The sequence below is a fragment of the Pseudomonas sessilinigenes genome, from assembly GCF_003850565.1.
Taxonomy (GTDB): Bacteria; Pseudomonadota; Gammaproteobacteria; order Pseudomonadales; family Pseudomonadaceae; genus Aquipseudomonas; species Aquipseudomonas sessilinigenes.
The window spans coordinates 3,351,016-3,464,888 of sequence record NZ_CP027706.1 but is presented as its reverse complement, the minus strand read 5'-3'; the positions used below and the strand labels follow the sequence as shown (position 1 = coordinate 3,464,888).

General features: G+C 56.8%; 117 protein-coding genes and 1 pseudogene (2 of these 118 only partly in view). 94 read left to right on the top strand and 24 right to left on the bottom strand.

From position 1 onward, the window contains the following. From C4K39_RS15940 to C4K39_RS15925, 4 genes are all read left to right on the top strand, one after another. On the top strand, positions 1-75 hold the final stretch of the coding sequence (locus C4K39_RS15940; RefSeq protein WP_068579164.1) for an L-serine ammonia-lyase. The gene continues 1,302 nt to the left of window position 1, outside the view; 75 of the gene's 1,377 nt are visible here — the last part of the coding sequence; its start codon lies off the left edge, out of view; the stop codon is at positions 73-75. Between the two features lie 39 nt (positions 76-114). Next, positions 115-1,239, top strand: coding sequence for a glycine cleavage system aminomethyltransferase GcvT (gcvT, locus tag C4K39_RS15935; RefSeq protein ID WP_124346962.1), 1,125 nt, complete (start codon positions 115-117; stop codon positions 1,237-1,239). A gap of 390 nt (positions 1,240-1,629) precedes the next feature. Next, positions 1,630-1,842 carry a cold-shock protein gene (locus C4K39_RS15930; protein ID WP_007977299.1) on the top strand — a complete coding sequence of 71 codons (213 nt, stop codon included), beginning with the start codon at positions 1,630-1,632 and terminating at the stop codon, positions 1,840-1,842. Positions 1,843-1,938: 96 nt separating this feature from the next. Beyond that, the gene (locus C4K39_RS15925; protein WP_068579159.1) at positions 1,939-2,427 is read left to right on the top strand and encodes an RDD family protein; all 489 of its coding nucleotides are present in this window, start codon (positions 1,939-1,941) and stop codon (positions 2,425-2,427) included. 62 nt (positions 2,428-2,489) lie between these two features. Here the strand turns inward: C4K39_RS15925 and nadA are convergent, their stop codons facing one another. Together nadA and C4K39_RS15915 are read right to left on the bottom strand one after the other, a co-directional pair. Then, the gene (gene nadA, locus C4K39_RS15920; protein WP_068579158.1) at positions 2,490-3,548 is read right to left on the bottom strand and encodes a quinolinate synthase NadA; all 1,059 of its coding nucleotides are present in this window, start codon (positions 3,546-3,548) and stop codon (positions 2,490-2,492) included. 249 nt (positions 3,549-3,797) lie between these two features. Beyond that, entirely contained in the window at positions 3,798-4,676 is an 879-nt protein-coding gene (locus C4K39_RS15915) for a phytanoyl-CoA dioxygenase family protein (protein ID WP_124346961.1), read from the bottom strand. A gap of 79 nt (positions 4,677-4,755) precedes the next feature. Here C4K39_RS15915 and C4K39_RS15910 point away from each other — a divergent pair, with 79 nt between their 5' ends. Continuing rightward, positions 4,756-5,778: a helix-turn-helix transcriptional regulator gene (locus tag C4K39_RS15910; RefSeq protein WP_124346960.1), complete on the top strand. Its 1,023-nt coding sequence runs from the start codon at positions 4,756-4,758 to the stop codon at positions 5,776-5,778. Positions 5,779-5,823: 45 nt separating this feature from the next. On the opposite strand, the gene C4K39_RS15905 is transcribed toward C4K39_RS15910, so the two are convergent. Both C4K39_RS15905 and C4K39_RS15900 read right to left on the bottom strand, forming a co-directional pair. Continuing rightward, positions 5,824-6,102: a LytTR family DNA-binding domain-containing protein gene (locus C4K39_RS15905; protein WP_164487300.1), complete on the bottom strand. Its 279-nt coding sequence runs from the start codon at positions 6,100-6,102 to the stop codon at positions 5,824-5,826. Positions 6,103-6,174: 72 nt separating this feature from the next. After that, positions 6,175-6,786 (bottom strand): TetR/AcrR family transcriptional regulator, encoded by a 612-nt coding sequence (locus C4K39_RS15900; protein ID WP_124346958.1) that lies wholly within the window; start codon positions 6,784-6,786, stop codon positions 6,175-6,177. Positions 6,787-7,102: 316 nt separating this feature from the next. On the opposite strand from C4K39_RS15900, the gene C4K39_RS15895 reads away from it, so the two are divergent. The 4 genes from C4K39_RS15895 to C4K39_RS15880 all read left to right on the top strand — a co-directional run bounded on the left by C4K39_RS15895 (position 7,103) and on the right by C4K39_RS15880 (position 11,875). Continuing rightward, on the top strand, positions 7,103-8,512 hold the full coding sequence (locus C4K39_RS15895; RefSeq protein WP_164487299.1) for an APC family permease: 1,410 nt from the start codon (positions 7,103-7,105) through the stop codon (positions 8,510-8,512). Positions 8,513-8,539: 27 nt separating this feature from the next. Then, entirely contained in the window at positions 8,540-10,150 is a 1,611-nt protein-coding gene (locus C4K39_RS15890) for a N,N-dimethylformamidase beta subunit family domain-containing protein (RefSeq protein ID WP_124346956.1), read from the top strand. A 2-nt stretch (positions 10,151-10,152) separates the two neighbouring features. Beyond that, a complete protein-coding gene (locus C4K39_RS15885; protein ID WP_124346955.1) occupies positions 10,153-10,512 on the top strand; it encodes a cupin domain-containing protein in 360 nt (119 codons plus the stop codon). 76 nt (positions 10,513-10,588) lie between these two features. Further along, positions 10,589-11,875: a porin gene (locus tag C4K39_RS15880; protein ID WP_124346954.1), complete on the top strand. Its 1,287-nt coding sequence runs from the start codon at positions 10,589-10,591 to the stop codon at positions 11,873-11,875. Positions 11,876-11,979: 104 nt separating this feature from the next. Here C4K39_RS15880 and add read toward each other — a convergent pair whose 3' ends face one another. The 3 genes from add to C4K39_RS15865 are packed head-to-tail and all read right to left on the bottom strand — an operon-like array spanning position 11,980 to position 15,444. After that, entirely contained in the window at positions 11,980-12,996 is a 1,017-nt protein-coding gene (gene add / locus C4K39_RS15875; protein WP_124346953.1) for an adenosine deaminase, read from the bottom strand. A gap of 4 nt (positions 12,997-13,000) precedes the next feature. Then, entirely contained in the window at positions 13,001-14,326 is a 1,326-nt protein-coding gene (locus C4K39_RS15870; protein WP_217884147.1) for an MFS transporter, read from the bottom strand. A 32-nt stretch (positions 14,327-14,358) separates the two neighbouring features. Then, complete coding sequence (locus C4K39_RS15865; protein ID WP_068579147.1) at positions 14,359-15,444, bottom strand: adenosine deaminase family protein; 1,086 nt, start codon at positions 15,442-15,444, stop codon at positions 14,359-14,361. Between the two features lie 190 nt (positions 15,445-15,634). Here C4K39_RS15865 and C4K39_RS15860 point away from each other — a divergent pair, with 190 nt between their 5' ends. Then, positions 15,635-16,573 carry a LysR family transcriptional regulator gene (locus tag C4K39_RS15860; protein ID WP_124346952.1) on the top strand — a complete coding sequence of 313 codons (939 nt, stop codon included), beginning with the start codon at positions 15,635-15,637 and terminating at the stop codon, positions 16,571-16,573. A gap of 14 nt (positions 16,574-16,587) precedes the next feature. Next, a complete protein-coding gene (locus C4K39_RS15855; protein ID WP_124346951.1) occupies positions 16,588-17,373 on the top strand; it encodes an aminoglycoside adenylyltransferase domain-containing protein in 786 nt (261 codons plus the stop codon). 13 nt (positions 17,374-17,386) lie between these two features. Here C4K39_RS15855 and C4K39_RS15850 read toward each other — a convergent pair whose 3' ends face one another. From C4K39_RS15850 to C4K39_RS15835, 5 genes are all read right to left on the bottom strand, one after another. Then, positions 17,387-18,772 (bottom strand): flavin monoamine oxidase family protein, encoded by a 1,386-nt coding sequence (locus C4K39_RS15850; protein WP_164487298.1) that lies wholly within the window; start codon positions 18,770-18,772, stop codon positions 17,387-17,389. Between the two features lie 543 nt (positions 18,773-19,315). Beyond that, the gene (locus C4K39_RS15845; protein ID WP_124346949.1) at positions 19,316-19,831 is read right to left on the bottom strand and encodes a hypothetical protein; all 516 of its coding nucleotides are present in this window, start codon (positions 19,829-19,831) and stop codon (positions 19,316-19,318) included. Between the two features lie 21 nt (positions 19,832-19,852). Continuing rightward, entirely contained in the window at positions 19,853-20,230 is a 378-nt protein-coding gene (locus C4K39_RS31540) for a DUF2750 domain-containing protein (RefSeq protein ID WP_068579365.1), read from the bottom strand. A gap of 52 nt (positions 20,231-20,282) precedes the next feature. Next, a complete protein-coding gene (locus tag C4K39_RS31535; protein WP_164487297.1) occupies positions 20,283-20,789 on the bottom strand; it encodes a hypothetical protein in 507 nt (168 codons plus the stop codon). Between the two features lie 214 nt (positions 20,790-21,003). Continuing rightward, positions 21,004-21,900 carry a LysR family transcriptional regulator gene (locus C4K39_RS15835; RefSeq protein ID WP_068579137.1) on the bottom strand — a complete coding sequence of 299 codons (897 nt, stop codon included), beginning with the start codon at positions 21,898-21,900 and terminating at the stop codon, positions 21,004-21,006. 112 nt (positions 21,901-22,012) lie between these two features. On the opposite strand from C4K39_RS15835, the gene C4K39_RS15830 reads away from it, so the two are divergent. Genes C4K39_RS15830 through C4K39_RS15815 form a run of 4 tightly spaced genes read left to right on the top strand, consistent with a single transcriptional unit; the run spans position 22,013 to position 26,903 of the window. Beyond that, a complete protein-coding gene (locus C4K39_RS15830) occupies positions 22,013-23,479 on the top strand; it encodes an efflux transporter outer membrane subunit (protein ID WP_124346948.1) in 1,467 nt (488 codons plus the stop codon). Continuing rightward, positions 23,472-24,650 carry an HlyD family secretion protein gene (locus tag C4K39_RS15825; RefSeq protein WP_068579133.1) on the top strand — a complete coding sequence of 393 codons (1,179 nt, stop codon included), beginning with the start codon at positions 23,472-23,474 and terminating at the stop codon, positions 24,648-24,650. Before C4K39_RS15830 ends, C4K39_RS15825 begins: the two co-directional genes overlap by 8 nt. After that, positions 24,647-26,173 (top strand): DHA2 family efflux MFS transporter permease subunit, encoded by a 1,527-nt coding sequence (locus tag C4K39_RS15820; protein WP_124346947.1) that lies wholly within the window; start codon positions 24,647-24,649, stop codon positions 26,171-26,173. Before C4K39_RS15825 ends, C4K39_RS15820 begins: the two co-directional genes overlap by 4 nt. A gap of 13 nt (positions 26,174-26,186) precedes the next feature. Further along, a complete protein-coding gene (locus C4K39_RS15815) occupies positions 26,187-26,903 on the top strand; it encodes a siderophore-interacting protein (RefSeq protein WP_124346946.1) in 717 nt (238 codons plus the stop codon). 71 nt (positions 26,904-26,974) lie between these two features. Here the strand turns inward: C4K39_RS15815 and proP are convergent, their stop codons facing one another. Beyond that, positions 26,975-28,477: a glycine betaine/L-proline transporter ProP gene (gene proP / locus C4K39_RS15810; RefSeq protein ID WP_068578614.1), complete on the bottom strand. Its 1,503-nt coding sequence runs from the start codon at positions 28,475-28,477 to the stop codon at positions 26,975-26,977. Positions 28,478-28,858: 381 nt separating this feature from the next. On the opposite strand from proP, the gene C4K39_RS15805 reads away from it, so the two are divergent. After that, the gene (locus C4K39_RS15805; protein WP_124346945.1) at positions 28,859-29,893 is read left to right on the top strand and encodes a hypothetical protein; all 1,035 of its coding nucleotides are present in this window, start codon (positions 28,859-28,861) and stop codon (positions 29,891-29,893) included. Between the two features lie 24 nt (positions 29,894-29,917). Here C4K39_RS15805 and C4K39_RS31820 read toward each other — a convergent pair whose 3' ends face one another. The 3 genes from C4K39_RS31820 to C4K39_RS15790 all read right to left on the bottom strand — a co-directional run bounded on the left by C4K39_RS31820 (position 29,918) and on the right by C4K39_RS15790 (position 32,190). Beyond that, positions 29,918-30,679, bottom strand: coding sequence for a hypothetical protein (locus C4K39_RS31820; protein ID WP_083235666.1), 762 nt, complete (start codon positions 30,677-30,679; stop codon positions 29,918-29,920). A 52-nt stretch (positions 30,680-30,731) separates the two neighbouring features. Next, positions 30,732-31,445, bottom strand: coding sequence for a DKNYY domain-containing protein (locus C4K39_RS15795; RefSeq protein ID WP_124346944.1), 714 nt, complete (start codon positions 31,443-31,445; stop codon positions 30,732-30,734). 166 nt (positions 31,446-31,611) lie between these two features. Beyond that, complete coding sequence (locus C4K39_RS15790) at positions 31,612-32,190, bottom strand: MarR family winged helix-turn-helix transcriptional regulator (RefSeq protein ID WP_217884146.1); 579 nt, start codon at positions 32,188-32,190, stop codon at positions 31,612-31,614. Positions 32,191-32,337: 147 nt separating this feature from the next. Between C4K39_RS15790 and C4K39_RS15785 the strand changes: the two genes are divergently transcribed. From C4K39_RS15785 to hpaI, 4 genes are read left to right on the top strand one after another with little or no spacing between them, the layout of a single operon-like run. After that, complete coding sequence (locus C4K39_RS15785) at positions 32,338-32,796, top strand: VOC family protein (RefSeq protein WP_022640490.1); 459 nt, start codon at positions 32,338-32,340, stop codon at positions 32,794-32,796. Between the two features lie 19 nt (positions 32,797-32,815). After that, a complete protein-coding gene (locus C4K39_RS15780) occupies positions 32,816-33,520 on the top strand; it encodes a flavin reductase family protein (protein ID WP_124346942.1) in 705 nt (234 codons plus the stop codon). Next, on the top strand, positions 33,514-34,317 hold the full coding sequence (gene hpaH, locus C4K39_RS15775; RefSeq protein WP_053131513.1) for a 2-oxo-hept-4-ene-1,7-dioate hydratase: 804 nt from the start codon (positions 33,514-33,516) through the stop codon (positions 34,315-34,317). The genes C4K39_RS15780 and hpaH overlap by 7 nt, the downstream gene beginning before the upstream one ends. Before the next feature lie 24 nt (positions 34,318-34,341). Beyond that, positions 34,342-35,106 carry a 4-hydroxy-2-oxoheptanedioate aldolase gene (hpaI, locus tag C4K39_RS15770; RefSeq protein ID WP_124346941.1) on the top strand — a complete coding sequence of 255 codons (765 nt, stop codon included), beginning with the start codon at positions 34,342-34,344 and terminating at the stop codon, positions 35,104-35,106. Positions 35,107-35,313: 207 nt separating this feature from the next. Here hpaI and C4K39_RS15765 read toward each other — a convergent pair whose 3' ends face one another. The 3 genes from C4K39_RS15765 to C4K39_RS15755 form a co-directional block, all read right to left on the bottom strand. Beyond that, on the bottom strand, positions 35,314-36,357 hold the full coding sequence (locus tag C4K39_RS15765) for a hypothetical protein (protein WP_124346940.1): 1,044 nt from the start codon (positions 36,355-36,357) through the stop codon (positions 35,314-35,316). A 339-nt stretch (positions 36,358-36,696) separates the two neighbouring features. After that, complete coding sequence (locus tag C4K39_RS15760; protein ID WP_124346939.1) at positions 36,697-36,993, bottom strand: hypothetical protein; 297 nt, start codon at positions 36,991-36,993, stop codon at positions 36,697-36,699. A gap of 196 nt (positions 36,994-37,189) precedes the next feature. After that, positions 37,190-37,489 (bottom strand): hypothetical protein, encoded by a 300-nt coding sequence (locus tag C4K39_RS15755; protein WP_124346938.1) that lies wholly within the window; start codon positions 37,487-37,489, stop codon positions 37,190-37,192. Positions 37,490-37,817: 328 nt separating this feature from the next. Here C4K39_RS15755 and C4K39_RS15750 point away from each other — a divergent pair, with 328 nt between their 5' ends. The 34 genes from C4K39_RS15750 to pilV all read left to right on the top strand — a co-directional run bounded on the left by C4K39_RS15750 (position 37,818) and on the right by pilV (position 74,014). Continuing rightward, positions 37,818-38,690 carry a ParA family protein gene (locus C4K39_RS15750; RefSeq protein ID WP_124346937.1) on the top strand — a complete coding sequence of 291 codons (873 nt, stop codon included), beginning with the start codon at positions 37,818-37,820 and terminating at the stop codon, positions 38,688-38,690. 1 nt (position 38,691) lies between these two features. Continuing rightward, positions 38,692-39,438, top strand: coding sequence for a hypothetical protein (locus C4K39_RS15745; protein WP_124346936.1), 747 nt, complete (start codon positions 38,692-38,694; stop codon positions 39,436-39,438). Continuing rightward, a complete protein-coding gene (locus C4K39_RS15740) occupies positions 39,435-39,818 on the top strand; it encodes a hypothetical protein (RefSeq protein WP_124346935.1) in 384 nt (127 codons plus the stop codon). Before C4K39_RS15745 ends, C4K39_RS15740 begins: the two co-directional genes overlap by 4 nt. A 277-nt stretch (positions 39,819-40,095) precedes the next feature. Continuing rightward, positions 40,096-40,377: a hypothetical protein gene (locus tag C4K39_RS15735; protein ID WP_124346934.1), complete on the top strand. Its 282-nt coding sequence runs from the start codon at positions 40,096-40,098 to the stop codon at positions 40,375-40,377. Beyond that, entirely contained in the window at positions 40,377-41,066 is a 690-nt protein-coding gene (locus C4K39_RS15730) for a DUF2786 domain-containing protein (RefSeq protein WP_124348363.1), read from the top strand. Before C4K39_RS15735 ends, C4K39_RS15730 begins: the two co-directional genes overlap by 1 nt. A gap of 80 nt (positions 41,067-41,146) precedes the next feature. Beyond that, positions 41,147-41,728, top strand: coding sequence for a hypothetical protein (locus C4K39_RS32050; protein WP_367613716.1), 582 nt, complete (start codon positions 41,147-41,149; stop codon positions 41,726-41,728). Further along, positions 41,725-43,074 carry a replicative DNA helicase gene (gene dnaB, locus C4K39_RS15720; RefSeq protein WP_124346932.1) on the top strand — a complete coding sequence of 450 codons (1,350 nt, stop codon included), beginning with the start codon at positions 41,725-41,727 and terminating at the stop codon, positions 43,072-43,074. Before C4K39_RS32050 ends, dnaB begins: the two co-directional genes overlap by 4 nt. 174 nt (positions 43,075-43,248) lie before the next feature. After that, entirely contained in the window at positions 43,249-43,767 is a 519-nt protein-coding gene (locus C4K39_RS15715) for a hypothetical protein (protein ID WP_124346931.1), read from the top strand. Further along, on the top strand, positions 43,760-43,990 hold the full coding sequence (locus tag C4K39_RS31810) for a hypothetical protein (protein ID WP_073698966.1): 231 nt from the start codon (positions 43,760-43,762) through the stop codon (positions 43,988-43,990). The genes C4K39_RS15715 and C4K39_RS31810 overlap by 8 nt, the downstream gene beginning before the upstream one ends. Continuing rightward, positions 43,990-45,015, top strand: a complete 1,026-nt coding sequence (gene yejK, locus C4K39_RS15705; protein ID WP_124346930.1) for a nucleoid-associated protein YejK — start codon at positions 43,990-43,992, stop codon at positions 45,013-45,015. The genes C4K39_RS31810 and yejK overlap by 1 nt, the downstream gene beginning before the upstream one ends. Further along, a complete protein-coding gene (locus C4K39_RS15700; RefSeq protein ID WP_124346929.1) occupies positions 45,012-45,902 on the top strand; it encodes a DNA adenine methylase in 891 nt (296 codons plus the stop codon). Before yejK ends, C4K39_RS15700 begins: the two co-directional genes overlap by 4 nt. Before the next feature lie 25 nt (positions 45,903-45,927). Then, positions 45,928-46,254 carry an Arc family DNA-binding protein gene (locus C4K39_RS15695; RefSeq protein ID WP_124346928.1) on the top strand — a complete coding sequence of 109 codons (327 nt, stop codon included), beginning with the start codon at positions 45,928-45,930 and terminating at the stop codon, positions 46,252-46,254. Position 46,255: 1 nt separating this feature from the next. Next, on the top strand, positions 46,256-47,929 hold the full coding sequence (locus C4K39_RS15690) for a ParB family protein (RefSeq protein WP_124346927.1): 1,674 nt from the start codon (positions 46,256-46,258) through the stop codon (positions 47,927-47,929). A 43-nt stretch (positions 47,930-47,972) separates the two neighbouring features. After that, positions 47,973-48,599, top strand: a complete 627-nt coding sequence (locus C4K39_RS15685) for a DUF2857 domain-containing protein (protein WP_085597417.1) — start codon at positions 47,973-47,975, stop codon at positions 48,597-48,599. Next, positions 48,596-49,867 (top strand): STY4528 family pathogenicity island replication protein, encoded by a 1,272-nt coding sequence (locus C4K39_RS15680; RefSeq protein WP_124346926.1) that lies wholly within the window; start codon positions 48,596-48,598, stop codon positions 49,865-49,867. The genes C4K39_RS15685 and C4K39_RS15680 overlap by 4 nt, the downstream gene beginning before the upstream one ends. A 459-nt stretch (positions 49,868-50,326) precedes the next feature. Further along, positions 50,327-51,058, top strand: a complete 732-nt coding sequence (locus C4K39_RS15675; RefSeq protein ID WP_085597419.1) for a PFL_4669 family integrating conjugative element protein — start codon at positions 50,327-50,329, stop codon at positions 51,056-51,058. Beyond that, positions 51,055-51,600 (top strand): DUF3158 family protein, encoded by a 546-nt coding sequence (locus C4K39_RS15670; RefSeq protein ID WP_124346925.1) that lies wholly within the window; start codon positions 51,055-51,057, stop codon positions 51,598-51,600. The genes C4K39_RS15675 and C4K39_RS15670 overlap by 4 nt, the downstream gene beginning before the upstream one ends. A 14-nt stretch (positions 51,601-51,614) precedes the next feature. Next, positions 51,615-52,121, top strand: coding sequence for a single-stranded DNA-binding protein (locus tag C4K39_RS15665; RefSeq protein ID WP_124346924.1), 507 nt, complete (start codon positions 51,615-51,617; stop codon positions 52,119-52,121). Positions 52,122-52,826: 705 nt separating this feature from the next. Next, positions 52,827-53,024, top strand: coding sequence for a CrpP family ICE-associated protein (locus C4K39_RS15660; RefSeq protein WP_041774418.1), 198 nt, complete (start codon positions 52,827-52,829; stop codon positions 53,022-53,024). Positions 53,025-53,119: 95 nt separating this feature from the next. Further along, positions 53,120-55,036, top strand: coding sequence for a type I DNA topoisomerase (gene topA, locus C4K39_RS15655; RefSeq protein WP_124346923.1), 1,917 nt, complete (start codon positions 53,120-53,122; stop codon positions 55,034-55,036). Between the two features lie 89 nt (positions 55,037-55,125). Then, positions 55,126-57,006: a PcfJ domain-containing protein gene (locus C4K39_RS15650; RefSeq protein WP_124346922.1), complete on the top strand. Its 1,881-nt coding sequence runs from the start codon at positions 55,126-55,128 to the stop codon at positions 57,004-57,006. Continuing rightward, complete coding sequence (locus C4K39_RS15645) at positions 57,003-58,976, top strand: DEAD/DEAH box helicase (protein WP_124346921.1); 1,974 nt, start codon at positions 57,003-57,005, stop codon at positions 58,974-58,976. Before C4K39_RS15650 ends, C4K39_RS15645 begins: the two co-directional genes overlap by 4 nt. Positions 58,977-59,650: 674 nt before the next feature. Further along, the gene (locus C4K39_RS15640) at positions 59,651-60,736 is read left to right on the top strand and encodes a SagB/ThcOx family dehydrogenase (protein WP_124346920.1); all 1,086 of its coding nucleotides are present in this window, start codon (positions 59,651-59,653) and stop codon (positions 60,734-60,736) included. Beyond that, positions 60,696-62,330, top strand: a complete 1,635-nt coding sequence (locus tag C4K39_RS15635; RefSeq protein WP_217884145.1) for a carbamoyltransferase C-terminal domain-containing protein — start codon at positions 60,696-60,698, stop codon at positions 62,328-62,330. Before C4K39_RS15640 ends, C4K39_RS15635 begins: the two co-directional genes overlap by 41 nt. 2 nt (positions 62,331-62,332) lie before the next feature. Further along, on the top strand, positions 62,333-63,553 hold the full coding sequence (locus tag C4K39_RS15630; protein WP_124346919.1) for an MFS transporter: 1,221 nt from the start codon (positions 62,333-62,335) through the stop codon (positions 63,551-63,553). 233 nt (positions 63,554-63,786) lie between these two features. Beyond that, positions 63,787-64,932: a PFGI-1 class ICE element type IV pilus protein PilL2 gene (gene pilL2 / locus C4K39_RS15625; protein ID WP_124346918.1), complete on the top strand. Its 1,146-nt coding sequence runs from the start codon at positions 63,787-63,789 to the stop codon at positions 64,930-64,932. Continuing rightward, positions 64,929-66,770, top strand: a complete 1,842-nt coding sequence (gene pilN / locus C4K39_RS15620) for a PilN family type IVB pilus formation outer membrane protein (protein WP_124346917.1) — start codon at positions 64,929-64,931, stop codon at positions 66,768-66,770. Before pilL2 ends, pilN begins: the two co-directional genes overlap by 4 nt. Positions 66,771-66,780: 10 nt before the next feature. Beyond that, entirely contained in the window at positions 66,781-68,115 is a 1,335-nt protein-coding gene (gene pilO2 / locus C4K39_RS15615; protein WP_124346916.1) for a type 4b pilus protein PilO2, read from the top strand. Then, positions 68,018-68,635 carry a type IV pilus biogenesis protein PilP gene (pilP, locus tag C4K39_RS32045; protein WP_124346915.1) on the top strand — a complete coding sequence of 206 codons (618 nt, stop codon included), beginning with the start codon at positions 68,018-68,020 and terminating at the stop codon, positions 68,633-68,635. Before pilO2 ends, pilP begins: the two co-directional genes overlap by 98 nt. Further along, positions 68,632-70,164, top strand: coding sequence for a GspE/PulE family protein (locus C4K39_RS15605; RefSeq protein ID WP_124346914.1), 1,533 nt, complete (start codon positions 68,632-68,634; stop codon positions 70,162-70,164). The genes pilP and C4K39_RS15605 overlap by 4 nt, the downstream gene beginning before the upstream one ends. Beyond that, the gene (locus tag C4K39_RS15600) at positions 70,157-71,323 is read left to right on the top strand and encodes a type II secretion system F family protein (protein ID WP_124346913.1); all 1,167 of its coding nucleotides are present in this window, start codon (positions 70,157-70,159) and stop codon (positions 71,321-71,323) included. The genes C4K39_RS15605 and C4K39_RS15600 overlap by 8 nt, the downstream gene beginning before the upstream one ends. A gap of 21 nt (positions 71,324-71,344) precedes the next feature. Further along, on the top strand, positions 71,345-71,860 hold the full coding sequence (locus C4K39_RS15595; protein WP_085597439.1) for a type 4 pilus major pilin: 516 nt from the start codon (positions 71,345-71,347) through the stop codon (positions 71,858-71,860). A 20-nt stretch (positions 71,861-71,880) separates the two neighbouring features. Next, entirely contained in the window at positions 71,881-72,822 is a 942-nt protein-coding gene (locus tag C4K39_RS15590) for an ATPase, T2SS/T4P/T4SS family (protein ID WP_085597440.1), read from the top strand. Next, complete coding sequence (gene pilV, locus C4K39_RS15585) at positions 72,812-74,014, top strand: shufflon system plasmid conjugative transfer pilus tip adhesin PilV (protein WP_244935456.1); 1,203 nt, start codon at positions 72,812-72,814, stop codon at positions 74,012-74,014. The genes C4K39_RS15590 and pilV overlap by 11 nt, the downstream gene beginning before the upstream one ends. Before the next feature lie 497 nt (positions 74,015-74,511). Here the strand turns inward: pilV and C4K39_RS15580 are convergent, their stop codons facing one another. After that, the gene (locus C4K39_RS15580; protein ID WP_124346912.1) at positions 74,512-75,672 is read right to left on the bottom strand and encodes a tyrosine-type recombinase/integrase; all 1,161 of its coding nucleotides are present in this window, start codon (positions 75,670-75,672) and stop codon (positions 74,512-74,514) included. Then, the gene (locus tag C4K39_RS15575) at positions 75,665-75,925 is read right to left on the bottom strand and encodes a helix-turn-helix domain-containing protein (RefSeq protein ID WP_225926502.1); all 261 of its coding nucleotides are present in this window, start codon (positions 75,923-75,925) and stop codon (positions 75,665-75,667) included. The genes C4K39_RS15580 and C4K39_RS15575 overlap by 8 nt, the downstream gene beginning before the upstream one ends. 162 nt (positions 75,926-76,087) lie before the next feature. On the opposite strand from C4K39_RS15575, the gene pilM reads away from it, so the two are divergent. From pilM to C4K39_RS15505, 15 genes are all read left to right on the top strand, one after another. After that, positions 76,088-76,528 carry a type IV pilus biogenesis protein PilM gene (gene pilM / locus C4K39_RS15570; protein WP_124346911.1) on the top strand — a complete coding sequence of 147 codons (441 nt, stop codon included), beginning with the start codon at positions 76,088-76,090 and terminating at the stop codon, positions 76,526-76,528. 904 nt (positions 76,529-77,432) lie between these two features. Further along, positions 77,433-77,777: a hypothetical protein gene (locus C4K39_RS31680; protein WP_178083972.1), complete on the top strand. Its 345-nt coding sequence runs from the start codon at positions 77,433-77,435 to the stop codon at positions 77,775-77,777. A gap of 66 nt (positions 77,778-77,843) precedes the next feature. Beyond that, entirely contained in the window at positions 77,844-78,020 is a 177-nt protein-coding gene (locus C4K39_RS31530; protein WP_164487294.1) for a hypothetical protein, read from the top strand. A 465-nt stretch (positions 78,021-78,485) separates the two neighbouring features. Continuing rightward, positions 78,486-78,962, top strand: coding sequence for an STY4534 family ICE replication protein (locus C4K39_RS15560; RefSeq protein WP_085597443.1), 477 nt, complete (start codon positions 78,486-78,488; stop codon positions 78,960-78,962). A 64-nt stretch (positions 78,963-79,026) separates the two neighbouring features. Then, positions 79,027-79,176 (top strand): hypothetical protein, encoded by a 150-nt coding sequence (locus C4K39_RS31525; protein WP_164487293.1) that lies wholly within the window; start codon positions 79,027-79,029, stop codon positions 79,174-79,176. 56 nt (positions 79,177-79,232) lie between these two features. Further along, entirely contained in the window at positions 79,233-79,481 is a 249-nt protein-coding gene (locus C4K39_RS15555) for a hypothetical protein (protein ID WP_124346910.1), read from the top strand. Between the two features lie 113 nt (positions 79,482-79,594). Next, positions 79,595-79,939 carry a hypothetical protein gene (locus C4K39_RS15550; RefSeq protein ID WP_124346909.1) on the top strand — a complete coding sequence of 115 codons (345 nt, stop codon included), beginning with the start codon at positions 79,595-79,597 and terminating at the stop codon, positions 79,937-79,939. A gap of 82 nt (positions 79,940-80,021) precedes the next feature. Further along, positions 80,022-80,339 (top strand): hypothetical protein, encoded by a 318-nt coding sequence (locus C4K39_RS15545; RefSeq protein WP_124346908.1) that lies wholly within the window; start codon positions 80,022-80,024, stop codon positions 80,337-80,339. 640 nt (positions 80,340-80,979) lie between these two features. Beyond that, positions 80,980-81,672, top strand: coding sequence for an ABC transporter substrate-binding protein (locus C4K39_RS15535; RefSeq protein WP_124346906.1), 693 nt, complete (start codon positions 80,980-80,982; stop codon positions 81,670-81,672). Between the two features lie 87 nt (positions 81,673-81,759). Beyond that, positions 81,760-82,365, top strand: a complete 606-nt coding sequence (locus C4K39_RS15530) for a DUF3275 family protein (RefSeq protein WP_124346905.1) — start codon at positions 81,760-81,762, stop codon at positions 82,363-82,365. After that, positions 82,362-82,649 carry a hypothetical protein gene (locus C4K39_RS15525; protein ID WP_124346904.1) on the top strand — a complete coding sequence of 96 codons (288 nt, stop codon included), beginning with the start codon at positions 82,362-82,364 and terminating at the stop codon, positions 82,647-82,649. Before C4K39_RS15530 ends, C4K39_RS15525 begins: the two co-directional genes overlap by 4 nt. Positions 82,650-82,715: 66 nt before the next feature. Next, positions 82,716-82,970, top strand: coding sequence for a hypothetical protein (locus C4K39_RS15520; RefSeq protein WP_124346903.1), 255 nt, complete (start codon positions 82,716-82,718; stop codon positions 82,968-82,970). A gap of 70 nt (positions 82,971-83,040) precedes the next feature. Further along, the gene (locus tag C4K39_RS15515) at positions 83,041-83,643 is read left to right on the top strand and encodes a hypothetical protein (RefSeq protein WP_124346902.1); all 603 of its coding nucleotides are present in this window, start codon (positions 83,041-83,043) and stop codon (positions 83,641-83,643) included. A 23-nt stretch (positions 83,644-83,666) separates the two neighbouring features. Then, positions 83,667-85,106: a DUF6094 domain-containing protein gene (locus C4K39_RS15510; RefSeq protein ID WP_124346901.1), complete on the top strand. Its 1,440-nt coding sequence runs from the start codon at positions 83,667-83,669 to the stop codon at positions 85,104-85,106. 91 nt (positions 85,107-85,197) lie between these two features. Continuing rightward, positions 85,198-87,441 carry an SNF2-related protein gene (locus C4K39_RS15505; protein WP_124346900.1) on the top strand — a complete coding sequence of 748 codons (2,244 nt, stop codon included), beginning with the start codon at positions 85,198-85,200 and terminating at the stop codon, positions 87,439-87,441. Between the two features lie 288 nt (positions 87,442-87,729). Here the strand turns inward: C4K39_RS15505 and C4K39_RS15500 are convergent, their stop codons facing one another. Further along, entirely contained in the window at positions 87,730-88,422 is a 693-nt protein-coding gene (locus C4K39_RS15500; protein ID WP_164487292.1) for a thioesterase II family protein, read from the bottom strand. Positions 88,423-88,483: 61 nt separating this feature from the next. After that, entirely contained in the window at positions 88,484-91,519 is a 3,036-nt protein-coding gene (locus C4K39_RS15495; RefSeq protein WP_124346898.1) for a non-ribosomal peptide synthetase, read from the bottom strand. A gap of 615 nt (positions 91,520-92,134) precedes the next feature. Here C4K39_RS15495 and C4K39_RS32040 point away from each other — a divergent pair. The 25 genes and pseudogenes from C4K39_RS32040 to C4K39_RS15370 all read left to right on the top strand — a co-directional run. Then, a pseudogene (locus C4K39_RS32040) lies at positions 92,135-92,212 on the top strand (DUF4113 domain-containing protein); the annotation flags it as partial. A gap of 109 nt (positions 92,213-92,321) precedes the next feature. Next, positions 92,322-93,017, top strand: a complete 696-nt coding sequence (locus C4K39_RS15485; protein WP_124346897.1) for a methyl-accepting chemotaxis protein — start codon at positions 92,322-92,324, stop codon at positions 93,015-93,017. A 13-nt stretch (positions 93,018-93,030) separates the two neighbouring features. Further along, on the top strand, positions 93,031-93,777 hold the full coding sequence (locus tag C4K39_RS15480; protein WP_124346896.1) for a TIGR03759 family integrating conjugative element protein: 747 nt from the start codon (positions 93,031-93,033) through the stop codon (positions 93,775-93,777). Next, positions 93,759-94,310 (top strand): lysozyme family protein, encoded by a 552-nt coding sequence (locus tag C4K39_RS15475; RefSeq protein WP_124346895.1) that lies wholly within the window; start codon positions 93,759-93,761, stop codon positions 94,308-94,310. Before C4K39_RS15480 ends, C4K39_RS15475 begins: the two co-directional genes overlap by 19 nt. Continuing rightward, positions 94,307-94,813 (top strand): integrating conjugative element protein, encoded by a 507-nt coding sequence (locus C4K39_RS15470; RefSeq protein WP_124346894.1) that lies wholly within the window; start codon positions 94,307-94,309, stop codon positions 94,811-94,813. The genes C4K39_RS15475 and C4K39_RS15470 overlap by 4 nt, the downstream gene beginning before the upstream one ends. Before the next feature lie 248 nt (positions 94,814-95,061). Then, a complete protein-coding gene (gene traD, locus C4K39_RS15465) occupies positions 95,062-97,275 on the top strand; it encodes a type IV conjugative transfer system coupling protein TraD (RefSeq protein WP_124346893.1) in 2,214 nt (737 codons plus the stop codon). Positions 97,276-97,278: 3 nt separating this feature from the next. Next, positions 97,279-98,028: a TIGR03747 family integrating conjugative element membrane protein gene (locus C4K39_RS15460; protein WP_124346892.1), complete on the top strand. Its 750-nt coding sequence runs from the start codon at positions 97,279-97,281 to the stop codon at positions 98,026-98,028. Positions 98,029-98,037: 9 nt separating this feature from the next. Further along, positions 98,038-99,498, top strand: a complete 1,461-nt coding sequence (locus C4K39_RS15455; RefSeq protein WP_124346891.1) for a UvrD-helicase domain-containing protein — start codon at positions 98,038-98,040, stop codon at positions 99,496-99,498. Between the two features lie 15 nt (positions 99,499-99,513). Next, entirely contained in the window at positions 99,514-99,816 is a 303-nt protein-coding gene (locus tag C4K39_RS15450; protein ID WP_124346890.1) for a hypothetical protein, read from the top strand. Between the two features lie 260 nt (positions 99,817-100,076). Then, complete coding sequence (locus tag C4K39_RS15445) at positions 100,077-100,388, top strand: integrative conjugative element protein, RAQPRD family (RefSeq protein WP_178083971.1); 312 nt, start codon at positions 100,077-100,079, stop codon at positions 100,386-100,388. After that, complete coding sequence (locus tag C4K39_RS15440; RefSeq protein ID WP_124346888.1) at positions 100,385-100,624, top strand: TIGR03758 family integrating conjugative element protein; 240 nt, start codon at positions 100,385-100,387, stop codon at positions 100,622-100,624. The genes C4K39_RS15445 and C4K39_RS15440 overlap by 4 nt, the downstream gene beginning before the upstream one ends. 14 nt (positions 100,625-100,638) lie before the next feature. Further along, the gene (locus C4K39_RS15435) at positions 100,639-100,977 is read left to right on the top strand and encodes a TIGR03745 family integrating conjugative element membrane protein (protein ID WP_124346887.1); all 339 of its coding nucleotides are present in this window, start codon (positions 100,639-100,641) and stop codon (positions 100,975-100,977) included. A gap of 15 nt (positions 100,978-100,992) precedes the next feature. Continuing rightward, positions 100,993-101,391 (top strand): TIGR03750 family conjugal transfer protein, encoded by a 399-nt coding sequence (locus C4K39_RS15430; RefSeq protein ID WP_124346886.1) that lies wholly within the window; start codon positions 100,993-100,995, stop codon positions 101,389-101,391. Further along, positions 101,378-102,022, top strand: coding sequence for a PFL_4703 family integrating conjugative element protein (locus tag C4K39_RS15425; RefSeq protein WP_124346885.1), 645 nt, complete (start codon positions 101,378-101,380; stop codon positions 102,020-102,022). The genes C4K39_RS15430 and C4K39_RS15425 overlap by 14 nt, the downstream gene beginning before the upstream one ends. Then, positions 102,019-102,930 (top strand): TIGR03749 family integrating conjugative element protein, encoded by a 912-nt coding sequence (locus tag C4K39_RS15420; RefSeq protein ID WP_124346884.1) that lies wholly within the window; start codon positions 102,019-102,021, stop codon positions 102,928-102,930. The genes C4K39_RS15425 and C4K39_RS15420 overlap by 4 nt, the downstream gene beginning before the upstream one ends. Beyond that, a complete protein-coding gene (locus C4K39_RS15415) occupies positions 102,914-104,410 on the top strand; it encodes a TIGR03752 family integrating conjugative element protein (protein ID WP_124346883.1) in 1,497 nt (498 codons plus the stop codon). Before C4K39_RS15420 ends, C4K39_RS15415 begins: the two co-directional genes overlap by 17 nt. Continuing rightward, positions 104,388-104,825: a TIGR03751 family conjugal transfer lipoprotein gene (locus C4K39_RS15410; RefSeq protein WP_085600492.1), complete on the top strand. Its 438-nt coding sequence runs from the start codon at positions 104,388-104,390 to the stop codon at positions 104,823-104,825. The genes C4K39_RS15415 and C4K39_RS15410 overlap by 23 nt, the downstream gene beginning before the upstream one ends. A gap of 1 nt (position 104,826) precedes the next feature. Further along, complete coding sequence (locus C4K39_RS15405; protein WP_124346882.1) at positions 104,827-107,751, top strand: conjugative transfer ATPase; 2,925 nt, start codon at positions 104,827-104,829, stop codon at positions 107,749-107,751. Beyond that, positions 107,748-108,053, top strand: coding sequence for a hypothetical protein (locus C4K39_RS15400; RefSeq protein ID WP_124346881.1), 306 nt, complete (start codon positions 107,748-107,750; stop codon positions 108,051-108,053). Before C4K39_RS15405 ends, C4K39_RS15400 begins: the two co-directional genes overlap by 4 nt. Then, a complete protein-coding gene (locus C4K39_RS15395) occupies positions 108,050-108,727 on the top strand; it encodes a DsbA family protein (RefSeq protein ID WP_124346880.1) in 678 nt (225 codons plus the stop codon). Before C4K39_RS15400 ends, C4K39_RS15395 begins: the two co-directional genes overlap by 4 nt. Before the next feature lie 214 nt (positions 108,728-108,941). Further along, a complete protein-coding gene (locus C4K39_RS15390; protein ID WP_124346879.1) occupies positions 108,942-109,370 on the top strand; it encodes a TIGR03757 family integrating conjugative element protein in 429 nt (142 codons plus the stop codon). Continuing rightward, positions 109,367-110,305, top strand: coding sequence for a TIGR03756 family integrating conjugative element protein (locus C4K39_RS15385; RefSeq protein WP_124346878.1), 939 nt, complete (start codon positions 109,367-109,369; stop codon positions 110,303-110,305). Before C4K39_RS15390 ends, C4K39_RS15385 begins: the two co-directional genes overlap by 4 nt. A gap of 20 nt (positions 110,306-110,325) precedes the next feature. After that, entirely contained in the window at positions 110,326-111,681 is a 1,356-nt protein-coding gene (locus C4K39_RS15380) for an integrating conjugative element protein (protein WP_124346877.1), read from the top strand. 3 nt (positions 111,682-111,684) lie between these two features. Next, positions 111,685-112,044: a hypothetical protein gene (locus C4K39_RS15375; protein WP_124346876.1), complete on the top strand. Its 360-nt coding sequence runs from the start codon at positions 111,685-111,687 to the stop codon at positions 112,042-112,044. Then, positions 112,041-113,567: a conjugal transfer protein TraG N-terminal domain-containing protein gene (locus tag C4K39_RS15370; RefSeq protein ID WP_124346875.1), complete on the top strand. Its 1,527-nt coding sequence runs from the start codon at positions 112,041-112,043 to the stop codon at positions 113,565-113,567. Before C4K39_RS15375 ends, C4K39_RS15370 begins: the two co-directional genes overlap by 4 nt. A 45-nt stretch (positions 113,568-113,612) precedes the next feature. On the opposite strand, the gene C4K39_RS15365 is transcribed toward C4K39_RS15370, so the two are convergent. Then, on the bottom strand, positions 113,613-113,873 hold the 3' portion of the coding sequence (locus C4K39_RS15365) for a hypothetical protein (RefSeq protein WP_124346874.1). Its footprint extends 90 nt past the window's final position; the window shows 261 of its 351 coding nt (coding positions 91-351); its start codon lies beyond the right edge, outside the window — the gene reads right to left on this strand; the stop codon is at positions 113,613-113,615.

Genomic DNA, 113,873 nt, shown 5'->3' with positions numbered 1-113,873 from the left:
ACGGGCGCCGACATGAAAAGCAAATACAAGGAAACCGCCCGTGGCGGTTTGGCCGTGAACATTATCGAGTGCTGATACCCAAGCCAGGTATCGGCTCATTTTCAGGAGTTGCCCATGTCCACCGAAACACTGTTGAAAACCCCGCTGCACAACCTGCACCTGGAACTGGGGGCGCGCATGGTGCCGTTCGCCGGCTACGACATGCCGGTGCAGTACCCGCTGGGGGTAATGAAGGAACATCAGCACAGCCGTGAGCAAGCCGGGTTGTTCGATGTGTCCCACATGGGCCAGATCCTGTTGCGTGGCGCCAACACCGCCCAGGCCCTGGAAACCCTGGTGCCGGTAGACATCATCGACCTGCCTGTGGGCATGCAGCGCTATGCCATGTTCACCAATGAGCAAGGCGGCATCCTCGACGACCTGATGGTGGCCAACCTGGGCGACGAGCAGCTGTTCCTGGTGGTCAATGCCGCCTGCAAGGACCAGGACCTGGCCCACCTGCGCCGGCATATCGGCGAGCAATGCGATATTCAGCCGTTGTTCGAAGAGCGCGCCCTGCTGGCCTTGCAAGGCCCGGCGGCGGTCACGGTGCTGGCGCGCCTGGCACCGCAAGTGGCGCAGATGACCTTCATGCAGTTCAAGCCAGTAACGCTACTAGGGGTGGATTGCTTCGTCAGCCGTTCGGGCTACACCGGTGAAGACGGTTTCGAGATTTCGATTCCCGCCGACCAGGCGGAAAAGATCGCCCGCGCCCTGCTGGCCGAACCAGAAGTGGGGCCCATTGGCCTGGGCGCCCGCGACTCCCTGCGCCTGGAAGCCGGCCTGTGCCTCTATGGCCATGACATGAACGAGCAGACCACACCGATCCAGGCCAGCCTGCTCTGGGCCATCTCCAAGGTCCGCCGCGCCGATGGTGCCCGGGCCGGTGGTTTCCCCGGTGCCGAAGTGATCTTCGCCCAGCAACAAGAAGGCGTGGCGCGCAAGCGTGTCGGCCTGCTGCCCCAGGAACGCACACCGGTACGCGAAGGCGCGGAAATCGTCGATGCCGACGACAACATCATCGGTAGCGTGTGCAGTGGCGGCTTTGGCCCGACCCTGGGTGGACCATTGGCCATGGGTTACCTGGATATCCAGTACACCGCTCTCGATACGCCGGTCGCCGCAATAGTTCGTGGGAAAAAGGTGCCAATGCTTGTAAGCAAAATGCCATTCGTCCCACAACGCTACTACCGTGGCTAAAGGACTGTTTCTATAAGTAACGCGGTTGCGTTAAAAGTGCACTAATCTGTAACGCAACCGCCATAAAACAGTGCATATTTTCGATACTGAAAGTCACTTATAACCCCCGAAAAGAATTGAACAATCCTATCGAATAAGCATCATGCGCTAGTTCTGCCAAACCTCGGCAAGCTGCGTAAAACCGGGGCTTCGCGGGGCTTGTTTTTTCTCCCATAGTTGGCGTAGAGTTTCCCCACTGTGTTTGCATGGGTCGCTTGGAATCGTGACCTGGGCAGTAGCTAACAAGTTTGCTACACCCGTTCGACGTCTCTTACTTTCCTGCAACCCAGCCCAGTACTCTTCCAAAGGAAGAGACTGTCATTAATTTTTTAGCGTCAAAGGAAATAAGAAATGTCCCAACGTCAGAGCGGTACCGTCAAGTGGTTTAACGACGAGAAAGGTTTTGGTTTTATCACTCCAGAGAGCGGTCCGGATCTGTTCGTACACTTCCGCGCCATTCAAGGCAACGGCTTCAAAAGCCTGAAAGAAGGCCAGAAAGTGACCTTCATCGCTGTGCAAGGCCAAAAAGGCATGCAGGCTGACGAAGTACAAGCAGAAGCTTAATCGTCTGTAACGAAAAAGCCCCTGATGCTGACATCAGGGGCTTTTTCGTGCGTGCAATTCCGTAAAATGGCTTCTTTTTTCAGATGAGAGCCTGTCATGTCGAAACATCTGCTAAGCCCCCAAGGCGAATTCCCCGCCGCCGGCCTGGGTCGTCGCCTGGCAGCGATGTTCTATGATTTCCTGCTGTGCGTCGCCTTGCTGATCGTCACGGGCGGCATCTACAAACTGATCCAGATGCAGATCATCGGTGAAGCCCGTATGCGGACCCTGACCGAGTCCGGGGCGCTGGACGGTGATCCTTTGTACTCCACCGTCCTTTTGTTCGTGTTGTTCGGTTTCTTCGCCAAGTTCTGGACTCACACCGGCCAGACCCTGGGCATGCAAGTCTGGGGCATTCGCGTGCAGAACGCCGATGGCAGCCGCATCAACCTGTGGCAAGCGCTGCTGCGCTTCATGGTGTCCATTGCCTCGTGGCTGTGTGCCGGGCTGGGCTTTTTCTGGGTGCTGATAGACAAGCAGAAACGCAGCTGGCACGACATCTACTCCAACACCCAGCTGGTGCGTATCCCCAAGCGGAAAAAATGATCTGCCCCATATGAAAACGCCCCGACAGATCGGGGCGTTTTTTTTGTCCGTGACAACAACCTTCAGGCGTTGCCAGCCAGCTTCATCCGCGCAGCCTGGGTGAAATCCAGCATGCGCTTGAGTGGGCGAATGGCATTGGGGATCAGCGCCGGGTCCACATGGATCTCGTTGCTGCCCTGTTGCAGGCAATGCAGGGTGCGCTCCAGGGTGTTCATGGCCATCCACGGGCAATGGGCACAACTGCGGCAAGCCGCGCCATTACCGGCAGTAGGTGCCTCGATGAAGACCTTGTCCGGGCACAGCTGCTGCATCTTGTAGAAGATGCCGCGATCGGTTGCGACGATGAAGGTCTTGTTCGGCAGGCGCTGCGCCGCGGCAATCAACTGGCTGGTGGAACCCACCGCATCGGCCAACTCGATCACCGAGCTTGGCGACTCTGGATGCACCAGGATCGCCGCATCCGGGTACAGGGCCCGCATGTCTTCGAGCTGCTTGGACTTGAACTCTTCATGCACGATGCAGGCACCGTCCCAGAGCAGCATGTCGGCACCGGTCTGGCGCTGGATATAGGTGCCCAGGTGCTTGTCCGGGCCCCAGATGATCTTCTCGCCGTTGTCCATCAGGCTCTCGACGATCTCCAGGGCGCAGCTGGATGTCACCACCCAGTCGGCCCGGGCCTTCACCGCAGCGGAAGTGTTGGCGTACACCACTACCGTACGCTCGGGATGCTGGTCGCAGAAGGCGGAGAACTCATCCACCGGGCACCCCAGGTCCAGGGAGCAGGTAGCCTCCAGCGTCGGCATCAGCACGCGCTTTTCGGGATTGAGGATCTTCGCCGTCTCGCCCATGAAGCGTACGCCGGCCACCACCACGGTCTTGGCCGGATGGGCATTGCCAAAGCGGGCCATTTCCAGGGAATCGGAAACACAGCCACCGGTCTCTTCGGCCAGGGCCTGGATCACCGGGTCGCAATAGAAGTGGGCAACCAGCACCGCATCTTGAGCCTTGAGCTCAGCCGCGATGGCGGCACGGAAATGAGCCTCTTGCTCAGCACTCAGGGGCACAGGCTGTTTGGCGTCGAGGTGGGCTTGAACCAGAAGGCGTTCGGAAATTTGCGTCATGTTCGCAAGACCTGCAGGCGCTTGGGCGCGAAAGTCGAGTATACCACCGGCTCCGGACCGCTCAGGGCCCCGCCGGGAGAGTGAATTCATCAGGCACGGACAACGTTGGAGCCGCGCAAGGCTACAGAATATCCCGGGTATTCAAAAGCTTATTCTGTCCGCCGGCTGATCTTCACAGCGCATACCGACTGACGGGCAAAACGCTGTTGGCCCGGCTAGCGGCTCGACCGGGCCAACGGCCATTGGCACTCAGTCGGCGCCCACGCTGGACGGCTCCTCCAGCACTCGCTTGGGATGCATGCCATTGACCATGCCCATGAACGGCGCATGGATCGAGTAGCCCAGCAAGCGCTGGATGTGTTCGCTGCACTGGCGCACGGTATCGCGCGGGATCGACAGGCTGAAGTTCTCCTGCTGGCGTGCCCAGGGCTCGCAATACTGTGCAGTCAGGGCCAAGCGCGGTGCCTGGCTGTGATTGGCGCCACCGCCATGCCAAAGCGTGCCGAGAAAGAACACCACCGATCCCTTGGGCATCACCACCGGTTGCGCGCAGGCCCGCTCCGCCTCGGTGGGTAGGCGACCATCCCAGAGATGGCTACCGGGGATGACCAGGGTGGCGCCGTTGTCCGTGGTGAAGTCATCCACCGCCATGACCGTGGCTGCGCCATAAGGTGGCCGCGGACGCGCCATCGGATAGAACGCATCATCGTAATGCAGGCTCTGCGCGGCCTCTCCCGGCAGGATATTGATGGCCTGCAGCTGGGACAGCAGGTAGTTCGGTGCCAGGATCCGATCCAGCAGGCCGAGCACCAGCGGATGCTCCACCAAAGGGTTGCAAGCCAAGGTCTTGGCGATCACCGCGTACAGGCGTTGGGTGCGCATGCCCTCGAAGGCATTGCGTCCGGTGTGATGCGAAAAGAGCCCACCAAGCGCCCTGCGCATCTCATCCACCTGCTGCTCATCGAACAGGCGTTCGAGCACCACGAAGCCATCGCGCTGCAAGCCCCTGGCAAGGTTTTCCAGCAGCGCCGGTGCCACGGCTTCCTGGCTGCCAGCAGTCGATGGATGGGTCCTGGCATAACCGCTGTGCATGTAGTCGTGCTGCTCGGGCAAGGTCTTGTTATTCATTGCTCTGCTCCCGGGTGGTAGGTCGCCTCAATTTGTAGGACCCTGGCGCAACCGCCAATGACGCTTTGCCTCAACTGACATGACCGACTGGATCGTTGCCCCGACCATTCCCGCCCGCTTTGCCCGCGAACTGCTGGCTCAGTTGCGCCTGGATGCAACCACCCACGACGCCCTGCTGCAACGCTGCGGGCTGTCCAGGGAGATGCTGCATGACGGTCATCGGCTGGCTCCCCTCACCTACCGGGCCTTGAGCCGGCTGGCCGTGGGAGCCAGTCACGACGAAGCCTTCGGATTCTTCGCCCGGCCCGTTCCCCTGGGCAGCTTCGCGCAATTGCTGCGACTGCTGGTGCACCTGCCCACCCTGGCCGACGCTCTTGAAGAAGCAGCGCGTTTTTACCAATTGTTCGATGGTGCACGGCCCTGGCAGCTGGAAAAGGACCTCAACAGTGCCCGCCTGGTACTGGTTCCGCGAACGACAGCCCAGGCCGACTCCACGCTCTGGCCCCATATGTTGCTACTGGCGCTCTGGCACAGCGCAAGCTGGCTCACAGGGCAAACCCTGCCGTTGCGCCAGATCGTCCTTCCCGAGCACCTCGCCACGTTCGCCCCGCAATCGCGCTTCCTGTTCGGCCACCAGCCCCGGTGCGGTACCAGGGCCCTGCTGGAACTACCAGTGGCCAGCTTGCGTGCCCCGATCCTGCGGCGCCCCGAGGAAGTAGCACGTTTCACCCGCCACTTGTTGCCGACCCTGATCGCGCAAGCTCCCGCGCCCCACCTCGAGACGCAGTTGCGCAGCCTGCTGTGCGCAGCCGAGCCCTTCGCCAGCCTGTCCGAGATCGCTGCCGCCCAGGCCCTGGGGCTTTCCCGACAAACCCTGGCGCGCAAGCTGGCAAGCCTGGGCACCAGCTTCCTCGGTATCCGCGAAGACCTGCGGCGCGACTTGGCCTGCGCCCAACTGGCACGTGGCTCGATGAGCGTCGCCGACCTGGCACACCTGCTGGGCTACTCCGAACCCAGTGCGTTCCAACGCGCCTTCAAGCAATGGACCGGGCTTGCGCCAGGGGCCTATCGCGGTGGACGGCGCTCGAGCCGAGCTGACTGATGGCCGCTCGGCTCGCCCCATCGAGGACTCGACGCCGCACTGCCTCTAGCCTTGTACCCTGACCATTTTGTTCACCAGTTCGTGATAGCAACGGCTTACCGGTACTACCACGCCGTTGCTCATCAGCAGCTCCATGTTCTTGCCATGGGTGCGCCTGGAAACAACGGCACACCGGCGTACCCAGTAGGATCGATGCACGCGAGAACCATCTTCCTCGGCAACATCGGCCAGTGCATTGCTGAAACGGTAGAGAACCAGTTCTTCCCCACGACTGGTGGTGATGCGCACGTAGTGTTCTTCCGCCTTGATCACCAGGATTTGCATGGCGCCAGACAGGCCTTGACCGCATGAGTAGCCAGCTCGGCCGTCCATCAGTTGGCAAGGGCAAAGCAGGTTCTAACCAACCTTGATGCCCCGGACCAGCATCTGGATCACCCCCCGGATGTAGTCCTGATGCGCCTCCAGATCGGGCGGATCTTCGGCCACCAATCGAATCAGTTGCATGAAGCTGATGTCCATCAAGCCCTGGATGCATAGCGCCACATCCAGCTGAGGATCCAGCATGCCCTTCTCCATCAGGCGCTCCACCAGGCCGGACATCTGCTGCTGGTGGCTCTTCAGGGAGTCCTGGTAGGCATCGAAGAATGCACTGCCTGGCGTCAGCATCAGCGGAAGGATTTCCCGCCATATCGAGGCCGGAAGGATCTGCAAGGTATGCAAGATGCCATGGCTCTCCAGGTAACACAGCGCCTCCACCGCGTTTTCAAATCCTTCCAGTGCGGTACGCGAGTCCAGCACCACCAACTCGTCCGATCCACTGAGGATGTCGAGAAGGATCTGCTGCTTGCTACCGAAGTAGTTGAATACGGTCGGCACGGAGACCCCCGCCCCTGCGGCAATCTGCTCGATGGTGGTGCCGTGGAAACCCTGCTGGGAAAACAGACCCAATGCCGCGTCGATGATGGCCTTGCGACGCTCTTCCTTCTGCCGCTCTCTCAACCCTGCCACTGATCATCCTTTATGTCCGTAAATGAAATCGCCCCGGGCGCATTAGCGTCGCCAGTTTAACCGAGAAAAATTTATAGTTGACTATAAGTTTTTCATGAACTAAAAAATAACCACGACCACAACAACAATAAGAGGTCCCCCATGCCGCCACATACCGTCCCCTGATCCCCGGGAAGCACACTTTCGGTGTGTCGTCTCTCATCACGCCAGCCCGCCGTTGCGCATCGCTTCACGCATTGCTCGTGAAGGTCCGGTTCGGCTCATGCCTGGAAATACAGCAACAGAACAGATGCCTGATGGCATCGTCGAGCAGCCCATGTCCACACAAAACAGAAATCCTGTGCGTTCTTCCCTGGGTACCAGCAGTCTGTTTTTCTTTGTCATCGCTGCCGCCGCGCCGCTGACATCCATCGCGGGCTTCGCACCACTGGCCTTCCTGATTGGCGGCCCGGCGACGCCCCTGGGTTTTATCGTGGCAGGCAGTGTCTACCTGGTCTTTGCCATTGGTTTCCTCAACTTTGTCCGGCATACGACCCGGGGGGGAGCCTTCTATACCTACGTCAGCATCGGCTTGGGGCCACACCTCGGTCTGGGGGCGGCGTTGATGGCCTATGTGGCCTATACCCTGGGCCAGGTGGGTTTCTGTGCCGCAGCAGGCCTGTTCACTCGCGAGGCGATCCACGGGATGTTCGGCACAGCCCCCTCCTGGGGCGCTTGCGCACTGGGGCTCACGTTCCTTTGTGGCCTGATGGCTTATCACCGCATCGAGTTCAACGCACGCGTCATGGCCCTGCTGATCCTTGCGGAAATCGGCATCCTCGCGCTGTTCGCCACCGTGGTTTTCATCAAGGGGGGAGCCCAAGGCATACGCTTTGAAAGCCTCGACCCAAGCGCCCTGCTGTCTCCCGGTACCGGAACGCTGCTGGTCCTGGCCTTCGTCGTATTCATCGGCTTCGAGCAGGCCGCCCTATACAGCGAAGAGGTGCATGACCCCAAGCGCACAATCCCCCGCGCCACCTACCTGGCGATCGGATTCCTGACGCTGTTCTATCTCTTCACGTCCTGGAGCATCTACATCGCCATCGGGCCTGACCAGTTCCAGCAAGTGCTGGCGGTCGATACCACCAACCTGGTCTTCAACCTCGCTAACCGCTACCTGGGTTCCTTCTGGTCATCGCTGATGCTGATACTGGTGGTGACCAGTTTCTTCGCCGGCGTGCTGGCCCTGCAAAACGCCAGCTCCCGTTACCTGCTGTCCATTGCACAGGAACGAATGCTCCCGGCACCTTTCGCCAGGCGCAACCGTCATGGTGTTCCGAGCTTCGCCGGACTTTTCCAGGCGGTCCTGGTTGGCCTGGTCATACTGCTGGCCTACTGCGCCGATATCGACCCCTACCGCCAACTGATCATCTGGACCAACACACCGACCCTGGTGGGCGTCCTCATCCTGCAGGTGCTCGCCTCCCTGGCGGCGATACGTCACTTCCATGGCAAGGCTAGCGGCACAACGTATTGGCAGCGCTTCATCGCCCCCGCCAGCGCCAGCGTCATGCTGCTATCGGTGCTGGGCCTGCTGGTACGGGATATGCCATTGCTCACCGGCCTCTCCCAACCCTTGAATGCCGCGATCCTGCTGCCTCTGGTACTCGCCTTCGGTGCGGGTGTCATTCGCAGCCTTCGACTCAATGGGCAGGTATCCACCTGCCACGAACCCCCTGTCCACTGATCCCACCCCGTTTTCCAAGGAGAAACCATGACCGTCTCATCCTCTGGGCGTGCCCGGCACGCATGGAGCATTCCCGGCTGGGCGTCGGAACGACCTTGCGAGGCGCCACAGGCCCGCGAAGTCTGGTGCTATACCGACAAACCGTCGTATAGCGCCGGTGAATGCGTCCAACTGGCGATCCACTCCACCGCCAGGCGCCTGCAACTGAGCATCGTCCGCGATGGCCTGGCGACACACTGCGTGTTGCAACGCACACTCGAGGGAGACTTTCGCCAGGCGACGCCCACCGATGCCTACACCCAGGGCTGCAACTGGCCGTACGCCACCAGCATCACGATCGATGAAAGCTGGAGCAGCGGTTTCTACCTGGTGCGCCTGAGTGCAGAGTTTCCCGGGGAGACCCTGGACACCGAACATTACTTCGTGGTCAAGGCCGGCGCACGCAGACGTGATGCCGTCATGCTGCTGACGACCAGCACGTTGGCGGCCTACAACGATTGGGGAGGCGCCAACAGCTATCGTGGCGCCCCGGAAGATGATGGCCCCTGCGCCGAACTGTCCCTGATGCGCCCGCTGGGGCGAGGCTTCCTGAGCAAGCCCGACGGCGCCCCGCGCAATGCCCACTCCACGACCCCGCCACCAGGCTGGGAACCCCGGCATGAGGTGTACGAATGGGCCAAGGCCAATGGTTACTCGCGCCACCACGCCGATGCCTTCTGGGCCACCTATGAGCGACCCTTCCTGGTCTGGGCCGAAGAACAGGGTTACGCCTTCGACTTTCTCACCCAGTGGGACCTGCATTTCTCTCCCGAGACGCTTGCCTCCTACCGCTGTGTGATCATCGTTGGCCATGACGAATACTGGTCCTGGGAGATGCGCGACGCCCTGGACCACTACCTGGATGCAGGTGGGCACCTGGCTCGCTTCGCCGGCAACTTCATCTGGCAGGTACGCCTGAGTGCCGATGGTACGACCCAGGTCTGCTACAAGGACCCGCGCCTGGACCCACAGGCCACTATCCATCCCGAGCGCGTCACGACCTTTTGGGACAGTCCCCAGGTCGGTCGCCCCGGCGCCAGCACCATGGGACTTACCGGAATCGCCGGCTGCTACAACCGCTATGGCAGCACCACGCCGCGCTCCAGCGGCGGGTTCACCGTCTATCGCCCCGGGCACTGGGCATTCGCCAACACCGACCTGTACTACGGCGACCAGTTCGGCGCAGCCCCGACCTGCATCGCGGCCTTCGAACTGGACGGCGTCGAATACACCTTCCGGCGTGGCCTGCCCTACCCCACCCATGAAGATGGCGCCCCAGATTCACTGGAGATCCTCGCCATGGCGCCAGCCGTGGTGGGCGCCGACGACCGCTGGGAGGGCCAGGTCCCGCTGGGAGCCCCAGCCTGGGAGTTCGACAGTTTGCTCGAAGCGGTGTACGGCGACACGCCCCCCGCTCATCTCAAGGACAAGCGTTATGGCAGCGGCATGGTCGCCACCTTCAAGAGAGGCGCTGGCGAGGTGTTCAACGCTGGCAGCTGTGAATGGGTCAACGGCCTGATCCGACACGACATCTTCACCGAAATCATCACCCGCAACGTGCTCGACCGTTTCATTGGCAATCCAACAAGGGAGAACTAGCCATGTCTATCGAAAACATCATCAGCATCACCCTGGGCCAGGGTCAGGCCATCAATCCCGAATGGCCGGATGGCATGGCCTCGAGCGATTGGCGCGAAACCGAATACCGCTGTTTTGCCAACAGCAGCGGCAGCCTGTTTGGTGGTACCTGGTCCGGGGAGCCGGGCCAGTTGCTACTGGAGTCGTACCCGTACAACGAAATCTGCGTGATGCTCGGTGGGCATGTCGCCCTGATCGATCCCGATGGCGGACGCAAGGACTTCAAGACCGGGGATGCGTTCTTCGTCCCCCGTGGCTTTACCGGTATCTGGCTGACGCTGGAACCGTCCAGCAAGATTTTCGTCGCCCTCGACACGCCTTGACCCACTGAACCACGTCCCTCCCCCTGCTCGGTCGAGACGGGGGAGCAGCTTCGTTCATCCTCAAGAAGGCAAACCCATGAAAACAACTACAAGAAACCTGGCGTTGTCCTGCATGTTGAGTGGCGCCGCCGGCGCTCATGCGCAGTCCCTCTACCGTGACGAGACCAGCACCCTGGACTTCAATCTGGAACTCACCGCGGCCAGCCTCTACAGCTCCTTCGATTTCGCAGCGGCCAAAGAACATTCACGTACCTGGGTAGAGAGTTATGCCCGCGGCACCTTCAGCGGTACGACACCCGTTGCTGACGGTAGCGCCTTTGCCAAGTTGGGTTTCATCAGTTCCAAACTGTTCGGTGATGGCGACCCGGCCGGCTCCAGCACCGGACACGAATACCGGACCGACGTCGACAATGCCTATGTCGGCTGGAAGAACGACTGGCTGGAAATCTCCACCGGGCGCCAGCCTTATGTGATGGGCGACGCATTCCTGATTGCTGGCGACCAGCTCAACTTTGGCGAACGAGCTGGCAACGGCTTCAATCGCGGGGGGCTGTACTACCTGGCTGGCCGACGCTCTTTCGCCCAGGCGACACTGCTGCGCCTGCAACCCACCCAGACGCTGCGGATCGAGGGGTTCCATCTGGAATCGGATAACGACGGGCAGGGCTCGCCCCAGCTCAAGGGCATCAACATCGAATATGACCCCAGTGTCGGAAACAACATCGCGGGCGCGTATTTGCGAGTCGATAACGTCGACCGGCAACGAGCCAAAGGCATGTTCTCCCTGCGCCAAGGGCTCGATGTGTACAACCTTCGCGGCAAGACCAACCTGGGTTTCGAGGCGCTATCGATCGAAGGAGGGTATGCCGCAGAGCGCTCCAGCACAGTACAGGCCAATGCCTGGTATGCCGGCGCCCGCTATCAGTTCGACTCCATGCCCCTGACACCCGAAGTTGGCTACCGCTATTCCCGCTTCTCCGGCGATGACCCCACGACCCAGAAATCGGAACAGTTCGATCCATTGTTCTATGGATCGATCGTTGGCAACCCGGCCTGGGTCCAGGGCGAAATCGCCGGGACCTTTGCTGCGATCAACACCAACGCGCGCATCCACAGGGCCTCCTTGCGGACCACCCTCAACGATCAGTTGGCGATCACTGCCATGGCCTATCGCTTCAGCAGCCAGAGGAGCCGTGAGCACCTGGGGGATGAGTTGGACCTGTACTTCCAGATCACCCCGACTGCCAATTTGCTGGTCATCCCAATCGTCGGTTTGTGGAAGCCACAACAGGGTGCCAAGGCGCTCTACGGAGAAAGCGGCATGCAGACCTTCCTGGGCATGATCGTCTCTTTCGGCTGGTGATGCCCTGGCGCGCAGGGGGCCCGTAGCCCCTTCCATGCAGTACCTGATCGACAGGCTCCGGGACCGATGCCAAGCCGTGCGGTATCGGTCCTGGGGCTCTGCTCTCAATAACCCGCCACGTAGTCGGTAATCTCCTGCTGGTACGCCGCCTTCCTGTCGTCCGACAGCCAGCTGGCGTCGAAGGAGTTTCGTGCCAGTTGCACCATCTCGGCAGGAGTCATCGGGTAGTTTTGCGCCAGGGCGAACATATCGTCGGACACATAGCTCTGGAAGTACGCCGGGTCATCGGAGTTGACCGTGACCTTCACCCCGGCCCGCAGCAATTGCAGGATCTCGTTGCCCTTCATGTCACCGACAAAACCATTGGATACCGGGCAGCAAGTCAGGCCGATGCCCCGGTCGCGCACATAGGCCACCAGCTCCGGGTCCTCGACGATGTTGGTACCGTGATCCAGGCGATCGACCTGGATGTCCAGCAAGGCCTGGCGAATGTTGCCGATGGAGTTGTGCTGGTCGATGTCGCAATGCATGGTCAGGTGCAAACCCGCCTGCCTGGCCTTGTGGAACACCTCGCGGAACTTGCCCGGCGGGTTGCCGTTCTCATCGGAATCCAGGCCGACCCCGAGGATCTTGTCCCGGTGCGCCAGGGCCTGCTCCAAGGTGTCGGCGGCCGACTGCGCGGACATGTCCCGCAAAAAGCACATGACCAGGGCGGTTTCCACGCCAAGGGCACCGCTCTCGCGGACTGCCCAGTGATAGCCGTTGATAACGGTTTCGAAAGCGACGCCGCGGCTGGTGTGGGCCTGGGGATCGAAGAACAACTCGACGTAGCGAATATTGTGCTCCCGGGCCTTGTGCAGATAGGCCATGGCCAGTTGATAGAAGTCCTCCTCCCTCTGCAGGACATTCATCGCCGGGTAATACACCTGCAGGAATGACGACAGCGAATCGAACTGATAGCTGCGCTTGACCTCCTCGATGGTGGTTTGGCCGATATCGACCCGGTTCCTCTCTGCCAGGGCCAGCTTCAGCTCAGGCTCCAGCGTGCCCTCCAGGTGCAGGTGCAATTCGGCCTTCGGCAGGCCCTTGATGAAATCGTGGGTAAGGGTGGTTGGCAACATCGGATCAGGCTCCTGTTTTTATTATTACGTCGGGTTCATTGCGTTGAGTGGTGCCCTGGTCACCCGTGGCGGCTATCGGCCGGTCGACCAACAGGAAATAGGCCAGGGCCGACAGGCAGGCCACGCCCGCCGCCAACACGAAGGCCAGGGCAATGGAGTGGGTACGGTCGATGATCCAGCCGCTCACCACCGGGGCGAACGAGCCGCCGAAAAAGCCGATGAAATTCTGGATGCTGCCCAGCGACGCCACGAGCTGGCGCGGCGCCGCCACGCTCACCAGGCCCCAGGCCGAACCACCCGCCAGATTGACGAAGAACATCGCCACGGACAGGTAGGCGATGCAGGCAACGATGCTGTCGACGAACACCGAAGGCACGCTGAACAACGCGCCGCCCAACAAGCCGGCGATCAATGGCAGCTTCCTGCTGGCGATGGGACGGATACCGGCTGCGATCAAGCGATCGGCCACCCAGCCGCTGCTGAACATGCCCAGTGTCGCGAACAGGTAGGGAATGGTCAGCACCCAGCCGGTGCCTTCCACGCTCAATTGGCGCTCTCCGGCCAGGTACCCGGGCAACCACGCCAGGGTCAGCAGCACCATGTACATCACGCCGACGAACCCCAGGGCGATGCCCCAGGTGGTGCGATGCAGGAACAAGCCCTTCCAGTCGGCGAAGCTGGCCTTGGGCACCGCTACCTCGGTGTCGTCCTGGAAGTAGGCCTGGTCCTCGGGTGCGAGCCGCACCTCGTTGCGATCGCGATAAACCACCAGCCAGACCACCGCCAGCAAGCCGCCCACCACGCCCATGATGACGAACATGCCGCGCCAGCCGAAGGTGACCATCAAGCTGGTCAGCAACGGTGGCGCAATCATCGAGCCAATGGTGGTGGAAGCCAGGAACACGCCAGTAGGCAGGCCACGCTCGCTCACCCGGAACCAGTCGCTGATCACCTTGACCCCGCCGGTGTACTGCGGCGACTCGCCGATACCGAGGCAGACTCGCGCCGCCAGCAATTGCAACATCGAGGTGGTCAGGCCACAGACCGCCTGTGCAACCGACCAGGCCGCCAGGGCCCAGCCAAGGACCAGCCGAGCCCCTTTGCGATCCACCAGGGCACCGGTGGGCAGTTGCGCAAAGGCATAGGCCCAGGAGAACGCCGAGAAGATCCAGCCCATCTGCGTGGCGCTCAGGGCCAAGTCGCGGCTGAGCAGATGGTTGGCGATCGCCACGGTGCTTCTGTCGAAGTAGTTGATGATGCCCATCAGCATCAACAGCACCACGGCGGTCCATTGCGAGCGACGCAGGCTCAGGGTGTTCATAGGACTCATCACGGTAGCCTCGGGAATCGGACCAGGTTGGCCTACGCGGCCTGTTCATCGATGTAGGGCGGTTTGATCAGGGGCCAGGCCTGCAGCATGAGTCGGTCGATCTCCCGGGAAAACGTCTCGCGCAGCGCCCGCTTGTCGCCCTCGTCCAACCAACAGGCATCGACCCCGGCCAGCGCCAGCTCACGGGCCTGGTGGATGCCCCAGCCACAGTGATGGAACAACTTGGCCCAGGAGTGCTCCAGGTCGGTGTGATGCAGGTAGGGATCGTCGGTGCCGATGTTCAGGCGCAAGCCGGCATCGTGCATCAGCTTGATCGCGTCCATCCGGTTGCCCAGGTTGCTCTTCTTGGCGGTGCAAACGGTGACGTCGAAGGCGATGCCCTGCTCGCGCGCCGCGATGACCGCCTGCGGATCGGCCAGCAGGTTGTAGCCATGGTCGACGCGGTCGCAAGCCAGGTCCTCGATACAGATCCGCAAGTGAGCGGGCGGAGCCAGGGCCAGTGGCTGGTTATCCTCGCAGACATGGGCGGTGCGTCGCAGCCCGTGGCGCGCGGCCAACCGATAAGCCTCGACGAAGCGCAGGGGCGGGCCCTTGCCTTCGGCGAAGTCCATGCCGATGCCGGCCACGGCATCACGTCGATGCAACAGCACTTCCTCGACCATGGCCCGTGCCACCTCTGCCGGGCGCTCGCGGTCGATACAGGGTATCAACAGGCTGGAGATGGCGAAGTCGCGTCGGGCCGCGGCCATGCCGTCGAGCAGGCCATCCACCACCGTGGGGTAGCGCACCTGGTTGTCGAAGAACACCGTGGGATTGAACGACAGCTCCAGGTGCCGGCAATTACCCTTGCGCCAGGCATCCTCCAGCAGCTCGTAGGCCACCCGGGAGAAATCTTCCCGATCCACCAGGCACAGGCCCGCCAGGCGCAGGACCTCCAGGAAGCCAGGAAAGTCGCGGTACTCATAGACCTCCCGGGCGCCCGCTTCCGGCAGCGCCAGGCCATGCTTGTGGGCAAGGGCCACGAGGGTTGTCGGGCGGATGGCGCCCAGCAGGTGGATATGCAGGTCGGTCTTGGGAAGACGACGCAGGAAGTCACTCAAGACAGGGTCTTGAATCATGGACGAGCGCTCCTCTGATTATTGTTCTACGGTCATCCAGCCCATCCTTGCGGCTTACCAGCTCGGCAACCGGTGAATCGAGTATAGGCCTGCGATTTATTAGAAAAAGTTGTTAATTATTCATATTCATTAGATTTTTCTTGATGTTCAGCCACACTGGTCAACACCTTTCCCGTTGGGGGACCGATCCATGAAAACCAAAGAAAGCACAGGCGTCTCCAAGCGTCTGCTCGCAGCCCTGTCGCTGCGTCACTTGCATTACTTCCTCACGCTCGCTCGGGTCCTGCACTTTCGCCTCGCGGCCGAGGAGCTGGCGCTGACGGCCTCCGCTCTCAGTACTTCGATCCGGGAGACCGAACGCCTGATCGGCGCCCAGCTGTTCATCCGCAAGGGCCACCAGGTCACGCTGTCGGAGATCGGCGCAGCGATCCTGCCCATCGCCGAGCACCTGTTGAACACCGCCGGCAATGCCATGGCCGACATGGTCCACATCAGCCAGGAACACCAGCAGACGGTCCGCATCGGGCTGGTGCCATCGGTGGCCCACCGCATCCTCCCCCTGCTCCGGCTCCTGCAACGCCAGCATGCCGACCTCAAGTTCGACTTCGTCGACTTGCCCACCCGGGCCCTGATCAACGATGTGCGCAGCGCCAGGGTCGACTTCGGCATCGGCGCCGGTGACGCGACGGCCGGACTGCCCATGCACCGACTGCTGGTGGACGAACTGGTGGTGGTACTGCGCAAGGACGATCCGTTCTGCAGCGCTCGCAGCGTCAGCTGGGCCCAGCTCGATACCCGGCCTGTGGCGCACTTTTTGCTCGGCAGCGTCGCCGACCTGGCCCTGGGCTCGCCCAAGGCCCAGGAAGTCATCGTCAAGGCGGCGTACCGAGTCTCCTTTACCGAAACGCTGTACAGCCTGATCAGCTCCGGCTTCTGCGTCGGTATCGTGCCGCGCCTGACCGCAGAGGGCCTGCTGGGCGACGAGCTGACCTGGCGGCCCATCGTCAAGCCGCGTATCCACCGCGACATCGTGCTGTTCGAAACCTGCCATGGGCCACGTACCCCAGCGGTCGACAGTTGCCTGGCCTTCCTCAAGGAACAGGCCGGCCAGATAACCGACTCCCCCTAACAGGAAGAAGCGAGTTGACCCGAGCCCCCCATCCCCTGGAAAACGACCGGCAGTTGCTCGCCACTGTAGCCCTGCTGCAACAGACCCTAGGCCACGACCTGCAGGCGCTGTACCTGCATGGCTCGGCGGTCGGCGCAGGCCTGCAACCGCAAAGCGATATCGATTTGCTGGCGGTCGTCGGGCACTCGCTCAACCTGGCGCAGCGCCGCGTGCTGAGCACCGGCCTGTTGCAGATTTCTGCCCGGCACCCGGCCGTTGCCCCTGGTCCACGCTGCCTGGAACTGCTGGTCTTCAGCCAGGCCGACCTGGAGGAACCGGGCGTTGCCCCACGAGCCGAGCTGGTCTACGGCGAGTGGCTGCGCGACGATGTCGAGAACGGCAAGCTACCCATGCCCCATGGCGACCCCGAATACGCTCTGCTGCTGGCCCAGGCACGGCACCAGGCCCTGCCCCTGCTGCCTGGCAGCGATCCGCTGCGCTTGCCCGAGATCTCGCCACAACAGGTGCGCCAGGCCATGAGCCAGGCACTGCCAGCACTGCTGCAGGGGTTACATGGAGATGAGCGGAACGTCCTGTTGACCCTGGCCAGGATCTGGCGCACGGCTTGCTGCGAAGACTTCCTCGACAAGGAGCGCGCTGCGGCCTGGGCCATCGCGCAACTCCCCACCCCCCAAGCCCGCACCCTGGACTACGCGCGCCGCGCCTACCTGGGCCAGCTGATAGACGACTGGAGCGAGCAGCAGGTCCAGGCACGGCAGTTGATGGAGCACTTGCTCGGGTGTATCGGCGAGCTGCCCTGAGCGCCCCGTTGGTTCAGACCGGCTCACCCAATACCCGGCGCGCCTCGCGCCAACCCGACAACAGTGCGCCATGGACCGTACCGCTGTAGTCCGGGTGCGTGGCTTCGCCGGCAAACAGCAACGTGGCACTGGCCGGACTGGCAAGGTCGCGCCGGTCGGTAGGCCGCGCCCCGACCTGGGGAAATGAATAGCTGCCCCGGGCAAAGGGGTCCGCGTGCCAGCGGGTCACGTGCAGGCCCGTCGGCAACGGGATCGAGGAGCCGAATATCTGGCGCAGGTGGGCCATGGCGTCGTCCTGGATCTCCTGGTTCGACATGCCCTCGAGCAACCGCGCCGGGGTGCCGCCATGCAGGGCGCAGAGCACGGGTTTCTTGGCGTAGTGATTCAAGGGGTACCAGTTGGCCCACAGGCCCTTGTCGGTGTTCAACTGGCTGATGACCGCAGCTTCGCCCCAGAACACTTCCGGGAACAGGAACACCGCCTTGTTGTAGACCCCCATGCCCAGGCGCTCGATGGCTCCGCGCTTGGCCACAGGCAGTGCCGGCGAGAACTCGACCCCACCCTCCTTCAGGACTCCCAAGGGCAAGGTAACGATCGCGATATCACCCGCCAGCTCGCCTTCGGTGGTGTGCACCCGTACGCCCGAAACACCGTGCTGGATACGCGTGACCCGGTGCTTGAGGCGGATGTCCAGGCCTGCGGCCAACCTGTCCACCAGTTGCCCATACCCGTTGGGGAAAACCACTTCATGCCCGCCGAAGGCACTGCCTTCGTTGAGGCCCCAGGCAGCGATGTCCTGCGGATCGGCGGCCAGCCCATCCTCCATCTGGCGACTGAACAGCTCCAGGACCGTGGCTTTCTGCGCCGGCGTCCCTCCCAACCCGGCGAGCACCTGCTGCATGGCCTCCTGGGCGCTCAATTGCGACGCAGCCCCCTGCACCTTCTGGGCGAGTAGCTTGCTGGCCTGTTCGTAGAGCTGCGCGAGTTGCTCCGACTCCTGGCTGCCCAGCGCTCGCCCATTGGCGTCATAGACCTGATTGGAAGTGGGATTTTCCACGTCGTACACCACAGTCTCGATACCGAACTGCCTGGACAGGGCAGCGACCGGGTTGCCATCCACACCGTGGATCCAGGAGGCCCCCAGGTCCACCGGTACCTCCTTCCAGCTACGATTGGTCCAGATCCGACCGCCCACCCGGTCACGCCCTTCGATCACTGTCACTCGATAGCCAGCCGTGTGCAGCATCCTGGCGGCGGCCAGCCCGGAAATCCCGGCACCGATCACCAGGACGGTCTTGCTGCTGAGCGCGGGGCCGCCACTGGCAATGGCAGGCACCACTAGCGGCGACGCCGCCAACAGGCTCAATTTCATCAAGGCTCTACGGGAAAAAGACGGCATGGCACCTACTCCAGGACTAAACATCCGAATGGTGCGGCCTTGTACCATGCAGAAACTTATATTCACTCACTCGGGGTCCCATGCACCACGCAGCAAACTTACCGAGAGCTCAAATACCAGCAGGACAACTTGCGACTCCAGCCCCAGGCTGATTTCAATAACCGACTCAAACTTTCCCAAGTTATTGATACTTGGCCGACATAAGCCAAAAGCCAGCCAACGCCAGCTTCGAACAGGCATCAGGCCACCGGTTTACCTGGGCTTAAGGTCAGGCACACAGATTAACCAGGGATACTCAAAAACCATCGATAACGCATCGATTGCCAAGGCCGAGCAACACTCGTCATACAATCGAAGACTTTATGAGCACACCTGTTTATTGAACTAAGTCGCAAGCCACTGGAAGTTCCACATTAACAATCGAGGAAAAACCCATGTGTAAATATAAGTAAAAAATTGCCCCTATTTACGCAGCGTGCAAACAAGCCAGCACGCTCGCTGTTCGCTCGAAACTGGCCGGGCAGTGCCATGCAGGGCCAGGTTTCAGCGCATCGTGATGACGACCTGCCAGTTGCCAAGCTGTTGCGCGTGTAGCCGGTCGGTTTCCAACAGTTGCCGTTCCCGGGCATAGACAGGGTCCGCTGCGATCTGCTGCTCCTGGGACGGGCTCAGCACCACGCCATCGCTGATGCCCGCCCGCTCCAGGAAGGCTTGGGCGGCCAGGTAGTCATGCAGGTCGATGATCGACGCCTGGACGCACTCCAGGCTCTGCCCCTCCCCTTGCTCGAAGTACAGCAACAGGTCGGAGAAGGCATACAGGTACAGGTTGCTGATGACCTGGGCGCTGGTTGCATCCTGCTCGTCCACCACCACTGCATCTACCGCCGCCTCCAGGCCTTCGCAGTCCGGCGCCGGCCCTCCGGCCAGGCAGGTCCAGGCCTGGTCGATGAAATCCCGGCAGAACCCGGGGACAGCCAGCGCCCGGGGCCCCTGGAGCCCCGCCAAACGGTCAAGGGACTTCAAGGCGACGTACAGCTCAATACGCTCTAGTGCTTGCATGGAACCTGCTCAATCCTCGGATCAAAGATACGGCTGCAGCTCGTCGTGGATCAGGCCGCCCAGGTCGTCGGGGCATATCACCACACCCTGCTGCGTCGGCACGGGAAACACCTGGCAGACCCGGTCATCCGCGCGCAGCCCCGGCAACCATCGGCCGCGAAAGTCATCGAGGGATATCGGCCGCGCCACGAAACCGGCCCAGGCCCCCGTGGCACAGGCCTGGGCAAGCGCCGCTTCGGGCCAGAAGGGCACGGCCTCGCCACCGTCAAAGGCCGAGGTGGCCCAACCGTCCTGATACAGCCCCCAGGCCTGCTCGAAATCCACGATCTTGCGCACGAAATAATCGAGTCGCTCTTGCGGCGCCATGGCCAGGAGGTTATGCCGTTTACGTTCATGCATCCTGGGTACCTGCTGCTCCTTGTCGAACGGTAATGGGGCCCGGGGCGCCAGGTTATCGGCCACGGCTGTCCACCACTTGCACGCAATGCTCCTGGTTGTCCCGGCGCAGCTGTGCGATGAAATCCAGATCCCCCAGGTCGCCCTGTTCCAGAAGCTCCAGCAGGGTGGCACACCAGGCAAACTCCCGGGGCGCTTCCCGCTCCACCGGCTCATCCAGTACATCGATGGCCTCGAGCACCTTGCCGATGGCCCAGCGTGCCTTGTCAGCCTCGCCCCAAAGCAGGTACTCGATGCAATAACACGTGCCGATCACCGCGCATTGGGCCTGGTCGGCCAACTCGTCGCTGTAGTCTTCAGTGTCCGGAACCATCAGGTACAGCTGCTGATGCAGCGCCTGCAACGGCAAGTCGTGCCAGTGGCCGACCTGCTGGAACAGCAGGTCCAGGACCTCGGCGTTGACGTCCGTGCCTGAACGGTATTTCTCGGAAAAAGCCCGGTAGACCGGCACCAGCCGCTCCGCAGCCAGCAGGCAGAACAACCCGGCTTGCGCCCTGGGCATGCCCTGCAGCCTTCCATGGTCGAACATCATTGCAGCCACTCTCCCGCTCAAGTTTCCAACTCCAGGCGCCCCATCATCATTGGCAAGGGCGCGACATGGTAGACAACCCAACGCCCTTCCCGAAACCCTGACGGAATCTTTTGGCGGCCTGCACGGGGGCCATATCGCCCCTCTGCCGAAGCGCCAGGACCAACCAGCGGCAAGCCCGCCCCGTTCAACTGCTGGAACACTCCTGCACTTGCTGGCGCAACCAGCGATGCACCTGGTCGTTGTTCACCCGTGGGTGCCAGGCCTGGGAGAACTCACCGCTGGGAGTCACCACTGGCAAGGTGAAGATGCTCAGCGGCAGCAGCGGCAAGGACCATTCGACGAAACGCCGTGGGATCACGGCGATCAGTTCCGAGGTACTGGCCAACTGCATGGCAGCCTGGAAACCGGGCACCACCAATTGCACCTTGCGTTGCAAGCCGATCTTCTCCAGCTCCAGGTCCAGCGGACCACGGGTTCGCCCCCGGCGCGAGACCGACAGGTGCGGATAGGCCACCAGGTCCTCGGCGCTGACCTTGGCCTGTCGGGCCAGTGGATGCTGGTTGTTGACCACGCCGACGAAGCTGTCGATGTACAAGCGCTGCTTGTACACCTCTGGGCCCAGCGGCCCGGCAATGCCGATATCGAGGTCGCTCAGGCCGTCGCGCAAGGCGGCGACATCCTCGTTACCCTGGGACATGAAGCGCAGGGTGACATGGGGCGCCTGCTCGGCGATGCGCTGGCTCAAGCGCAGGGCCCAGGCACCGGTGAAACCATCCTCGGTGCGCAGGGTGAACACGCGCTTGATGGTGCCCAGGTTGAGCACCTGCTTGTTGCCCAGGACATTGCGTGCCTCCTCCAGGAGATTGTGGACCTGGGGCGCCAGCTCCAGGGCCAGCGGCGTGGGTACCAGGCGTCGGCCGGCCAGGACGAACAGCGGATCGCCCAGGGTTTCGCGCAAGTTGGCAAGGCGCCGGCTCATGGCCGGGATACTCAGGTTCATGCGTTCGGCGGCGCCGGTGACGCTGCCTTCGCGCAACATCGCGTCGAAGGTCAAGAGCAGGTTGAGGTCGGGGAAGTTCATCGCAGCGTCTCGTTTGCATTTTGTGCAAATCTAAACTCTGATATTTGCAATTTTCAATAGACCCCGGCGTCTCTAGCATCCCATCACAACCTAACCGTTCAAGGACGTTGTGATGGCTCCTTATCGCTTGATCCAGTCAGCCACGCTGCTGGGCCTGCTGCTGACGCTGCCGGCCTGCATCAGCCCAGGGCGCACGCCCGAACCGCCCAAGCTCCTGTTCGCCGACGCTCTCGCTGCCGGCCAGGACATCACCCAGGCCACCCTCTGGACACCGGCCAGCGACCACGACCTGTGGTGGCGAACCTTCCGGGACCCGGACCTGGATCGCCTGCTCGAGGCAGCCCTGGACAATTCGCCCAGCCTGGCGATCGCCAGTGCGCGCATCAGCCGGGCCGAGGCCGAGGCCAACGTCGCCCAGGCCAATACCCGGCCCGGTCTGTCGGCCATGACCCAGATCCTGCGCAGCCAGGATTCCGAGCACTACAAGACCAGCGCCAGCGAGTCCGGCAGCTGGCATACCGACGGCCAGGCGTTGCTGCAAGGTCGCTACAACCTCGACCTCTGGGGCCTGAACCACGCGCTGAACGAAGCGGCGGTGGGTAGCCTGCGGGCCGCCGAGGCCGACCGCGCGGTGGCACGCCTGGCCCTGAGCGGCAGCCTGGTGGAAACCTGGTTCGCCCTGGCCGGCGTGCTGGAACAACAGACCGTGGTCGACCAGGCCCTGGAGCAACGGCGCAGCATCTACCGCATCAGCGAACAACGCTTGCAATCCGGATTGGGCACCCAGGTCGACGTGGTCCGTGCCCGCGGCCCCATCCCTTTGCTCGAGGCCGAGCAGGCCCGGCTGCAGGGCGCTGCCCGCGGTTATCAACTGCGCCTGGCAGCCCTGGCCGGCAAAGGCCCGGGCTGGGGCGAACAATGGCGGCCCCGCGGCACGGACCTGCGACGCGCCGTGGTATTGCCCGGGCAACTGCCAGCCGACCTGGTAGGCAACCGCCCGGACGTCATCGCCCAGCGCTGGCGCGTCGAGGCCCAGGCCCAGCGCATTGGCGCGGCACGCGCGGCGTTCTACCCAAACATCGACCTGCTGGCCTTCGCCGGATTCCAGAGCTTTGGCTTCCAGGACCTGTTCCACCACGACAGCCGTACCTACGGCGTCGGTCCGGCGCTGACCCTGCCGATCTTCGATGCCGGCCGCCTGCGCGGCCAGTACCAGGCCCAACAGGCCGGCTATGCCGAGGCCGTGGCGAACTACAACCAGGTGCTGGTGGATGCCCTGGCCGACGTCGCCCGCTATCTCTCGCAACTGCAGGCCCTGGAGGGCCAGCGAGTGAAGACCGTGCAGGGCCTGGACGAAGCCGAACAGGCCTATGAGCTGGAACACCTGCGCTACCGCCAGAGCCTCACCGACTTCCTGCATGTGCTCGACGCCCAGACCCGGGTGCTCGATACCCGCATGCAACTGGTCCAGCTCAAGACGGCCGCACAACAGAACCACGCCGGCCTGTTGCGTGCACTAGGCGGCCGGACCGAAACCGACACGAACGTCACCCGACTTGCAGAGACCTCCCATGACTGACGCCTCCCCAACCCCGACCCCGGCCAAGTCGCGCCGTGGCCTGAACTTCCTGATCATCACCCTGGTGGCCCTGGCCCTGATTCTCGCGGCCGGCGCCTGGTGGCTGCTCTATGGCCGCCTCTACGAAAGCACCGACAACGCCTACGTGCGAGGCGACGTGATCCTGGTCTCGGCCCAGGCGCGCGGCACCGCTACGGCGGTGCATGTCCAGAACACCGACACCGTGAAGGCCGGTGACGCCCTGGTCGAAATCGACCCGGCCGATGCCCGCCTGGGCCTGGACGCCGCCAGTCATCAACTGGCCCTGACCGTGCGCACGGTCAGCAGCCTGTATGCCGAGGAGAACGACCTGGCGGCCCAGGTCAGGTTGCGCCAGGCCGAGGCCAGCCGCGCCAGCCAGGACCTGCAGCGGCGCCGCGCGGTGATCGCCCAGGGCGGGGTCTCCGGCGAGGACCTGCACCACGCCGAGGAAGCGGCGCAGGTGGCCCAGTCCGGATTGCGTGCCGCCGAGGCCAAGCTGGCGGCCCTGCAGGCACGGATCCAGGGGACCACGGTGGAGAATCATCCGCAGGTTAGCGCGGCGGCCGAACGGGTGCGCGAAGCCTACCTGGCCCTGGCCCGGACCAAGGTTCCCGCGCCGGCCGATGGCCTGGTCACCAAGCGCGCCGTACAAGTGGGCCAGCATATCGAGCCCGGCACCGTACTGATGGGGTTGGTACCGCTGGACAGGGTCTGGGTGGAAGCCAACTTCAAGGAATCGCAGTTGGGGCAGATCAAGGTCGGCCAGGCGGTGGAACTGTTCGCCGACTTGTATGGCGAGAGAGTCACCTACCACGGGCGTATCCAGGGCATCGAGGCTGGCAGCGGCGCCGCCTTCGCCACCATCCCGGCGCAGAACGCCACCGGCAACTGGATCAAGGTGGTGCAACGGGTGCCGGTGCGCATCGCCCTGGACCGCGAGGAAGTACTGCGCCACCCGCTGCGCATCGGCCTGTCGATGAGCGCCAAGGCGATCCTCGGCGATCCCGGGGAGCAACCCGAGCCAGCCAAGCTGCAAGACAGCACCGGGGTCTACGACAACCTCCAGCAAGGTAGCCAGGCGCTGGTCGAGCAGATCATCGCGCAGAACCTGCAAGCGTCGAAACTCAACCTGTCGAGGAACGAACGATGATCGCCAAGCGTCCCATCGAACCACTGAGCGGCGGCACGCTGCTCCTGGGCGCGCTGGCGATCGGCATGGCCAATTTCATGATGGTGCTCGATACCACCATCGCCAACGTCGCGGTGCCGACCATTTCCGGCAACCTCGGCGTGGCCCCCGACCAGGGCACCTGGGTGCTGACCTCGTTCAGCATCTCCCTGGCCATCGGCCTGCCACTGACCGGCTGGCTGGTGCAGCGCTTCGGCCAGGTCAAGCTGTTCATGACCGCGGTCGCCCTGTTCGTGCTGGCCTCGGTGTGCTGCGGCCTGGCGCCGAACCTTGGTTCGCTGCTGTTGTTCCGGATCTTCCAGGGCGCGGTGTGCGGCCCCCTGGCCCCGCTGTCCCAGGCCCTGCTGGTGGCGATCTTCCCGCCCGAGCGACGCACCTCGGCGCTGGTGGTGTGGTCGATGACTACCTTCCTCGGGCCGGTGTGCGGCCCGATCCTGGGCGGCTACCTGACCGATAACATCAGCTGGCCATGGATCTTCTACATCAACGTGCCGGTCGGGGCGTTCATCCTGCTGACCCTCAGTCAGGTCCTGCATGGCCGGGACAACCCGACCCGCAAACTGCCAGTGGATGTGATCGGCTTGTTGTTGCTGATGGTCGCGGTCGGTTCGCTGCAGATTCTCCTCGACAAGGGCCAGGACCTGGACTGGTTCGCCTCCACGCCGATCCGCGTACTCGCGGCGGTGGCGGTGCTGGGTTTTGCGTCATTGATCAGCTGGGAACTGACCGAGCAGCATCCGATTCTCGATCTGCGCCTGTTCAAGGAGCGCAACTACGCCATCGGCACCCTGTGCGTGACCCTGGGTTTCTCCCTGTACTTCGCCTCGCTGGTGCTGGTGCCACTGTGGCTACAGACCGAGATGGGCTACACCGCGACCTGGGCCGGGATCGCCACCGCGCCCCTGGGGATCGCCGGGGTGGTGCTGGCGCCCTTCATCGGGCGGCTGATGCAGCACCTGGATGCGCGGATGCTGGCGAGCATGGCCTTCATCTGCTGGATCGGCGCCTCGTTGTGGCGCATGGGCTTCGAGACCGGCCTGGACATTCAGTTCATCGGTTGGAACTCGGTGCTGATGGGCGCCGGCACGGCCTTCCTGTTCACGCCGCTGGTGGCCATTTCGCTGTCGCGCCTGCCACCGGAAAAGATCCCCGCGGCCCTCGGCTTGCAGAACGCCCTGCGCATGACCGGCGCCAGCTTCGCCGTATCCCTCGGCCCGGCGTTCTGGGATCACCGGGCCCGCGGCCACCAGGTCGACCTGGCCGAACGCATGAGCTCTTTCGATCACTGGAGCGGGCAGGCCCGGGCCAACCTCGACAGCCTCGGCCTGTCACCCGAGGGCGCCCTGGAATGGCTAGGCCGGGCCATCGATCGCCAGGCCCACATGTTGGCGCTCAACGACTTCTCGCTGGCCAGCGCATGGCTGTTCTTCGCCGTGCTCAGCATCGTCTGGCTGGCTCATTCACCCAAGGCGAAAGCCAAGTAGATCCGGAGTATTCATGTTCCTGCGTAAAAAAATGAAATACGACCTCGAAGTCACCGCCCTCCATGACCTCACCCCCCTGGTACGGCGCGTCACCTTCAGGGGCGAGCTGTTCGGCGACGACCTGGAGTGCCAGCCGGCCCAATGGCTGAAGCTGTTCCTGCCCAATGGTGACACCCCCGCCAGTCGTGCCTACACCATCCGCCGGCATCACCGGCATTCGTCCAGCGTCGATATCGACTTCGTCCGCCATGGCCATGGCCCGGCCGGACGCTGGGCGGAGCAGGCCCGGGTCGGCGACTGGATCGGCTGTTCGGCATTGCGTGGTGGTTTCCAGCCCCAGGAAGAGGCCGAATGGTTGCTGCTGGCCGCCGATGAAACCGGCACCCCGGCGGTGATGAGCATCCTCGAGAGCCTGGCCCCCGGCGACCGCGCGGTGGTGGTGCTGGAAGCGGCGAGCATGACCGAGCTGCAGGCCATGGACACCCTGGCCACGGTCAACTACGAATGGATGTTCCGCGACGAGCATCCGCACGCCACCAACCTGCTGCTCGAAGGCATCGACAAGCTCCAGTTGCCTTCGGGGGTCGGGCAGTTCTGGATCGCCGCCGAAGCCCAGGCGATCAACGAAGTCCGCGACTACCTCACCGACGCCTGTTCGATCCAGCGCCGCCTGGTACGCAGCAAGGGCTACTGGATGCGCGGCGTCGCCGACCACCGCGACCGCGACTGAAGCGCCCTGCTGCCACTCTCCTGGGCCGCGACGTCCAGTCGTGGGCCCGGCGCCGAGCCGGGCCCCAGGTCCTAGTCGATCCGCGGGTGCTGCTGCACCAGGTTCTTGCGCTTGGCCTCGAGCTCGGCGATCTGCGTATCGATGTCTTCGATCTTCTGCTCGATGTTGTCGTGGTGCTCCTGGAGCAACTCCCGGGCCTCCTCGATATCGGCCGCCGCCGGGGCCGCGCCACGCAATGGCTTGTTGGCCGTCTCGCGCATGGAAATACCGGTGATCAAGCCGATCACCGCGATCACCATCAGGTAGTAGGCCGGCATGTACAGGTTCTCGGTGGTTTCCACCAGCCAGGCGGCGATCGTCGGGGTCAGGCCCGCGATCAGCACCGAGATGTTGAAGGCGCTGGCCAGGGCGCTGTAGCGGATGCGCGTGGGGAACATCGCCGGCAACGTGGAGGCCATCACGCCGATGAAGAAGTTGAGCAACACGGCCAGGATCAACAGGCCGGCGAAGATCACCCCCAGTACCCCGCTGTTGATCAGCATGAAGGCCGGGATGGCCAGCACGAACAGGCCGACGCTGCCGAAGATGATGAAGGGCCGGCGTCCGACCTTGTCGCTCATGAAGCCGATCAGCGGTTGCACGAACAGCATGCCGACCATGATCGCGATAATGATCAGCACCCCGTGGTCTTCGCTGTAGTGCAGGTTGTGCGACAGGTAGCTGGGCATGTAGGTCAGCAGCATGTAGTAGGTGACGTTGGTCGCCACCACCACGCCGACACAGGTCACCAGGCTGCGCCAGTGCTGGGTCGCCACTTCCTTGAACGACACCGCCGGGCCCGAAGCCAGGCCTTCGCGGTCACCTTGCTCGAGCTTCTCGACATGCTGCTGGAAGGCCGGGGTCTCCTCCAGGGCATGGCGCAGGTAGAGGCCGATGAGGCCCAGCGGCAAGGCCAGGAAGAACGGCAGGCGCCAGCCCCACTCGAGGAACTTCTCTTCACCCAGGATGGTGGAGATCAGCACCACCAGGCCCGCGCCGAGGACGAAGCCGGCGATCGAGCCGAAGTCCAGCCAGCTGCCGAGGAACCCGCGCTTGCGGTCCGGGGCGTATTCGGCGACGAAGATCGAGGCGCCGGTGTACTCCCCGCCCACGGAAAAGCCCTGGGCCATCTTGGCCAGCAACAACAGGATCGGCGCCCAGATGCCGATCGAGGCATAGGACGGGATCAGGCCGATGGCGAAGGTGCTCAGGGACATGATCACGATGGTCGCCGCCAGGACCTTCTGCCGTCCGTAGCGGTCGCCCAGGACCCCGAAGAACAACCCGCCCAGGGGGCGGATCAGGAAGGGCACGGAGAAGGTCGCCAGGGCAGCGATCATCTGCACGCTGGGGCTGGCATTGGGGAAAAACACCTTGCCCAGCGCATAGGCGACGAAACCATAGACACCAAAGTCGAACCACTCCATGGCATTGCCCAGCGCGGCGGCGGTGATCGCCTTGCGCATCTTGGCGTCGTCGACGATGGTGATGTCCTTCAAGCCGATCGGCTTGACCCTTTTCTTGCGCGACTTCATAGCAGTTTCCCTATGGCTGGACTGTGCTCATGCATACCTTTGCCCCGGGCCCGGATGGTGGCAGGTACGAGCGGACAGCGAGATGGCCAGTGTTCTACCGGCCGGGGCTCCATGCCATCAGATAGCCAGGAATCCGAAAAAATTCACTGTTCATGGCAATTGGCGATTTGTTCGTCCCCTGGCGCCTGCTGGCACGCCGTACGACAAGAGCGCCTTGCGCTTTCCATCCCTAGGGCTTTAGTGCTATTGAAAACGCCGATCAGGCTGTTCGACAGTGACCCAGTCGACGGCAGGCTGGAACTCCCGGTGCTGCCCATCCACTAATTTCGGTCGCCGCAACCCCAGTACCCAGTCATGGCCTCGTGCCGATAAGGACATCCAATGAAAACTCTAAAAAGCCTGCGTTCCTTGGCGATCCTGGCCCCCGCCAGCTTGTTGGCCGCCTGCGCATCGATTGGCGGCCCTGCCAGCCCCGCGCAAAAGAACCCTACCAGCCAACTGCTGGACATGCTCGACCAGGCCACCCGCGAAGGCATGTCCGTGGTGCTGGTGCCGACGCTGATGCCCAACAAGAGCGTGACCGATCTTTCCAGCTATTCGCACCGGGTCATCTTCAAGAACAAGGACATGCCCGGCATCGCCTACATGCAGGCCTTCGCCAACAACGACCTGGAGAAGATCAAGGACGCCGTCTACCTGTGGGACTTCCTCGAGGTCAACATCATCCCGCCGGGGACCTACCTGTTGTCCGGCGGGATCGACTACAAGATCGACAGCACCCTGGCCGACATCAAGGCGCCCAAGGGCCAGCCGGGGGCCACGCCCTTGGGCGCGGTGAACCTGTCCGCCGTGCTGTATCGCCGGTTCGTCAAGGAAGAGTATTGGCGTGATGCCTCCTATGCCGACAGGACCTACTCCCAGAACGTCTGCAGCGCCGTGCACATGGCGTCCGGCCAATGCGTGAGCTGGTCACAACAGAACTACACCCAGCGCGAGCAGGTCTCCCAGGGCGGTTGGACCGAAGGCACGAAGATTCAGGACGTCCAGTCCATCAAACTGCAAGCGCAGATACCCGACGCCTATGCCCCGCTGGCCTTCACCATCAAACCGGGCCAGATCCTGCTCAGCGACCGCTTCCACCTGAAGACTCCGGGCGTGCACTACGACCCGAAAACCTGCAAGGCCGTGGACACGCAAAACATCAAGTGCGCCCTGCGGGACATCCAGGTCTACATGCGACCCGCGCCCATGGAGTTTACGCAGAAGTTCATCGATCACGAGCAACCGAAACTCTCCGAGACAGGCCGCCAGGTGCTGGCGCGCATCCAGCCGATGAAGACCCAGGTACTGGGTGAGAAAGGCATGGAGGACCTGGTGTGGGGCCTGCCGATCAGCCTTAAGAAACCAGGCAAGTAGACCCGTCGCCGCACCGCACCCAGCCTAGGGAACCGGCTCGCCATCGGGCCGGAACTCCACCGTTGCCCCTGCGGCCTGCAGTTGCTCCTGCAGCGCCAGCAGGCGTATGCGCAAGCCACTGCCGACCAGGATTTCGTCCAGCTGCGCCAATGCCAGGGCCTGTGCCAGGGGTACATCGAGCGCGGCGCGGAAAATCTTCACCACCTTGATCTTCTGCGGGCCGATGCCGGTGATGAGCAATTGGCCGCATTGGTAGAGGCTCTGGTCCAGCACTGGCTGCTCGACGTCCGGCTCTGCTGGCTGGTCGCACTCGCTGCGTTGCCGATGGACTTCGCGCCACAGCTCAAGGGCCAGGTCGGTTTCATTCTCGATCAAGTGCAGGGCTTGCGGACTTGCCGGGGCCAGATCGTGCAATGCCGACAACAACTGGGCGAAACCCTGGAGGCTGGGGGCGATCATCGTCGCCTCCCAACGACCCGCTCCATGCCGGGCAAAGTACACGGGAAAGCCCGCGGCCTGCTCATGGATATCGATGAAGAACGGATCGTCGAAGTAGTTCCTGGCGATCACGTACCAGCCCGGCTGCCAGGCGCCGCAGCTAGAGGCGACAAGGCTTTCGCCGGTCAGGCCATGGGAGCGATAGCCGATCTGGAAGCGCGCCCACTCGTCTAGCGTCGGATAGCTATCCGGCAACTCGAGGTCGCCGGTGACGATGGCAGCGGCAATGAACTCTGCGACCTCGCCCGGCATGGGGTCAGGGAGGTGGTCCTGGTCGGTGCTGGACATACGGCGGATCATCCTGGCGGGTATGGGCGCAGGGCCTGGAGTGCAGGCGCCATCATCTGGACAGGTGCCTGGCCTGGGTTTCATCGAAGCCCTCGGGCGCCAAGTCCTTCATCACAAGATTCATGTGGAAGACCCGGTGCTGGTCTTTCGACCAGGCGCCATGAACATGCCGCCAGGTCGCAAAGTCGGCCCGCGCCAGTTTTCTCTCGGCGAAATAGAGGTTCTTGCCATCACCCGAAAACTCCTCGGTGAGGATTCGCCATTGTGCGGCGAGCACGCCCTTGAGCGGCTTGCCATCGTAGTAGACGGCCTCGCCATCACAGGCATACAGGTCGTTCTCGGCAATGACCCGCAAGTCCATGCACCGTGGGTTGCCGCTCATCTTCCGGCCGTAGTACCAGGCGCTGTGGTCGTCGGCGCCGTAACTGCCGCCCACATGGCGAAAGCTGCCGGGATCGACGTCCCGCAGGGCCTTGAACGAGGTTTCATATTCGAAGTAGACATGCTGCCGGTCCAGCCAATACAGGCCGACTCGGCGAAAGCTGTCGCGGTCTATTTTCGGCAAACGGCTCCAGGCGTGGTAAATGCAGGAAGCATCCCGGCCCAGGAAATACTGCTCCTCGCAGAACTCGAATGTCTGCGGATCAGCGGCCGCCAACTTGCGCCCTTGATGCCAGACCTTGCCCTCGCGAATGGCCCAGTATTGGATCCCGTAGGCACCGACGAATTGATGCTCGGGGAGTGCGGCCAGCTTTTTCCATGTCATCGAAGCGATCCCTGGTGCGAAATGAGGGCCAGGCATTGCCGGCCGGTCGTGGTGTGCGGCCCAGCGGGCCTGGCGCACGAGGCTACGCCATCTGGCCTTGGGGTTGCCAGCGCTAGACAGGCGCAGGCGACAGCGGATGGCCTTGCAGCCCTGCGGGCGACTGATCTCAATCCGCTTTCAACTGCACCCAGAGCTTGCCAAGAACCTTTTGCAGCAGCGCGCATTCGTCCTGGTCCAGGCTGCTGGTCAGGGATTCGCACATCCCCCAGAACACCGGCAAGGACCGCTCCAGCAACTCGCGCCCCTGCTCGGTCAACTCCAGGGCGAAGCTGCGCCGGTCCTCGGTACTCAGGCGGCGCCTGAGCAGGTCGCGCTTCTCCAGCCAATCCAGCAGGCCAGTCACCGTCGAACGGGTCACGCCAAAGTAATCCGCGATGTAGGACGGCGTGACCGCCTGGCTTTCTATCAGGCCCCGCTCGGCCAGGCCGAAGAACATCAGCAGGTCGAACTTGCTTTCCGATAGCCCGAACGGCGCCAGGCTGGCATTGGCGCGTTGCTCGATGTCATCGCACAGCCAGAGCATCAGCAGGCCCAATCCGGCACGGGATCGATCGGTCGCGCCTTGGGCGGTATCGCGCATCAGGGCAAGGTGGGGACGGGTCGCGGCGGATGCGGCGAAAGATGTTCCGGAGCCTTGCTCGGGACTGGCGACAGGCTTGGATGCAGGTGGTTTTGAGCGGGACATGGGCGACATGGGTCAATGAGGAGGTTGCCAATCATACCAAGGGGAAATATTATTTTTTCCGTATAGTACGTCACTCGTACTATATTTCGATATTGCTATCACGCCCCTTCCCGGGGCCAGCGCGTGCAAACCAACAAGGAAAACGCAATGTCCGTGAAAGTTGTTGAGCTTCACCACGTAGGCTTCGGCGTGAACAACGCCCAGGCCGATGCCATGCTGGACTTCTATCGCGATGTCCTTTCACTGCCCCAGGACCCGGCCCGCTGGAAGATCCCGGGTATCTACGGCTCGTGGTTCAACCTGCCCAATGGCACCCAGTTGCACATCCTCGGGTGCGATGGCGTTTCGCAATATGCCAAGCGCCCTGACCAGGACCCGGTCTCCAACCACTTCGCGCTTGCGGTGGAGGATGTGCTGGCAGCCGAGAAGGTGCTCGTGGAGCGGGGTATCGAGTACTTCACCCTCGACAATGTGGCCTCGCCCTCCTTGAAACAGCTGTTCCTGCGCGATCCGGCCGGCAACCTCATCGAGTTGCACCAGGCCAGCGAGCGGCGCCCCGGCGTCGACTCGGCCAACCAGGACAAGACCCCCACCGCCAATCGCTGAAACCGTTCAGGACATAGCCATGTATTTTGATATGAAGGCGCTGAGCCCGGAGCAGCGCAGCAACCTGGTGCACTCCACCGTGATCCCCCGCCCCATCGCCTGGGTCAGTTCCTGCGATGGATCGGGGGCGGTCAATGTCGCGCCATTTTCCTTTTTCAACGTGATGTCGGGAGACCCACCGCTGCTGTGCCTGTGCATCGGCTCGCGCTCGGGAGAACCCAAGGACACCGCGCGCAACATCATCGAGCGTGGAGAGTTCGTGGTTAACCTGGTCTCGGCCCCGATGGCCGGGCGCATGACCGTCACCTCCATCGATTTCGATGCCCAGGTCAACGAGGCCCTCGAGGCCGGCCTGCAGATGCTGCCCGGCCAGCAAGTGAGCATTCCACGCATCGCCTCGAGCCCTTGCTCGATGGAGTGCCGGGTTCGCCAACTGATCGACATCGATGGCGTGCGTACCTTCATCCTCGCCGACATCGTCGGTACGCACCTGTGCGAGGAAGCGATCGTCGACGTGACCCGCATGTTCATCGACCCGACGTCCATGGCCTTGATCGGCCGACTGCACAGCCCCGGCTGGTACTGCGAAGTGTCTGCGGACTTCCAGATGCCGACACCGACGCCACAGGCCTGGCAGTCCTTGAAGGCCCAGGGCCGAGAGCAGGAACTGCTGGCATGGCGGGAACCATCCACCTCGCAAACAGGCGCAAAAGAACGATGCTGAATGCCCATGAAATACAGGAATGCGCCAATCGCCTGGATGCCGCCGAACGCTCGCGCGAACAGATTCGCCAGCTCTCCCTGAGCCATCCGGACATGACCATCGCCGATGCCTACGCCATCCAGCGTGCCTGGGTCGAGACGAAACTGGACCGTGGCCGGAGGATCATCGGGCACAAGATCGGCCTGACCTCCAGGGCGATGCAGATGGCCTCGCAGATCGACGAGCCCGACTACGGCGTGCTGCTCGACGACATGCTCTGGCCCGATGGCGGCGAGATTGCCCGCGAGCGCCTGATATTGCCCCGAGTCGAGGTCGAACTGGCCTTCATCCTCGATCGTCGCCTGGTGGGGCCGGAGGTGACGATGCTGGATGTGCTGGATGCGACGCGCTATGTCGTGCCGGCGCTGGAGATCATCGATGCACGTTCGGAACAGCTCGACCGCGACACCCAGCGGCCGCGCAAGGTGGTCGATACCATTTCCGACAACGCCGCCAATGCCGGGATCATCCTCGGCGGGCGCCCGGTGCGCGTCGACGACCTGGACCTGCGCTGGATCGGCGCCATGCTCCTGCGCAACGGCGTGATAGAGGAAACCGGCCTGGCGGCAGGCGTGCTGAACCATCCGGCCAACGGCGTTGCCTGGCTCTCCCGGCGCCTGGCGGTATTCGACACCGCCCTGGAGAAAGGACACATCGTGCTGTCCGGCTCCTTCACTCGCCCGGTGCGGGCGGAGGCCGGCGATACATTCCACGCCGACTTCGGTCCATTGGGCAGCGTGGGCTGCCGTTTTATCTGAGTACTGCATGTGCAGGAGATAGTCATGCATAACGAATTCAAGCAGGCCCTGGTGACGGGGGCTCCCCTGATCGGCCTGTGGCTCGGCCTGGCCAACGGGTACACCGCGGAAATGCTCGGGGACATCGGTTATGACTGGTTGGTGATCGACAACGAACATGCTCCCAATACGCTGCAATCGACCCTCGCCCAGTTGCAGTGCCTGGCGGCGTCCCCTACCCATGCGGTGGTCCGGGCGGCCGGCGACGATGCCGTGGAGATCAAGCACTTGCTCGACCTGGGGGCCCAGACGTTACTGGTTCCCATGGTGGAAAGCGCCGAGCAGGCGGCCAGCATCGTTGCCGCCACCCGCTACCCTCCCCATGGCATCCGCGGCGTGGGAGCGGCATTGGCCCGCGCCTCGCGATGGCAGCAGATCCCCGGCTACCTGGCGACGGCCGATGAACAGATTTGCACCCTGGTGCAAGTGGAAAGCCGGGCCGGCATCCAGGCCTTGGCGGAGATTGCCAGGGTCCCGGGGGTCGATGGCGTGTTCATCGGGCCTGCCGACCTGGCCGCCTCCCTCGGTCACCTGGGCAACCCGGCACATCCCGAGGTGCAGGACGCCATCGCAGGGGCCATCCGGGAAATCCGCGCGGCCGGCAAGGCCCCGGGGATTCTCACCAGCGACGCGGCCATGGCCCGGCGCTACCTGCAGCTGGGTGCCGTGTTTGTCGCCGTCGGCTCCGATGTGGGGCTGCTGGTGAGTGGCGCCAAGGCACTCAGGGACGCATTTGGGCAGGTGACTTGAAACCAGGGCTGCGACACCCGGTCTGCGGGTCGATGCCCCGATGATTGCTGCGGGTGGAGATTGTCCCGGTACTCGGGGCAGGGCCTGGCGAAGGGAAGCGAGAGGATCTGGTGTCGGGGCCGAGGTAGACGCCCCCCGGCCTTTGCACTGCGGCAAGCCCTTCAAGGTCGTCTCGCGACGGCCTTGGAGTGGCAGGGCTCAACGCTGCTACTTGGATAACGACAACGGTACGCCCCAGATCGGGTCTTCCATGCCTTGCTTGCCCAGTGGCGTGATCTGCATGGCCTGGAGCCTGGACAGCAGTTGCCGGTGCTTGTCGCTCAGGACTCGTTGCTCGATGAGATTCTGCGTAAAGCTCATGGGCGCCGGCCAGGTGTAGACGGTCAGGTTATCCAGCGGACACTCGATCTTCTTCGGATCGATCGCCCGGCACTTGGACTGCTGGTACTTGTAGCCAGGGGTCTTGAGGTGCATGCGCGGGGCCAGCAGCAATTGCCCGCCCTGGACGGTGAAGCTGGCCAGCGCCTTGTCGACCGGCAGGCGCGCCTGGACCTTGATCGACGGCACATCGCGGGAATCGGTCTGTTGGTAATACCCGGCTCCAGAGCCCTGCGTGGTCTGGGTATATTGCTGCTCGCCCCAGGCCACGCAGGCGCCAGAGGCCACGTGCACGGTGGTACAGACCTTCTCGGTCTTGAGCTCGCTGCCATAGGTGGCGTCCTTCCAGACCTCTTCCCGGTAGTACTCGCGATACAGCTCGGGGGACAGGTAGGCGGTGCCATTGGCACCACGACCCGAACCGGGCGGGCCGCTACGGGCGCCGATCTGGTCGAGCAAGCCGTGGATCTGGTAGTCGTCGCCACCGGTCAGCAGGTATTTGCCGGGAGGCAGGATATGCACCTCGAAGGCCTTGAACAGATAGGTCTCGCCAGGCTTTCTCTGCAACTCGTTGGTCTGGAATTTGCGGCCGAAGGTGATCTTCGGGTCCTTCTCGTATTCCCAGATCGCTGTTGGCGTCCACTGCATCATGGTCAGCGCATCGCTCAGCGACTTGTGCGGCATCACGTCGGCCACCAGCACCACCGCCATGTTCGCCTTCAGCGCCGCGTCCACCTGGTCCAGCAACTGCGCGTAACGCTGATCGTCCTGGGTGACGTAAGCGCCCGAACCGAGGTCGGACACGCAGCCGGAAAGGGAAAGAGAGAGAAGCAATGCGGCGGGCAGGGTAAAACGCGGCCAGGACAGTTTCATGTATCGATCCTTGATAAGCGTTGGTACGGGACGTCGAGCGGCCATGATTACTGGCTGGGGGCACGCAGCGCAATATGTGCCAGAGTGCATCGGATGACAGGCAGGGTGCAAACGAATACCCGTCGCGACTGCGCCCATTACTCGATGCTGATCGCTCCCGCGAAAGCCCGGCTACAAGGCCTGCACGAGAAAAGAGCGGGCTTACTTGTTCACCCGGTACGTCCACCTGGCGAGCATTCTCACCTCAATGAAGTACCTGGCTTGAGTAGCTCCATTGCGCCAGCGATCGTTCGCCAGAGACCAAGGACTCTCGACTCAGCCGACAGGCCCGCACAAAGATCAATCGGCACAGATACCCCTGGCGTGATCGGTCAAATGGTCGGCTGCCAGATAGATTTCACTTTGCATATCACTGTCATACAGGTGGGCGCTGCTGGTCATTGCTCCCCACATGTCGAGGAAGATGCCGGCAAGGTTCTTGGGAATGGCGTGCTGATGACCCAGGCCGATTTCGATCTGCTCCAACAAGTCCATCAGTGCCTGAAGCGAATCACGATCCAGACCGCGCTTTTCACGCAGTTGCAGGGAAAAATCCAGCCACTTTTCGATAAAGATCTCGATCAACTGATCAGTCATCAATGATGTTTTCCGTAGATGGGAAAAGGATATGTGCGACAGCGGTGCTCTTGCGCGATTGCATCGCTGTTCAGGCCCCAAGAGTTGGTTGTTTCTGCACCAATGGCGATTGCATGCTCAACAGCTGTGCAGCTACTTCTCGAGAATCAGGCTGGCCTGCACAGGCCAGTACCTGGCCGCTAGCTCCTTAAACTGATCAAACCGTACAACAGATCTTTCGGGCGCAGTCGGTCAAATGGTCGGCTGCCAGATAGATTTCATTCTGCATATCACTGTCGTACAGGTGGGCGCTGCTGGTCATTGCTCCCCACATGTCGAGGAAGATGCCGGCAAGGTTCTTGGGAATGGCGTCCTGATGACCCAGGCCGATTTCGATCTGCTCCAGCAAGTCCATCAGTGCCTGAAGCGAATCACGATCCAGACCGCGCTTTTCACGCAACCGCCGATCAAAGTCCAGCCACTTTTCAATGAAAGTCTCGATCAACTGATCAGTCATCGATGATGATTTCCGGTCTCAGCATTTTGAACAGCTAAAAGCAAAAAAGCCCACTAACCGTGACCGGCAGTGGGCTTTTTCATATCTACATCACCTAGGAACGTGCCTTGCACATTCCTGATCGCCGCGAACTAGTGAATGACTAAAACGCCTTTTCCTAGTACCGCATCCGACCATGAATATGGTGGGTCGTGTGGGATTCGAACCTACGACCAATTGGTTAAAAGACAATTGGACTGAACTGCTCTAGGAAGGGGTTTTCACGGCACCCTAGGACTAGTTTGCGAGCCCAGCAGCCTCTAATGACATTCACATTAGAGGCATCACGATGAAAAAGAAGGCGAAAAAAGCAGGAAAAATCTCCACCAAAGGTGGAACTGGCAAAACAACCGGCTCGACCAACCTCGGTGCGTTCACTGCAGATGCAGGTTTGCGCACTCTGCTGATCGATCTGGATCCCGTCCAACCCTCAGCGTCATCCTATTTCCCCCTGATTCACGAAGCTCCGGGCGGAATTTATGAGCTCCTGGCCTTCAATGAAACCGATCCGGGCCGGGTTATTTCCCGTACCAACATCCCCAACCTCGATGTCATAGTCTCGAACGACGTCAACAATCAGCTCAACAACCTCCTGCTACAGGCACCTGATGGCCGGCTTCGCCTGGCTAATCTGATGCCGGAGTTCGAGTCCCAGTACGACCTGATTATCTTCGATACTCAGGGCGCCCGCTCGGCCATGCTTGAGATGGTCGTTCTGGCTTCTGACATAATTTTATCCCCCCTCCCTCCTAACATGCTGGCGGCACGCGAGTTCAACCGCGGCACCATCCACATGATGGAAGGCCTGCGCAGTTATGCCCGCCTCGGCCTGACCATTCCTCATATCAACATAATCATCAATGGGTTGGATCAAACCGTTGATGCCCGCCAAATACACGAAACAGTCAGGGAAGTGTTTGACGGCACCCCTGAAGTTTCCGTGCTCCACACCACCATACCCCACGCTGTTGTTTTCAAAACCGCCGCATCCAAAGGCATCCCGGCACACCGCTTGGAGTACCGGCAGCCATCGAATCGCCTTGCGCCCTCGGCGCTGAGCATCCTCCGACAATTGGCCACTGAGGCCTTTCCGGAATGGCATGAACGCTTCGCTGCAATGACTGAGGAGCGTGTAGCCCAGATCGTCAAAGGGGGGAACTGAAGTGGCTAAATCCCCCATAACCCAGCCAACAGGGATCACACCTGAGTTCCTGCAGAAGTTGAATAGTCGTTACAGCTCGACTGAGCTGCGCAGTGTCCAGACCAAATTCACCAGTACCGCACGCGAAGTGCGCAAGCTCGGTTCCGGAGGCCCCATGGGTTCCGGCCTATCGGGGCGGATTAGCGAGCAGCTCAGCTACGAGCAACGCCAACTACTACTTGATGCCGCCACGCTCATCGAGTCAGTGAACAACCACATTGAGCACGCCAAGGAGAAGCGTGTTCGGGACGAAAAAGCCACCAAACGCCGTCAAGATGCGCGTAATGCGCGGGCGAAACAGTTGATCGCTGCTAAGTTCCCACTGCTCCACGAAACAGTTGAGCAGCAATTAGAAGTGCTGAAAGACGCTCTGGTATTCAACCGGGCCGGGGTCCATATCGGCTTCTGCGATCCGATTAAGTACAACCAGGAATGGATGAAGTGCCTGGATGACGCCCATAAAGCCGGAAGTTGGACAACTCCCCTGGGATACCTGAAAAGCCACATCGTCTCAGCACGCTCCGAGCTCATTCAATCCCTAAGCAGTGATATTGCCTATGACGATGGCTCAGACGTTGAAGAGCGTCTGAACGTACTGAAACAGAAGGTAGCTGACTGCCTGGCCCGGGCTCCCCTCACCGCTGCGGAAGAAACAACGCTTCTGCATTGGAAGAGCGCTTTGACCCTGAATGCGTGGGGTGAAGTATGAGCCGCTCCTCTGCAAGTAAAAGTATCCGGCCTGTCACCCTTCAGATGCTACGTACCCGGCTGGGCACCATCATTCGCCGAAATGAAGCCCTCACGAACAAGCAACTGATGCTGTGCCTGGATGGGCAGAAATATCCGGTAGACAGCGACAACCTGAAGATCAGCGACGACGGAGTAATCGAGCTGGAGCTCTACCAGCCCAATGCTGCTGTAGCTGCCATAGCCTACGCCCTGGCCAATCCATGTGAGTCCCCTCTGGATTTTCTTCGCTGCTGGAACTCCGGCGACTTCGAGGCAATACGCCAAGAATGGGATGACGTACCTGAAGAGGTATTCATCGGCGCCGACCCTCTCCACAAGGTTATGGAGGATCGCTCATGAGCCCAAGACGTCTGTTTCACTGTGCGGGCTTTCTATGCCTGTACGCCATGAACTGTTCAGTAGCGTTTGCGTTGGCCTATTGCCTCGCTTCGATCTACAAGGAGCCTTACGCAGGCTTAGCGCTGCAGGGCGCCATCTTCTGCGCATACCTTCTTGCTGCGCTGTGCGTCCTTACCCTGGTGTGCGTGACTGTCTTGGCTGCGGCCCGTTGGCATGCAAAAGCAGCCGTACTGTCAGCTAGAGCTGGCCAAGCTCCTCTGCACCAGGAGCTGAAGCCATGACGCACATTAGCGCCCCTCAACTCCAGCTTCTCTGGCACACGCTTGGCCTTTCTCCGAGCGATCCTCATAAGCGCACCGTGAGTCGCAACCATTTTCTTACCGGCCCAGGCGACGAAGACGCACGGCAGCTCGACGTCCTTGTCAGTGCGGGTCTGATGATCGTTGGTAAAGCTCCCGCATTCTGCCCTCAGGATGAAGTCGTTTATCGCGCCACGCGTGAGGGAGAACGGTTAGCGATCGAGAAGTTACCTCCACTCTCTTCGACGGAGGTTGCATGATGGATAGGCAAAAAGTTCTAAACAAAGTCAGCAAACTACTCGCCCTGGCCAATGACTGTGGCGCCAGTCCGAACGAAGCAGAAACAGCACTTCGGCAGGCCCGCCACCTCATGAAACAGTACAACCTCGAGTCCCTTGAGGTGGCTGCACATGCAGTTGAGGAGGTTTGTGTCCCCACTCGCACCGCTCGCCCGCCTAAAGACTGGCTGCACCGTCTTGCGGCGACCTGTGCCCGTGCCTTCGATTGTGAGCACTTAGCGTTCCATTCGGGCCTGGCGGGCTGGTCGATCAAGTTCATGGGCATCGGCATAGGCCCTGAGTTAGCGGCCTATGCGTACTCTGCCTTGCACCACCAACTGGTGATGCAACGCAAGGCACATGTCGCTCTGCAGAAGCGCTGCCAGCTCAAAACCAAACGCCGCCGAGGGGAACTCTTCGTCGATGGTTGGTTGAGCGCTATCAGCTACAAAGTCGCCCAGTTCGCAGGGGCTGACGCGGAACCCCGCGATGAAATCAAGGCTTACATCAGCCTCCATCATCCAACTCTTGAATACATGGACCTGGACCGGCCAGAGGCCAAGGGACATGACATTCGGTCCCAGCAGGCAGGTTGGCAACAGGGCAAGCAAGCAAATTTGGGCCGAGGCCTCAGCCACAAAGAACGGATGTCGATTGGGGGTGGACGATGACTCACACCACAACAGCCCATCCAGCTCTGCTCCCAACCTCCCATGCACTGAGGGGATGCACCATGCCCGAAGGTCTTCGTATGAACAAGGCAGCACACAGCGTGATCACAGAGCGTCACCGCCAGGTGACAGAGGAAGGCTACTCCATCCATCGTGATGACGTGTATGTGCGAAACGAGCTGGCAGAAGCCGCTGCGGTGTACGCAGTCTTGGCAGGAAAGCCTGGATGCAGCAGCAGTGCCTGGCCATGGGACAAAAAGACATTCAAACCCAGCGATGACCGTCGCCGCGACTTAGTGAAAGCGGGGGCTCTAATCCTTGCAGAGATCGAGCGACTCGATCGGATACAGTTGATCCAGCCCTACCCTGTTCAGCGGGATGAAGAGGGGATGTTCGCCCATCCCGACCTGCCAAACTTTGAAGAAGATCCTGACAAATCCAAACTCTGGCTGCAGGAGCAAGGCCTAGAAATCTGTTCAGTCAGTCTTGAAACAGACGCGCCTGAAGAAATTGCCGATCGCTACTTCGCTTCTGATAGTCCCGACTGCAGTTACTGGGAGCCCTCTATGCCTGCCGGCGAGGGCTGGTTCTGCCTGGCTATTCATGACACTGAAGAAGGCGGCCCCTACTGCTTCTGGGCACGCCGGGAGGTCACTCCGTGAACCCTCTCGACTTTACGCCGCCTCATTCGACTGAAGCCGAACAGGGTGTCCTGGGCGGTCTGATGCTCGACAACAATACATGGGATCTCATTGCCGACCTGCTTGTGCCTGAAGACTTCTTCAAACGTGAGCATCGGTTGATTTTCCAGGCCATCGCCTCACTAGCCGATAAGGATCATCCATTCGATATCGTGACGGTATCCGAGTCGATGTCTCAACCAGAGGAAGTTGGTGGCCTGGCCTACCTTGGAGATCTCGCAAGAAATACTCCATCTGTGGCCAACATCGAACGCTACGCAGAAATCGTTCGGAACAGGTCTCACCTGCGCAGCCTCATGTCCCTCGGCTACCAATGCTCTCGCGACGCCGCTGAAAGCACGGCAGTAGCTACTGACGTCCAGGAATCGATCGAGCAGCAACTCTTTGCACTCGCTCAGAACAGAACACGCTCCGACTTCGTCGACGTCAACCAAGCCCTCGGAGAGGTGATCAACAAGATTGACGAGCATTTCAACGGGAATGTGACTGTGACCGGAGTGTCGTCCGGAATCGACGATCTTGACGAGATGACCTCAGGTTTTCAACCGACCGACCTCATCATTCTTGCCGGCAGGCCGTCGATGGGAAAAACGGCTCTAGCCTTGAAGTTCGTCCACGCGGCTTTACGTCAATGCTCAGACAATGAATCGGTCCAGGTCTACAGCATCGAAATGCCGGCCCAGGCCCTGCTATTTCGTTTGATCTCCAGTATCGGCCACGTAGATCTGACCAAGCTCTTAAAGGGGAAGCTTGAGGATGAGGATTGGCCGAAGCTAACAAATGCAGTCCAGCAGCTTAATGGCTTCGGGGATAGGCTGGTAATTGATGACGGCAGCTCACTGACCCCACCTGCGCTGCGGGCAAAGGCCAGGAGGGCAAGCCGGCGCTTCGGCAAGCCAAAGCTGATCCTCATCGACTACCTGCAGCTAATGAGCGCGGTAGGTGAGGAAAACAGGAACAACGAAATCAGTGTGATTTCTCGTTCACTGAAAGCGCTTGGCAAAGAAATGGACTGCCCAGTTATTGCCCTCTCTCAACTCAACCGGAGTGTTGAGGGACGTCCAAATAAACGCCCAGTCAACGCTGATTTGCGCGAAAGCGGTGCTATTGAACAAGACGCTGACGTGATCATGTTCGTTTACCGAGATGAGTATTACCACCCGGAGTCCGAGCATAAAGGCATCGCCGAAATCATCATCGGCAAACAACGTCAGGGCCCGGTCGGTTTTGCACGGGCGGCTTTCATCCCACAGCAGACTCGCTTCGAAAATCTGGCCCCTGCCAGTTGGCAAGGAGGCTGCGCATGACCTCGCAAAGCATAAGCGCACCCACTCACTGGTGCCGATCATGCAACACACATCACTCCCTCAAGCAAGTTCAGCACTGGCTTCCAGAGCCACACAAATTTTGTGATGAGACCGAGGTGTGGATCTGCCCACTGTGCAATAGCTACGACGTCGAGCCACTGCAGGAGGTGTTAGATGAGAAGTAGCACCACCTATTTTCCTAAGATCCATGCCGACGCTGAGTTCAATCAGTCGGCACTAGTACACGCTCATAGAGCAGGTGTGAATGCAGTGGAGCTGGATCTTCTTTCACAAGCGATAACCAGGCTGGTACGTGACCACAGCACGATCGTTCCTGGAGCCATGTGCGACAACTTCGCAGAGATGGAGAACCTTGGCTATGTGCGTCTGACCCCAACTTCATCCGGAACACTGGAGGTTGCCCTTCTGTGCCCTGGCCCGCTTCTGTCGAATTACTTCTGGTCGGTGTGGGTACCGCGGCACCTGTTCGAGTGCTCGATGAAGGTCACGGTTCTTCCGCGACTGGATGATGACGCCATCACTCAATACTGCACAGTTGCGTTTCGCATACCTGGCGATAGAGAGGCCGCGAGGTTCTTCCTCATGGATCTCGGCTCGAAGTACCCAGGCCACGATCCAGAAATTATTGCCATACAAGCAGGGAACCAACTCAGGACAGAACTTCATGAGTAGGCCCCCGAAGGTACACGAACGCTTACGCCATCTCGTCGAGTTTGCGATCAGCAATGGCTGGGCCGTCTCCCGCTCGGCAGGGGGGCACCTCAGATTCAAAAAGACAGGTTGCTCTGACATCTACACGTCCGCGACACCGGGCGATCACAGATCAGAGCGAAATGCTCGAGCACGCCTGCGCCGTGCGGACCGCACCACTCCACTTTCGAAGGAAATCAGCTGATGCCAATTCGTCACCTCATTATCCATCACATCGACAAGCAACCTGACGGCACCCCAGCGGTTCTACACAGCCGTGACTCAGAACTGGCAGAGTCCGCCGTCCTCGAGAACATGCTCGTCGACCTCAACGAAAGCTATAACGCCAAGCAGGGCAAGGCCTGGGGCCTTTTCCATCCAGAGTCCGGCGCCTTTCCCCTCAGCGGCTGGCTAAAGGAGTTCTTCAACGGAGAGCTGGACTTCACAGCTTTCAGTCACAAGGCTGTGGACCACCTGCAGAAACTGATGGAGGAGTCCAACCTGTCGGTGGGCGGTCACGTGCTGTTCGCCCACTACCAACAGGGCATGACCGACTACCTGGCCATCGCCCTACTGCACCACAGCGAAGGCGTGGCGGTGACCGACCAGCTGGACGTGACGCCCTCCCGTCACCTGGATCTGGGCCAACTGCACCTGGCGGCGCGGATCAACGTCTCCGAGTGGCAGAACAACAAGCAGTCCAAGCAGTACATATCGTTCATCAAGGGCAAGAACGGCAGAAAGTCCACGGAATACTTCCGCGACTTCATCGGTTGCCAGGAAGGCGTTGATGGTCCAGGCGAGACACGCACCCTGCTCAAGGCCTTCAGCGACTTCGTTGAAACCGAAGACCTGCCCGAGGACTCGGCGCGAGAGAAGACCAAGACCCTGGTGGACTACGCCAGCAGCCAGGCCAAGCTCGGCGAACCGGTAGGCCTAGAAGAACTGTCGGAGTTGATTGACGAAGACCGGCCGAAGGCGTTCTACGACCATATCCGCAACAAGGACTACGGCCTGTCGCCAGAATTCCCGGCAGACAAGCGCACCCTCAACCAGTTCCGCCGCTTCACCGGCCGCGCCGAGGGCCTGTCCATCACTTTCGAAGCTCACCTGCTGGGATCCAAGGTTGAATACGACGAGGAACACAACACCCTGGTGATCCGCTCACTCCCAACCTTGTTACTCGATCAACTACGTAGGGCAAGGTCGGAACAGGGGGAATCCATGTGAAAACTGTTCAAAGACCAATACTCCGTTACCACGGCGGTAAGTGGAAACTGGCCACGTGGATTATCCAACACCTACCGCCCCATCACACCTACGTTGAACCATACGGCGGCGCCGCGTCCGTTCTGCTACGAAAGGCCCGCAGCCCTGCAGAGATCTATAACGACCTCGACGGCGAGTTGGTCAACCTATTTCGTGTGGTACGAGACCGTGGCCATGAGTTGCGTACTCTCCTCGAGCTGACGCCATTCGCACGGGAAGAGTTCGTAGCCAGCTACGACGATTCAACTGATGCCTTAGAACGTGCTAGGCGCATGGTGCTGCGTTCCTTCCAGGGTTTCGCCAGTTCAGCAGCTAGCGGTGAACGCACAGGCTTCAGGTCGACCTCGAGCCGTTCGGGTACTTCGCCGGCGCACGACTGGCGTCACTATCCAGCCACCCTAACAGCCATTATCGATCGCCTGCAGGGAGTAGTGCTCGAACACCGAGATGCGATTTCGCTCCTGGGGAATCACGATCGCCCGAACACTTTGTACTACGTGGATCCACCCTATGTGCACTCCACGCGCAGCAATAAAGTTCGCCATAACGATACGGGCAAATCCTATCGACATGAGCTAAGCGACCAACAGCACTCAGAGCTTGCACTCCACCTAAAAGAGCTGCAGGGCATGGTCGTTCTATCCGGTTACCCCAGCCATCTCTATGACGAGCTCTACGGCACCTGGTACCGCGTTAGCCGCCATACCCATGCTGACGGCGCAAGAGACCGGGTTGAATGCCTATGGCTTAACAACGCTGCATTCGAAGGGCTGTCACAGCACGACTTCTTTCATCGACCTGATTCATCTCAGGCTTTTTCACACAAAGCTTTAGCAGCCCAACGTTAAGCACAGGATCAGCAGGAGAAAATTTATGGACCAGACTACTTCCCGCACAGCAGACAAATTCGTCGTCCGACTTCCTGATGGCATGCGTGATCGTATTGCCCAGGTCGCACGGGACAACACCCGCTCCATGAACAGCGAGATTATTAACCGGTTGGAACATTCACTCCTGGTCGGCCAGGTTGATACAGCCAACCCGCTCCAGGCAGATCTTGAGCGCGCATACAGGATCATTGATCGGTTGCTACAAGCCACCTGCCCTTCCACTGAAGACGTCCAGGAGATTCTGGAGCTGTTCAAGTGCGGTACTCCGGGTGCGGCATTCCCTGCTATGAACTCGAGCGCGGGGGTGTAACGTGACAGATCTTAAAGCACGGCTATTAGCCCCGGGTTTCTCCCCTTCTGCTGCTACAACGGTCCTCAGCGATCCCTTAGCCGATACTCCAATCGTGGCTACCATCGATGAGGTACTGCCTTGGGAGGACAACCCAAGGACGACCCGTAACCCGAAGTATGACGAGATCAAGGAGTCGATCCGCAATCGGGGGCTGGACACACCTCCACCCGTAACTCGTCGACCAGGTGAGGAGAAGTATCGGATCCGCAACGGCGGTAATACTCGCATCTCAATTCTGAAAGAGCTCTACCAGGAAACCGGTGATGAGCAGTATTACCGGATCAATCTGCTGTTTAGGCCATGGGACCAGGCTCGAGGTGAGATCGTCATGCTCACGGGCCATTTGGCCGAGGACCTGAAGGGCGAGCTCAAGTTCATCGAACGTGCAGTTGGGGTTGGCCGAGCTAAAGCTCTGTACGAATCAGAATCAGGGGAGCCTATCGGGGTTCGAGAGTTGTCACGCCGGCTGGCAAAAGATGGCTATCCAATTTCCGCCTCACATGTCAGTAGGATGCTTGACACTCTTCAACACCTCCTCCCCTCCATACCAGGACTCTTGTACTCCGGTTTAGGTGTTGACCGGATTACCAAAATTTTGAGTCTTCGCAAAACTAGTTTCACATGTTGGGAAAAACACTACACAGGCGAGGGTGTTGACTTCGAGATGCTCTTCCAGGATGTACTTGCTCAGTTCGAAGGAGAGGCAGAGGAGTTCCTGTATCAACGCTTCCAAGACGAATTGATCGGAACGATGAAGAAGTCCCTGCCGCTGGGATACGAAGACATCCTCCTAGAAATCACTCAGCAGCAAGATCAGCTACGTCGATCCACCCCAGTTGTCCAATTGCCAACAAATGACCCCTTGCCAGCCGCAGGTCTTCTGCAGTCGGCGCCGAGCGAGAAACCGGCACCCTCCCCTCAAGGATCCACTGCCCCAGGAAACAATCAACCCTCTCGCCAAAATACCAGCCAGTCGAATTCTGGTCCAAACGAGCCTGGATCTCCTTCACCCGAGATGCAGGCTCGTATAGATGGACATATAGCCTCGCCCGTTACACAGACTGCTCGAGTTATCGAGATGAAAAAGAAGCTGGCCGCAATCGAAGGTGAGCAGTTACCCGACTTCAACTCCAACTGCCTTCAATCGATTCCCGTGCAAGCAGGCGGGCTCAACCCGATCAGTGACCTCTGGTACATCGAACGCGAGATTGATTCGTCGGAACAGCTCAGAAAACACATCGCACAGCTGGCGTTGGAGATTCAAGAGTCGGTGAATGCCCCAGGGCAAATTACCGAAATTCCAGCCGGCATTGGATATTCCTATAGACAGCCAACTGAGGAGTCTGAAGTCACTGCCACGGCTGTGCACACCATGACCCTCCTCCAGTCGTTAAGCGGGGCAGTTTCAATCGCATTGCAAATGATCAGGGAGAGTCCTGATGCGGACTTGAGCTCGTTGGAAGACTTTGAGTTTGCAGCTGGTCTGGGCCAACTGCTCATCGGTCAGCCATCAACAAAAGATATTGAGCCTCACGATCAAGGTCGCATTAACGACGGCGCTCTAGTGAAGCTTTTCAGAATCATCCGACTTGCACGCCGATTGATCGACATCGAGATCAAGCAGTCCGCGTAGGCCAGGGCCGGACAATCCGGATGGGATGAATAGGAGGGGGTCCATGACCAAGTCAACGATCAATGAGGCTGTTCTGTCTCAGCTTCTCGACCTGGTGCGCAACGGCCAGTTGCAACGTTGTAGGGAAATGGGGTTAGAACCTGAGGTGCTGGGCCAGATCCAGCACCCGACAGTGCTGAGCCTACTTCGCAATACGCCGGTCACCTGGGTAAACGTCAGCATCAACAGTTCAATGATTCAGAAGCTGCTGTCGAATGCAGCTCGGACTGAAGAAGAAGCGCGCGTTATTGAACGTGCAATTCGTTTGGGTGCGACCACCAAGTTACTCAAAAACTTCTTTGGGCTCTCGCCGCAGGAAATTGCGTTGCAGAGAGCAGTGATCGGCGTCAAAGCCCCACATGGCCGATGGCCGGCAGTATCCGAGGATCAGGAACATCAGATCTGGTATCGCTGGACTAACTTGATGAAGCAAAACCAGGTTTCGCTAGAGGACAGCCTGGCCATGCTCGATATTGCAATGCTGGTAGCGGAAGAGTTAATCGCTGACGGGTTAACACTGGCCCAGATCTGGTCCTTCATTACCCACTGGATTGAAAACCGCATCTACCCCGAGAACAACCATCGAGATCGGCAAGCGAGGCGACTTGAGCAAGGCGAACATACGCAATGAAGCTTGCTCGGTTCCCCATTTCTACGCTACTCGATTCTGCCTCGGGTCACCTCGAGGCACACCTGCTGAAAAAGAAAGCTGAAGATGTCGCTCTCAACACCGCATCACCGACTACCTACGCGGGCATTATTTTTAGTGGTAACCCGCACGAAACCGTACCGCGCAAACTCCTTCTAGATGACCGTTTAACTCCGTTGGAGCGGAATTGCTGGCAAGTGTTTCGCTTGCTCATCAATGAAGACGGCATAACCGCCTTTCCAACATATGACCAACTTCGTCCATATCTTGGAATGACACCTGGTAAACATGCCTCACGTGAAACCGTTGCGAAGGCACTGACTGTTCTTCGGCTTACTAGGTGGTTGAGCCTTGGCCGCAAGGTACGCAACGAGATCAGCGGTCAGGTGCAGGGTAACGTTTATCTACTGCATGACGAACCAGTCACGCCAGCCGAAGCCTTGGAGTTCGATAAGGACTACATGACATTGCTCATGCAGTCTAAAGAACATCAGAACAGAGCGATCCAAGAAGTCGCAGCAATGACCTGGCGAGAGTTCACCGATGATGCGGATGTCGGCCGCCGTCTTCCCTCTCGCATCGAGACCATAAGCGATCGGCTAAACGCACAACCTTGGGCAGTAAAAAGTCAGCTTGAAGCGATTCCTGCACCTGAGTTCGGAATCCGAACTCAGTTAGATATTGCCGCGTCTGGCCTGAGTTCGGATTCCGAACTCAGTGAAAACTCAGGAAAACAGACCGCTCTACCCCTCAGTTCGGATTCCGAACTCAGTGGAAAACAGCCGAGTTCGGACTCAGTTCGGAATCCGAACTCATATAGTACGTATACAAATACAAACAAGTCTGTATCTAAAAGCTTTGTACAAGATCAAGACTCCATCGGCGCGAATTGGCTCATCGCTCTCGAATCGCTGCCACCTGACACTCGAGGGAAAGTTCGAGTGATCATGCAGTCAGTACCTGAGCCATTACGCGATGCAGTGATCAACCAGTGGTCCCACAGATGCCAAGTGGGCGGACTGAGCAAGCCCTTGGCCTACCTCAAGACCCTGGCTGACAAAGCAAAACGTGGGGACTTCAACTCTGACTGGCAGCCAATCGTAGCTCCAGCAGCCCCTCCCACCACTGCCCTGCCGACGGAAGTTACACCGAGCATTCCTCCAACCCCTGAGGCGACTCAGGCTGCCCAACTGGCGCTAAGTGGCTTACAGAAACTGCTGAATATCCGCGGTAGTAGACGTAGTGAGTGAGGACATAGCCTTGATAAGCGATTCACTACTGTCAGTGATATCGGTGATCAGTGTCGGTCATCGAGCCTTCGCAAGTGTTGCGGGCCGCAACACTTCACCAGGACCGGAATCTACTGAGCGCTCCGGTGTTGCCACTGGCAACACTGGCCGGGGCAACCATCGGCGCCGACAAAGTGTTGCGGCCCGCAACACTCCACCAGGACCGGAATCTGCTGAGCGCTCCAGTGGTACCACTGGCAACGCTGCCAAAGTCGGCCACCGGTGCCAAGCAAGTGTTGCGGCCCGCAACAGCTCACCAAGACCGGAATCTGCTGAGCGTTCCAGTGGAAAGGGGCACGACACACTCACACGCCAATCCCCAAAACCAAAACACCTCGGCTATCCATTTACTACTGCACGCGCATCCCTACAAAAGCAGCATGGGCTGGCTTCCCCACCTTATTCAAGGAATCCATGCCCATGGCTGACAACTTTCAGCTCAACATCGGCTCCCTTCGGAGCCAGGTTCAACTGACCCTTCACACGCACCACGCTGCAAGGATCTGGCTGGGACGCCAGCAAAGCGAATCCAAGAACAGCATCCTTGGGCTCGCCGGCTTCTGCTCCAGAGTCAATCAGATGGACCGTGGTGCCAGTCAGGACGACCCATTTTCGGACTGGTGGATCATCCGGATTGAAGACAAGATCGCCGAGTCTGATGCAGCCCTGACAGAGATCGATAAGCGCCTCGATGATGTCATGGCTCAGCTACCGGCCATGATCGACATCGGCACCAACCTGTCGACTCACCCCATGAAACTGCCCCTCTTCATCTCCAACCCCCTGGGCTTCAAGTCGGTCTACCTGCTGACCAAATACGACGAGATCGTGCGCCGCATTCTGCTGGCCAAGCATGTCGGTCTGATTGGTAGACGGGATGGCGAAGTCTGGATCGATGACGGGGCTCATATCCTGCGCAGCCTGTTTGGACTGGCCCAGCAATATCGTTTCTCAGGTGCAAGCCGCGATGACTTCGCAGCCAATAACGCCCGGGCAGAGCAGGCCCGGCAGATGTACCAACGGGCCGGCGAGATCCCTCAAGACATCCTTGAAGGGACTCGCCGCTCGTCCTTCGCGCCCGAGATCCGACGTGGCCAACCGACCTTGTCCGAACGACTCGAAGCTGAGCCTTTTGATGAAGGTGAGGAATGACCCAAAGCATCGGTGGCCGCGCCTTGGGAAACCTGCAACAGGGTGCCTTCAAACCTCTGCAACAGGGTGCCTATCAGGGGCTGCAACAAGGTGCCTCACTAAAAGGCCTTTTAAAGCCCTTTAAAGGTAAGGGGGAGCTGGACCAGTTAGCCGAGCAATGCACAGCACTGGAGGCAGGTTTGCGCGCTCTAGTTCATGAGGTGCTGGCCCAGGTCCGCGAACATCCATTCGCCCTTCTACCCGTTCGACTCATCGAGCAGAACACATCGGCTGGCACAACTTTCCTGCGCTGGCAAAGCGTTCAAGACCGGCGCATGGGGTTCGGTGTATGGGCGGCAATGGTTCAACACCCCAAGACACCAGCCAACTTGCTGCAGGACCTGCTTGCCCTGGAGCAACACCGAATCACCTTGAATATGCAAATCAGCCTTGTCCATTTCATCGGCAAGCAGGCCGCCGAGTGCGCAACAAAGATGGGCCAGGCCGAGGCCGAATATCTAGCTCGACTGCAGCAGCTCACCAACCAAAACCAACACAACTGATCGGAGATTCAACCATGGGTACTCCCGTAGTCTGGGAAGGCAACATCGGCAATCCGCCGGAACACAAATCCTTCCCCAACGGCAACAACGAGCCGCGGCAATTGCTGCGGTTGAATGTGATGTTCGACAACTCGATCCCCGACGGCGCCGGGGGCTACAAGGACCGCGGTGGTTTTTGGGCGAACGTTGAATGGTGGCATCCCGATGCTGAGCGGTTTGCTCAATTGTTCTGCAAAGGCATGCGAGTCGTCGTCACGGGGCGAGCCATCATGGACACATGGAAGGACAAGGAAACTGGGGAGGATGTTTGGGCACTGAAGGTCGAAGCGAGCCGTGTGGCTATGCTGCCTCACCGGGTTAGCCAGGTGACCATGACGCAATCGAGCAATACCGGCCAGCGGCAAAACACACAGCAAAACAGCAGACCGGAACGCCAGCAGAACCCAGCCCAACAACCAGTACAACACACTGACGACCTGAGCCAATACGGCAATGGGTTTGATGACGATATTCCTGTGTGACCCCCTCCTTAATTTTGGCGCGCCATTCGTGCAGCCTCTGGTGACAAGGACGTTAATCCGTGATTATCCTTCACCGATAAACCTGCCTGTTTCACACTTGCGCCTCCAATAGGGACATTGGAGGCGTTCTTCGTGCAGCCTATGTGGCGGGAGCTTTTCACCGTTATCTCTCGACAGAACATTGGTCCCATGCCTCATAAACGAAACCCCAGCGAACCAGACCTAATGGAGCTCTATCGCAAGCTGTCAAAGGACCAGCAGGCCTTGTTGGCGGACATCCTTGAGGATCGAATTGACGGGAAACTCACAGCCATGGAGTTCGTAGACAAGCTGCGTCAGATCCCTTTGCAGGACAGCTCGGATTGAGTGTTGCGGGCCGCAACACTCCCCCAAGGCCGGAATTACTGAGCGCTTCGGTGCTGGCACTGCCCCCCTTTGGAAAATCCGCCGCGCACTTCGGGAAGTCACTTCGGCAAGAACGGATGAGACGTGACCAGAAGGGGCGCTGCAAGCAGCGCTGCCCAGGAAGGGAGTTAAATTCGCTCCTATTCAAGGACTCTATTCTCGCTAGCAACTTCGGCCTGCTACGTCTAACTTGTGTGCATGTGGAGCGCTTAAATCAAAAAATCGCGCCACATCGCGAACCTACAGCTGGCAAGATCATTCTGTTCGTAGATCGCCAGTCACGACCGAGAGGAAGCTGTGATGACTGACCAGCCTGCCCGAGTCAAAATTGACAGGCGTAAGTTCAACAATCCCCACCCCACTGTTGAAGCCGCTGGAGCAGCAGCCGCGCAGAAAGGGTTCCCTGTCCATGCCTGCCCCTACAAGCACCCTGCCATGCTCAGCTCCTGGTTGAAAGGGTACAAGCGCGCCCAGCAGCTGACATTTGCGTTTAGCTGATCCACAAATTAAGCCCTCCTCAAGAACCCTTTTCACGTTGTGGGCCGTTCACCTGCAGGCAACAGTGCGTCCTGAATACGACTACGGGGACGTACATGAAGCTCATGATCATCGAAGCGCCGGGCAAGCTGAAAAAGCTGGCCCCGATGCTCAAGAAACTACGGCCGGGCGAGCATTGGGAGGTGGTCGCCAGTGGCGGCCACATACGGGATCTTCCCGAGAAGGGACACGACGACACGATGATCACTGCCGGAGTGCTCAAGGACCTACGCCCCGTGTACACGATCAGGGATAAGAGTTCCGGCAGGATCAAGACGATGCGCGAAGCTCTGGCCCGGGCAACAGAAATCTACATCGCAACTGACCCCGATCGGGAAGGTGAAAGTATCGCTTGGCACATCCAGCAGACACTGCGGATCCGCGACTACAAACGCATTGCCTTTAACGAGGTCACCCAATCGAGGGTGAAGGAGGCGCTGGCCAATCCGCGCAAGATTGACGCCCAGCTGGTGGCTTCCCAGGAGTGCCGGCGAGTCCTTGATAGGCTCGTTGGCTATCTGGTGACTGGTGAGCTACGAAGGGTGCTTGGACTGCCCACAACAGCAGGCAGGGTGCAGTCGGTTGCCGTTTACCTGGTGGTGTTGAGGGAGCGCGAGATCCGCGACTTCAAGGTCATTCACCACTTTGGCGTTCGCCTGCAGTTCCAGAACCAAACGACTGGTAGCTCCTGGACGGCTGACTGGGTGACCGTTCCAGACTTCGCCTCCAAGGAACACCCGTATGTGCTGGATGGCACCCTGGCTGCACAGGTCGCCGGGGTCAGGAACGTCATTGTGGAGTCCTGCGAAGACTCCAAGGAACGCCGAGCCCCCTACCCTCCCTACATATCCTCAACCCTTCAACAAGCGGCGAGCGTTGCGTTGAAGTGGGACCCTGACAAGACCATGCAGATCGCTCAGAGACTGTATGAACAGGGCGTGATCACCTACCACAGGACAGACAACCCGAACGTCGGTGACGATGTCATGGGTGACATCCGCGCTGTTGCACAAGCTCTTGGTATACCAGCGGTTGAGAAGCGAAGGGAGTTCAGGGCAGCGGAGGGAGCCCAACTGGGTCACCCCGCGATCGCCCCAACGACCTGGGCGGACGAGGTTGCAGGGGAAGATGATGAGCAGCGTCAGTTGTACAAGCTCATCCGGATCCGAGCTCTGGCAAGTCAGCTCGCAGATGCCATCTATGACGCCAGGATTGTGAAGCTCTTGGCGAAAGGCCCAGATCAACGCCCTCTGCGTTTCAGTGGATCTTGTAGGACTGTTGCTTACCGCGGATGGATGCAGCTTCTGGCGGGAGACGACACGGATGAAGAGGGCGCTGAATCAGCCAACAACGAGATCCCAAAGCTGGAGCCAAAGCAGATCTTGCCGGTGCTGAATGGCGAAGTGCTGAACCAGAAAACCAAGGCACCGCCGCGCTACACGAAAGCCAGCCTGGTCAAGGAGCTCGAGCGTCAGGGCATTGGGCGGCCGGGAACTTTCGCATCGATCATCAAGAACATCACCAGCAGATCCCAAGTGATTGAGGAGGCGCGAAAGCTTGTACCAGGCCCGCTCGGCGAGCAGACCATTGCCCAACTCGAAGGCCGGTTTAGCTTCGTGCAGACCCAGTTCACCAGCAGCATGGAACGGGCCTTGGACAAGATTGCTGACGGCCAGAGTACCTACAACGCCGTGGTTTCCAAGTTTTACGAACACCTGCAGAGGGAACTGTCATCGCTCAAAGACGCTCCTTCACTCCGTATGCAATCAGCACGCTCGAGCGCCTCAACAACGACAGAGCCAGAACATCAGTACCTGTGCGGCAAATGCGGCAAGCACCTGGTCAGACGACAGAAACGAGGTGAAGGCGGGTATGACTTCTGGGCGTGTTCCGGGTACCGGGATACGGGGTGCAAGGTCAGCTACCCATCGGTCAAAGGAAAGCCCGACCTGACTAAGGCCAGAGGGCTCTAGCCAGGAATGCCCAGGCCTTCCGTTATCCATTTCCGCTGTTTGGGTCCAATACGGACTGCGAACCTGCTCGCTCCTCGAGGAGCGAGCCCATGGAAGCACCGCAAGACACCACCCACCCTTTCGAAGCCGACCCAACCTTAAAGTGCTACTCGGCCAAGCAGGTCGCGGTAGCCAGTACCTGGGCCGAGCACTTTTGCATCCCGGCAGCACGACGCCGCCAGTTTTTGCGCGACTACCTGCGCTCTACAAGTTCAACTCGCTGCTGGACGACATCGGTTGTGCACCAGGGGCAAACACTGGTGATCTGTCGACTCGGTAGCATGCTGCAATGGTTCGACGGTAGGTCCATAAAGGCAGCAATCATTACCAAGCAGAGTCGGATCCCGCTGAGTACGCCTTCGAGCCGAGCAGCCCTGGGCTTGGCAGGGCGGCTTGAAAATTTGAGGAGGATAAGCGCCGGTGCTGTTTTGACCTCGTTCTGCAGGAGCGCTCGACATTTGGGGCAGCAGCTTGTCCAGGAGGACCTTGGTGAAACTTTTGCAGGCGTTACGCTGCAGAGCGATGAAGTGAGGGGGCCGCACAGACGTTACACCCGGCCGCGCACGAACTTCTACATGAAGCAGATTGGAAGCTCTATCAAAGCCTTCTGCTCACATCTTGACCCTGCGATTTTGTTTGCGCTTCGATCTGCTCGATGCCCTGATCCCAGGGTCTATAACTGGCTGGCCGCTGGCGATCAGACCAGACGTCTCCAGGCGATCAAAGCTCAACCAGTCTTGATTCCACTGATAGTCATCCTGAGCTACTCCAGCGACGATTTACCCCTGTGGCCAACTCAAGGAGAACTCAAGTACGAAGCCCCACCTTGGCCCACAGTACAAGAGTTGACCCCTGCTCACGGCACAATAACTCCAGGTGCAGAAGCCAACCTCATCGGCGCAGCCGCAGACCAGGGGATATCAATTTCTGATGTTCTGTCCTGGCTATTCAAGGCCCCCAAATCATCAATCCGCTTTCTCGGCACCTGTCGCCCTGGACACATAGGCGGTGCTCTATCGCAGTTGCAGCGTGAGGGTCGCAATGCTGGATGGCATCACCTATTACTCGGCGCGACTGCCGGTAATAGACGGCCCCGGAATCGCTCAGACTGGAAAGTGTTTCTGGATCTTATCCAACAACTGCCTTATGAAATCCTCTTTCATGTAAGTCAGCAGAAGTTAAATCTGAATCTACTATTCAAAGGATGCCCGACCTCCTGGAATGACTCTACTTGGCCCTATGTAATTGCAGGCATCAAGGACTACACCGAGATTTATAGAAATCTCGAACACAAGAAACTGGATGCGAGAAAAAAAGTCAGTGACTTCTTCCTTAGAAGCAATTATGCAGAGATTGCAAATAAGGTTGAATTGTTTCACCAAGACTTACCCAGAATCCGCGCCCAGATTGATAACGCACTGGGAGCCCTGGAAGAAGCCGATGAACTTTTCGAATGGCCCCCATTATTGTTGAGCGGTCCTATCACCTGCCCCAACGGAATTGAAATCATTGAACTTCTCTGTCCAAATGACTTATTTGAAGAAGAACTCAGGATGCGTCATTGCGTGGGAAGTTATGACTACTCCACATACAGGGGAGACTGCCGAATAATTTCTCTACGCCACAACAGCAACTCCCTTGCTACAGCAGAACTACGCATTGATAAAAAGACTACATCCTCATCGAAAAACCCCAGAGTTCTCTGCGCACAATTACGAGCCCACCGTAATGCACCAGTCTCAACTGGTACTCCCGCGAAAACAGCTTTTGACTGGTTTCTCACTCAACTGAATTCAGGAGCAATCACTTCCAATCTGAGCTGGCCGAACCTGACCCGAGGAATGGCTCGATATACACGCTCATCGAGACAAGAGTTGCTGGAGGAAGAGGTCGCAAATTGGGTTGACCGTCACCTGGTGGGCCGCGCATGAGCCGCCCTCGCATGATGAACAGACAGCCCGTACTCATTGAGAAAGCCGTGTTTGACGGCTATGACTTCGGGATTCAGATGCCTTTCATCGAAGGGGCAAACAAGGTGCTACTCCGTCGTGGTGGATTCTTCATCCGCCGTGGCGAGCACCCGCTCAACCGACATTGGAGGATCCCCAAGAACAAACTCAACAGCGAGCTCGACCTGGTGTTCCACGAACTCCTCGAGCTGGGCCAAGACCGGTTCACAGAGTCCTGGCAGAGCTTTCAAGAGAAACTGGAACAGGCTCAAGCATCTCCTCAGCGCGATGCGTTCATCTGGGGCATGCAACTGCGAATTGCGCCGCTGGCTGGAAGGGGAGTCCTGCTGTCAGGTGACTACCATCCCGGCGTCGTGGCCGTGGCCAGGCGAATGCGCGGGGTGTTCCTCGGAAAATCCACGTCCTGGCGCATCGATGCTTCCGCTGAGCTGGTTCGAAGCAACCTCATCCTGGAACTGGGGCTCGCGGAAGAACAAATCGAGCTCCTGGATATCGTTCAGGAGCTTCTGGACGATGGTTCCGTAGCGCCGGCAGAGGGTATGCCGAGGATCAGCCTAGGAGGCCCTCCACAAGAGGCTACGGAGGCTACCAGCACCGAAGAGGTCTCCAATGAGATCTACCTGGCAGCCGTGTCGCCTATCGAGCGCACCGAATACTCTGCGCAGGCGATTTCCAAGGCCCTGGAGGGGTATTCCCTACTCGACCATCAGCCTGTCGGTATTGCTCATCTGCTGCAGCGCACAAGCGCGCTGCTGGCGGACGACATGGGGTTGGGTAAAACCCGCCAAGCGGTGATTGCTGCTCACATCAGGGCCGCAGGCCAACCCATCTTAGTCGTCACCCTTTCGTCATTGCTCATCAACTGGGAACGCGAAATCCACGCCGTATACCCCGCTGCTACGGTCGCGCAGCAGAAGTTCGCCCCTGAGGCGCAGTGGATGATCATTAACTACGAGCGCCTGGGAGACTACGTGACCGTCGCTGAGCGCTATGCCGTGATGGTGATCGATGAGGCCCACCGCCTGAAAGAACCGACCGCGCTATGGACACGTCACGGTTTCGACATTGCAGCAAAGATCCCCAACCGCTACTTGTTGACCGGCACTCCTATCCTCAACAGAGAAACCGAACTGCACACCTTGTTGCGGCTTTCTGGGCACCCGATCGGCCAGTTACCACTCAAGGATTTCTGTGAGCAATTCTCCGGCAGCCCAGAATTTCGCCAGAACCTGCGAGCCCAACTCGGGGACTGGATGCTTCGCCGGCGCAAGGATGTTTTACCCGGTCTGAAAGGTAAGCAACGACAACTCCTGGCGATTGCGATGAGCGATGAGGAGCGGCGCCAATATGATGTCATCCGCCTTGAGGACAAACCGATTTTCGCCCGGCTTGGAGCGCTGCGCTTCTATCTCGAGCAGTTGAAGATCCGCATCGCGATGGATCTGCTCAGCGAGCTGGACCCAGACGACAAGGTCATCCTGTTCTGCGAATTCAAGCCAACCGTAGCCGCGTTGAAAGCACTCTGCGAAGAAGCAGGGATCGGACACGTCACTCTGGTAGGTAGCGACTCAACCGCGAAACGCCAAAAGGCGATCGACCGGTTCCAGCAGGATCCAGACTGTCGCGTGTTCATCTGCACCACATCGGCCGCCGGCACTGGAAACAACCTCACCGCAGCAAACTATGTGTTCTTCCTGGGGCTGCCATGGACTCCTGGTCAACAAGATCAGGCCGAAGACCGGGCCTATCGCAATGGCCAGCTGCGCATGGTCATTGTCAAAATACCGCTGATAGAGGCCAGCATCGACCAACAGTTGTGGGACCTGCTGTTAGCCAAACGTCAAGTAAGCCTTGAGCTGATAGAACCCGAGGGGCAGCAGGAGGCGCTGGCCAAAAAAATGTTAGCAGCCACAATCGGTACTGTTAGTTAGAAAACAGTTGGGGACTCACTTTCAATTTATAGAGGATTATCACCATCACCTCTGATCTGCTTCGGCTGGCCATGAGCCATCTATATCTTCCGGAAATTTTCGCCTAAGCGTAAATAGGTGCTAGATCTCGTTGGACTACTAGAATCCGGAAGTTTGAGAGCAGTGATTAAGATGATGTGCGAGTAAGCGGCATTAACAGCAAGCAATGTAACACCATGATTTTTTTATATTTTATGGTGACTACATGGCAGACCATAAACACTTGCATAAAGCTTATACAGGCTCAAAGACATCATTATGCTAGCACCACTAAACTTCAGCACATATAACAAATAAGTATATCAGAATTATTTCATTTTCTTGCCCTGATGGATTTTTGGTCTACGCTCGACAGCGTCGTTTGGAAGCGACAATTGTTAATTTAATTGAGGAAAAGAAAATGAAAGAAGTTAAGATTGAGCCAACCTTGTTGAACCAATCCAACAGTGCGTACACGAACCCATCTTTCAGCGTAGTGAAAGTTAGAGTGCCGCAGTTCCAGTTCTCCCCTCCTTCTGAAATCAACTCGAAGCTCATTAGCCGACAGGCTGTAAAATCCAATTGACAAACCTTGAGCAGGCGCTTAGCAGCAATTGCTAGGCGCCTCTTTATAACTTTTTTGGTGAGTCATTACCATGGAAACCAATGAAATAAAGAAATGGCTTTCGAGCGATATATTTATATTTTTTAAACAAGGAAAGCCATATCTTTGGGATTTTAGAAACCATCGTCAATTTGAAATATCTACAGAAGACTTTTCGAGGCTGTCTGAATTTGCTGAAGGCTCGAAGATCAAACAAGATAAAGTAGATCAAGCAATAACGGAGGCTGGAATATTAACCGATGGTCCTTCTAATGAGGAGGAGTGGGGTTGGGATTTTTTAGCAAGGATCTATCACATTGGTACATCACACCCAAACGCGCCATCCCCCTATGAACCTTCTCAACATATTGAATACGCTAAAAGCTATTTGGATTTTTGCCAATCAATCCACGCCTCCTCTCCGCAGGTTTTAATAAAAAAAGGAGGAACAAAAAATTTATTACCAACTCCAAACTATCAAGAATTAATCAATGCAAGTCTATGGCACACTCTAGTTAAAAGGCAAACTTGTCGAGACTTTTATGATGAAACCATTTCAATTGAATCACTTTCAACAATACTTGGAGGCACACTCGGAGCAGTAGATCGAGGGCATTACGATTCACCTGTAGGTGTGCAACGTTTTGGATATAGACGTACTTCACCTTCAGCTGGAGGACTCCAAGCTACTGAAGGTTATGTATGGGTGAGAAAAGTCAAAGATATCACTCCAGGCATTTATCACTATGTTAATGACGAACATTATTTAGAAGAGATATCCCCCCTACCTATTGATCCGTTATCCACGCTTTTATGCAACCAGCACTGGTGCGATGACTTAGCTTTCGCCATATTTTTTGTAGCAAAATTTGACGTAATGTGGTGGAAGTACCCTCACTCTAGAGCTTATCGCCCTATGCTCATGGACATAGGACATCTATCTCAAACTTTTCAGCTACTAGCAACAGCCTTAGGGCTGCAAACATGGTTGACCGGTTATTTTCACGACAAAGAAATCAATAACCTACTTAAATTAACTGAACCGAAGGAACAAGTAATCTTTGTTGTTGGGGCTGGGCACGGTAGTGGCAGTGGTTATGATCGAACTGTTAGAAGGTTACTCGATGAAAACAGCTGAGCTAATTCAAAAAGGAATTTACAATAAGGCTGGATTAAGAATCCTAAGCATGAAGGAAGGCCATGATGGGAGCATAGCTTTAATTAGTAATGGAAAATTGGAATTTGCTTTAGAGGCAGAAAAAGATAATGGATACCGGTATGGCTGGGCCTCCCCTAGTACTTTTATTAAAGCATTAGAACTTTGCGATGAAACTCCAGATGTGATCGCTATGAGTGGCTGGAGTAAAGGAGCTAGCCCTGACGGGAGCCCAATCGGAGCTGGGTACTCTGGACTTGGTAACCAACAAATAACAACCCAAAAATCGCTGGGTAAAGAAATAACTTTTTTTTCCTCTTCCCATGAACGTTCACATCTATTATGCGCATATGGTATGTCCCCATTCCCCCAGGGGCAACCATGTTATGCTCTATTATGGGAGGGTCATTTTGGCTCATTTTATTATATTGACGAAAATATCAAAATCACCAAGCTTGGCAAAGTCTTAGACCACCCAGGAAATAGATTCGCATTTCTTTATGCGATTGCCGATCCACAGTTCAACCTTGGAGCAGGCCAAATACGGCTGAGCGATGCCGGGAAACTTATGGCTCTAACTGCATACAGCTCTAAAGGGCCTATCGACCCTGAAGGCCAACAGATTATAAATACGCTCTTGGATGGATCATTAAACTTTTCATGCATTAAAAAAGATAAATTCAAAGACAGCCCCTACTATAACATCGGAGTCGATAGCCCACGCTTTGCAACTCTCGTCGCACACTTTTCAAATGCGCTATATGAGATATTCTTTTCCTTCGTGAGAAAAAACGTAAGAAGCAGCGCTCCTCTACTTATCTCTGGCGGGTGCGGCCTTAATTGTGACTGGAATACAAAGTGGATAGAGAGTAAATTATTTTCAGACGTCTTTATCCCCCCCTGCACTAATGACAGCGGTTCGGCGATAGGTACAGCTATCGACGCCCAATTCTTCTTTAGCGGAAATGCAAAAATAAAGTGGTCTCCCTATTCAGGAGAAAATCCTCTGCGGGACATTACAAAAGTGGAAGGTTTCACTCGGGAGGCTTATAACGCTTCTCGCTTAGCCTCTTTACTCAGTAAAGGGTCAATATTTGGTTGGATTCAAGGACGCTATGAATTAGGCCCCCGAGCTCTTGGCAACCGATCACTTATTGCAGCTCCATACCCTAGGGATAACTTGGATAGACTTAATGCAATAAAGCTGAGAGAGAAATTCAGACCCATCGCCCCTGTCTGCTGTGAAGATGATATGCAAAAATATTTCAGCCCAGCATCACCTTCTCCTTACATGCTTGAATTTAGGAAAGTAATTTCTCCTGAAATTCCAGCTGTTACTCATGCAGACAGTTCAGCCAGACCTCAATCTGTATCACATCATCAAAACCCAATGATGTATGAGCTTTTAAAATCCTTTAAGGAACAGACAGGCATAGCTGTACTATGTAACACGTCGCTTAATTTCAACGGCTATGGATTTATAAATAGCCTTTCAGACCTGAGAGCCTTTGCAATACAAAATGAACTAGATGGGTTCGTATTCGAGAGCGATATTTATCTGAAGACAGAAGCATAAATATGAACAACATGAGAGCACTCCTAACCATAAATGCCCTTTCCTCTCTCTCTCTCTGGATTGATTTCTTCCTTATTTTTTTGGTCCCTATTTATTTATGGAACTCTCAACCATATGAAATAGCAACTCTCGCTTTTTCATTAGGTTCAGCCTCGTTATTTTTAGGACCTATAGCCGGTGTTATTCTTGATCGCATACATATTAAGACCAGCTTGCTTGCAGGAATTTCTTTACGATTCGTCACTACATTAGGTTTTTTTCTAGCACCTAGTTTCGAATGGTTTTTAATAATGGCCATACTCAAAGGCCTTTCTAACATGTTATATTTTCCAACGATTTCAATATCAATAAAACAATTGATCTCAGCAGACTCTAGAACGGATTTCTTTAGTTATTCAAGCCTACTTGACCAGATCACTAAAATCTCCACCCCACTTTTAGCTGGGGTCCTCACACTTTGGCTTCCAACGCAATCAATTTTTTTGGTTTCAGCTGTACTACTACTCACGACCATACCTTTTCTTAAACACATATGGTCCAGATTAGAGCCAGCTCCAGCAAACGACAAGCTTACTATTAAAGCTGTTTTCATTGACCTTTCAGAGGGAGCTAAGATATTTCGCTCTTTAGATTTCCAGTTAAAAATAGGTTTTTTCTACTCGTTACTGACATCACTTGCTCTAGCTTGCTATGACCCTCATCTTGCATCACTCATAACATCTCTTCAATTCCCAGCTGTTGTGTTTTCTTTGGTAGTATCTTCGACAGCAGCTGGAGCTGTATTCGCGGCCATCGGGGTTAAGATAAAACTTATAAAGCTTAATGAAATAAAGCTTCGAACCCTTGGCCTAACCCTTTTTAGCCTAGCTATTTTAGCAGCATGTATTACCTTATACTTCGCCCCTGTCATTCACCCTTCTTATCTAATAATTTTTTGGTTTGTGAATGGATTCGGTTACGAATTGTTGATGATATCGTCCAATGTCATACTCCAAAATCTTTGCCCCGCAGCTAAACTAGGAAGAATATCAGCATCATTCAGAAGCCTTCAGATGCTCTGCATTGTGCTAGGCCCCGCTTTAGGGAGCTTACTTATTTCATCATTCAGCCGAGCATCTCCTTTTATCTTAGCATCCGCATTAATGGTATTCGCAACAATAATAGCCATCTATTTTCAACACTTCTCAAAGCGTCTCGAAAACACAGAGTCTCAAACAACTTAATTAAATATTGAGCTTTTTATCTCAGACATACCGAATGTGGTCCTGATCATCCCCAGGCGCATTGAATTGACTCAGAAACTAATAATCCTGAGTCACCTAAGTTCTCATGGAGACTGTCTTCCAAAGCCACTCGACCTAGCTCTAAAAAATCACAGCCCACTCCATAAATCATTTCCTACTGCGCCATAGTTTTTCGACTGTCATCGTGGCCCCCATCATTAAAGGGGGTCTAAATGATCAGGCAGTTGACCACTCTCTCGCTTGTCGCACTCATCGCAGGCTGTGCGAGCCAAAAGGCTGAATCACCCAAGCCGACATCCGCGTTCGATAGCAGTCGCAATCCTGAGTGGCTGTCTCCGGACCTGTATCCCAATGGTGCTGTTCCAGCGAAAGAACCCGTTGTTCGGTACGGCCGCTACACCCTGGTCAGTACCGAACCTGGTTCCAGCCAACGGGACCTCATGGCCCAGATCATCGACGTGACTATCCCCTCAGGGATGAGCCCAAGCATTCGAGATGCCATGCTCTACGTCGTGGACCGGTCGGGTTACACGCTCTGCTCACCGAGCACGCCTCACGTCGACATCCTGTACACCCGCCCTCTTCCAGCGGCCCAGTACAAGCTTGGGCCTATGACCTTGCGCAATACGCTGCAGGTTCTGGCCGGCCCTGCCTGGCAGGTTAAAGTCGATGAGGTGAATCGGCAGGTCTGCTTTGTACTGCGCCCGGGATACCAGCTACCAGATCCGGTCGCCTCATCTGCGCAGCTCTATGCCGCTAAGTCGCCAACCACACTGCCCCCGGCGCCTCCATCTGCTGACAAGGCCAGTGCCGTTGTTGTAACCGCCGTGCCTTCCGCCTCGGCAATCACAGCTGTAACGCCAACGGATGTGCAGGGATCATCCGCCACCACCCAAACGCTTTCCCCAGTGGTATCCGCCAAGGACGGCCCTACTATCCCTAAAGCGGTGCCCAGCGCGGCTCCGAGCTCCAGTGCTGCACCAGTTACATCACTCGCCAGTTCCTCTGCAGAGGCTTCGAAGAAGGCCGCCCCTGCAGTTACCACTGCGCCTCAACAGTCCCCCATCCCAAAGCCGGCACCCGTGCCAGCGAAGCCTCTGCCGGAGATCTGGACGGCCAGTACCGGATCAACTCTTCGCCAGAGCGTTGAGGCCTGGGCACAGAAGGCCAACTGGACGTTGCTGTGGGAGCCGGAGGACCTGGACTACCCCATTGCTGCTCCATTGCGCTTTGAAGGCTCGTTCGAAGAAGCAATCAAGCAGGTGTTCCCCCTCTACGACAAAGCGCCGCGCTCATTCGTAGTCGATGGCAGCGCTGCACAGCGGCTCATACATATCGCTGAGAGAAAGAAAAAATGACTCCATTGTTCCGGTTTCGCTGGGCCGCGGTCCTTGTGACCTTACCCCTGATCAGCAGCTGCGCCGTGCAGCGCGTGAACGACTCCGCGAGTCGCGCAGAGAACGAGGCGTCAACCGCTCGCCAGTACAACGGCTACCTCCAAAACCAGCAGCCCGAGCCCGCTCGAGATACCGTCATTTTCAGTGAAAAACCCTGGGTGTCGACCCAACCACTGGTGACCAAGCGTGGTCTCCCTCTGAATCTCGACAGGGACATTGCCTATCGACCGGCTTCGGCGGTTTCTCTCTCTGAAGTCGCTCAGTTCATCACGCGAGAAACCGGCCTGCCGGTGGTTGTCGCACCCGATGCACTAAACCCATCCATCTTGTCCTCCCGCCCCGGCAACAGCGGCGCCGCTGCGGCTCCTCCTGCCGTCAACATGAGCAATCCGGATAACTTGGCTGCGCTGATGCCTACCGGGCTGGCAGGCAGCCTTCCTAGCGGCGCAAGAAGCTTGGAGAGTGAGTTGCTATCGGGTACACCTGGCCTGATCAGTGGAATCAAGTTCTCCGGCCTAGTCTCAGCACTGTTGAACCAGGTCACGTCTCGCTTGGGCCTTTCCTGGCACTACGACCCCCAGCTGCAGGGGGCTCGAATCACCTACTTCGACACCAGGACCTTCGACGTCTGGGCCTTTGGTGACGACCAGGTCATCGAAAGTGTCGTCAAGTCCGGGTTGATCACCTCGACAGGGAGTGGGTCTAACGGATCCAGTGGCACTTCGTCTGGCACTGGAGCATCGGGAGACTCCGGCAGTAATCAAAGCACAACGGTTCAGATCAAGACATCGCTGCTCAGCGACATCGAGAACAACATCAAAGCCATGCTCAGCACCCAGCCTGCTGGGCGGATTTTCCTCTCGCGCTCGACTGGTACGCTGACCGTAAGTGACCGTCCTGAGGTCCTCAACCGCATCGCAAGCTACCTGCAGAGTACAAACCGAAACATCACCAGGCAGGTGCTGTTCAACGTCAAGATCTTCGAAGTCAACTTCACCGATCGCGACCAGACCGCTGTCAACTGGAAAGCCGTCTACAAGTCGGTCTCAGGAAAGTGGGGGCTCTCTCTCGCCAATAAGGTCGCCGGTATCAGTACCGATGCCATCTCCGGCTCTGTAAGTATCCTCGACACGTCCAGTTCGCCTTGGGCCGGCTCCAGCGCCGTAATCCAGGCCCTTTCAGAACAGGGCCGGATCTCGGACGTTCGCTCGCCTTCCATCACCACCCTGAATCTACAGCCGGCGCCTATCCAAATTGGCAACGTAAAAAGTTACGTGGCCTCCAGCTCTACCACCACCACGGCATCGGTCGGATCCAGCACCTCTCTCACGCCTGCAACAATCACCAGTGGCTTCAACATGATGCTGCTGCCGAAGATCATCGACCGAGACAACATGTTGCTGATGATCAGCATCAGCATGAGCAGCAAGCCAACGTTCACGACGTTCACCAGCAATGGTTCCAGTGTCCAAACTGCTGACTTCGACACCAAGAACGCAGCGCCCAAGGTCCTACTGCGCTCAGGTCAGACGCTGGTTCTCACAGGCTTCGAAGAGAACACCGAGAACGCCAACAAAACAGGGGTTGGTGATGCAAGTTTCTTCGGCCTGGGTGGCAGCCGCACACGCAGTAGCGATCATTCGGCTCTCGTTGTCCTGGTGACACCTGTGGTGCTGCCTGACGACTTAGGCGCCAGTACCCAAAGCCAGCCTTCACCGGTTCCTGTCACAGCTCAGGCTATCAATACCGTCCCCTCAACCTTCTGCAGGCCTCCTATGCGTGCCTGCCATACGTTGTAAGGGCCTGATCATGAGCTCAGAAGCCCCTGCGCCGAAGACAACCAGATCCCGAGTACAGCTGCTGTCACACGGCGGCTACACATTCGTGACCGGACTCCGCTGGCAGCCGCTAGATAGTGTCACCGGCTACATGAAAGAAGCCCGGCAATTCGGCAAGGAAAACCAGCTCGACATCGTCACCATTCGACGATCTACGCGGACTATCCAAGCGGGTTTCGTCTCCCGAAACGATGGTGTGACGAAAGGAATGTACTCACTGGCCTCCACCTTGGCAGGCCAGCTGGGCGAGTCATGGGTAGCAGCCTGGCGTGTGTCAGATGAGGATGATCGCTTCGCTGTCGTCGCGGTGCATGACGGAGGCGTCATCCCGGGTTGCGACGTCATGGGTACTGAGGCGGAAGTTCGCAAGCGAGTCTCTCAGCAACGCAGTCGTGGCATTGAGTTCGAAGCCTGGTATCTGCCAACAGAGTTCGGCATGGGTGGTACTCCTCTAGACGTCGAGGAGTTACTACACCCCTCAAAGCTCAAGCGCGAGTATCGCCTCAGGCCACTGGTGTTCGGCCTCTCCAAAGCAGAGATAGTGCAACTGAGCATTATCGGCCTGCTGATCGGCGGGGCCTTCATCGGCTGGTTGCAGTGGAATGCTCACAAGCAAAGGATCGCTCAAGAAGCACTGATCGAAGCAGAGAAGCGTCGTCTGGCAGATCTGGAGAAACTCCAAGCCGAGACTGGGACGCAACAGCCAGCTCAGGCCCTCGATCACCCTTGGGCAACACTGCCGTCCGTCACAACGTTCATCCAGGGTTGCAGCGAAGTGCTGTACCAACTGCCGCTGAACATCTCCGGCTGGTCCTTCGCTGATGCCCAGTGCGATGGGAATCAAGTCCTAGCATCTTACAAACGGACGGGTAACAGCACCGCTGCAGAACTCATCAATGCGAGCAAAGGATATTTCTCTGATCACCCCGCGTTCTTTGATGAAGGTAACTCAACCACCCTTCAGTTCAGCCTTTCACTGCCGGCTGCAGGCGATGAGCCTCTGATCGACGCCATAGACGCGCTTGCAGACCTCTCAACCTGGCTGCATCGCTTCTCACAAGAACCCAAGCTTAAAGAAGTGCCTGTCGTTGTGCCTCAACAACCGACGCTTCCAGGGCAGCCTGCTCCCCCTCCTCCACCACCTCCGCAGTGGAAGCAATTTCAGCTTGATGTTGTGAGCGGCGTTCTTCCATACGACGCACTCGGAGATGCGCCCAGCCAGGGGCTACGGCTGCGCGAAATCAAGACCGAATACAAAGCTGGCCACCTCATATGGTCTGTCAAAGGAGATCTCTATGCGAAATGACTCATGGCTACTTGGCTTGCTTGCCCTGGCCAGCTCTTACGCGACCGCATCTCCACCCGATCTCTCTGGGATCAACGTGGGTGAACTCGGCAAGGTACAAAGCGAAACGATTCTGTACAGAGCCCAGGCCGAGCGTGCCAAAGCTGAAAGAGATATCGGCGCAGCTGTGACCACCTCGTCTACTGCAGTAGGTGGGCTTGAAGGGCTGACATCGCAGCCAACGCCAATACTTCGCGAGCCCGGCGAGCCAGCTCTACCAGTCGTTCGGACCATTTCCGGATCGTCCAAGAAGCTGCAGGCAACGTTGCTATTTGCTGGAGGCATTGAGCTCGATACTACGGCCGGCAGGGAAATCCCTGGTGGGTACCGGGTGGTCCAAGTCTCCCTGGATGGAGTAACCGTAGAGCGCAAAGGAAAGCGCTACCAGTTGGGCTTCTCCAACCAAGCTCCAACAGGTGTGTCCGCGGTCCCGACAGCACTACCTGGCCAGGCCATACCTCAGTGGGAGCAGCGTCCATGACGATCTTAGAAAGCCCACCACTGACGAGTTCGATATCGGCCTCCTCCGAGTTCTCTGGTCTTGTGCTAACCGCGGAGGGAGAACGCTTCGAGCTCAAACCCGACCAGCGACAGATCTGCGCCCTGACCGAAGACGGAACACTGCATATTTCAGCGCAGCACCAGGCCGACCCGCATGTCATGGCCTTCATGGATAAGCTCGAGCATGAGCAGTTCGAGTACGTGATCAAGCCTTGCTCGATGACCGATATCAAGTCGATCTATCAAGCATCAAGCCAGACCATCGGCTCAGATCAAGTCGATACTGTCCGCCAAGCGCATGCACTAAGGATCTTGGCGGACGCACACAAGCGAGGAGCAAGCGACATCCACATCGTGGTCGGATATGAGATCACCAAGATCTTTTATCGTATCCACGGCTTGCTGTGGGAGGCAGCCCAGGAAAAAAGCGGCGTGGGACTGGAGCTGTGTTCTGCGCTGTACAACAGCATGTGCGACGTCACCAAAGATCACTTTCAGCCGACCATCCCACAAGATGCCCGTGTTGCCCGCAGCTTTGTAGAAACCCTCGGTTTATTTGGTGCTCGCCTTTCGACCCGGCCGTTAGTCGATGGACCGCTGATGGTGATGCGTCTGCTCTACGACGATGAGTCGAAGGCATCGCTTGAGGATCTCGGTTTTCTACCTGAACAGATTGCTCAGTATGCACGCCTGCGCAGCCTCCCCTACGGCGTCAATCTGATCACCGGCCCTACCGGATCCGGTAAATCGAAGTCGCTGCAGATCAACCTGAATCTCCTCTTCGAAGAAACCGAGGGCACGCGCCACATCCTCACGATCGAGGACCCTCCCGAATACCCACTCAAAGCCAACCAGTCCCCGCTGGGACCTAGTGAAAGCTGGCAAGCAGGGATCAAAAACTCGGTACGGCTTGATCCAGACGTGCTCATGTACGGTGAGATTCGTGATCTCGAGTCCGCACAAGCCGCTTACAGTGGCGGAATGACTGGCCACCTGGTCTGGAGCACGCTGCATACCAACAACGCCGTTGCGTCACTCCAGCGCCTTATCGACATGGGTGTACCAGATTACCTGGTGACCGATCCAGCGCTGACAACGGGGCTCATCAATCAGTCGCTTCTCCCTATGCTGTGCCAGTCCTGCTGCGTGCCCCTGCGAGATCATCTCGATAGCGTAAGCCAAGGCTTACTTGAACGACTGGAGCAACTCCAGATCATCGACCAGGTGAACCTGGTCGGCCCAGGGTGTCCTGATTGCAAAAATCTAGGGGTGGCAGGCCGCACCGTAGTGGCCGAGATCCTTATGACAGACCTGCTTTTCATGAAGATCTTCTCCGAGAAGGGAGCGAGTGCTGCTCGCCGGCACTGGGTCAAGGAGATGGGCGGCATCACCAAGATCGATCACGCCATTAGAAAGATCAAGGCCGGCACAGTGGATCCGCGACATGCTGAAACACTGATTGGCCCACTGGACTTTGACCGCCAGTTGGTGGAGCTCAGCCATGCTTGATCAACTACAGGATCTAAGCGCTGGTCTCAAAGAGGCCACACGCGACTGGGTGGCCAGGTTCTACGCTGCCCAGTTTGGAAAAAAGGAGCGTATTCAGTTCTACGAGAGCCTGATGGGCGTGCTCGAGGACGGTATTTCGATCGAGGTAGCACTTGAAACAGTGCAAAAGGCCTTCAGCAATGACGGTAAAGAACTGCATCCAGTTTCAATCGTTTGCTCCGAGATCGCGATGTCCGTTCGTGGAGGGAAGTCCCTGGCCCAATCCTGCCGGCGCCGGCTGCCTTACGAGGAAGTCTCGCTCATTGAGACCGGTGAGGAGACCGGCAAGCTGGTTCAGGCATTCCGGGACTGTGTGCGGATTATCGAGATACGTCAGCGAATTGCCCGACTCATACAGTCGGTGGTTGCTATGCCTTCTTTGACCTGGAGTCTGATGTGGGCACTGCTTTACGTGATTGCACTATGGATGGTGCCGTCGATGACGAAACGCTCAGACCCAGATGCCTGGACCGGAGTACCAGCGCTTCTCTACCACCTTTCAAATCTGGTGAGCCATTACGGCTTCTTCATCCTGGGTTCGGTGGTGATCGTCATTCTCACTGCGACCCTGACACTGCCTGTCTTTTGCGGCCTTGCGCTCGAGCCAACCAGTCCTACTTGGAAGATTCAGTTGAGCAGGATCTTGCAGAAAGCGCGGCTGAACCTGGAGTCGGCACCGCCATGGAGCATCTACAAAGTCCTTCATGGGTCGATCTTTCTGATGAACATGTCAGTGATGCTGCGCAGCGGCATCAACCAGCTCGACGCTCTGACCATCCTCAAGCGGGGGGCTCCCCCATGGCTACGAGAGCGCTTAGACGCCATTCACTACGGTGTTCGCTCCGGCAAGAACTTCGGTCAAGCGCTGAAACTTGCTGGTCATAAATTTCCTGACGCTATGGCCATTCATTACCTGGAAGTGCTGGCCGTGCGCAAAGGCTTTGCCGAATCCATGGAGCGTTTCGCATCCCGCTGGCTTGAGCAGACCCTTCGAAAGGTTGAGGCAACCTCCAAGTTCCTTATCGCATTTTCATCGGTATGCATGGGCGTTTTGATGATCCTGGTCGTAGTCGGGATCTTCCAGATGGCCCGTGGCGTAATGGACTCAGCAAATTTCTAAGCAGTCAAAAAGGTAAATGACATGGCTATTCGTTCCCCGAAAAAACAAGGCGGTTTTCTTTCGATTGACGGCGTTTTCTGGCTCATGCTGATCGCCGTTGCACTCGGCTTCATTCTCGTAATCGCCTGGGCAATGCTCGGCAACTCAGACACAGCGATCGAGCAGAGCAACATCAGCACCATGGTCGCGAACACTAAAAAACTCAAAGGCTCAGCCGGCTACGGGACGTCCGGAGCCAATATGGTTCCATCCCTCATCAACCTCGAGGGCACCGGTACCATGGGCAAGAATGGCAATACCCTGGTCAACCAGTGGAACGGATCTGTGACCGTCGTGAGCAATGGCATGACCTTCACCATCACCGAATCCAACCTGCCGAAGAGCGCTTGCATCGTGCTTGCCACAAAGGTCGCAAAAGACCAGAAGACCACGACGGCAATCAACGGAGGCTCTGCCACTACCGGTGAGATCCTCGGGATGACAGCTTCAACGAGCTGCTCGAGCGACACCAATACCATTGCCTGGACCTTCTTCTAATCAAGGTGAAGGACCACCGTATGAGCACGATCTCTGAGGCCACCTTCGTCGACCTCTATCTCGGAGACGGCTTCGCTGACGTGAAGGGACTTCCTGACCACCCTCCTCGGGCACCTGCTCCAGGAGAGTGGCTAGAGGAGATCCAGGTGCTACGTGAACGCTGCCATAAACACTACACCGCAACCCAGGAACCAGAATTTTCGCTGATTCATGAGGGTGTTGTTTTCCGCGTTACCCAGCTATCGGACCTCAACAACAAGTCCCTCTTTGTGTTGAGTAAGTCAGCCGTAAAGATTCTTCCACTGGATGATCTGGGGCTGTCCGATGAGCTCCACGACACGCTCCTAAGCCAAGCGCTTAGGGGGCTCATTTTCATCTGCGGAGAGATGGGATCGGGCAAGACCTCAAGTGCCGCTTCTCTGGTCAAAGCACGTCTCGAAAAATGGGGTGGTATGGCTCTCACGATCGAGGATCCTCCAGAGCCTCTGTTGCACGGCGTGCATGGAGAAGGCAGGTGTGTGCAGGTTCCGGTTTCGCGCCGCCAGGGTGGTTATGAGGAGGCACTCATCCGGGCTCTTCGCACCAGGGCCGAGATGATCCTTGTCGGTGAGGTTCGAGACACCCCTACAGCTGCACAGGTTGTGCAGGCATCGATCAACGGGCACTTCATCATCTGCACAGGGCATTCAGGCTCTGTGATTCAAGGGATAGAGCGTCTCGCCGTGCTGGCCCAACCAGTGTTGCCGAACGCACTCCAGATACTTGCTCAAGGGCTCATCGCCGTCATTCATCAAACGCTGCTGAAAGACGGCAGTGGATTCAAACGTCTCAAGCTGCAGTGTCTCTCCTTGGCCTCCAGCGAAAGTAACGGGATTAGAGAAAAGATCCGATCAGACAAGATGCAGATGCTCGAGCAAGACATAGCGAGCCAGGCTGCGAGGAGCCTCTGGAATGACCAGTAGTAAACGCAAACAAGTAGGGATGTTGACCATTGATGCAGTGATGGCGCTGGCGGTGCTAGCGCTGATGACGACACTTGCGACAGGTTTGATCATCAGGCAGCAGGATTCGCAAGATTATGAAATTGCTGCAAATAAGCAGAAAACCATCGCCGAAGCCCTCAGCAAATACGTCAAAGACAACTACAGCACCGTCCTGGCCAACGCGACGGCGACAGCTCCGGTGCAAATCACCGTCCCGATGCTCATCAATACAAAATACTTGCCTGCGGGGTTCACTGATTCGAATAGCTTCGGCCAGACCATTGTCGGGCTGGCTCGCAAGCCAAACCCCAACCAGCTGGAAGTCATCGCACTATCAATCGGTGGCCAGGCAATTCCAGAGCTCGGGATCCGGAGCATAGCTGAGCATCTGGGCGGCCCTGGCGGTTTTATCTCCTCGACCTCGCCGAATGTCATCCAAGGGGTTAGGGGTGGCTGGCAGCTCGCACTGAGCAACTACGCCATCAACCCTGGTCCAGGCCATACAGCGAGCGCGCTATTTTTAATGGACGGTGACCTGGCCAACGACTACTTGTATCGAAATGCAGTACCCAACCGACCTGAGCTCAACAGGATGAATACCCACATCGACATGGGCGGCAACGACATCAACAACACGGGCACGCTCAATGCAACAACGGCGAACGTGTCCGGAGAAACCTACACAGGAGGCTGGTTCAGGACCCGCGGAGATACCGGCTGGTACAGCGAAAAATGGGGAGGTGGCATCTACCAGTCTGACGCTGACTATGTGCGCATTTTCAACGACAAGGGACTCACCACTGGAGGTGAAGTAGCCGCTGGCAAGGTCACCTCCTCGAGCACGATTACAGCGAGCGGCCGGCTCGCAACAAACGAATACCTGTCGATCGGGGGACTTGCTAATGAGGGTGATGCCTGCAGCGACAACAAGCTCATAGCTAAGAACTCAGCCGGCCTCACACTATCTTGCCAATCCGGTGTGTGGAAGACACAGGTTGGAGACCGTTGGGTGGGTCGTTTGGACTGCTACTCATACTGCTGGCGGATGCCCTGGTGCGAACCCATACACGGGTGCCTGCAGTTGCCCATCGGGGTATTTGCCAAGATCTCAATTCGCGATCGCGATTGGCGGGGCCAGCCCTGCGTTTCATACGGTTGCTATAAGCCGTGATAAGCAACAGGAACGGAGCTCGAGACGATAAAACGCACCAGCATAAGAGGCTGCGCAAGGTTCAGTTATTGAACCAATACGCAGTTACGGATGGTTCGCGGCCGGTCGTAAACGACGTTAATACAATAGCTATAGCTTGAGTATTGACCCACGCAACCGATAGAACTCCAAGCACCGCCACCGAAGTCGATCGAACCGTCATAGGGCATTTGTACATAGGTGTGAGTTACCAGCTTCCACACGCCGGATTGGCAATCATGGACTAAAACAGTGAAACGCCGTTGCGTTGCCCCATCCCCAGAACGCGGCAACGGAATGCCCAGGCGGGCAGCTACAGGAACCAGTTAGAGGGTTAACGGAACCACAGTTGCCCCCGCCGTAGTCCCGGACATACATTCCGCCATATCGCCCGTCCGATCCGGTTTTTTTCCACACGCCGGATTGGCAAGGTTGGATCATCTGGCGATAGGTCGAGCTAACCGAGACTCACCGATCCACTAAAAAAATGTGTGAGGTGCTGAATAGGCCAGATTTTGCGGCAGGCAAAGCGGATCCAACATGATGATGTCAGCTTCACGTACCTGCTCAAGGTACTGGTCAGGAGCTGGGATGGGGCGCCGGTCCCTCAACGCGAGCATTAGATGCCTGAGCAATGCATCCTGAGCGCTTCTGAGCGCATCTTCAGGCGTTGCACCTTGCCCCTCGACGCTATCGAAGTCCAAGACCCGTATGGTGACCCCTGAGGACGTTTTCTGAGCCACTGCTGGATAGGGAACGAGGTGGTTTAAAACTACCTGCTGACCTCGATGCTTATTGCCCTCCAGCTTTTTAACCAGGTTGGTGGCCTTCAAGTGGGTATACCGCTTCAACATCGCTAGGCTCTTGTGCCCGCTGATCGCAGCGATCTCCATCACGTCGAGGGTTCCTAGCTCGAATAGCCGGGAGCATGCTTCATGGCGCAAGTCATGAAAATGAAGGTCCGGGATCTCGAGTCTCAACACCATGATCCGCCAAGCAGACTTCAACCCATTGTTTGTGTAGTTGAAAATTCGCCCGCTGGTTTTGACACCAAGACGTATCAGTGCATCACGCGCTTTGATGCTCAGGGGAACATCTCGCTTCGAACCATTCTTAGTGTCGGGCAAATGCGCGATGCGGCTTCGAAGGTTTACATGCTCCCAACGCAGGTTGAGCAGCTCACCCTGACGCATCGCGGACTCGATAGCCAACAAGACTATCGAATAAAGCTCATGAGTTGGATGGCCATGGCAGTAGCGCAGGATCCGCCGCTCCTCTCGAGGTGTTAGGCGCCGATCACGACCTGGTGGAGCCTTAGGCTTGCGAACCTTCTCCACGGGATTGCTTTCGCATACCCCCCACTCGATCCGTCCGACATCGAACACATTCGAGAGCAATGACATTTCAAGTCGCACAGTCGAGCTTGAAATTAACCGTCCAGTACGTGGGTTCGTCTGCCCTAAGCGTAAATCCCGATACTCTGCAATATCCGGACTTTTAATCTCGCGCATGGTCTTTGCAGCCAATGCCGATCGCTTCAGCTGTGCGAGCCGATAAGTCTCCTGCACGTACCCCTTTTTGAGTACGGACACCTTTTCTTGATATCGCTGCAGGCCTTCGGCCAGGGTCAACTCACTCACTCATGTCTTCCAGCTTGGCCTCGATCTGCATGGCCAGCTGGACGAACGAAACCTCCAGTGCATGACTGAGGCTGAATAGTGTGTCGAGGGTCGGTGAACGCAGCCCACGCTCAAGCAGACTGATGTATGAACGGTCGAAGCCGCTTTCAAACCCCAGCCTTTCTTGTGACAGGCCTCGGCCCTTACGCAACTGAGCCAACACACTGCCAAATGCAGCGTTGTGGCCTCGCTCAGTCATAGGTTCGTTGTTCATTGTCGACCTTCGTAGAAAGGTCGAATTCTGGAAGGCGTGACTATTGTCGTCAGCGGACTATAGTCCGCAGAGAAATTCACGGATGTGTAGGCTTTCAGTTTCTCAAGGACGACCAAGCTTGGGTCGAACACACTCTTGGGATTGCTAACTGAGGATCAAATCATGTGGTTTTACTGGGCGGTTTTCACAGTGCTTCTGCTGGTCACCAGTCTGTCTGTACAGTACCAAAATGACTCAACAGCGCTTTCAGACCAGGCGGACTTGGACTCTTTGAGCCGGAATATGCTCGTTTATCGGTCCGCTGCAGCCGAGTATGCCAAAAATAACCCCGGATACTCCGGCATCCCTCAAGATGGGGTGCTGAACCTGCCATCATGGTTTGTGAAGCCTTCAGGTGTCAGTGCCTATCTGGCCATGGGCCAGAGTTACACGTTCATTGCAGTTTCTGCACCAGTTGGGCTTCCTGCAGCGCTTTTTGAACGCACCCAGTCGACAGCCGTAGGGGTGAACCGTGCCGGCCTCCTGATTTCACCATCGTCCGGACAAACGTCGATTACCATTCCCTCAGCAGTTCCCGAGGGAGCAGTAGTGGCGGTCAATTGACTACAATCGTGTGAAACAGGTGGCCCCTGGCTTGCATATGCGTAAGTCCGACAACATAATGACATCAATATTGGTTTAACCCCGCTGGCTACTGACGGTCATCAGTAGCGCCCAGGTGTTGCGGTTCGCTTCAACACCAAACCTAAGCACGTTTAGCTCCGGGAAGGACGTGTGGATCCTGTAACTCTCCCTGTGTCTCCCTGCTCTCCTAGTCGCGCAGCCGTCTAACTCGTGATCGAGTTCACAGGCACATAGAGTTTGAAAGGGTTCGGTGCATATCTAATCGAAGGGCCACTTTGGTAAAGTGGCCCATCCTTTTTTCCCCTATTTGGGTAGCCTCATTGCCTTGCTTCAGGGTGATGAGGCTACCCAATTGGGTGTAGTTCTTCACTGCCGGTGGCCCGCCGGCGAAAAGCTGGGCTCCTTTTGTGCGCGGATGCGTGCCCCACGTTTGCTGGCCAAAGCCACGAAAATGGTCAGGTGGAGAGAATCGAGGCGATCAATGCCCAGGGATCGACGATTCCAACACAGGTGGCTCCTTCAACCTTTTTTCTAGACACGGCTGGACCTGCCTCCAACGGCGGCTCTAGCCGGCCTTCCCCTTTCCCCCATCAGCCCTCCATATCTCCCCCCGCTTGACACAACCTGCTCCCCCTCCGATTATTAGGACGTGATCTGCTGACGTCGTCAGCAACATGCCCAAAGGTCGTTCAGCTTCTGGTAGTACGATCAATCGACCGCAGTCGATAGAAGCCCCTTCCGCAAATCCTGCAGGGAACCACGTCCCTGCCGGGCGTAGTGTTTCTCTGCCTTTTCTTACAGCCCATTCAAAACACACCCAGCGGGGAATTCACTTCCCATCAGGGTCAGTGTTTCTCCGCATTTCAACCGCAGGAGAAGCACTATGAATGATATGCCTTCACCGTCGTCTTACTTCCGTATTGGCTATGCGCTCGGCACTCTCACCAGAGTGTTCCTTAGTGCGCTGAAACGTCCCTCACACGCTGAAGTTGTCCACGCCATACCCACAGCTACCGTCGTGGCAGCTGCATTTGATACTCGCAATGACTGGGAGGAGCTCAGTCGTGTGCCTACGCTCGCTCGCCGCGGCGTGGACCTAAATCAGTGGTTTGATAGCAATACCAAGCCTGCTGCCCCGGCGAAACGTCGTACACGTAAACCGGCGAAACCTAAAAAGCCGCTCCTTGGCTCCCTGGATGAACTCATAGCCCCAGTAGCACCGCTGTAAATCCACTCCCCCTCATGCCAGGCACCTCACCTGGCGGGGTGAAGGCCTGGCGATCTAAGGAAAGCTATGGTCAACAAAAAAAGAGCTGTGATTGCAGATGACCTTCGCAAGATCGGCACCACCTCCGTCGCCGCTGGCATCGTAGGTATCTTCCTCAGTGATCATCGCCTGCTAACGGCTTTCGCGCTTGTTGTAGGTGTTGTAATCTGGATCACAGGCATTTGCCTCACTCCGGAGGACTGACATGAGCCAGACAACTTTTGGCCTCATCATGCTGACTGGCCTGCTGCTTGTTTGCGTAAGCATGGCTGTGTGGGCCGACTGGCCGAACGTAAAACGTAAGTGCCAAAAATTACTTCGTGCCCATTAATTCTCAGACCAAGCCCTCCACCCAGAGGGCTTTTTCTTTCTGGGGGCTTGACAAGCGAATAGTCCGTTTCCATTCTTGTAGGCGTGTGCTGCTGACGTCGTCAGTAACCCAAGCCCGAGCAGTCATAATCTGAAAGACTGCCCACCTTCACAGGTGTTGATTAACCCAAGATCGCCAAGCTTCCGGAAGCGCGATCAATCAGTCAGCAATGATTGATGGAAGCAGCCAAACTAAGCTACATCAGCATACCCACCATCCCGAGCTCTAACCCTCGCGGGGAATACTTTCCCCCATGGGCGAAGTGTTTCTCCGCTTTCAACCGAAATTGGAGATTCACCATGAGCAATGACACTAAATACTTTGACCTGCACACCACTGGCATCGGCTACCTGAACCGTATCCGCGAAGTAACGCCACGCAAAGGCAACCCCTTCATCGCTACAACCATCGCCGCTCTTCATGGAGCCAGCGATGCTGTCGAGTATTCTTACATCGACTGCAATGTCGTTGGTACCGAAGCAACCAAACTCGTCCGCCGCTGCATAGAAGCGGTCGAGGCTGGTAAGAAAGTCCTTGTGTCTTTCCGCATCGGTGATATCTGGGCAGACTCGTTCACTTACGATAAAGGTGAAAAAAAGGGTCAGTCTGGTGCAAGCCTCAAAGGCCGGTTGCTCTTTTTGGGTTGGATCAAAGTCGACGGTGAAACCGTTTACGAAGCCAAACCCAAAGACGATAGTGAAACCGTCCACGAAGCCGAACCCAAAGACGCTGCTGATTCCGATGTCTCTGGAGATGCTCAACAAAACGCCGCATAACTTTCGGCAACTTCAAATCAAGGCGCCGCCTCAGGCGCCTTTGTTCTTACAAAAGGAATTGTCCATGAACACAATGCTCAAGTTAAACCTCATCGCATTCGCCGCCAGCGTAGTTCTCGGAGACCTGGTGCTGATGAGCTTCTCCCTGATTGGCCTTGTAGGTCATTACTTTCACAATAAAAACGAGACACAAGAGCATTCGTTTATCGCTTAATTCTTAGCTCCTACTTCCCCTAATCGAAGCACCGCTATTTAATCAAGGAAATGCCCATGTGTATCGACGAGAACGAGTTAGATGGCTTTGAGCTGTCTTACAGCGTGCAAGTTGGCACTCAAAAACTTGAGCTTTTGGTGGTTGGCCCCCAACTGCTTGCAATATTGATAGACGAACTAGAATCGGGCGAATGCTATTGGCAGCTCACCGACGCTTGCGGACAAGTTCTGCAACGCTCCAACCGTTACGAGGACCGGGCTCTCTGCTTGCGCGATGGTCTGAACTATGTGCTTCCAACGCGGTAGGACAACCTCGGTACCTCCCAAGGTCGGTTATACGCTGGCCGGTTAACTTATCAATACCCTCTACGGGCTCATCGCCCGTTGGGCTGGTGACCCTCTTTCTCAGGAGAATCACCATGCCTCAAGCCACTCAGATCTTCGCCGGTCAAGTTTTCGTCACTAACCCATTTGTCTCGAGTTCCTTCCTGCGTCTCGACATCCTCGAGCAGCGATTTGCCGAGCAGGTTGAGGAACTTCAAGAAGAGGCAATGCATGCTTGTGGCCTGTACTTCGAAATATACGAGGCTCACCTGCTCAACTCATTGTATAAGCAAGTGGCGTCCTATCAGTTCCCTCATGACGAGTTGTTCAAGCGAGTAGCTGCACAGCAAGGTATCAAGCTGGACAACCAGCACCACCTCCTTGCAAAAAAGGCCGCTCTTGCCTTGATGGACAATATTTACGAAGGCATGCCGTTCTGACGCTAACTCTCACTATTCCAATATCAGCTCTTGAGGTAATCCTCAAGAGCTGCCCTCAGCCGCTGCCAGATGGAGGCTACGCATGTCATTTTCTCATTCATCAGCGATGGACTTTGGCACCCAACTCATGCGGATACTCGACATTCGTACCGATTATGAAAAGGCTGAGATTACTGGTGATGCAATATCCAGTTACCAAGCTGAGATCGAAGCACATATAGCTGGTAAAGAAGCTCAGCTCTCAAATAAACCAAGTACTCCTGCATTGTTCAAAAACGTACCTGCACTTAACAAGGCCTGGATGGCTGGAACAGTGGCAGCTATTAACGGTGGAGGCTGGTCCAGAGTGGACCCAGACGATATTACTCCCCCAATCGAACCGCACCCCATCCATGACTGATCCTCTGCATCATCGCGTCACCTGGCACGACGATCTCGTCGCGCCACCCATTCCGGATTGGTTCGCTGTCGTCGACAGCGCCTCCAAAGGAGCCAGGGTTTAAGGCTCCGGCGCACTGCGTTAACCCAAACCAAAGATCGCATAGCACTCGGTAGCGCGATCGCATCGGCCAGTTGGTCGATGGAGTGTTTCAACTTCACCTACCTGCGAGGATCTCATCCTCGCGGACGAGGCCTCGCTCCATGGAGACCTCGCATGTCACCTTCCACTGCATCACCAGTCGCCTATCACACCTACCCAGTAATACTGGACAACGCCGCTTGGATGCGTGCGGTTTACCTAAAAAACCCATTACGGGTTGCTGAAATGAGCCAGCGCCTAGCAAGCGTTGTTCAAGCTGCGTGGCAAGAGCTAAAGCTGCACCAGCACACCTCTCCGATCTCATTCGGGGTTTATGCAAAACGGAGTTCTGGACGCACACGCGACTGGATCCCGCTTTCGCTGCAAGTCAACTTCCCAGCAGGGGAGTCGCCATACATCTCAATCGAGCTCCAGCAAGTCTGAACCAACAGCTTGCCTTTCACTTCACACCACCCAGAGGGGCCGCCCTCTGGGCGACTCCTCCCTTAGAGGATGTCTCATGACCCACTCCCGATCAAACCCCTTCTTCCGTGGTTACCAAAACTTCCTCCTTACCCGTGAACTGATGATCACCCCTGACGTAGCTGGCGAGGTCTATGAGCCTTGTTATCGATCACTCATCAGCCATCAGGAATCGCTCCAAGACTGGCAACTTATCGGTAAAGAGTGCGTGTACAACGATACTCATGCTGCTGCCATTAACGGCCCGTCCTCACCCGAAACCGAAGCCCTGACGAACCAGGGCTTTATCCATACCGTGGTTTACTCATTGCACGGAGAAAACAATGGCACCTCACAGCAGATCTGTGATTTGGGATCTGCTGAAGTTGCACAGGTACTGATCAACCAGTTGTCCTTCGAAACCGGGTTTTACAGCCGCGTTTTCGAGGTTACATCTGCCCATTTGCCTGATGAGGAATGGGATGAACTTCAACACCTGGTAGAACACGCAGATACGACTCAACTCATGTTCGAGTGCTTTGCCCTTCCAGATAGCGATGCTGTTGGCTTCAAACTAATCGGCACTCCCTGGACGGACAAACACCTGAATGCAATTTTGGGTTTCGATCTTTCAACTCTGCAGGCCCGACAGGCAGAAGAAGGTTTTCCCGAGGAGTTCATTCGTGTACTCACTTTGGCAGGGCAAGCTGATGTTCGAGTCCGATCATCGACCCCAACGGCTGCCGATTAGAAGGATTGCCGGTCTTCTAGGTTCTTTTCTCTAACCACCCTCGCGGGAGCACCCGCAGGTGCTCCTCTGGCATTTCGGGGAGCCTCTATGATCACTATCAAAGGCCAACTGGCCATTCGTACTGTCTCCGGCCGGCTTGGCCTCTTCAACGTTGGGCGTCTTGCTACGTCAATCGGTGAGTTCACCATCAAGGATGCCCTGCTTGATCAATACCAGGAGGGTAAGTACCAGGGCGATTTTGCTATCAAGCAGATCCGCCCTTCGTACTACTCACATGGTGGGCGGCTGGTCGTGGAGATCAGGGCCGAACTCGAAGGGATGACCCTCGATGAAGTAACGACACTCAGCGAAGAAGATGAGGAGCAACTGTCGACGAACGTTCCCGATCCGTTGGAGGAGGAAACGGCGACACCCCTTGCGTCCCCACCGGTTTCTGAGCCCGCGACTCAAAAAACGTCCAACAGCGCTCTCGCGTCGGATGAACCATTCGGAATGGAGCCCAAAACTCCAGCGGCAACAATCGACACAGCAGCCGATGCGGAGTTGTTCGGCACTGTTTGGCCACTGACAGAAACAGTGAAGCTCGACACCACTGTCGACCGAAAGCGTCTGCGAGCCCAATGCTCCCGCATGGAACAGCTCGGTTACTCCATGGATTTCAAAACCCAAACCTGGAACAGGAAAGCAGCATGAATCCAATCTTCAACCACCCCGAGTTCAGTGGTCTCCTTTTGACCATTACCTGTGCTCTTCGAGAGGTCGAGATCGACGATATTGCTGATCTCTTCAAAGCTTCATTGCTCGACCGCTCGTTGGTCGAACCAGCCATTGAAGCACTTCGCCAGCGTGTACACAGATCTTCTCCTGAGGGGGCTGTGAGGCAGGAATACCAAGACTCAGTTTTTGCTCAAGAAACAACACTTCGGCTACTGCAGCGGCTCGATCGCAACATCCAGCTCAACCGTATCTGCCTTTAATCGCTGTTCAACCACACCCTGAGGAGCCTCCTCAGGGGGCTCCTCATTTCAACCAGGAGCAACCCAATGAACCCACTGTTCAGCAATCTGAGCGAACAAACCCTTTCAAATGTTGAAGAAGAGTTGTCCAACAACGACTCGGCAACAAAAGAGGAATTGGTCGACTTTTTCATCGAAGAACTCGGCTTGTCCTTAGAACAGGCCGAAGCTGCTGTAGAGCTGCGTAGCCAATACCTGATTCAGATTTTTCATCAGGGTCAAGGACCGCTTCGACAGACAACTGCAACCGCGTTCGACCCAAGCACCGGAACATTCCGGTAAACCTCTACCACCACTCACCCCAGGGGGCGTTCACGCCCCTTGGGAGTGCGCCTCCTCTCTGGAGGCAAACATGCGTTCCACTCCGCTGTATCAGATTGAGGAATGCCCTGACCTGTATGTCGATGCTTGCGTCTGCGATGAGCAGCGTAATCTAGTCTTCATGTCGGCCTGGGGCCGCGACACCGCACTGCAGGAGTTCCTGGCCAGGCTCACGCTCGGACGGGATGAAAATGGTCTCGACCAGTTTCACATCCTCATGGACGGTCGAAGCATTCCCGTATTTCCCAACCAGGACATGCTTGAAAAGCGCACAACGCGGCAGTTCCGCGGGACCTTATTCGGCGGCATGTTGCACCTCTGGCTTTTCGATCGACGCGCCTCGGCGCCCGACCAGGCCAATCACTTTGCCTTTGCGCTCCTGGAGCGTGACCAGGATCCCCTGCTTCGGCTGTGGCCGCTGGTCATGGAGACATGCCCGCTTCCCCTACTCCCACACTGGCGTGAGCCGGTGATGGACGTCCTCACCCAGCAGCAGATGCTGACGGCTCTACCTGGCTCGATCGGCAACGTCAGCGCCTGGCGGCTTGCTCTCCAGCTCGACGTCCTCGAGCCGCAACTTGGCGACCTCATTCGCCAAGGTCACTTAACAACCGAAGCTCAGGCGCAGGCCTGAGCTCTCTCACTCAAGGAACCATCATGGCCCTAATGTTTCCCCGCCTTGCACGAAACTTTGCTCGCAATGGCTACTATCCAACCGACGAAGTCACCCTCGAGCGCTCTCTGCAGGCGCTCGTTCAAGCTCAATCCGGAAAAATGAGGATCTTCGACCCCTGTGGCGGTGAAGGTGTAGCGCTGGCTGAAGCAGCTCACCTGCTCGGTCGCGACCAGGTCCACGCATTCGCCGTCGAATACGATGCCGAGCGCGCAGACCATGCTCGAGGCCTTCTCGATCGAGTGCTGCACAGCGATCTCTTCGACACCCTGATCAGCCGGCAGTCGTTCGGCTTGCTCTGGCTCAACCCACCCTACGGCGACCTGGTCGCGGATCACTCCGGTGCCTCGCAGTACCAGGGCAGCGGCCGGCGGCGTCTGGAAAAAGCGTTCTACCAGCGCTGCCTTCCCCTCCTGCAGTACGGTGGGGTGATGGTGTTGATCGTTCCGCACTATGTGCTTGACGACGAACTATCAGGATGGCTCAGCAACCACTTTGCCAGCCTGCGCATTTACAGCGCTGCGGACCCCACATTCAAGCAGGTAGTGATCTTCGGCATCCGAGTGCGCCGGCAGGACCTGGCCAGAACTCACGTTAACCAGGTGAAGTCTCAACTGCAGGCAATCGGCGCAGGTCAGGAACAGGCGGAACTAATACCGGCCTCATGGCCATGGGAACCGTACCTGATCCCATCAGCTGCAAACGAGCTGGAACACTTCTACCGTGTCACCTTGGAGCCTACGCAGTTCGCATCCGAGATACAGCGACTGCGAGGCCTTTGGCCTGATTTCAACCTGCACTTCGGGCAAATCGGCCTACAACTCAGGCCGCCAGTCCGTGAACTCTCGCGCTGGCACCTGGCACTAGCCCTAGCGGCCGGCGCAATCTCAGGCGTTGTACGCTCGAAGTCTGGGCGTACCTTGGTCGTGAAGGGTGACACCTACAAGGACAAGGTGCGCAAGACCGAATTCACCGAGGATGAGAAAGGCAACGTCACAGAGGTCAGGATCCTCACCGATCGATTTATCCCAATCATCCGAGCGTGGGACATGACGCCTTCGTCAGTGAATCTTGGCCGAGTGCTGACCATCAGCTCTTCGGCAGGGACCAATGACGAAGCATCTGTGCCTGAGGAACGAGCAGCAGGACCGCTCTTCAATCCGGGCCGGATCGTAATGACCTCCACTCTCAGCCACCTGGTTGAAACTGAACACCTCGACCCTACCCAATTCCTCAGGCGTCATCTGTCCGGCGACTGGGGGGAACAATGCGATGACGACCGGGCTTCGAACAAGAACGCGCTGATACACGGTGACAGGCTGTTCTCCAGCTATGACATCGATGCCGGCGGTGAAACCAAGCTCTGGATCATCACCGAAGCGGATCGCAGTTACACAACTTTGCTGCTCCCCAGCGATTACTAAACCCCGTCCATAACTCCCAAACCAACCCGCAGGGTATGCCAATACCCGTAGGGGTCGTGCATGCCCTGCTTTCCACCTGCAGGAGATGCACATGAACGCTTTAACTCAGCCACTGGCTACTTCCCCCCTGAACATCAACCTCACCGATTTCATCGATGAATTTGGTGATGAACTCCTTGAGTCGTTGAACCGCTCCAACCCTCCTGTTTACACCGGGATTGCTCACGAACAGCGCCAGGCAGTAATGGACAACCTCAAGCGCAAGCCGTTTGCGGCCCAGGCTGATGTCGTCCAAGCCATTGCAGCACTGCTACTCGATCGCAATGAGCAGGCCGCGATCATCAACGCCGAGATGGGTACCGGGAAAACGATGATGGCCATCGCTGTTGCTGCCGTTATGCACTCAGCAGGCTATCGTCGAACTCTCGTCATTTCCCCACCTCACCTGGTCTACAAATGGCGCCGTGAGATCCTAGAGACCATCCCAGATGCCCGTGTGTGGGTATTGAATGGCCCCGATACGCTGATCAAGCTGCTCAAGCTGCGTGATCAGTTGGGGCAAACCTATGACGGTCGCCAGGAGTTCTTCATCCTCGGTCGTGTGCGGATGCGCATGGGGTTTCACTGGCGGCTCGCCTGCTCTAAAAGGCGCGCCGCCGGCGGACAACGACTCGCAGCTTGCCCAGATTGCGGCCAGGTCCTCGAGGACCTGGAGGGCAACCTGGTTACCGTGGACGAGTTCGAACGTGGTGATCGCCGCCGCAACTGCAACGCCTGCAATGCGGCTCTCTGGACACTCATGCGCCCTGGTAAAGCAGATGGCGGCGACCGGCGCTCTACGATTTTGAAATCGATGTGCCGTATACCCACGATCGGCCCAGTCCGGGCAGAGCGGCTACTCAACGACTTTGGCGAAGACTTTCTGGCCTCGATGTTGGTGGACAACGTTTCCGAGTTCATCAACCTAATGGACACCAAGGGCAACTTCATCTTCAGCGATCGCCAAGCCAAGCGTATGGAGCGAGCGATGGCCAACATCGAATTCGGGTTCGGCGAAGGCGGCTATCAACCAACAGAGTTCATCAAGCGCTACCTACCGGATGGGTTCTTCGACCTACTGGTTGTTGATGAGGGGCATGAGTACAAGAACAGCGGATCGGCCCAGGGCCAAGCTATGGGTGTTCTCGCGGCAAAGGCACGCAAAACCGTGCTGTTGACCGGGACGCTTATGGGCGGCTACGCCGACGACCTGTTCTACCTTCTGTTCCGTATTCTGACCCGCCGAATGATCGAGGACGGCTATCGGCCTAACGCACGTGGCAGCATGGCGCCCGCGGCCATGGCGTTCATGCGCGATCACGGGGTCCTGAAAGACATCTATACCGAGCGCGATGGAGATTCGCACAAGACAGCCAAAGGCAAGAAGCTCTCAGTTCGAACAGTGAAAGCCCCGGGCTTCGGCCCGAAAGGCATCCACCGCTTCGTACTGCCCTTCACCGTGTTCCTCAAGCTGAAAGACATCGGCGGGAACATCCTACCTACCTACAACGAGGAGTTTATCGACGTACCAATGGCACCTGGTCAGGCATCCGCCTACCAGAGCCTGGCCTCCAAGCTGACAGCGGAGCTTAGACAAGCCCTTGCACGGCGAGACACCACCCTTCTGGGCGTTGTCCTCAATGTGCTGCTGGCCTGGCCAGACTGCTGCTTCCGATCGGAGATGGTCAAGCACCCACGCACTCGCGATACCCTGGCCTTCGTGCCGGCGATTTTCAACGACGAGCAGCTGATGCCCAAGGAGCAGGCTTTGTTAAGCCTTTGCATCGAGGAGAAAGCGAAAGGCCGCAAGGTCCTCGCCTACACCGTCTACAGCGGGACACGCGACACAACGTCCAGGCTGAAGAAGGTCCTCGAGCAGGCCGGTCTCAAGGTGGCGGTACTGCGGGCCAGCGTTGACACCTCTCGCCGTGAAGACTGGATCCTCGATCAGGTCGACCGTGGCATCGATGTGCTGATCACCAATCCGGAGCTGGTCAAGACCGGGCTGGACCTGCTTGATTTTCCAACCATCGTGTTTCTGCAGACGGGGTACAACGTTTACACCCTGCAGCAAGCAGCACGACGGTCCTGGCGTATCGGGCAGAAACATCCAGTGCGTGTAATTTTTTTTGGCTATGCCGGCAGCTCGCAGATTACCTGCCTGCAGCTTATGGCCAAGAAGATCGCAGTAGCTCAAAGCACGTCAGGAGATGTGCCGGAGTCAGGATTGGACTCTCTGAACCAAGATGGAGACTCGGTTGAAATGGCACTGGCCAGACAACTCATTGCTGCATAACTCACGGCCACCTTTGGGTGGCCCTTTTATAAAACTAACAACCTTCAACATCAAAATTAACTAAAAGATTATAAACTAATAAGCTACCGTGCCTCAGCCGTATAAAATTACTTTGATTTTGGTAACACTAGCATATAAAAATACTTACTAGCCTGAGCTTCGTTTTAGGTATGCCGGCTACGTATTGAGCACCGAAGAACTCAACCAAACCACTAGGCGAAATTCCTTGAAGATAGAGCAGAAAGCCTCACCTACAAAGTAATTCCTAGGTTTACTCCTCAGCGGGCTCTAGCCTTCTTTTGACAACATTGACTTTGCAATAGCAGCTATTTCACAAATATGATTATGAATAAAAAAGTGATCACCACTAAGTAGACCCTTACTAAAACTAGATGTTGTATACTTTTCCCACAAACCGATTTTGTCTGAGAAGTCCTCTTCGGTCCCCATCACTACATGAAGTGGAATATCAACCGGTTCAAATTCATAGCTGTCTGCACGCTCAGCCACTTCAAAATCAGCTCTGATAACAGGTTCAAAAAATGAAAACAACTCCGAATTATGTATGACACTGTCAGGCAAGCCGCCAAGATCAAGTAACACCTGCTTTAGCTCCTGAGTCTCAAGAAAAGCAGTATTCTTATATTTAACTAATTTTGGACCTGCATGTCCGGTAAAAATAAGAGCTGATGGTTTTTTCTCATAGTCCTCTAGCATTCGCGCGACCTTCAAACCGAGTATTGCCCCCATACTATGTCCATATAAAATAAAAGAACTCCCAGTAAGCTGTGATACAATTTGCTGAAACATGTCTTTAGCAGCGGCCTCGAAGCCTCGGATAAGTGGCTCAGCCATTCTCCTTCCTCTTCCAGGCAACTCTACCGAGACAACATCAAAATCAAGCAACGCCGGTTTCATAAACTGGTATGAGTAACAGTTTCCACCCGCAAAATGTAAAGTAAATATTTGTGGCTTCTTCATAAGCATAGGTTCTCTAATTAAAAAAGCAGTGCATCACGCAGTGACGCACTGCTATCAAGAGCTACTGAGGACTATGTGCAGATATACCCATAAAGCCCAAATACCTCGAAAGAAGCGACTTATCGATTGGAGGTGTTTCTATTCCACTTCCTTTAAGGAACTCAGAAGTATTCTTCCTATCAAAGTAATAAGTCATTTCATATGATTCGACCAGAGATTTTCCTGGAACGATCTCCTCGGTGAATAGGCTTAACAAGCTATATAGTGGGCTATGTTCATTATCCTTCCATTTACTTAACCACTCACGATAATGGATAGGCCGGAGTTTAATTCCGAAATACTCATTTAATTTCTCAAAAAACTCCGGCACAGATATGTCATGCACTGGCTCAGGAACGAGGTGAAAGAATTTACCAGGAGCCTCTTTATTCTGAGAGATATGTACAATGGCTTTTGCTACAAAGTCCACAGTCACCAATTGATCCTTAAGCCCCATGATCATGGGATAGGTTCCGAGAGCTACACAGCAGCGTACGAAACTTCCCCACCACTGGTTCATTTCTGTAGCACCGCTATCATTCTGGCACATGACGAATCCTAGTCGAATGCCAATAACAGGCAGCCCTTTCTTTTTTGCTTCCTCCAAGATATTTTCCATAACCCATTTGCTTCTGACATAGTTAGTATCCCTACAAACCACGGACAGATTCTGATGGATATCATCATCTTCACACATCCATGTTTTACCTGTAGTCAGATATCCCCAGCTAAAAACGGCAATGGTGGAACAGGCAACCAAATACTTCAACTTTGACGTTGTCGCAAAGCGAATTATTTCCTGAATCCCATTTACATTGACCGCTTTCATTTCGGCGTATGGCTTTACATAGTTAACATTTCCACCGGTATGATAGACAATTTGAATATTTTTTGATGTATCATCGAAATCTGAATCCGACATCCCGAGTTGTGGTCGAGTAAAGTCCCCCAAGATAGGAAGGATTCGACTAGATTGCTCTTCGGGCCAGGAAAGTCTATATTTTCTTAAGGTAAACTTTATCCTCTCAATAGCATGCTTCGCACTTTCCGCTCTGACTAGGCAATATATTTTTGCCGACGTTTTATCTAGCAACTCCAACAACAAGTGCACTCCAACAAAACCTGTCGCACCAGTCAATAGTATATTTTCTGGATTAGCTAGAACACCAGGATCAATATCCGATGGAAATTCATAGTCCGCCGCAAGCTTGATATCACCAAGTAGAGTCTTCTTAGACTCATGCATTTTCTCTTCAAACGTGAGCGGGCGCTTATTTTCTCGAAGCTTTATCTCTCGCGCCAACTGCTCAATACAGGGGTAGGTATAAAGATCAACCAATGTCAGTTTATTTCTTATAGACTCTGGCAAACTGGTGAACACACGCACAATGGCAACTGAATTCCCTCCTACTTCAAGAACATTGTCCTGAGCTTTAATATCGTCCGCCTGCAAAACGTGCTTCCATATTGCAACAAGTGTCCCCTCAATATCACCTTCCACAATATCATCTAACGAAAGCTCCTCCTCCTTCATTAAGGACTGAAGTGCTTTTCGATCGATTTTCCCACTAACCGTCTGCGGAAAATAGTCCAAAATAAAAATCTTATCGGGAACCATGTAGGAAGGAAGAGTATTTTGCAGAGCCTTCCTAATCTCCGCCTTTATTTTTACCTCATCTTTAGCGTGATAATTCGACAGAGTAACAAAAGCCGCTAGCACTGGCTGTCCCAGTTCCTTACTCACTATTACAACCGCAGACTCTCGGATATTTTTTATTCTGTTTATTGAGTTCTCAATCTCGCCAGATTCAATGCGAAATCCTCGAACCTTGAGCTGCGTATCGTTTCTCCCTATATATTCAATATTTCCGTTCGGTAATAGCATTACAATATCGCCAGTCCTATAAAGCCTCTTACTTTCAAGCTTTCCAGTTTTTGGATCAGCCACATCAATATATACAAATTTTTCTTTTGTCAGCTCCGGCCTATTTAAGTACCCCTGAGCAAGTTGCGCACCACCAATAAAAAGCTCACCTGCCCCCCCTAAAGGTGAAGGCTTAAGCTCTTCATCTAATACATAAAAATCAACACCAGCTAAAGGACTCCCGATATTCTTAACGCTTTGCCCAGCCACATACTTATGGCAAGTTACAGCAACTGTCGCTTCAGTTGGGCCATAAAGATTGTACATTTGAAGTCTATCGGCCCAGTACAGAAATACATTATCCGCGCAGGCCTCACCACCTACGACAATACTTTTAAGCTCTCCTATTGGCTGCCCGGTCGGAAATGTAGCGAGAATAGTCGGAGTAATCATTGGGATAGTATCAATACGATTCTCCCTAATGTAGTTCAACAATGCTTCACCCAACAACTTATTATCTGGATAAAGATACAATGTCGCACCAATCAGGAGTGGCATCCATGTATCAACAAACGAAGCATCGAATGTATAAGAAAGAATCTGTATAGCGGTATTTTCCGATGAAACATTGAGCACCGGTTGAACATTTTCAATAAAGCTCGCTATTGCACTATGTTGAACGGCTACTCCTTTCGGAACCCCGGTACTTCCAGACGTATAGATCACATACATCAAACTGGATAACGGAATTTCTTTTAAAACATTATCGCTTGATTGCTTTTCAACTAGAGCCTTCTCCTGATCACTATCAGGAATAATTAAAGCCCCTCGAAATTCGGAAAATTTATGCTCATATGCTTTTGAGGTTATCACCAATTCCGTTTGTGTATCTTCAAGAATAAAATCAAACCTAGCAGTGGGGTAATCAGGATCAAGAGGTAAATAGACGGCACCGACTTTCACTATCGCCATCATAAACACAACACGGCTTATTGACTGCTCAACACATACCGCAACAATATCTCCACTCTCAACACCGCGTTCAATCAAGTGCCTTGCCAACTGATTTATTTTCTCATTTAGCAGACCGTAAGTTATACTATCAGAGCGATGCAACAAGGCAGTTTTACTTGACCTTAGCTTCGCCTGACTCTCAAACATATCGACGATAGTGATACCTTTTGCCTTTTCCATGTGCTATCTCCAAAATTCCATTTAATGTCATCAACCCACCAAAAACTCCACCTTATAAAGCTTTCACCAATGAGAGGAGGCGAGAACTAAGGGTTTTTAGCGATAAAGAATCGCGCTTTTTAAACCTATGAGAAGTGCCAAGTCTATTTAACCCCCACAGTCACACAACTGCAAAAAACGCATATCAACCAACTAAAACAACTCTTCACGACAGACTATAAGTCTCACGCAGACTCAGTTAAGTCAAAGCCAAAGAAGCTGTCAAAAATATATTATAAATTTATTTAGCTATAACTCTCAGCCCCTTTATTCCAAATCACCTAATGGCATTATTGTAATTAGCTTTTATAAACGCGCCTGAAATGACCATGGCCCTATCCCACCGACGATTGGTATTTGCCGACACGGGAAGCGCGATATATCTCCCGGAGCAGATATTCAGGGCCAGGTTTCAAGTACGGATTTTGCTCGATGCCGACTGGGCGAGTCCCCCGATATCCTTTCAGCAATGCTGCAACCGGTGACGCAACCCGGACAATGAAGGCTCAGGATCAAATTGACGCTCGATGGGACTGCGCTCCCATCTGATCGGCCAACCTTCCAGCAGAACCTGCCTGGGGCATGCGCAGAGAGACGATGAGCCGCAGCTACACCACACGACTAGAGCAACTCTGGACGCTTCACTGTCATTGAAGCCGTCCACCCGTCGACCTTTAAAAATGAGAGCCCATTCAACTAATCATTTTCTAATGCGCTGAATCAGCTGTTCGGCGAGGGTGTTCTCAGCTTCGAGAGGACTCCCATGAAACTGCGCCTGACAAAGAAAACACTGCTCACTAGCCTGGGGGCCATCGCCCTGCTCATAGCCTTGGGCGTTCAACAGTATCAACTCTCGATATTGCGAGGCTCCCTGGAAGGGGCTGCGGAGAAAGCCAAGCTCGATGCGCTGCTCTCGAGAATGAGTGCAAGTGATGATCGCCTGGACGCTATCGCGGGTAAACCGTTAGTCACGCAAGAAGACTTCTCTGCAGCGCAGAAGGCGATCTCAAACCGGGTCGACGTTGTACAAGACTACGCAAAGCGTGCGCACGACCTTGCCACTGATGTCGCCCATTCAGCTGCAAACTCCAGCGAGCTCCTGGTGATCAAGGCCGATGTGGAGTCATTGAGTGGAACAGTCCAACGACTGAGCAAGCCTGAGAAATCATCCGCGACACCCTCCCCATCCAAGCCTGCTAAGCCCAAACCGGCCGCTAAAGCCAAGGCACCTCCCGCCCCACCTGAGCCCCCTCCCTTCCAGATGTTCGGCATCGAGTACAGGGGGGGAGAGAAGTTCCTATCTATTGCTCCTTCAGGAAGTACACGGCTGAGCCAGATTTACCTGGTTCGACCTGGAGACGTTGTTGCGGGAACTCAATGGCGGCTGAAGGCGCTCAACGAAATAACTGCGACATTCGACGCATCCGGATCAACAAGAACATTGAGCCTTCAGCCATAGGAATTAACTACCCATGAATCTAAAGATTCTCTGCACCCTCGCCTGCTACCTGATCCCCACGGCTTACGCCGCAGCAGCACCGGTATCTGCAGGCCAGGCATCACAGCTCCACTTCACCGCCGAAGGCGAATCATCACAGAGAAGGCTCCAGGACAAGGCAGCAAATGCATGGGGGATATCCACCCAAGAGTACGAGCGGTACCAAGATGTGATGCAGGGGCCGCGGGGGGTGTACTCGCCGGGGCTGGACCCACTGACTGCCCTGGGTATCGAAGCACGCTCTGATGAGGAGCGCCGGCGCTATGCGGAGCTGCAAGTAAAGACCGAGAGGCAGCGTGTAGAAAAAGAGTTGTCGTATCAGCGCGCATACGATGAAGCGTACAGGAGGCTGTACCCAAGCGAGAAAGCGATCGAGATCTCCTCGGCAACCCTGACCAATCCAACAGCAAACAGCTCACCGTTGCTGCAGGGAGACGGTCGCCTGGCGATCTTCGTGAAAGACAACTGCGTTGCGTGCATCGACGAAGTGAAGAAGCTACAAGCATCGCAGGCACCTTTCGACCTCTACTTCGTCGGCAGCCAGGGCGATGACGAGCGCATCCGGCGATGGGCAATTCTCGCTGGCGTCGACCCGGTCAACGTCAAGAGCCGACGAATCACCCTCAACCATGACCAAGGTCGCTGGCTCGGCCTTGGCCTGGGCGGTGAACTACCAGCGGCAGTAAAACAGGTGAATGGCCAATGGCGCCGTCAGCAATGAGGGCCTGCTGGATCCTGGTGCTGCTGTGCAGCCAGGCAATGGCCGCTGAGGATCCTCCCCCAGCTTACAAGGCGATTGCGATCGCCCATGGAGTACCAGCCGTGGTGCTGTATTCCGTTGCGCTGCAAGAGAGCGGTACCAAACTTCGAGGACAGATTGTGCCTTGGCCTTGGACGCTGAATGTGGCCGGTACCGGCTACCGATTCGCTACCAGGATCGATGCGTGCAGGGCGCTGAATATTGCTATCGCAACTGCTGGTCCGTCGAGAGTCGACGTAGGCCTTGGTCAGACGAACATCCACGCTAACGGCCATCGCTATAGCTCCCCCTGCGAAGGGCTCGACCCTTACAAGAACCTGAATGTCACCGCAGAGATTCTGGCTGAACACAAAGCCAAGGGTGGCAACTGGTTTGACGCAGCGGGTCGCTACCACCGCCCTGCCGGTGGCGCGCCTGCAGCCAAATACAGAGCAGATTTCGCTCGGCACCTCAGCCGTGTCACAGGCATAAACTTCTTGGTGAACAATCCATGACGAGTTTTCTGAAGGCAGCTCCGGTCCTGCTTGCAATGCTTGCAGCAGGCACGGTGCAAGCCAGTTCCAAACTCATAGTTGTCCAGGACAACGGTGGGGTTTCAGCCCTGCCCTACTACCAGGACCTCAACCTGGTACCAGAGTCGGGTCCCCCACCACTCAAAGGACTCCTAAGCGGTGGAGCCTATCCCGTCAAAACTCCAGAGATGACGCCAGGGTCGGTAGTAGGCAGGACAATCAATGCCCCTGGCCTGCAACCGCTTTTTCTCATCGGTGACGACCCGATGTCACGAACATGGCTGACACAGCACCTGCAGCAGCTGCAGCAACTGCAAGCAGTGGGGCTAGTAGTCAACGTCACCTCCGCCGCTCGGTTCGACGAGATCAGGCGTTTGGCGCCCGGATTGCAACTTGAGCCAACACCTGCAAGCGATATCGCCAACCGGCTAGGGCTGAAGCATTACCCGGTACTGATCACCTCAACAACCATTCAACAGCAGTAAGAGGTGGTGCATGCAGGGACCGTCAGCAGTCTTCACGGTAGTCATCAGCCACCCCCTTAGTCGGCCAGGCAGAGAAGAGCTGATTGCCCAGGTCAGGCATGTGAGCGAGCTATACGGGGGCAAGGTCACTGGCGTTTCACAGATCAATGAACACGCATTTGCACTCCGGCTAGCCGAACGGTTACCCGATGAAGACGTTGAACAGGCCCGTAGGGAAGCAACAGCGTTCACGCACAAGAGGAACGAGCATGACCACCTATTCACTTGAGTCACTTCTACGCCCTCCGGTGGAGCTGTTCACCACGGCTGTCTGCTACGTCGCGGCGGCACTCTGCGTTCAAGCTCCATGGGCGTTCGCACTGACACCTCTGTTCGGAATAGTCGCAGCACTGGGCTTCGCCTACCTGGGCACAGTTCGATTACTGCAGGCACGCAGGGTGCTGCGTTACCAGGCCAACCTTAGACGACTTCCCCATTACACAATGACTAGCGCTGAAATGCCGATCAGCAACGAGCGTCTATTCATCGGCAGGGGATTTCGCTGGACGCAGAAACACACCCAACGCTTAACTGATACCTACCTGCCCCAATACTCCAGATACGTCGAACCGACCAGGCTGTATGAGGGGGCGCGCTGGCTGGAGGAGCGTCTGGAGTTTGCCCCCTTCCCTCTGAAGGCGATCACGAAGCTCACCAGTTGGGACTCCAGCCTGAACCCCGCCCGTCCTCTTCCACCCGTGGGAGGTCTACCGAGGTTGCATGGGATAGAGCCAGATGAGCAGAACGTCAGCCAGCCACTCGGCGAGCGGGTAGGACACTCTCTTGTGCTGGGAACCACCCGCGTCGGGAAGACACGACTGGCTGAGGTTTTCATCACACAAGATATTCGCCGAACACATCGCCGTGGATCATCACGACGCATGGGCAGAAGAAGCCAAACCCCACATCGCTGGAGCCGGCGTGGGCGACCAGAACAACGACCTGATCATGAGGTCGTGATTGTCTTCGACCCCAAGGGCGACGCTGATCTGCTCAAGCGCATGTACGTCGAGTGCAAGCGAGCAGGGCGTCTCGATGAGTTTTACGTGTTCCACCTGGGGTGGCCCGACATCTCCGCACGCTACAACGCCATAGGTCGCTTCGGCCGGATAAGCGAGGTCGCAACCCGTATCGCCGGCCAGCTGTCTGGAGAAGGCAACTCAGCTGCGTTCAGGGAGTTCGCATGGCGGTTCGTCAACATCATCGCTCAGTCGCTGGTCGCCCTAGGTCGGCGCCCAGACTACGAGCAGATCCGCCGGCACGTGATCAACATCGACGAGCTGTTCATTGAGTACGCGCAAAAATACTTCGCTGAACACGATCCGAAGGCCTGGGAGACCATTGTTGCGCTGGAAGCGAAGATCGATCGCAAGAATCTCTCGTTCGCGATGAAAGACCGCCCGCTGCGCGTGGTAGCCGTCGACATGTACTTGACCCAGAAACGCATCAACGACTCTGTGATGGATGGCCTGCGCAGCGCAGTGCGCTATGACAAGACCTACTTCGACAAGATCGTCGCATCCCTGCTGCCTCTCCTTGAGAAACTCACCACGGGCCGGATTGCAGAGTTACTCGCCCCGGACTACCTGGATCTTTCGGATCAGCGCCCCATTTTTGACTGGATGCAAGTCATCCGAAAACGTGCCGTTGTTTACATCGGCCTCGATGCACTCTCGGATACCGAAGTCGCCGCGGCCGTGGGCAACTCGATGTTCAGCGATCTGGTATCTGTTGCCGGCCACATCTACAAACACGGCATCGACGACGGACTGCCTGGAAACATGGCCGGGGGTAAGGTCCGCATCAACCTCCACGCAGATGAGTTCAACGAACTGATCGGGGACGAGTTTATCCCGATGGTAAACAAGGCTGGCGGCGCCGGTATGCAGGTCACTGCTTATACGCAAACCATGAGCGATATCGAAGCGAAGATTGGTTCGAAAGCCAAAGCCGGCCAGGTCATCGGTAACTTCAACAACCTGTTCATGCTACGAGTTCGGGAGACCGCGACGGCAGAACTTCTGACCAATCAGCTACCCAAGGTGCAGATCTACAACAGCACCCCGGCGAGCAGTGCGAACGACTCACTCAACGGTAAGACAGCATTCACCTCGAGCTCACACGACCAATTGCAGGCGACGAGCGTGCCGATGATTGAGCCAGCTCATGTAGTTGGATTGCCTAAGGGGCAGGCTTTCGCGCTGCTCGAAGGTGGAAACCTCTGGAAGATCCGAATGCCGCTGCCGGCCAACGACCCCGACGATGTCATGCCAGGCAACCTGCAGGAACTCGCTGCCGGCATGCGGCAATCATCGGCTGGATCGGAATGGTGGGAAGCCCCGGGCTATCAAGAACTGAAAAGCGCACTGCCTGATGACCTGGTCGAAGACTTTCGCCAGGCCGCCACCGATGACGAGGAGTAGTGCATGGCAGATGACGTATCAAAGAAGGCTCAACAGCAACAGGAGCGACCAGAGTCGCTGATCAGCAAGATTTTCTGGTTCCCCTTCAACTTCCTCGGGGTGATGTTCGGCTCTCTCATAGTCGCGATCCTGGTCGACTGGGTATGCCTCTATTTTTTCTGGCCAGAAGCCGGCTGGAGGCATGGGCAGCAAATGCTAACAAATGAGCTCAGTTGGCTATCCCAGGGGCTGGTACACAGTGCCGTTGTGCAAGAACCCGGGCGCACAGCAACCTGGCTCGTTACAGGGGCCTATGACTGGCTGATCGTGAAGACTGGGATGCTCAGCTGGGTCCAGGGGATGGAGTCGATAGCGCATGCCGGCCCACGCAACGACCTGGACATTCGATACATGGCAGCACAAAGCGTCACGACGGTGCAGAACTATGCCCTTGCAGCGCTGTTCACCGTCCTGGTGTTCTGTGTTCGTCTCGTTGTGTTGTTGATGACCATACCGCTGTTCGCTATGGCTGCACTCACAGGCCTGGTCGACGGCCTGGTCCGACGAGATCTCCGCAAGTTCGGTGCTGGGCGCGAGTCCAGCTACCTCTATCACAAGGCAAGGGGAACGCTCATTCCGCTGGCCATTCTCCCGTGGACCTTCTACCTGGCGCTTCCGATCAGCATCAGCCCCCTCATGGTCCTACTCCCGTGTGCGGCGCTGCTCGGCGTCGCAGTGAGTATCACTGCTGCCAGCTTCAAGAAATATCTTTGAGGATCAACGATGCAATGGACCCAAGAACAACTCCCCATCATTGGCTCGAAAGCCTCCGAAATTGTTGTCAAGGCCTTCGCCGGCACCGGTAAGACGACAACCTTGGTTGGCTTCGCAAAAGCGAATCCTCAACTAAGAATTCTTTACCTCTGCTACAACAAATCCGTCGAGATCGCGGCGCGAGGAAGATTTCCACGTAACGTGATCAATAAGACAGCCCACGGCTTGGCTTATCCCGTATTCGGTACTCAGTACAGCCACAAACAGACCAAAAACTTGAGGCTTACAGAGATTGCGCGAGCGATCGACTCCCAAGACTGGGAGCTTGTCCGGGATGTCATGACGACCCTCAACAACTTCATGGCCAGCGCGGATAGCGAGATCGATCGACAGCACTATCCTCGTTTCCGCGATAAACCTCACATCACAACGGCTCAGGAACGCTTCGTTCAACAGAGCATTGGTACCGCTCGCAGATTCTGGCAACGGGCCATCGACGTGGATGACTCAAGCGTTCTGATCCCCCACGACGGATACCTGAAGCTGTATCAGCTGAGTAAGCCTGACCTAAGCCAACGATTCGACAGCGTGCTCCTGGACGAAGGCCAAGACATCAACCCCGTCATTGCAGATATCGTTCGTCTACAACGCATCCAAAAGATCCTGGTTGGTGACCCACATCAGCAGCTGTACCGGTTTAGGGGTGCAGAGGACACATTGGATAGTGACTGGATGGCCGGCGCCGAGGAGCATTACTTGACCCAAAGTTGGCGGTTCGGCCCAGCGATCGCTCATGTCGCGAACATCATCCTTTCTTACAAGGGAGAAACCCGAAAGCTGCAAGGACTCGGCGCACAAACCCTGGTCAAGAAAGCGCTACCAGAGGATCTTCCCCATCGAGCCTTCATTCATCGGACAGTGATTGGCGTCATCGAGAACGCCCTGCAGCTGGTACGGTGCCAGTCGCAGCCAAAGTTCTATTGGGTAGGAGGAATAGACAGCTATTCATTGCGCGACCTCGAGGACCTTTACTATTTCAGTCGCGACCAGACCGCTCAGGTGCAAAATAAGAAACTCTTGCGCGACTACCGAGACTACCAGCAGTACACAGAAATTGCGGAGGTAAGCCAGGACAGCGAAATGCTGAGATCGATCAAGATCATCTCGGCCTATCCCGACCTGCCCTCAAGAATCCTCGAGCTGCGCAAACTCACCACCGAAGACGAGCTTGACGCAACGATCACGCTTACGACCGGGCACAAGGCCAAAGGCCTGGAATGGGACTATGTCTGCCTGTACGACGACTTTACTGCGGATCCTCTGTCGCCGGACCTTGATCCAGGGCGCCGCGACGACGAGCTCAACCTCATCTATGTGGGTGTGACTCGAGCCATGAAGATCCTCGCAATCAACAGCCTGGTGCTATCCATCATGGCTAGATACGTGGCGGCCAACAGGGTGCCGGCCTGACTAGAGGAGCGACAGATGTCGGAAAAACGCTTCGAGCATCGCATTGAACACTTGCCAATCCCCTTCCGAACTCAACAACGCGGTACGTTGATGTTCAAAACAGAGGAGTCGACACTTGAGCCAGATCTACCTGCCCTACTGCAGAACGAAAGTTTCAGGGCCGAACTGGATAAGCTTGGGAAAGCAGGTTGGGAGCTAGTCGCCGTTCAAGCGGTCTGCAGGGGGGAAATCAAGGTTGGCAACCAAAATATGCAAGCCTGGGCCTACGGATTTCCAATGCCTATCGGCTACCTGCTGTTTCTCAAGCGCGAATGTTGATCCGTCCTTTGTAAACATCACCTGGCTGGTAAAGCCAGCCGGCCTGGCCATATCGAAAGCCCGCTATCGGCGAGCTTTCACATTCATCCCGTGGCTAACAATAGGGTTGAACTCTCTGTGCAAAAAAATGAAAGGTTCCTGGTTAACCATTTCTTGAGGCGCACTACAAACCTCTAGCGGCATGCTTTGGCAACAGTCTTGCCAGAGTCCCGCCACCCGTGAACCGCCATCTACTTTCGACATCTACACGCCGCTCATCGATGACAGCGCTGGCCATGATCGTTGCTGGCGGCATTGCAGTCAGTCCGGTGGTGGAAGCCGCTACAGCATCTGAGCAAACCAACATCGAGGTCATGATCAGGCAGCTTAATGCCCTTGAGGACTCTGCGCGGCGTAGTAGCGCCATCGCAGGTGAACCAGGGCAACGCTACTACTTCGACTATGACCGCCTGGCTGCAGACATCCAGCGGATCCGCCAAGGCCTTCAGGCTTATCTCACCCCGAGTCGCGCCCAACCTCGAGACGCCGCAGACCTCTCCGGTCAGTACACCACCGGAGGGAAGAGGCAATGAGTATGAGCTCTGCGCAAACTGCCGCCTTCAACGCAGCAAGTGGTGCGACCGCCCAGGCAAGTACCAACCTAATCGTCGGGGCAGTGATGGCCGTCGCAATGCTCTGGGCGGCATGGGCGCTGTACAGCATCTACCGTGGCTGGGCCACCAAAAATATCGATCGTTCAATCGCCAGTTCATCTGCCATCCGAGTGCTGCTGCTTCTGATGGTCCTGTCCTTCATCGTTCTCAGTTGATCAAAGGAGCAATCATGCCCACCCCCAAAATTCAGCTAATCGCATTGCTTGCCGCTGCATCTGTCATCCAGGCAGCGAACGCGGCCCTGCCTCAGGCACAGGCTCCCTCCCGCGGCGAAGGGAAGAATTGGTTACAGACATTTCAAAACTACGGTTATGACGCATTCATGCTGCTGGGTCTGATAGCTCTTGGCACCATGATCATCGGGGTAGCTGTGCATGCCTTCGGGGTGTACCACGACATCCATGAAGGTAAGAAGAAGTGGCGGGATCTCGGCTCGACTGCTGTCGTTGGCGTCTGCCTGGTTGGCATCGCAATCTTCATGGTCACCAAGGCCACCAGCATTCTTTGATGGTAGTGAGCGCCCATGGCTGACGACAAACACGACGACAGAACCCTCCAGTTCCTACCCAATAACCTGAACCGACAGCCCGTAATCATGGGTGGACTTACAGCAGACGAGATGTGGGCAACGATTTCCGTCAGCGGTGCCGTTGGGTTTGTCCTTGGTGTGCCGGCATCGATCCTCTTCGGAAACTGGTCGCTCCTCATCGCTGGAGCATTGGTTGGGGGAGTGCTCGGGTTGTCTGTTGCAAGCAGGATCATTCGCCGCATGAAACGGGGACGCCCTGACACTTGGTTTTATCGCCACATACAAGTGGCCATTGCCCAAGCTCACCTTCCATTCGGCAACAGCAGCCTGATCACGCGATCAGGTGCATGGACCTGCCGCCGTGACAAAAGGAACCTCCATGAGTTTTCGTAAAAAAGTGAACGCTCAAGAGGCGCACATCCTTAGTCTGCGCATTGCGCTACTTTTGATGACGATAATTGCCGCCTATATGGCCTACGGTTGGAAAACTGCGCCTAGTGATCTGACCATCCACGTCCCGCCAGATCTGCGTAGTGGCAGCACGCGAAAGTGGTGGGACGTCCCTCCTGAGAGCGTCTACGCCTTCGGCTTCTACATTTTTCAGCAGATGCAGAGATGGCCGCGCGACGGTGAAGAAGACTATTTAGCGAATATCAGCAGGCTGGACGGCTACCTGACCCCCAGTTGCCGTGACTATCTGAAAAAAGACTACGAGCTAAGGCTGAATGCTGGAGAACTCCGAAAACGCGAACGCAGCGTGTCGGAGATTCCTGGACGCGGGATCAACGATCAGAGCGGTGAACACACCAGCGTCAAGAGCATAAACGACTGGATTGTTAATCTCGATCTGATCGCTGACGAATCGGTGGCTGGGGAACGGGTTAAGCGGGCACTCGCAAGATACCCTCTACACATCATTCGATCTGATACCGACCCCGAGAAAAACCCGTTTGGCCTCTTGTGGAACTGCTACGCGGGCGATCCTCAACGCATCGAAGTCTCCCCGGCAGGAGATAAACCATGAACCTACGTCTGCGGTTAGGTCTGTGGTTAGCTGGCACTGCTCTCCTGGTAACGACCAGCGCGCAGGCGGTTGAGATCATGCAGTGGGAGCGTATACCTCTTCCCGTTCCCCTCCACGTTGGTGAGGAAAGGATCGTGTTTGTCGACCAAAACGTTCGCGTCGGCATCCCTCCAAGCATCGCCGGCAGCCTTCGTGTACAAAGCGTTGGCGGGGCAATCTACTTTCGAGCAAGCGAAGAAATTCCGCCTACACGGCTCCAACTGCAAAATGTCGCTACGGGCGAAATCATGCTCGTAGACATTGCGGCAACGGCGCCTAAACCTGGCCAAGCCTCACTTGAGCCAGCAAAGATTATCGCGGGTGACAGCATTGCTGCGGCGCGTTATGGCCAAACCTCCAAAACAAGCACTCCTGGTTCAGCTCGAGCTCAAACACCTTCCCCCGATGAGGAGGAGGCAGAGGAAGAGCCTCGTCATGAGACACCTTCTCCCGTCGCGCTAACACGATATGCAGCCCAAATGCTGTATGCACCTCTGCGCACTGTTGAGCCAGTAGCCGGAATCCAGCCGGTACGGGTGGATCGTAAAATGGATCTGAGCACTTTGCTTCCAACTCTGCCTGTTGAAGCTGTGGCCATAGGAGCCTGGCAGCTCGACAACACATTTGTGACGGCAATCAAGCTGCGCAACTTGAGCCCCGAACAACTGACCCTAAATCCAAGGGACCTCCTAGGCAGCTTTGCAACAGCCACATACCAACACCCCTACCTCGGGCCCCGGGGAAACCCTTCTGATACCACAACTCTGTACCTGGTCACCCAGGGCAAAGGGCTCAAACATTCGTTGCTTCCAAGTTCGGTAAACCAGATTGATCCGAAGATGGGGGGTGAACGTGAACATTCAAAGTAACCCCCTCCTGAAGTGGCTTGCAGTGCCCTTTCTTGTCTTCGCTGTGGTGATGTTCTTTACCGCAACGAAGAAGGGGCAGGTGGATCACCAGGAAAACAACGTCGTGGCCATCGGTTCCGGTGAAGCACAAAAACTAGGTGTGGATGGCGACACACCAGGTGACACGCTTCGGACCGTAGTCACAGAAAGCAAGGAGCTTCGGAAACAGGTGGCTGATCTGCTAAAGATCAACAACGATCAGAAGTCTCAGAACGAAGAGCTTCAGAAGCAGCTGAAGGACATAGACTCAAAAGTTGAGAGCCGTCTAGACAATGCGAAAAAAGAACTAGAGGACGAGGTTCAGAACAAGAGCCAGGGGCTGATCGACTCTCTGCAAACTCAACTCAACAACCTCAGCAACCAACCTAACGCAACTGGGGGCGACCTTCCAATTGGGTTTGGTGTGCAGCCAGGTGACGGCAAAGGCTTCGAACAGTCTCCTACAACGAAGGACGGCCTTGTCTGGATTGAACCACGCGATGCCACTGCTGTGGATGCGAACGGTAAACCCCTGCCCCTCGGTTCTAGTCAGGCTGCAAGCGGGTTCAACTTTCCTACCAGTTTCGGCCCGGCAGCCAACAGAGGCCAGAATGCACTGGAACAGATCGATCAAGGCCTGCGTCCTGGAAATCAACAGGTCGACCGTGAAACCAGGAAGTTTGTGCGCAAGACCTACACCCTGCCCCAGAACTCCACGCTGATGGGATCAGTGGCCATGTCTGCCCTGATCGGCCGGGTGCCTATTGATGGAACCGTCAACGACCCGTTTCCTTTCAAGATCCTGATTGGCCCAGACAACCTGACTGCGAATGGCATCGAGCTCCCCAACGTAGCTGGTGCAGTCGCAACAGGCACCGCCAGTGGCGACTGGACACTCTCGTGTGTAAGAGGGCAGATCCGCAGCCTGACGTTTGTCTTCAACGACGGCACTGTCAGGACCTTCCCGGCGCCGGCTGAAGACGCGGACGGCAACCAGAACAACAACCAGGCCAGCAGTACAGATGGGAAGACCATTCAGGGTGGCCTGGGCTGGATCAGCGACTCCTACGGTATTCCATGTATTTCGGGCGATCGGCGCTCCAACGCGGCCGAGTATTTGACTAATCAGTCGCTTGTTACTGCCGCCGGTGCCGGCGTTGCGAAGCTGCTTAAAGCCGACGAGAGCAACAACACAACGATGTTTAGCGGGAACGGCACCTCTTTCGGCACCACCGGCTCATCCGGAAATTCTGCGATCGGATCGATCTTGTCCGGAGGCGTAAGTGATATCCGCTCCTGGATGAACAAGCTCTATGGCGAGGCATTTGCTGCTGTGTATGTACAGCCTGGCGCGAAGGTCGCCGTACACCTCGATCAGCAACTGGCGATCGACTATGAACTGAAGGGTCGCAAAGTCGACTACCACTCCGGAGCGAATAATGTCCCAGCCGCGCTCGATTAATGCTCTCCCACTTGCAGTCATGGCAATTGCACTCCTTGCAGGTTGCACAACAAACAAAGACAAACTGCTCCCGCACGGAGAAGAAACCATGATGGATGTTTGGCAACAGGGAGCCCCAGGAGGGGCAAGCAGCTCAAGCAGCCGACAAGTGCTCGATGCACGGTTACAACTGAGACGTCCCCTCGATGAGCAGCAGATGACGAATCAGCGCGCCACAGCAGACGACTTTGCACGCACCGCACAGAACGAGATCTACAGCCAATTTAAACGCCTGCCGAATCCTGACCTGGTCATGTACGTGTTCCCGCATCTGGCTGGATCTGACCCAGTGCCTGTTCCCGGATACACCACCGTTTTTCCGCTCTATCAGCGTGTGCAGTACGCAATGCCAGGCGAGCGGACAGAGGACTATTGAGATGGGATTCTTCGAGCGCCTGCGCGACAAACTCAACCTCGCGGTTGAGTCTGATGAACAACTAACAAGTGAACCTGTTCACCCTGATCTAGAACAAGCGCGGGAGCGCTACCTGGAGCGCCTGCAGGCGCTGGGAATCCCCACTCCAAGTGAAGGGTCGCAACCGGCCAAAAAGAGGGATGTATCGAAGCTCTACGAAGTTGCTCCGTCGATTGTGGACCTATTGCCCTGGGTCGAATACTTACCTGAGGAGCAGGCCATGCTGCTCGAGGACGGGGTATCGCGCGCGGCTTTCTTTGAGCTTGTACCGATCGGGACCGAGGGTCGAGAAGCCGAATGGCTACATCTTGCCAGGGACGCACTTGAAAATGCTCTGCAGGACAGCTTGGATGAGCTGGAAAGCTCGCCCTGGGTGCTACAACTCTATGCCCAAGACGAAACACGCTGGGACGAGTACCGGGAAAATCTGAACAAATACGTGCACCCTCGAGTACAGGGGAGTGAGTTCACCAAGCTCTACCTGGCCCTCTTTCAGCGTCACCTGGACGCGATTTCAAAACCTGGTGGACTTTTCGAAGATACGACGGTCAGCAAGCTGCCATGGCGGGGTCAGAACCGTAAGGTTCGCCTGGTCGTATATCGTCGGGTGAAAAAACAGGATCTCAACGTGCGCGGCCAAGATCCTGGCTCCTACCTGAAACTGATCTGCGAGCGACTCATCGGCGCCCTGGCAAATGCCGGCGTGGTTGCAAAACGCCTAGACGAAACGGGAATCCAAAATTGGTTGATCCGTTGGTTCAATCCATACCCTGATCATCTAGGCGACAGTGACCAGGACATTCGACGGTTCTACGAACAAGTATGTGAGCCGCCCCGTGACCTCGAGGACGGTGAGCTTCCCCTAGCCAGCGGCACTGATTTTTCGCAGAACCTTTTTTTCAGAGAGCCGCTGTCAGACGTTGATAAAGGCCTGTGGGTTTTCGATGGCAGACCCCATCGAGTAGTGATGCTCGACCGGTTGAAAAACCCGCCTAAGACCGGTCATCTAACGGGTGAAATTAGACAAGCAGATGCGCTCAACGCCCTATTTGACCGTCTACCTGAGAACACAACACTTTGCATCACCATGGTGCCGACACCCCAGGACCTCCTCGAGGGGCACCTCGAGCAGCTGTCAAAGAAAGCGGTTGGCGATACTCAGGCCTCGCTGCACACGCGGCAAGACGTTGAAACTGCTCGCACCATCCTTGGTCGCAAGCACAAACTTTATCGCGCCAGCGTGGCCTTCTTTCTGAGCGGCAAAGACAGGTTCGAGCTGGATCAGCGATCAACCCAGCTCTGCAACGTACTGCAAGCTGCCGGCATGCATCCAGTGATGCCGCAAGATGAAGTCGCACCTCTCAACAGCTATCTGCGCTGGTTGCCTTGCAACTTCGATCCGAACGAACGTCGAGCCATGGACTGGTACGTCCAGTTGATGTTCGTTCAGCATATTGCGAATCTGGCCCCGATCTGGGGGCGCTCGACAGGAACCGGCCACCCAGGATTCACATTTTTCAACCGCGGCGGTGCGCCCCTCACATTCGATCCCTTCAACCGGCTTGACCGGCAAATGAATGCCCATGGCTTTATTTTCGGCCCAACCGGATCGGGCAAGTCCGCATCCCTGACAAACGTGATCTGCCAGATGCTTGCGATTTACGGTCCTCGGATGTACGTCGCCGAGGCCGGTAACAGCTTCGGCTTACTGGCACAGTTCGCACAGAACTTGGGGCTGTCGGTGCATAGAGTACGCCTAGCGCCGGGTTCCGGCGTGAGTCTTGCCCCCTTTGCAGATGCCATCAAACTGGTCCAGACCCCAAATATGGTCAAAGTCCTCGATGCGGACGACATCGAGGCCTCCGACGCCACTTCCCAGCGCGCAGAGATGGAAGATGAGCAGCGGGACATCCTCGGCGAAATGGAGATCATTGCTCGTTTGATGATCACTGGCGGCGAAGAAAAAGAAGATGAACGCATGACCAGGGCCGACCGAAGCGCCATCCGACAAGCCATTCTTGCCGCTGCCAATACCTGCGTGAAGGCGGGGCGCGTGGTGTTGACCCAGGATGTGCGTGATGCCCTGTACGAGGCCTCTCGTAACGAAGGAACCCCCGAAACTAGGCGAAACCGGCTTTCGGAAATGGCTGAGGCGATGGACATGTTCACCATGGGTGCGGACGGCGAGATGTTCAACCGCGAAGGCACCCCATGGCCGGAGGCGGACCTGACTGTCGTTGATTTCGCAACATACGCTCGCGAAGGCTATGCGGCCCAGCTTGCGATCGCCTACATCTCAATGCTCAACACAGTGAACAACATCGCCGAACGCGATCAGTACAAAGGGCGCCCGATCGTCAAAATCACTGACGAAGGCCACATCATCACTAAGCACCCCCTGCTGCTCCCTTACGCCATGAAGATCACGAAAATGTGGCGAAAGCTCGGTGCTTGGTTCTGGCTAGCAACACAAAACATCGATGATATCCCAGCCTCCGGTGCCCCTATGCTCAACATGATTGAGTGGTGGATGTGCCTCAATATGCCGCCCGATGAGGTCGAAAAAATTGCAAATTTCCGAGAGCTCACGTCAGCACAGAAAAAAATGATCCTTTCTGCAAGTAAGGAGAGCGGGAAATTCACCGAAGGTGTGCTTCTGGGCAAAGGCAAAGAGTTCCTCTTCCGTGTAGTACCACCGAGCCTATATCTCGCCCTTGCCATGACCGAAAGTGAAGAAAAGGCCCAGCGCTTCAAGATCATGCAGGAGCTGGGATGCGATGAGCTTCATGCAGCACTTCAAGTAGCCGCGGATCTCGATCGGCAGCGCGGTATCGCATCGTTCCCCATCAAATTTCCTGAAAACAAGGCCATGGAGCACCAGGCATGAGAGTCCTCAATACCTTGACCCAGAATTTAATCGAGAGCCTGACCCAGCTGCTTAAAAGCCCGGGCGAGGATGCCCTGCAGGCGCTCGAGGTGTGTGCCCCTGTACTGATCGAAGAGCTGCAACAGATCAAAAGTAATGCTCTTGATCGACGCGAAGTGATGCCACGGATTCAGTCAGCACTGAACGAGTGGTTACAGCGACACCCACAACAGGAAGACGCCTTGAAGGACCTTCTAGCGGCCCTGGAACGACAAAAGCTACTGGCAGAGATCTCTAAGGCCACCGAGGAACCTAAGACATGAACGCAAAGCGTAAGGACATAGTCCTTTTTGCGATCATCGCGGCCGTCGCATTAATCACGTTTGTCGCGATTCCTGTGGTGTACCTGTCGAAAAGCAAACCACCAGGTGGCTCGAACAAGGGGCAAGAGAGTTCCTGGCTCTATGGTAAACCGGATGCCAGGTGGACCATCACCGAGTATGCCGACCTCGAGTGTCCGTACTGCAGGACTTACACCCCACAACTCATGCAGTGGATCGATGGGCAAACAGACGTCAACCTCGTCTGGCACCATTTTCCACTGCAGATGCATGGAGCTGCAGCGCTTAAAGAGGCGCGCATGGTGCAATGTGCCGGCAAACTTGGAGGGGGTAAGGCATTCTGGAATGCGATAGAGCAGGTCCTGCAGCACACGCGGGGCGATGGCCAGGGACTGGTCACGCCTATTGTCCTGTCGGGTATCGACATAGCAGAGCTTGATAGATGTGCGGCTCTCGATACAGAGGTCGCTCAAGAGGTCGATCGGCAACTGCAGTTGGCACAGCAGGCTGGAGTAGCAGCAACACCGACAATAGAGATTACTGATACCCAAACAGGACGTTCTGTCCGACTTGAAGGCCCTATTGACGAAGTATCGATACTTTCGGCAATGGACAGTTTGGCATTCCAACCGATAGGTGGCCCCAAGGGTAGCTAAAAGAGTTGCTACAGCCCACTGCCGAACAGGCAGACGGTACATTGCCTCGGTCTAGAACAACCTGTCTTGGATCGGGGCATTGTTCTTTGGAGGCCTGCCCTTAATATCTGGAGGGACGCAAAAAAACCCAACGCCCTGAATATCCATTTCCTGCTGCACACTGATGTGAGTAAACCCAGGCTGTACCGGTCAAATTACGACCAGGTGCAGACCCATGCTCAACGTCCCACTTCTGGCCAGGCTGCAAGCCGCCACCATCATCTTAGGTTCACTAGCACTCGGAAACGCTCACGCTGAGGCATGGGCAGTCACCGACTCCATGCATCCACTGGTGATTCCTGCAGGCGTTCAGGTTCGCGTCATTTTGCTGGATGACCAGGAGCGCCTGGAAAACCAGCTATCACGTAACCTTCCCCCCAATCCCCAGCAGGCCACAATCGCTGCTCAACGAATGATGAAGAGCGCAGAGGGCATCCGCCTAATCGGGGAGTTGGCCAAAGCGCAGCAGGGGCTGACTGATGCCTGGAGTGCCGGCATTGAGAAGATCCCGGCTGTAGTAGTCGACCGAAAGTACGTTGTCTACGGCCAACCTGACGTTGCAGTTGCCTTGAAAGTTATCGAGCGCTCAAGGAGGCAGCAATGAGATCTCGCACGTTGGCATTTGCGCTGACTGCGCTCACTTCATTTTCAGCATCGGCCGCGATCAACACGGCGGCAATCGTGGCGTCTACTGCCTCCCCGACCTGCCTGGATTATCGGGTTGTAGGGATCTGCTACTGGCTGCTGTGTACGCCCTTCGGTTGCAAGGTCAAGACCTCGGTCAAGGTCCGTCACTACGTGCCCGACGCCGTTGTGTCGGCCTACGCCAATACCGGCGAAAACCCATGGGTGGAAGTCAGCCCAATGGGCATGCCGAATCCCACAGCGCAAGCCGGGAACAACGGAACAACGAACCACAACGCCGAAAACAACATCTCGAAGTTCAAAAACGCTGACGTAATCGGGCACCCAGGTGGGGCTGTTTTCAGCAAGTTTGCCGCCGCTTCGGGCTACGCATGCCCAGGTGCCACCCTCCCCTTCGTTCCATACATGCTCAGTACCCTCGACACCCTTGCATGGCGCCATGGGCTCCCCGAGGTCGTCTATCCAGAGGCCCTGATACCTGGTCTGAGGGAGGTTGGCGGCCTCCTGTCCGCGAACATGTGGGGAAGCATCTACCCGCGCAGCGGATTCATTCACCAGAGTGACGACTTCAAAGCAGCAGCGGTGATCGCTCAACGTGCCGGCGATATCACAACACGTGTGGGCCAACCGCACGTCTACGTGCCAATGCGGACCTTTCCAATGCCTGGCTACTGGCCCGCCGGCGAACTCCTCGAGGACGACTACTCGACCGGGAAGTGGCAGCAACTCACGCCTTCCCTGAGCCTTACCTGCGCAACATTTCCTACCAGCGGGTGGGGAATAGGCACAGATATGGAAGCGGCCAATGGCGCTTATGCCTGGGCTCTCTGGCGCCCCTACTCGTGCTGCCAACGGCGCGGGCAAATTTTCCTCGGCAGCACCGACTTTCAATAACTCAGCGACGGACGTGAAGAATGAAGAAGATGACCCAGGCTATCGGATTAGCCATCAGCTTGAGCGGTACCGTGGCTTTTGCGGCTGACCCAATCAAGGTTGAGTCTCAGGGCAGCGTGATTGGCGACGACGTGCTGTACAGCATCGGCGGGGGCAGTGCTGTGAGCATGGGTAGCGCCGGGCAGATGGAAAGCATCACCGTCGGAGCTGGATGGCAGAACAACCTGATCTGCGGAAACATGGACTTGAGCCATACCCTGGAGAACCAGCTAAACGGCGCCACGCAGGGCTTTCAAAACATCATGAGCAACGTCATCCAGAGTGCTACAGGCGCGGTGATGTCGCTGCCGGCATTGATTCTGCAAAGAGCAAACCCCGCACTGTACAACCTGCTGACTAACGGCATCCTGCAGGCGCGCCTCGATTACGATCGATCGAAGGGTACCTGCAGGGCAATGGCCGAGCGCATGGCCGACATCGCGGGTGGCCAGGCCGGCTGGGGGAAGGTCGCAGAAGGACAAAAAATGGGACAGGCCTTGTCCTCGGGGAATGACGCTGTTGCCGTGGTGGACAAAGTTGAAAACGGCCCAGGTAACTCCGGGGTTACATGGGTAGGAGGTGAGCAAGCAGGCGGCTCAGGACAAAAACCCATCAAGGTTGTGAGCGACGTCGTCAAAGCCGGCTACAACCTACTCAATGGCCGCTCGGCTACTGAGACCTCCCGCGTTCAACAATCGAACTGCTCGAACGGCCTGGTGTGTGGTTACTGGGAGTCTCCTACCGAAGCCGCGCAGTTTGCGAACCGGGTCCTGGGCGAGCAAGAAATCAAAACCTGCGAAGGCTGCTCCAGTGCCTCGACGCCCGGCGTGGGGCTCACGCCACTGATCCAGGAAACCTACGATAAAAAACTGACAGCCATCCAGGATCTGCTGAAACCTGGTACGCACATCACATCAGAAAAACTAAGAGAGGCCAGTAGCGACTCTCTGCCAATTACCCGCGGTGTGATCAACGCACTGAGGGATGAGCGCGATCAAGCAGTGCTGGCACAGCGTTTGGCATCCGAAGTGGCGCTCTCGGACATTCTCGGCAAAGCGCTGATGTTGAATCGCATGCTGATAACAGGATCTCGAGAATCGAACGTCGCCGCGAACAATCTGGCCGTGGAACAGACAACTACCCAATCCGAGGTTCTGCAGAAGGAAATCGACAATCTCAAGATGGAGCTGGATCTTCGGCGCGACCTGGCGAACAACTCACCGATGGCGATCATTGAGCGCGGCAAGACTCGCGCTGAGAACTCTCGGACGATCTACCAAGCTGCTCCCGAAAGCGATCGTCTGCAACAGCTGCAGAAACCTGCAGGCAGGGAGTAACTCATGAGCCTGCCAGAGGACCTCGCGAAGAAGCCCACGGTACTCAGGCGCCTGGCGGGTGGCCTAGCCCTGTGTGTGTTTTTAATGATTGTGTGCGTTGTGATCAGCCTGATTGCACTCAACAATCTAGGTGCCATGGAGACCTGGTCGACATGGCGAAGCAATAACTACCTCACAATGGCGCTGTGGAGGCTGTTCCTCTACAGCCTCATCGTCTTCGTCTGGCTGCGTTTGAAGCGACAGCTACTCCCACCCTCTGCTCAAGCCCAAAAACGCCTCATACGAGTCGAAGGGCTCGTTCTCATGTTGTTCCTGGTGCTAGAGGTCAGTAAGGCGCCGATCCCCTGGGAGGAAGTTCTATGACCCTCTACACGAACGACTACCTGGAGTTCTACCTGACACTTGTCGGCTGGCTGATCAACAACGGTATCTGGGACATGATCTCTGACACCGGCCTGTTCGCTCTCCCCTTCTTGATCATCGTCGTGAGGGAATGGATCAAGGTTCGCCAGGAAGGTGCAGATGAAGGCAACAAGGGGGTCTTGTCGCTGGCTAGGATTGAGACCCAGCTGTACATCGGTTACGTGGTTGTTTCTCTGTGCGCCATCCCCGTGATGAGTGTGGGCTTCGATACCCTCCAGTTCGACCAGACCAGGGCTAAGCAATGCCAAGTGCTGCTGCCGGCCCCAAGCGATACCGGATGGAATACCACCTTCAGTTCGCTGACCGGCAAGAGCGCAAGGATCCCGATCTGGTGGGCTGTAATGCACTCGCTGAGCAAGGGCCTGAACAGCGGAGCGGTAGCGGCGATCCCCTGCGGTACCGATCTTAGGCAGATGCGGATGGACGTCGACGCGATCCGGATTGATAACCCCTTGCTTGCTCAAGAGGTGGCTGACTTCACACACGACTGCTTCGGCCCTTCCCGGGCGCGCCTCTTCATGCGTCAGCCGGATCTCGGCTCTATCACAAAGGACCCCAAAACCCTGCAGGACCTCAACTGGATCGGTTCACGCTTCCTGCTGAACACATCTGGCTATTACGACACGGACTACTCCAAGACTCCTCGCACAGCATGGCCATATGACGCTAAACGAGACGATGGGCTGCCCCAGGTCACCGGAGGTGGAGGCTATCCGACATGCAAGCAATGGTGGTCGGACGGCAGTATTGGGCTACGAGATCGCCTGCAGGCGCAGGTCGATCCCACCCTGATGAACAAGTTTCTTGGCTGGGCGAAATGGCTGTCTAAAGACGAAGTCACGGACTCGATGATTCGACAGGTCGTCTCACCGTCCAGCCAGGTCAATGGAGACGTGTACTCCGACTATGGTGGCCAGATCGGCGGGACAATGTGGAATGGGCTAGCTCGCGCCGGTGGAACACTCGGAGTTGGGGTGGGCTCACTGGCGTACTTTCCGGGGATGGATATCGTTCGTCAGGCGCTGCCGATGGTGATGGCCTTCCTCAAGATGGCAATGGTGATCTGCCTGCCCCTGGTACTGATTATTGGTGCCTACCAACTGAATGTTGCGATGACCATGTCAGTGGTGTTCTTCGCACTGATTTTTGTCGACTTTTGGTTCCAGCTGGCACGTTGGGTAGATAGCACCATCATCGATGTACTTTACGGCTCAGGCTCACCGCATCTTTCGTTTGACCCGGTGATGGGGCTAAACACTACAACTCAGGATGCAATCCTTAACTTCGTCATGGGGGCCATGTTCATCATCTTGCCGACGTTCTGGGTTGTAGCTCTAGCTTGGGCAGGGGTAAAAACAGGAAATATCATTGGCGGGCTCTCTGCTGGAACCAAAGATGCTCAAGCCGCAGGAAAGGACGGAGGAAAACTTGCAGGAGATGCAATAAAAACCGCTTCAAGATAAATCAAAGGCCAGCAGATAGCTGGCCTTTATTATTTTGAGGAAAACTCAATCATTGAAATATAAGTAGTAATCAGGGTGCTCATATTCACCGTAAAAAGGCGCTCTATATTGCTGATCTTCACTCTCAGAAGTAGCTTTATCTTCTTTAAAGAAATCCACGTTATCGGTATCAATCTTCGAAAAAGCGTACAGACCGATGCCCAAAGAGATTGTCGTCAGAAGAGCAGAAAGGATCCAACTGAATGAGTTCACCAGGACAGCGCCCAAGACTACAAGAACGATTGCGCGCTTGATCCAACGGACCAT

Excerpts from the sequence above, each read along its gene's own strand:
- C4K39_RS15400 (WP_124346881.1), top strand. The coding sequence starts at position 107,748 with ATGAGAGTCCTCAATACCTTGACCCAGAATTTAATCGAGAGCCTGACC.
- gcvT (WP_124346962.1), top strand. The coding sequence starts at position 115 with ATGTCCACCGAAACACTGTTGAAAACCCCGCTGCACAACCTGCACCTG.
- yejK (WP_124346930.1), top strand. The coding sequence starts at position 43,990 with ATGCCAATTCGTCACCTCATTATCCATCACATCGACAAGCAACCTGAC.
- C4K39_RS31535 (WP_164487297.1), bottom strand. The coding sequence starts at position 20,789 with ATGCCCAGGGCGCAAGCCGGGTTGTTCTGCCTGCTGGCTGCGGAGCGG.
- C4K39_RS15825 (WP_068579133.1), top strand. The coding sequence starts at position 23,472 with ATGACTGACGCCTCCCCAACCCCGACCCCGGCCAAGTCGCGCCGTGGC.
- add (WP_124346953.1), bottom strand. The coding sequence starts at position 12,996 with ATGTTGCCAACCACCCTTACCCACGATTTCATCAAGGGCCTGCCGAAG.
- hpaH (WP_053131513.1), top strand. The coding sequence starts at position 33,514 with ATGCTGAATGCCCATGAAATACAGGAATGCGCCAATCGCCTGGATGCC.
- pilN (WP_124346917.1), top strand. The coding sequence starts at position 64,929 with ATGACTCCATTGTTCCGGTTTCGCTGGGCCGCGGTCCTTGTGACCTTA.
- C4K39_RS15505 (WP_124346900.1), top strand. The coding sequence starts at position 85,198 with ATGAACGCTTTAACTCAGCCACTGGCTACTTCCCCCCTGAACATCAAC.
- C4K39_RS15525 (WP_124346904.1), top strand. The coding sequence starts at position 82,362 with ATGAATCCAATCTTCAACCACCCCGAGTTCAGTGGTCTCCTTTTGACC.
- C4K39_RS15880 (WP_124346954.1), top strand. The coding sequence starts at position 10,589 with ATGAAAACAACTACAAGAAACCTGGCGTTGTCCTGCATGTTGAGTGGC.
- C4K39_RS15545 (WP_124346908.1), top strand. The coding sequence starts at position 80,022 with ATGTCATTTTCTCATTCATCAGCGATGGACTTTGGCACCCAACTCATG.
- C4K39_RS15730 (WP_124348363.1), top strand. The coding sequence starts at position 40,377 with ATGGATAGGCAAAAAGTTCTAAACAAAGTCAGCAAACTACTCGCCCTG.
- C4K39_RS15830 (WP_124346948.1), top strand. The coding sequence starts at position 22,013 with ATGGCTCCTTATCGCTTGATCCAGTCAGCCACGCTGCTGGGCCTGCTG.
- C4K39_RS15425 (WP_124346885.1), top strand. The coding sequence starts at position 101,378 with ATGAGTTTTCGTAAAAAAGTGAACGCTCAAGAGGCGCACATCCTTAGT.
- hpaI (WP_124346941.1), top strand. The coding sequence starts at position 34,342 with ATGCATAACGAATTCAAGCAGGCCCTGGTGACGGGGGCTCCCCTGATC.
- C4K39_RS15590 (WP_085597440.1), top strand. The coding sequence starts at position 71,881 with ATGAGCACGATCTCTGAGGCCACCTTCGTCGACCTCTATCTCGGAGAC.
- C4K39_RS15685 (WP_085597417.1), top strand. The coding sequence starts at position 47,973 with ATGACCAAGTCAACGATCAATGAGGCTGTTCTGTCTCAGCTTCTCGAC.
- C4K39_RS15835 (WP_068579137.1), bottom strand. The coding sequence starts at position 21,900 with ATGAACTTCCCCGACCTCAACCTGCTCTTGACCTTCGACGCGATGTTG.
- pilM (WP_124346911.1), top strand. The coding sequence starts at position 76,088 with ATGTGGTTTTACTGGGCGGTTTTCACAGTGCTTCTGCTGGTCACCAGT.
- topA (WP_124346923.1), top strand. The coding sequence starts at position 53,120 with ATGAAGCTCATGATCATCGAAGCGCCGGGCAAGCTGAAAAAGCTGGCC.
- C4K39_RS15930 (WP_007977299.1), top strand. The coding sequence starts at position 1,630 with ATGTCCCAACGTCAGAGCGGTACCGTCAAGTGGTTTAACGACGAGAAA.
- C4K39_RS15895 (WP_164487299.1), top strand. The coding sequence starts at position 7,103 with ATGTCCACACAAAACAGAAATCCTGTGCGTTCTTCCCTGGGTACCAGC.
- C4K39_RS31525 (WP_164487293.1), top strand. The coding sequence starts at position 79,027 with ATGAACACAATGCTCAAGTTAAACCTCATCGCATTCGCCGCCAGCGTA.
- C4K39_RS15605 (WP_124346914.1), top strand. The coding sequence starts at position 68,632 with ATGACGATCTTAGAAAGCCCACCACTGACGAGTTCGATATCGGCCTCC.
- pilO2 (WP_124346916.1), top strand. The coding sequence starts at position 66,781 with ATGAGCTCAGAAGCCCCTGCGCCGAAGACAACCAGATCCCGAGTACAG.
- C4K39_RS15535 (WP_124346906.1), top strand. The coding sequence starts at position 80,980 with ATGACCCACTCCCGATCAAACCCCTTCTTCCGTGGTTACCAAAACTTC.
- C4K39_RS15790 (WP_217884146.1), bottom strand. The coding sequence starts at position 32,190 with ATGTCCCGCTCAAAACCACCTGCATCCAAGCCTGTCGCCAGTCCCGAG.
- C4K39_RS15845 (WP_124346949.1), bottom strand. The coding sequence starts at position 19,831 with ATGCAAGCACTAGAGCGTATTGAGCTGTACGTCGCCTTGAAGTCCCTT.
- C4K39_RS15405 (WP_124346882.1), top strand. The coding sequence starts at position 104,827 with ATGGGATTCTTCGAGCGCCTGCGCGACAAACTCAACCTCGCGGTTGAG.
- C4K39_RS15780 (WP_124346942.1), top strand. The coding sequence starts at position 32,816 with ATGTATTTTGATATGAAGGCGCTGAGCCCGGAGCAGCGCAGCAACCTG.
- C4K39_RS31680 (WP_178083972.1), top strand. The coding sequence starts at position 77,433 with ATGAATGATATGCCTTCACCGTCGTCTTACTTCCGTATTGGCTATGCG.
- proP (WP_068578614.1), bottom strand. The coding sequence starts at position 28,477 with ATGAAGTCGCGCAAGAAAAGGGTCAAGCCGATCGGCTTGAAGGACATC.
- C4K39_RS15750 (WP_124346937.1), top strand. The coding sequence starts at position 37,818 with ATGAAAAAGAAGGCGAAAAAAGCAGGAAAAATCTCCACCAAAGGTGGA.
- C4K39_RS15420 (WP_124346884.1), top strand. The coding sequence starts at position 102,019 with ATGAACCTACGTCTGCGGTTAGGTCTGTGGTTAGCTGGCACTGCTCTC.
- C4K39_RS15550 (WP_124346909.1), top strand. The coding sequence starts at position 79,595 with ATGCCTCAAGCCACTCAGATCTTCGCCGGTCAAGTTTTCGTCACTAAC.
- C4K39_RS15555 (WP_124346910.1), top strand. The coding sequence starts at position 79,233 with ATGTGTATCGACGAGAACGAGTTAGATGGCTTTGAGCTGTCTTACAGC.
- C4K39_RS15915 (WP_124346961.1), bottom strand. The coding sequence starts at position 4,676 with ATGAATAACAAGACCTTGCCCGAGCAGCACGACTACATGCACAGCGGT.
- C4K39_RS15440 (WP_124346888.1), top strand. The coding sequence starts at position 100,385 with ATGAGTATGAGCTCTGCGCAAACTGCCGCCTTCAACGCAGCAAGTGGT.
- C4K39_RS15645 (WP_124346921.1), top strand. The coding sequence starts at position 57,003 with ATGAGCCGCCCTCGCATGATGAACAGACAGCCCGTACTCATTGAGAAA.
- C4K39_RS15850 (WP_164487298.1), bottom strand. The coding sequence starts at position 18,772 with ATGCCGTCTTTTTCCCGTAGAGCCTTGATGAAATTGAGCCTGTTGGCG.
- C4K39_RS15795 (WP_124346944.1), bottom strand. The coding sequence starts at position 31,445 with ATGACATGGAAAAAGCTGGCCGCACTCCCCGAGCATCAATTCGTCGGT.
- C4K39_RS15380 (WP_124346877.1), top strand. The coding sequence starts at position 110,326 with ATGAAGAAGATGACCCAGGCTATCGGATTAGCCATCAGCTTGAGCGGT.
- C4K39_RS15630 (WP_124346919.1), top strand. The coding sequence starts at position 62,333 with ATGAACAACATGAGAGCACTCCTAACCATAAATGCCCTTTCCTCTCTC.
- C4K39_RS15740 (WP_124346935.1), top strand. The coding sequence starts at position 39,435 with ATGAGCCGCTCCTCTGCAAGTAAAAGTATCCGGCCTGTCACCCTTCAG.
- C4K39_RS15910 (WP_124346960.1), top strand. The coding sequence starts at position 4,756 with ATGACCGACTGGATCGTTGCCCCGACCATTCCCGCCCGCTTTGCCCGC.
- C4K39_RS15435 (WP_124346887.1), top strand. The coding sequence starts at position 100,639 with ATGCCCACCCCCAAAATTCAGCTAATCGCATTGCTTGCCGCTGCATCT.
- C4K39_RS15445 (WP_178083971.1), top strand. The coding sequence starts at position 100,077 with ATGACAGCGCTGGCCATGATCGTTGCTGGCGGCATTGCAGTCAGTCCG.
- C4K39_RS15670 (WP_124346925.1), top strand. The coding sequence starts at position 51,055 with ATGACCCAAAGCATCGGTGGCCGCGCCTTGGGAAACCTGCAACAGGGT.
- C4K39_RS31540 (WP_068579365.1), bottom strand. The coding sequence starts at position 20,230 with ATGCATGAACGTAAACGGCATAACCTCCTGGCCATGGCGCCGCAAGAG.
- C4K39_RS15640 (WP_124346920.1), top strand. The coding sequence starts at position 59,651 with ATGGAAACCAATGAAATAAAGAAATGGCTTTCGAGCGATATATTTATA.
- C4K39_RS15395 (WP_124346880.1), top strand. The coding sequence starts at position 108,050 with ATGAACGCAAAGCGTAAGGACATAGTCCTTTTTGCGATCATCGCGGCC.
- C4K39_RS15635 (WP_217884145.1), top strand. The coding sequence starts at position 60,696 with ATGATCGAACTGTTAGAAGGTTACTCGATGAAAACAGCTGAGCTAATT.
- C4K39_RS15820 (WP_124346947.1), top strand. The coding sequence starts at position 24,647 with ATGATCGCCAAGCGTCCCATCGAACCACTGAGCGGCGGCACGCTGCTC.
- C4K39_RS31810 (WP_073698966.1), top strand. The coding sequence starts at position 43,760 with ATGAGTAGGCCCCCGAAGGTACACGAACGCTTACGCCATCTCGTCGAG.
- C4K39_RS15870 (WP_217884147.1), bottom strand. The coding sequence starts at position 14,326 with ATGAGTCCTATGAACACCCTGAGCCTGCGTCGCTCGCAATGGACCGCC.
- C4K39_RS15370 (WP_124346875.1), top strand. The coding sequence starts at position 112,041 with ATGACCCTCTACACGAACGACTACCTGGAGTTCTACCTGACACTTGTC.
- C4K39_RS15455 (WP_124346891.1), top strand. The coding sequence starts at position 98,038 with ATGCAATGGACCCAAGAACAACTCCCCATCATTGGCTCGAAAGCCTCC.
- C4K39_RS15530 (WP_124346905.1), top strand. The coding sequence starts at position 81,760 with ATGATCACTATCAAAGGCCAACTGGCCATTCGTACTGTCTCCGGCCGG.
- C4K39_RS15475 (WP_124346895.1), top strand. The coding sequence starts at position 93,759 with ATGGCGCCGTCAGCAATGAGGGCCTGCTGGATCCTGGTGCTGCTGTGC.
- C4K39_RS15470 (WP_124346894.1), top strand. The coding sequence starts at position 94,307 with ATGACGAGTTTTCTGAAGGCAGCTCCGGTCCTGCTTGCAATGCTTGCA.
- C4K39_RS15660 (WP_041774418.1), top strand. The coding sequence starts at position 52,827 with ATGACTGACCAGCCTGCCCGAGTCAAAATTGACAGGCGTAAGTTCAAC.
- C4K39_RS31530 (WP_164487294.1), top strand. The coding sequence starts at position 77,844 with ATGGTCAACAAAAAAAGAGCTGTGATTGCAGATGACCTTCGCAAGATC.
- C4K39_RS15430 (WP_124346886.1), top strand. The coding sequence starts at position 100,993 with ATGGCTGACGACAAACACGACGACAGAACCCTCCAGTTCCTACCCAAT.
- C4K39_RS15410 (WP_085600492.1), top strand. The coding sequence starts at position 104,388 with ATGTCCCAGCCGCGCTCGATTAATGCTCTCCCACTTGCAGTCATGGCA.
- C4K39_RS15375 (WP_124346876.1), top strand. The coding sequence starts at position 111,685 with ATGAGCCTGCCAGAGGACCTCGCGAAGAAGCCCACGGTACTCAGGCGC.
- C4K39_RS15460 (WP_124346892.1), top strand. The coding sequence starts at position 97,279 with ATGGCAGATGACGTATCAAAGAAGGCTCAACAGCAACAGGAGCGACCA.
- C4K39_RS15925 (WP_068579159.1), top strand. The coding sequence starts at position 1,939 with ATGTCGAAACATCTGCTAAGCCCCCAAGGCGAATTCCCCGCCGCCGGC.
- C4K39_RS15695 (WP_124346928.1), top strand. The coding sequence starts at position 45,928 with ATGGACCAGACTACTTCCCGCACAGCAGACAAATTCGTCGTCCGACTT.
- C4K39_RS15760 (WP_124346939.1), bottom strand. The coding sequence starts at position 36,993 with ATGACTGATCAGTTGATCGAGATCTTTATCGAAAAGTGGCTGGATTTT.
- C4K39_RS15805 (WP_124346945.1), top strand. The coding sequence starts at position 28,859 with ATGAAAACTCTAAAAAGCCTGCGTTCCTTGGCGATCCTGGCCCCCGCC.
- C4K39_RS15600 (WP_124346913.1), top strand. The coding sequence starts at position 70,157 with ATGCTTGATCAACTACAGGATCTAAGCGCTGGTCTCAAAGAGGCCACA.
- C4K39_RS15575 (WP_225926502.1), bottom strand. The coding sequence starts at position 75,925 with ATGAACAACGAACCTATGACTGAGCGAGGCCACAACGCTGCATTTGGC.
- C4K39_RS32050 (WP_367613716.1), top strand. The coding sequence starts at position 41,147 with ATGAACAAGGCAGCACACAGCGTGATCACAGAGCGTCACCGCCAGGTG.
- C4K39_RS15485 (WP_124346897.1), top strand. The coding sequence starts at position 92,322 with ATGAAACTGCGCCTGACAAAGAAAACACTGCTCACTAGCCTGGGGGCC.
- C4K39_RS15510 (WP_124346901.1), top strand. The coding sequence starts at position 83,667 with ATGGCCCTAATGTTTCCCCGCCTTGCACGAAACTTTGCTCGCAATGGC.
- C4K39_RS15735 (WP_124346934.1), top strand. The coding sequence starts at position 40,096 with ATGACGCACATTAGCGCCCCTCAACTCCAGCTTCTCTGGCACACGCTT.
- C4K39_RS15865 (WP_068579147.1), bottom strand. The coding sequence starts at position 15,444 with ATGATTCAAGACCCTGTCTTGAGTGACTTCCTGCGTCGTCTTCCCAAG.
- C4K39_RS15905 (WP_164487300.1), bottom strand. The coding sequence starts at position 6,102 with ATGCAAATCCTGGTGATCAAGGCGGAAGAACACTACGTGCGCATCACC.
- C4K39_RS31820 (WP_083235666.1), bottom strand. The coding sequence starts at position 30,679 with ATGTCCAGCACCGACCAGGACCACCTCCCTGACCCCATGCCGGGCGAG.
- C4K39_RS15785 (WP_022640490.1), top strand. The coding sequence starts at position 32,338 with ATGTCCGTGAAAGTTGTTGAGCTTCACCACGTAGGCTTCGGCGTGAAC.
- C4K39_RS15500 (WP_164487292.1), bottom strand. The coding sequence starts at position 88,422 with ATGAAGAAGCCACAAATATTTACTTTACATTTTGCGGGTGGAAACTGT.
- C4K39_RS15520 (WP_124346903.1), top strand. The coding sequence starts at position 82,716 with ATGAACCCACTGTTCAGCAATCTGAGCGAACAAACCCTTTCAAATGTT.
- C4K39_RS15675 (WP_085597419.1), top strand. The coding sequence starts at position 50,327 with ATGGCTGACAACTTTCAGCTCAACATCGGCTCCCTTCGGAGCCAGGTT.
- C4K39_RS15715 (WP_124346931.1), top strand. The coding sequence starts at position 43,249 with ATGAGAAGTAGCACCACCTATTTTCCTAAGATCCATGCCGACGCTGAG.
- C4K39_RS15515 (WP_124346902.1), top strand. The coding sequence starts at position 83,041 with ATGCGTTCCACTCCGCTGTATCAGATTGAGGAATGCCCTGACCTGTAT.
- pilV (WP_244935456.1), top strand. The coding sequence starts at position 72,812 with ATGACCAGTAGTAAACGCAAACAAGTAGGGATGTTGACCATTGATGCA.
- C4K39_RS15765 (WP_124346940.1), bottom strand. The coding sequence starts at position 36,357 with ATGAAACTGTCCTGGCCGCGTTTTACCCTGCCCGCCGCATTGCTTCTC.
- C4K39_RS15390 (WP_124346879.1), top strand. The coding sequence starts at position 108,942 with ATGCTCAACGTCCCACTTCTGGCCAGGCTGCAAGCCGCCACCATCATC.
- C4K39_RS15650 (WP_124346922.1), top strand. The coding sequence starts at position 55,126 with ATGGAAGCACCGCAAGACACCACCCACCCTTTCGAAGCCGACCCAACC.
- C4K39_RS15595 (WP_085597439.1), top strand. The coding sequence starts at position 71,345 with ATGGCTATTCGTTCCCCGAAAAAACAAGGCGGTTTTCTTTCGATTGAC.
- C4K39_RS15665 (WP_124346924.1), top strand. The coding sequence starts at position 51,615 with ATGGGTACTCCCGTAGTCTGGGAAGGCAACATCGGCAATCCGCCGGAA.
- C4K39_RS15815 (WP_124346946.1), top strand. The coding sequence starts at position 26,187 with ATGTTCCTGCGTAAAAAAATGAAATACGACCTCGAAGTCACCGCCCTC.
- C4K39_RS15885 (WP_124346955.1), top strand. The coding sequence starts at position 10,153 with ATGTCTATCGAAAACATCATCAGCATCACCCTGGGCCAGGGTCAGGCC.
- traD (WP_124346893.1), top strand. The coding sequence starts at position 95,062 with ATGACCACCTATTCACTTGAGTCACTTCTACGCCCTCCGGTGGAGCTG.
- C4K39_RS15560 (WP_085597443.1), top strand. The coding sequence starts at position 78,486 with ATGAGCAATGACACTAAATACTTTGACCTGCACACCACTGGCATCGGC.
- nadA (WP_068579158.1), bottom strand. The coding sequence starts at position 3,548 with ATGACGCAAATTTCCGAACGCCTTCTGGTTCAAGCCCACCTCGACGCC.
- C4K39_RS15890 (WP_124346956.1), top strand. The coding sequence starts at position 8,540 with ATGACCGTCTCATCCTCTGGGCGTGCCCGGCACGCATGGAGCATTCCC.
- pilP (WP_124346915.1), top strand. The coding sequence starts at position 68,018 with ATGCGCCCAGCCAGGGGCTACGGCTGCGCGAAATCAAGACCGAATACA.
- C4K39_RS15755 (WP_124346938.1), bottom strand. The coding sequence starts at position 37,489 with ATGACTGATCAGTTGATCGAGACTTTCATTGAAAAGTGGCTGGACTTT.
- C4K39_RS15680 (WP_124346926.1), top strand. The coding sequence starts at position 48,596 with ATGAAGCTTGCTCGGTTCCCCATTTCTACGCTACTCGATTCTGCCTCG.
- C4K39_RS15385 (WP_124346878.1), top strand. The coding sequence starts at position 109,367 with ATGAGATCTCGCACGTTGGCATTTGCGCTGACTGCGCTCACTTCATTT.
- C4K39_RS15860 (WP_124346952.1), top strand. The coding sequence starts at position 15,635 with ATGAAAACCAAAGAAAGCACAGGCGTCTCCAAGCGTCTGCTCGCAGCC.
- pilL2 (WP_124346918.1), top strand. The coding sequence starts at position 63,787 with ATGATCAGGCAGTTGACCACTCTCTCGCTTGTCGCACTCATCGCAGGC.
- C4K39_RS15450 (WP_124346890.1), top strand. The coding sequence starts at position 99,514 with ATGTCGGAAAAACGCTTCGAGCATCGCATTGAACACTTGCCAATCCCC.
- C4K39_RS15495 (WP_124346898.1), bottom strand. The coding sequence starts at position 91,519 with ATGGAAAAGGCAAAAGGTATCACTATCGTCGATATGTTTGAGAGTCAG.
- C4K39_RS15480 (WP_124346896.1), top strand. The coding sequence starts at position 93,031 with ATGAATCTAAAGATTCTCTGCACCCTCGCCTGCTACCTGATCCCCACG.